The sequence below is a fragment of the Psychrobacter sp. CR212 genome (assembly GCF_059693765.1).
Genome location: NZ_JCATIF010000001.1, coordinates 922,743 through 1,020,797, shown reverse-complemented (window position 1 = coordinate 1,020,797; position 98,055 = coordinate 922,743). Strand labels below are relative to the sequence as shown.

Genomic DNA, 98,055 nt, shown 5'->3' with positions numbered 1-98,055 from the left:
TTAATCGATCGTTTAAGAATTGGTAAAGTGGTTGACTTTATCCATGTGCATTATGCTGATGTCTGGAATTATCCTCTTTTCAATGTTGCAGATATAGGTGTCTGTGTCGGTGTCGCATTGATTATAATTGACATGATATTTTTAGAAAGTAAGCGTAATAAATAAGCACATTGATGCCGATTATCACAAACAAAATGAACTAGCGTCGTATTCACTCTATACGGAAAAATACTTTTTATACTTGAGTATGTTTATAAAATGTGAACTGGAAGGTAATGTATGACTGGTATAGGTACTCACTCATTTTAGGTCTTAAAACTCAATACTTAAAAGCTCTGCGTAGAGCCATTATTATAGAGAAATTGAATAATCCATAAATTCTTTATTGATAATAACAAAAGGAAAATACAGTGTCACAGACTCAGCCAACTATTGAAAAAATTCACAGCCTTAGAAAAAAAACAAGAGACAGCGTTAAAAAGTCTTACCCTTATATAGTCGATACACTCTAAAAATGTCATAGCACTACTGGGATGAATTTTGCGCAGCCTCCTATCGTGCGCTCAAAGAAATTTGAAGCGGACTATAATAATTACCATCGTTTGTCAGGCGAGGGTAAGCGGGATACAGACACATTCAGAAATGAAATGAAGAATTTTATTACTATGTATCCTGAAGATTTTGAGAAAAAACCGCTAGAAAATTATTTGAAATAACAGCTATTAATGGCACTCCATTAACATTTCTGTAAGTACATTACCGTTAAATGATTACCCTGCGCAGCAAGATAGCTCTTTAACGTCTTTGCTAAAGGTTTGAGCGCATAACTTCAATCCTTCAACCATCGTCAAATACGGAAATAGTTGACCTGCCAATTCTTCGACTGTCATTTTATTATGAATAGCAAGAGCCGCACTTTGAATCAGTTCTCCGCCTTCATGGGCTAAAATTTGTGCGCCTATCAGTTTTCCCGTGGATTCTTCAGCTACCAACTTGATAAAACCATCCGTTTCAAAATTTGCTAAAGCTCTTGGTACGTTTTCCATATCAAGTACACGACTTATCGTATTTATTCCTACCGCTGAAGCTTGTACTTCGGTTAGACCTACCGTAGCAACTTGTGGGTCGGTGAATATAACAGCAGGCATGGTAGATAAGTCGAGTTGCGCATTTCCACCTGTCATATTAATTCCAGCCCTACTTCCGGCAGCAGCAGCAACATAAACAAATTGTGGCATATTGGAGCAATCTCCAGCGGCATAAATGTTAGCTGTTGATGTTTCCATCATACTATTAACAACAATGGCACCACTTTTATCTGTTTCAACACCAACATTTTCTAAACCAAGCTTTCCAGTATTTGCATGGCGACCCGTAGAGATAAGCAATTTTTCAGCGATTAATGTTCCTTCGTTAGTTTCCAATGAAAAACCATTGCTATCATAAGAAACATGACTTGCTTGCGTATTATTAAGTACCCTAATACCTTCTTTTTCAAAGCACTCTGCCAGTTTTTCACCTAATAACGGATCTTCAGCATATAAAAGGGTATGTCTGGCTAGAATTGTCACACGGCTACCTAAACGGGCATAAGCTTGCGCAATTTCCAGAGCAACAACGGAGGAGCCGATGACAACTAGACTACTCGGTAACTCTTCTGCAAATAAGGCTTCTGTTGATGTCCAATAAGGTGTATCAACTAAACCCTTAATTGGCGGAATGCTTGGTGTAGAGCCTGTTGCAATTAAAATGCGATCTGCAACCAGCTCTTCTTCACTACCATCAGACTTGTGAACTAGCAAGGTATTTTGATTTTTAAAACGTGCATAACCTTTAAGTAAAGATAGCGCGGGATTACTCTCTAAAATACGTTGATATTTAGCATCGCGTAGTTCTTCGACGCGAGCGTTTTGCTGATGTGCTAATAAGGAGCGGCTAAGTTGTGGCTGAATATTTTCTAAACCATCAAACGGGTTAGTACGTTGCTGATGCGCTAATTGCGCAGCACGGATCAATATTTTTGAAGGAACACAGCCGACATTTACACAGCAACCTCCGATTACATCGGCTCCTTCAATGATAGTAACTCTTGCTCCGCCTTCTGCTGCTTTAATCGCACTGGCAAAGGCCCCTGAACCACTACCAATAATGGCTACATGTAATTGTTCTGGCTGGATGTCATTTGGCGAGCAACAACTATTCGTTGACATATTTTATTCCTCTTAAAAAGTTAAGCGGTACAAGTTTCATCATCACAGCGTTTATTCGCAGGAGAAACCATGTCCCAAATTGATACAGCAACCATTAGTCCTAGCCCCGTATAAGTAACGTATGAACTCCACCCGTACTGGAACCAAGGGTATAAAGAGAGTAAAACCAAAATGGGGCCAATTGAACCGATAAAACTACGGTGCCATTGACGATGGCTAAACCAGCCTAAGATATTCATTACCAGCGCTAATACTGCAAACAGTGGTAACAACGTATTGATAAATACCCCTTCCCACTGACTAAGAAATCCCATCCCAATTGCCGCACCAAGACTAGCTATCGCGGGAAAACACATGGCGCATCCCATTGCCGAAACAAGTGCACCTATAGAGCCTGCTTTATCTCCGATACGCGTAACTAGTTCTAAGGGGCTAAATATTACTTATTTTCACTTTTTAAATTTGAAGGGTAGCCAGCGTTGGTAGTCGCTGCAATTAATGCATTGATGTTGGTTTTAGTGTCATCAAAAGAAACAACAGCTAGCTTAGGCTTGTAGGTAACTTTCGCATTTTCAACGCCATCAACATTTTCTAATGACTTTTTAACTGTGATTGGACATGTCGCACAGTTCATCGTTGGCACTTCCAGTGTAACTGTTTTTACTTCAGCAAAAGCACCAAAACTAGAAAGTGAAAGCAGTGCGGTTAATAATAATTTTTTCATAATTAGCTCCAAATTTTAAAATGTTATAAATTTCTTGATCTGTATATTAAGCAAACAAAAGTATCCAATAATTACTGGTCACTAAAATTGTCGCAACTATAGCGCTCAGCCAGAAAATGACTTTTCGTTGTTGCTGTTTCTTAGGAATTGCACAGGCCGTTCCCGGCTCACACTCTTCTACAGGACGGTAAATTTTCCAACCTGAGTAACCAAACAACAACACTACAAATGCGATAAATAATGGCCTATAGGGTTCAAATGCAGTTAAATTACCAATCCATGAGCCACTTACCCCAAGTAATAACAGGAGCAAAGGACCTACACAGCATACGCCTGCGCCTAATGCTGCTATGATGCCTCCTATCATTGGAAGGTTTGATTCTTTTTGATTCATATAGATACCTCATTAGATAATGCAAGTGTATTGCATGTACCTAAGTACGGAGTCAAGGGTGATTTATAAAAAATTTATCTTTGATAATCTGCTACGACAGATACGGGGAATAAGCTAACTTGAATTAAGGCGCAGAAGTAAAATTGGATATGCTGTTTTAGTGGGAAATGGTAGTTAAGTGAATCATTTACTTCGGTTGCAACGAATCAATTATTGGGCAGTGGCTATCGTCATCATTATTTTGGCATTGTCCTAAATGTTCTTCCAAAGCGTGTTCTAACAACAACAAGTCAGCCATCTTTTTTTGTACTGCGATCAGTTTTTTATTAGCTAATTCTTGTACTTTACTACATGGACTATCGTTTAACGCAAGTAACCCTTCAATCTCATTTAGCGTAAAACCTAATTCTTGAGAACGCTTGATAAAATGTATTCTATTTACCGTTTCTTTCGGGTAATGTCTATAGCCCTGCATAGGCTTTGGTGGTTGTTTAATTAAGCCTTTGCGTTCATAAAAGCGAATTGTTTCGACATTTACACTCAGTTCTTTAGCCAACATACTTATGGTTCGTTTAGACACGTTATCAATTACCTTACTGACTTTTTGTTTACTTACTTTATATCTAATTAAAGTGACCATCAATGAATACCAGTTTAAACATCGCTAATTGATTTTGTTTTTTCTTCTATTAAATAAGTAAAGTTACCGTTGTTACAACAATATTAAACCACAACAATGTATGGTTTATCCTTTTTCATTATCAAAGTCCAAATTAGTGTTATTACATGCAGTTCTACATGAGTATACCCTAGCGGAACCATCTATTTCAGCATTTAAACCTATTAACAGACCACTTAAAACAGACCGGTATAATGGAACCACTTATATTAAGTCGTCTTTGATTATTTATAAATAGGTATTATTCACACTAAAATAATCAAGTACGACGTGAACAATACCTATACGGCGATGAGCCATAACAAATATATCAATTAGTAAGCGACTTATCCGCCATTTCATTAGCCATCTTCAATGCTTGGTATAAACTCGTCGCACTTGCGCCGCCGCGTCCCGCCAAGTCTAGCGCCGTACCATGATCGACAGAGGTGCGAATATAAGGCAGTCCTAAGGTGAGATTTACCGTATCACCAAAGCCGTGTGATTTGAGTACGGGCAACCCTTGATCGTGATACATGGCGATGACTGCATCGCAGTTTGCTAAGTGTCTGGGGGTAAACAGCGTATCGGCTGGCATCGCCTCTGAAATATTGACGCCTGCATCGGTGAACTCTCGTAAGACTGGATTGATAATCTCAATCTCCTCCATACCCAAATGCCCGCCCTCGCCTGCATGTGGATTGAGACCGCACACCAAAATACGAGGCTGCGTGAGGCCAAACTTTTCTCTCATGTCATTGACAACGATTTGTACTGTTTGACGTACATTATCCGCGGTGATGGCAGCAGGTATGTCTTTTAATGGCAAATGGGTAGTGACAAGCGCGACTTTCATCGCTTGATTGGCAAGCATCATCACCACTTTCTCACAGCCACTTTGCTGCATAAAAAACTCGGTGTGACCGCTAAACATAGTGCCATCCAATAGCTTGATACCAGCATCTATCAGCGCTGATTTTTGTAAAGGACCTGTGACGATAGCGGCAACTGTTCCATTTACTGCTAACTGATGAGCAATGTCTAATTGCTGAGCCACCATCGCTGAGTTGGCCATATTGATTTGTCCGCCAGTAACTGGTCCTGCACAAGGGACGTTAAGCAAAATAAAAGCACTATCAGCATCTATATCCTGCTGTGCTATCTGCTCGGCCGCGTCCATATCAAAGTCACCAGCCTCGTTGTCAATGGTTTGCCAAATAGGCACTTCTGTCAACACGCCAGCTGAAACCAACTCCTCTGCACGGACTTGCATCGTGCTCGCATCAGCGGTTACCCAAATGGGACGGTCAAAATCTTGCAGCTTGCCCTCTGCCGCCAGATTCAATACGACATCCATTCCAATGCCCGCAGGTTCACCTGTCGTGATTAATAATGGTCGTTTTTGTTCTGTCATAGCAATAGCCTTATTTTATTTAAATTTTTGATTTTATTATATTTATCGTCAATATTTTCAGTTGTTACGTTTAGACAATGGATGCGGTCTCTTATTTTATGCATAACAATCACTGTAGATTTAGTTGCTTACCCAGCCTAAAAAATCACATTATGTGTTAAACTTTCGCTTCTGATTGTAGCATTTGCAGGCAAATCTAAAACCACGTTTTGGTACATCTACCGTAGAGATGTACCATATCTGTTTTGCGCTACCATCGACATCTTTTTTTATACCCATTTTGACTCATTAGGCACTCATGGCAGAAAACGACAAAACCGACGACTTACTCAATCAGACACCGCCGCACAATATCGATATTGAAAAGGCATTGCTCGCGTCTTTGATGAGTATCGAAGAGGCGTACGACAAGATTGCCGATATCGTCACCAAAGATGACTTTTATGCGGGGCGACATCAATATATTTTTGATGCGATTGCTCACCTTGCAGCCGTTAATGAGCCTTATGATACGGTCATGGTACACGACTGGTTAGAGGCGCAAAAGTTACTCAAAGGTGCAGGTGGGGACAGCTACTTAGCTGATATTTTGAGCCAAAGTCCGGCGACCTTGTTTAACCTGACTGCTTACGCTCAGCGCGTACGTGAGCTCTCAACGCTGCGTCAGCTCATTACCACGGGTAATGACATGCTAGCGCTGGCCTACAATCCAAAAGACCAAAGCGTTAGTGATATCTTGGACAATGTCGAAGGTAAGATATTTAGCATCAATGAGCAGCATAACAAACGCGCGGAACAGCGTGGCCCTGTCGGTATTACTTCGGTCTTAACCAATGTTATCGATCAGATTCAAGAGTTAAAATCCAACCCCGATGGCATGATTGGTTTACAAACGCCATTTGTCGAGCTGAATAATAAAACGCAAGGGCTACAATCAGGCGACTTGATTATCGTCGCCGCTCGTCCTTCTATGGGTAAAACCACTTTTGCAATGAACTTGGCAGAAGGGATTTTATTTAATGAAGATTTGCCTGTTGTGGTGTTTTCGATGGAGATGCCGGCAGAGTCTATTGTCATGCGTTTGCTGTCTTCATGGGGCGCGATTAACCAGACGCATCTACGTTCTGGGCAAATGAATGAAGATGAGTGGGCAAAGATGATGAACGCCATTCAGCATCTACAGTCTAAGCATTTATATATTGATGACAGTACCGCCTTGCCGCCATCCGAGATGCGCTCACGCTGTCGACGTATTGCCAAAAACCATGATGGGCGCTTGGGTGCTATCGTGGTCGATTATCTTCAGCTGATGAAAGTGCCGAGCCTAGATGGCAACCGTGTTGGCGAGATTTCTGAGATTTCGCGCAGTCTAAAGGCGCTCGCACGTGAGCTTGAATGTCCCGTGATTGCGTTGTCACAGCTTAATCGTAGTCTAGAAAACCGTCCAAATAAACGCCCAATTATGTCGGATCTACGTGAGTCTGGTGCAATTGAGCAGGATGCCGATTTGATTATGTTCATCTATCGTGATGAGGTTTATAATGAAAACTCAGACCACAAAGGTGTGGCGGAAATTATTATCGGCAAGCAGCGTAACGGCCCTATTGGTACCGTACGCTTGGGTTTTGAAGGTCAATTCACCCGCTTCATTAATCTAACGCCAGAATACTATCAAGGCGTCAGTTTTGAGAATGATGAGTAATCAGCGTTATAACATTTAAGTCTTAGTAAAATGTAAGCCCATACCGATTTTGGCTTACTCACAAGTTAGTAAGTAGCTTTAACCACATAGCCAGTATAGTATCAACTCCATTGATGCTGTACTGGCTTTATCACTTCATAATTCTACTCATAAAGAAGGCGATTATGCGCACCATTACCATAAAACCAAAAGCCATTACTCATAATCTCAATCAAGTAAAACAACGCGCACCGCAAGCAAAAGTCTTAGCGATGGTCAAATCCAATGCGTATGGGCATGGCGTGGCGGCGGTATTACCAGCCCTGCAGCAAGCAGATGGTATTGGGGTTGCGACTTTAACCGAAGCATTAGAAGCCAGACAATTAGGTTGGGAGAAAACCATTGGTCTAGTAGAAGGGGCATTTAGCGCTGATGAGTGGCAACAAGCCATTGATCATGATATTAGCTGCGTGATTCACCACGGACCACAGTTAGAATGGGCACTACAAAACTTCCCGCCAGCTGGTAGTGCAACTAATGTGGTTTGGCTAAAATATAATACAGGTATGAACCGTTTGGGTTTCAATGCTGAGGGTGTGCTATCAGCAGCCAAGCGTTTGCATGAAGCAGGTTATCAGCTGATCCTAGCCACCCATTTTGCCAATGCTGATGATCATGACCATCCATTAAATGCCATGCAGATTGAGCGCTTCTCAAGCGTACTTGCGACTTTGAAAGATACCATTAGCCTAGATATCAAAGGCTCATTATGCAACTCTGCTGGCATCGTCAACTTCCCAGAGTACCATTATGATTGGGTACGCCCAGGCATCATCTTATACGGTAGCTCGCCTGTCGTCGATAAAAGCGCACAAGAGTTAGACTTGCAGCCCGCGATGGAATTTAGTGCTCAAATTATGGCATTACAAACGGTCAGTGCCAATGATGCGATCGGCTATGGTAGCCGCTGGCGTGCGCAGCAAGACACCAGAACCGCTCTCGTGAGTGTGGGTTACGGAGACGGCTACCCGCGTGTAATAAGTGACGACGCTTATGTCACCGTCATCGATACTAACGACAATCAAAGCTACCGTTGTCCTGTGATTGGGCGTGTGGCAATGGATATGATCGTCATTGATGTCAGCAAAACGCCTGAAAGCCTTGCTTTGGATAGCAAAGTCATGCTCTGGGGCGATGCGCCGCGTGTCGATGAAGTGGCAGGTCATGCTGGAACGATTAGCTATGAGCTGTTATGTCGCCTCAGCATACGTCCAAACCGTACACAGGCATAATCATTAACGGCACAGGCATTAGCATACGAGTACTATGGCTTGCTAATGCGATTTCGGTCTATTTAGCAAGCCATTCGATCTTGATAAAATTGCACGTTTACATTGAAAGTAAATACGCTATACTAAAAGTTTGTTGTCAACCCAGTATACGCACTGACGCGATGATATTGAAGACTGATGACGTTTCACTGACTGCGATCGACTGCTAGGATTACTATGAGTTTGCGCCATTTTTTAACCTTATCTGATTTAACCAAACAAGAACTAGAAAACTTAATCAAACGCGCAAGCGAATTGCGTAAGATGCAACACGCAGGCGAGATATATCAGCCTTTCGTTGGTCGTACGCTTGGCATGATATTTGAAAAATCTTCAACGCGTACCCGTATCTCATTTGAGACCGGCATGGGTCAATTTGGTGGTAATGCTATATTTTTATCACCCAACGATACGCAGCTCGGTCGCGGTGAGCCATTAGAAGACTCAGCACGCGTGATCTCCAGCATGGTTGATATCATTATGATTCGTACCTTTGGGCACGAAAAAGTCGAGACCTTTGCTGAATACTCAAGCGTCCCTATTATCAATGCGTTGACCGATGAATACCATCCTTGTCAATTGCTTGCTGATATGCAGACTTATTATGAGCATCGCGGTAGCATCGAAAATAAGATCGTCACGTGGGTCGGTGACGGCAACAATATGTGCTCGTCATTTATGCAAGCCGCCAATCAGTTTGGTTTTGAATTACGCGTGGCAGCGCCTTATGGGTTCGAGCCTGATCCGAAACTTATGGAACGCTTCTCACATTGCGTGAGCTTGGTCGAAAACGTACAAGACGCAGCCAAAGATTCTAATTTGATTGTCACCGATGTATGGGCAAGTATGGGTCAAGAGTCCGAGCAAAATACGCGCGCACGTCGTTTTGCCCCTTATCAAGTGACGCCGTCTCTACTAGACAAAGCCGACCCTGAAGTGGTGTTTATGCACTGTCTGCCCGCCCATCGTGGTGAGGAGATCTCTCATGATATGCTAAATGATCCGCGCTCTGTTGTGTGGGATGAAGCCGAAAATCGTCTACATGCGCAAAAAGCCTTGATGGAGTTTTTGCTAAAAGACAAAATCAAACTACCTGCCTAACTTACCGTGTAAAAAACAGTAAGATAAGTTATTAGTCCGTTCATAAATAAAAAAGCCGTTCAGATTTGGACGGCTTTTTATCTGTAAAAATGGCTTGAGACTGTATTCTTGAGACTGTATTAGCGCGTAAGCGTTGTTACGCCATCTGCACTGGCTTTTAATAGCACATCCGCTTGGTTTGCCGCAAAGATACCATTACAGACCACACCCACGATATTATTCAGCTCTTTTTCAAGCGCGATTGGATTACTCACATCCAAGTCATAAGTATCTAGAATAACGTTGCCGTAATCAGTGACAAAGTCTTCACGATAGACAGGCTCACCGCCCAATTTTGCTAATTGACGCGCGACATAAGAGCGCGCTTGCGGCAGGACTTCAATCGGCACTGGAAACGCGCGACCTAAGATCTCAACGCTTTTGCTCTCATCAACCATACACACAAACTTTTTGGAAGCAGCCGCGACGATCTTTTCGCGAGTCAATGCACCGCCGCCGCCTTTGATAAGTTGCAAGTGCTCATTGACCTCATCAGCACCATCGATATAAACATCAAGCGTACCAGCAAAGTTTAGATCAACAATTTCGATACCAAGCGCACGCAGTTTGTCTTCAGTCACCTGTGAGCTGGCAACCGCACCAGCAAGCTTCAATTGTGGCAACAACTCAATCAAACAGTTGACCGTACTACCCGTCCCCACCCCAAGTATCATATCATCTTCGATATAGCTTAGGGCAGCGCGGGCGGCGGCTTGCTTTTGTGCTTGCTGATCACTCATCATAAATCCTTGGAAAATAAACGTATGGTCTTAAAAAAAGTAAAAGGCTAAAACAAATAAAATGCGTGGCTATTATAACCGATGATATTGATCGATGTTAGCGCAATCACAATTCTAATTCGGTAGTCATATAATACTTATCTCACAACGTTCTTCACCACACGCTTTCACTTTATATTCATTCAGGCATAAAATCCCAAGAAAACTGCAATTGAGTCTTGCAAGATACTCAAAATCAGCATAGGCTAATCTATTTCATTTTTATATTCATTCTGTTTAGGGATTACTATGCTGTCACACTGGGTACGAGCCATACTACAAGCCACCGTCTATGACGTTGCGATTCAAACACCACTTGAAACGGCGCCCAAGCTGACCCAACGTTTTGCCAATGACATTCGTTTTAAACGTGAAGACTTACAACCTGTCAAATCTTTTAAGTTACGAGGTGCCTACAACCGTATCAGTCAGCTAAGCGATGAGCAAAAAGCGCGCGGCGTTATCTGCGCCTCAGCAGGCAACCATGCTCAAGGCGTGGCTTACTCTGCGCGCAAACTGTCACTAAACAACATCATCGTTATGCCAACGACTACGCCTGATATTAAGGTAGAAGCCGTCAGAGCGCTTGGTGGCAATGTCGATCTGCATGGCGATAGTTTTGATCAAGCAAACCGCTATGCAATAGATCGTGCTGAGCGCGAGGGCCTGACCTTTATACCGCCTTATGATGATGAATTGGTGATTGCTGGGCAAGGAACCATCGCGCTTGAGTTGACCCAACAGTGGCGTAACATGGATTATGTGTTTGTTGCCGTTGGTGGTGGCGGTCTCATCTCAGGTGTCGCCGCATTTTTGGGAGAAGTGGCACCGCATGTCAAAGTGATCGCGGTAGAAGCGGAACAATCAGCTTGCCTAAAAGCCGCACTTGAAACGGGTGAACGTGTCAAACTTGAGCAAGTCGGACTGTTCGTCGATGGCGTGGCAGTCGCGCAAATTGGTGAACTGCCTTTTGACGTCGTGCGTACTCAGAAAAGTGACAATTCAGGCCCTATCGTGGAGCCTAACGTCGTCACCTGTAGCAACGATGAAGTCTGCGCAGCAGTCAAAGATGTGTTTGAGGAGAGCCGCAGTATCGTAGAGCCTGCAGGTGCGTTGGCAGTTGCTGGTATGAAAAAATATATCACAGCGAACAATATTCAAGGCAAAAACTGCGCGGCCATCATTTGCGGCGCTAATATGAATTTTGACCGTCTGCGTTATATTGCTGAGCGCACTGAGATTGGCGAGAAAAAAGAAGCTATCTTTGGGGTTACTATACCAGAACAAACTGGCGCTTTCTTGAACTTCTGCCGCAGTCTGCACGGTCGTAATATTACTGAGTTTAACTACCGTGCCGATAGCAAAAAGTCACCAGACTCAATGGAGCCTGCCTCAATCTTTGTCGGTATTGCATTAAAAGAAGGTGAAAAAGAGCGTCAAACTATTAGTACTCAATTGGCAAATGATGGCTATACCGCTCACGATCTGACTGACGATGATATCGCCAAGTCACATATCCGTCATTTGATTGGTGGTCACGCTAAGGTCGAAAACGAGCAGTTACTACAAGTGATATTCCCAGAGCGTCCGGGCGCCCTGCTGACTTTCTTAGAAAAATTGGGCGATGACTTTAATATCACTTTATTCCATTACCGCAACCATGGTGCCGCTGAAGGCCGTGTACTGGTTGGTCTACAAGCCTCAGAAAGCAACTCTCGTCAGCTACAAGACGCCTTACTAGACATCGGCTATGACTGCACGACGGTCAATGACAATATTGGCTATCAGTTATTTTTGAAATAATGACTTAACGGGATATATTTAGACCTTATTATAAAAGCGACTTGTCATATGATGGGTCGCTTTTTACTTTCTATAATCTGCTACAGACGGCGACGAACACAAAACCTTATTTGTAAATACCAAATATGCCCTCATATTATTTGATATAAAAACAAATACAGAGTGAGCTTTATGAAAAAAAATACTGATGATAACACCCAAGGTTTGGTCAAAATTCGTCTCGATAAATGGTTATGGGCCGCTCGGTTTTACCGCACACGCACCCTTGCCAAGCAAGCCATTGAAAGCGGACGTGTGCATTATGGTGGCAGCCGCGTCAAGACCAGTAAAGAGATTTCAGTCGGCGATGAGCTAACCATTCGTCAAGGCTCAGCGACCGCCATGACTGAAAAGACTGTCATTGTTGAGGCGCTATCTGCACAGCGGGGCAATGCGACCGCCGCTGAGGTGCTATACTCAGAGACCAAAGAGAGCGAAACGCGGCGTGCTTATTATGCTGAACAGCGCAAACTGGCCAACCTTGCTCGTCCTGATAATAAGCCCAACAAAAAAGAGCGCCGTGACTTACAGCGCTTCAAAAGCAATCAAGATTGATACAGCATTACCCTCGCATCACCCAGTTACCTATAGCATTGTCATAAACCCAGTATTAAGTGACGCTATTGTCTAGTCTCTGTCCTTGCCATTCAAGCGATTAAGCGTTACGCTAGTCGTTGGTTCAATCGATTGCATGCTAATAAAAGCCGCATTAACAGTGCTGGTTTCTTATAGCATGTTTTTTTGTTATAGAAGGTCATATTATGCTGATGAAAGCCTGTACTCCCTCGTCTGTATTATTGGTTTGTTTAGGAAACATCTGCCGCTCCCCTACCGCTGAGGAAGTTTTCCGTCAGCAAGCGGCGATTGCTGGACTCTCAATAAAGATAGACTCAGCAGGTACCAGTGATTCACATGTCGGCGACAAACCTGACCCACGTTCGCAGCGCCATGCGAAATCACATGGCTACAAAATTAATAAATTGGTTGCACGCCAAGTCAGCGCCGATGACTTCCGTGATTTTGATTTGATCTTAGCCATGGATTCACAGAATTTGGCTGACCTACAAGCCATTAAAGACGACATGGCAGAGTCAGAAGAGGACTTGGCAAAGCTGGCCCTATTTAGTGAAGAAGACCCTACCTATTGCGGCAGTGATGTGCCAGATCCATATAAAGGCGATAACGATGATTTCGAAGAGGTGATCGAGCGCATCGAATCAAGCGCCCAAGCTTGGATCGAAAGCTGGAAGGCTTGCTAGCTATAAATTCTATATTTCTGCTACTCTTGCATCCGGTATCCTCTATAATATGGTTAATCCTCTATAAAAGAGCTGCAGCGTTAACCGTGCTTGAAGTAACACAGTTACGTCTGTACTCAACTGCCTTGTATCTCTTTTAAATTGAATCAACTATAGCTACCTTATTATTTATTATCCTTTTGCCCCATAGGCTATGTTATGACCCAAGCTGCACGCCTTGATCTCGACGCTCAGACCATGACTATAAATGACTCATCAGCGACTCTGTTAGTCAGTAATTCAGTCGATTTGGCACATAGCAATACGATGGCACTGTCGTGTGTCGCTGACTCTGTAGTGACGTTGACCAATGAGGCACAGCTTGATGACTTTATGGCAACCTATGCAGAGGATGTAGAGCATCAGCTGTCATTATTTGTCTTATCTGGCGGTAGCAATGTTTTATTACCAGCAGCGTTAAATGCAGTGGTATTGCAACCCAAAATGCGCGGTATTCATTTGACTGCACAAACCGACGATTATGTTGATATCGAAGTAATGGCGGGCGAAAACTGGCATGATCTAGTCGTACATACAGTCAATCAAGGCTGGTATGGGTTAGAAAACCTTGCGCTCATACCTGGCCTAACTGGTGCAGCGCCAGTACAAAATATTGGTGCGTACGGTGTGCAATTAGAAGACTGCTTACAATATGTACGCGCCTATCATTTACCGACACAAACTTGGCACCATTTATCAGCGGCCGACTGTCAATTTGACTATCGTGATAGTATCTTTAAACGCACGCCAAATACATGGCTGATCAGCCGCGTGGCTTTTAGACTGCATACAGATCCCACCCATATTTTAGCCAGCTATGGAGATGTACAGACTGTGGCGCAGCGCTATGCGGAACAACAAGAGCGCGAGCAAGCCAATCCTCATGACGTTATGCAAGCCATTATAGATATTAGACAACAAAAGCTACCAGACCCAAAACAGCTACCTAACTGTGGCAGTTTTTTTCAAAATCCTATTATTGGTCAAGATCAATTTACGGCGCTGCAAACAACTTATCCAGCTATCGTTGGTTATCCGATGCCTGACGCGATGGTAAAAGTTGCCGCAGGTTGGCTCATCGAGCAAGCAGGATTAAAAGGGGGCGGCATCGCACCTATCATGACTCATAAACATCAGGCGCTGGTACTGACCAATCATACTCCTTATCAAGCAACTCAAGAAGATGTGGAAACAGCACAGCGCTATATCGCCAACATCGTCTATGAGAAATTTGCAATTCAGCTATCACGTGAGCCAGTTTGGGTGAATGCTGATGGCTCAATTGGATATCCTGAGCATGTGGTCTAAACAATCATGGTCTAAACGCTTATGGCGAAACTATTTGCGTTCAGCCGAACGAATGGTGAAGCTATTCCGTATCATCAATATTACCTTTGTATTAGGCTCGACGTCTGTTATTTTAGTCCTAATCAGTTTGTTCACACCGCTATTTTCACAAGCCGTTGTCTATATATTTGCGCTTCTTCCTTTACCAAAAATGCCTTCTGCTGCTATGAGCTCTCCGCCGACTGCTTACGTGGTATTAGGCGGTGGTCTAACTAATGATAATAACAATCAAATCATCCTCAATCGCTATAGCCTGAATCGTGTCCGTACCGCGGCTGGGGCCTATCACGATCTTCCCTTACCTATTGTACTAAGCGGCGCTGAAGCCCCTTGGCTAGGTCAATGGCTCATTGAGCATGGTATCGATGGGCTGATAAGCGAAAATGCCAGTATGAATACGTGCGAAAACGCCCGTTTTACAGCCAAGCGTATTCCGCTTCATCACGTTTACCTTATTACTGATAGTTATCATATGGCACGTGCGCGCAGACAGTTTGCCTTGAATGGTATTAATAGCACACCGCTTAGCGCACCATTGCCAGTGAGACGCGACTGGATGAAACCTGCGCAAAACCTAAGTCATTCACGGCGGGCTGTTTATGAAATCGCCGCCTATCTACGGGATGTGATACGTCCGCAAATGAACTGTCGTCACGCCGATGATGTGACTTCACAGCAGCTCCTAACACCGCGAGGCAGTGCCAAAAAAGCATCTGATGAATAGGTTTTTATACTAAACGCGCAGCTAATATCGTCATATGATGCTACGCCTCATTCTAATCGCTACAGATCATCCACTGCATTTGCGATGGGTGTATAATAATAAAAGACACTGCTATTGAAGAGAGTTACCATGCTCAGTATATTTTTATTAATCCCATTAAGTCTCATGCTATTTGTGGTTGCCATCTGGGCGGTGCGTTATGCGGTAAAATCAAACCAGTTCGAAGATTTGGACAATGCATCACAGCGTATCATATTGGATGATCGTCAAGAGCGCAGGCAAACCATGCAGGCTCATGAGCGCGCGGTGCAGTCTCAGCCTTCTGCTGATACCGAGCCGTCAGATGATAACGTTGATAAAGATGCGCTCGTTCGTACTGATGTAGAGAAAAACACAAAAATCTAACCTTTATTCTTCTCTCTTTTCATCGTGTAATGATGAGCTTTCGTTAGATAATAATCGTGTCTATAGATACGGCCTTTATGACTTTTAGGAGATGCATCCATGACCATGGCTTTACTTGCTGCGGCATTACTGATGGGGTTTTTTGGCTCGCCGCATTGTTTGGGTATGTGTGGCGGTCTTGTGACGGCATTTGGTCTGTCTATGAAAGATGTCAGTCCTACTAAACGCCGCGCGCTGGTGGCCACCTATCATCTTGGCCGTCTGAGCAGTTATGCACTGTTAGGTCTGCTGGCAGGATTTATCGGTACGACGGTGTTAGAGCCACTCATGAAAGGCAATAGCTTGCCACGTATTTTACTGGGCGCAGTGTTGGTCTTTGTGGGTGTGACCATGCTTGGCGCACCTTTTTTGAATAAGCTCGAGCGTTTTGGTATGCGCTTTTGGCAATACCTCAGCCCGCTACGCCAAAAGGTCTTTCCCCTAAACACCTTTCCACGTGCATTGACAGCTGGTTTGCTTTGGGGCTTTTTGCCTTGCGGTTTGGTATATGGCGCCCTACTCATCGCGGTGGTGGCTCACAACCCATTAAGCGGTGCAGCGTTGATGTTTGTTTTTGGTCTTGGCACGGTGCCGATGTTAGTTGCAACGCACGAGACAGTCGGCTGGTTACGTGACAAGATTGGTCGTTTTCGCTTAAGGCAGTTAAATGGTGCGGTGATGGTACTCTCAGGTTTGGCAGTTGCTGTCGTTCCTATGGTCATGGCAAACATGCATGGCGGGCATGGTGGTGGACACGCACAGATGGATCATAGTAGCCACTCTGCTATGATGTCTGAGACAGATGCTCATAATATAGATCAGATGAATCACGATATGACGCCAGCTATGGATCATGATATGCAAGACATGGATAATCATATGGATCATAGCATGCATGATATGGGTGATGACGCCACCTCCATGCATCATGGTCAATAATTTCTAACACATAACTCGAGTACTGCGCGGACTTTACCAAGCGTACAAAAACCCCTTAATATCAAAAATGATATTAAGGGGTTTATTGGTTAAGTGTTACCTATTTATAGCAATTATTCCTGCCACTGCTCAAGCGTAAACTTGGTTTCTAAATGCTTCTCTAATGCTGGTATATTAAATGCGTCATCTTCACTGACAAAGCTAATGCTAATGCCTGTTTGCCCAGCGCGGCCCGTACGACCAATACGGTGGACATAATCATCTGGTTGATCGGGCAAGGTATAGTTAACGACATGACTGATATCATCAACATGGATACCGCGCCCTGCAACATCTGTCGCCACCAAGATAGACGTGTGACCATCCTTGAAGCGCTGCAAGTATTTCTCACGTTTTTGCTGAATTACATCACCTGAGAGCATGACAATCTTATGCGCTTGACGCAGTTTATGATAGAGACGCTTGACTTGATCTTTGCGATTGGCGAATACAATGACCTTTTCAACGGCCTCCTCACTAATAATACGCTGAAGGGCTTCGAGTTTTTGATCTTCTGTCAGTAAGTAAAAGTGCTGATCAACCAATTCGCTGGTCTTGTGTTCTGGCTCGATTTCCACAAACTGCGGCTCATGCAACCAGCGATACGCCAAATTCATCACATCTTGGTTAAAAGTAGCAGAAAACAGTAAGCTTTGACGGTCTGTATTGGCGGGCATACGCCCCACAAGGCGCTTGATATCAGGGATAAAACCCATGTCCAGCATACGGTCTGCTTCATCAAGCACCAGCACCTCTACTCGATCTAAATACACCATGCCTTTATTGGCAAGATCAATTAGACGGCCAGGCGTCGCCACCAAAATATCAACGTATTGGCGCTCAAGCTCATGCTGCTGGGTTTCGTAATTGGTCCCACCCATAATACAGACACTGTGTAATGAGGTGTATTTGGTCAGTGCAATGCAGTCCTCAAATATCTGTTGAGCCAGCTCGCGAGTTGGCGCCATAATCACGGCACGCGGCTCACCTAGATAACGCGTTTCATCATGCGTAAAAGGACGTTTGAGTAACGCTTCCATGATTGTCAATAAAAACGTTGCTGTTTTACCCGTTCCCGTTTGCGCCTGTCCGATGGCATCTTGACTTGCTAGTGTATGCGGTAGTATTTTCGCCTGAATCGGCGTGAGTTCCGTGAATCCCAAATCACTCACTGCCCGCAGGGTCGCGGTTGAAAGTGGCAAATCAGTAAACGTTGTAAAATTACTCAAAAAAATATCCTTTTAAATTAGTTGCTTGTATTTTATCAATCACAAATCAGCTCACAATAAAATTTTATACTGACATAAGCGTGACCAATAGTAGTCGCAACATTATATCTATAGATGGCCGCTAGACATACGGGTACAAAAAAAGCCAAGCCCAATACCTGACCTACCAAATATGCTGTTGTTCACTCAACATGGGTAAGACAATACGGGCTTGACTCAGTAGTATATCAGTAGTTCATACAGACATTATAACTAAACTGCTTTAATGTCTGGATAGATTACTCTTCTAACTTTCTGACTTCTTCAGCTTGTAGGCCTTTTTCACCTTCTACTACGCTGAACTCAACTTTTTCGCCATCTTTTAAAGAACGATAGCCATCACCCTGAATCGCGCGGAAATGGACAAAAATATCTTCTCCGCTGTCACGTTGAATGAAACCAAAGCCTTTTGAGTCATTAAACCACTTAACGATACCTTGCTCACGAGCTGACATAATATTACTTCCTAAAAAAGTTCGCTTAGCCCCAAATTCCTTTGCAACATTGCATATAAACGGGATCTAAGATGATGAAATCAAAAACTTAAGAGTACTAATCTAGTCACAGTCATCTTTAAAACGCTTATATAAAAGAAAGCCAATCTTGCAAACTATCTCTCATATCAATGACAGTAACAAACTTGCAATACTTATTGCATAAAAAATATCATAGCACGGGTTTTTAGCAACATAAAGACTTTTAACACGCTTTTTAAGGCATGGGTGAGTTTTTCCTGTAATTTTTTTATAACCCAGCCTACAAGCTGCTATTATAAAGGGATACGCTGGATCAGCGTGTGCAACCTATTTGTCATGCATACCTTATTCATTATAATAAATCATTCACATATTTAAACAGCGATAGAGATTACTATGACGTCCTCTTCTCCATCTACAGCAGCAGAAAATCCTGCTGACCAACACATCGATCAGACCCTCAATCACAAACTGCTATTGGTGAATGGCGTCAACCTGAACTTATTGGGTAAGCGTGAGCCTGAAATTTATGGCCATATGACGCTGGTAGATATCGAAAAACGCTTGGTCGAACGAGCCGCTCAGCACAGCATTGAATTAATTTGTGTACAGTCAAACCATGAAGGCGATCTAGTAGATAAGATTCAATATTATGGTTTATTAGCAGAAAAATCTGCCCAAGCTGATGCCGTTATTATCAATCCTGCTGCCTTTACCCATACCTCAGTTGCCCTACGCGATGCGTTACTAGCGACACAGAAGCCTTTTATAGAGGTCCATTTATCCAATGTCCATGCACGTGAGCCTTTCAGGCATCATTCCTATTTGAGCGATGTCGCAGTCGGTGTCATCTGTGGTTTGGGTCATATGGGTTATGAGATGGCACTAGACTACTGGCTAAGCAATATTTATTCAGTCAATACAAGCACTTAAGGTGTTTTCTAATTTTATAGATTACTAGCTTTGTTAATAAAGTAAAACTTCTTATTTTTCACACATTAGTTAAACAGTAATTGTTTGATGAAAATAATAGAATTATGACTGAGCAAAACAATCCACTATATGGTGATATGAATGGCAAAAACGTCCGGAAAGCGCTTTATGAAACTCGCTGGCATGACAGCAAGCATCGCCGGCAAAGCCGCTAAAAACTCGTTTAAGCATCTCTCGAGTGACGAAGAAAAGCGCCTACAAGCTCGCTCAGACTTGATGCAAGACGTGGGTATCCAGATTGCCGAGACGTTGGGTGAGATGAAAGGTGCGGTGATGAAAGTCGGACAAATTGCCTCACAGTACAAAGACGTGTTCCCGCCTGAGGTCGCAACTGCCCTAGAAAAACTCCAAAAAGATGCACCGCCCATGCCTTATGCGCAAATACGTGCACAAGTTGAGCGTGAGCTTAAAGCACCGATGGCAGAGCTGTTCAGTGAGTTTGACGAGACGCCATTTGCCGCAGCATCTATTGGGCAAGTCCATAAAGCTGTGCTACCTTCTGGACAAAGGGTCGTGGTCAAAGTCCAGTATCCTGATGTCGATGAAAACTGTGATAGCGACCTCAAACAGGTGCGCATGGCGCTAAAAATTGCAGGTGTGCTCAATATGAGTAAGCAGTTGCAAGAGCAGTTATTTAATGAGATTCGACAGAGTCTACACGACGAGTTGGACTATACCAAAGAGGCGCACAATCTGCGTGTATTTGGTGCCTTTCATGCTGATGATGAAGGTCTCATTATCCCAAAAGTCATTAGCAGCCACTCTTCTAGACGGATTTTGACACTGACTGAGGAGATAGGAGAGACATTGACCGTCGCTGCAACATGGGACAATGCCATTAAGCAAAAAATAGCAAAGCGCTTGTTTCATTTTACCGCAGGACAACTATTTAGTCTGTACCGTATGCATTGTGATCCGCATCCAGGCAACTTTGCTTTTCGGCAGGATGGTAGTGTTGTGGCGTATGACTTCGGCGGTATCCGTAGTTACAGTGATAGCGAGGTCCAACTATTCCGTCGTTTTGCCAAGCATGCTATCAAAGGCGATGTGACCGCGCTTGAGCAAGACCTTGTCGCCTTAGATATTCGCCGTGATGATGATAAAAACATCCCTGGCGAGTTTTATGAAAAATGGCTATCTATTGGTCTAAAACCACTATCTATCCGCCCATACCAAGAAGGGCCATTTGATTTTGGTAGCAGTCAAATACACCATGAGGTGATTGCCCAAATGCGCACTTCATTAAAATACTTCGGTCAGTTTCAGCCCTCTGCCACCACCATGATGTTAGACCGTACCGTATCTGGACAGTACTGGAATCTGGTCAATCTTGGCGTTGAGACTGACCTCTCGCCGCTCGTTGATGAGTACATTGACGTATAATAAGCGATCAATTGGCAATAACAGTCAAACCTGTCATTAAATGTGGAGCGCGTGCCCGCAGCGATCGCAAAAGTCTGCGCCCACTGCATGACCGAATTTACCACAGTTCGGACAAGTGACAGGATTAAGCTGCGGACGCATATTACGAGCCAGCTCAGAGGTAAAAATACCTGTCGGTACAGCGATAATCGAATAACCTGTGATCATAACCATGGTTGCAATTGCTTGGCCTAACGGCGTCTTGGGCGACATATCACCATAGCCAACTGTCGTCATCGTGACGACCGCCCAATAGATAGACAATGGAATACTAGTAAACCCGTTCTCAGGCCCCTCTACTACGTAAATGATTGAACCAAAGATGGTTACCAATAGCACAAGCGACAAGAAGAAAACGGTAATTTTCTGCTGACTGGTTTTGAGTGCAGAAGCCAAAAAACCTGCTTGTTGCATATAGGCTTTAAGTTTTAGGACACGGAATACACGTAAGATACGTAGCACTCGTATGACAAGTAGATACTGCACACCTACAAATAGTAAGCTGAGATAGCTTGGCAAAACAGACAACAAATCCACTATGCCAAAAAAACTAAACGCATAGCGCAAGCGATTGGGTGCTGAAAACAACCTTAGTGCATACTCAATGGTAAATAGAATCGTAAAAAACCACTCTGCATAAAAAAACAACGTGCCATATTGCAAGCGCATGTACAACACACTATCAAGCATGACGACAGCCACACTGGTCAAAATCGCAATCAATAATACAATATCAAAGAGCTTACCCAAACGGGTATCTGTACCTTCAATAATAATATGCGTACGGTTACGCAAGTGTGTTAGGGCTTCAGCAGTTGGTCGCTTCATAGAATCAGTAACTTTATAAAATCAATGGCTTGATAGCGTTCCATGACTTAAAATGTGATGGATAAGGGCAAGTTGGTCAAAATAGTTAAAACTGGTTTATAATATTGCTCACTTATCACAGTGAATACAATCTATAATTTGCCACAGTGTAGCAAAAAAGCACTCTCAACAACATACAAATCGTTAACGTGCAAGTAGCGCTATTACCTGATATAGACAAAATAATGATAGTATAAAACAAGGTGATCAGACATCGAAGGCTGTAATTCATCGCCTTCTTGCACATAAAAAATAATACGTAAACCTTAAGGATGTTATATGGCAGGCCATTCAAAATGGGCAAATATTAAACACCGTAAAGCCCGTCAGGATGCAGTAAAAGGTAAAATATTTACCAAAATTATTCGTGAAATCGTCTCAGCTGCCAAACAAGGCGACCCCGACCCTGACAAAAACCCGCGCTTACGTGCTGTTATCGAAAAAGCGCTATCAGTCAATATGACTCGCGACACGATCAACCGTGCTGTCGACCGTGGTACAGGCGGCGGTGATAATGAAAAAATGGAAGAAGTCAGTTACGAAGGCTACGGTGTCGGCGGTGTAGCGGTACTGGTCGAAACCATGACTGATAACCTCAATCGTACGGTCAGTGAAGTCCGTCACGCCTTTACCAAATGTGATGGCAATCTTGGTACTTCAGGTTCAGTGGCTTATCTGTTTACCAAACGCGGCGAGATCACTTTTAATGATGTAAGCCTAGAAGATGAAGTCATGATGGTGGCACTAGATGCGGGCGCCGTTGATATCGAAAACGATGGTGAAAGCTTGCTTGTCATCACTGAGTGGGAAACTTTCGGTCAAGTTCAAGACGCGCTTAACGCTGCTGGTCTTGTCTCTGACAATGCTGAAGTCACCATGTCACCATCTACCACGGCTGAAATCGACAATGTGGAAGATGCTGAAAAAATCCTAAAGATGATCGATATGTTAGAAGATGCGGATGATGTGCAAGAAGTTTATACTAACGTGAACTTCTCTGCTGACGTCATGGCGCAGCTTGAGGGATAGCCAGCTTAATAACTAAATACTGGCAAGAACACCCCCAGAAAAAGCACCAATCAATTGTCGGTTTGGTGCTTTTTTCTGCTCACTCATTCAATAGTTGAAGCGTTATATTTATCTTTACGTTCTACACCTAACCCCTTCAAGCGCCAGCAGATATTCCTTCTTATCTAATCCACCTGTATAACCGCCAAGCTTACCGTCGCTTGCAATCACTCGGTGACAAGGCACAATGATACTAAAAGGATTTTTGCCATTAGCCTGTGCAACCGCGCGGAACCCCTTCGGGCTATTAACACGCTGCGCGAGGGTGGCATAGCTGATGGTTTCGCCATAGCCAATCTCTTGTAGTGCCCGCCATACGCTTTGTTGAAACTCAGTACCCATAGAAAAATCTAAGGGCAAGTCCAATGTCTTGCGTTTACCAGCAGCATAATCTTTGAGTTGGAAAATCGTTTCTATCAGTAAAGCTTGAGTAGGCTCTTTCATGCTTAGGCTATTGCTGTCTATAAAGGTAAAGTCTTCATCTGTCAGGCCATAATATTTTTTAAGCTTGGGGACAGATTTTGAGCTGTGCCAAGTATTACCGGGCAGCAGCCAGTTGGCTTCAACGAGCACAGGCTGGTCATGCTCATCGAGACGGGCAATGAGCGTTAATCGATACGATCCAAAAGATGCTTCGGTCACTATCATGGCTTTGATTTCCAAATTATTTTAAAGATTGTTTAGCCGTTACAAATAGCGGTTCTACTCTTTGTCATCTGTCTCAAACAAAGCGGCGACAAACTGTTTCGGACTAAAGGCGCGCAAGTCATCAATCGACTCACCCACACCAATATAGCGGATAGGCACGTCTGTCGTTTCGGCAATGTTAAACACCACGCCACCTTTTGCCGTACCATCTAGCTTCGTAATGGTGATACCTGTCAATGGTACAATCTTGTTAAATAGCTCAACTTGGTTAATGGCATTTTGACCCGTGCCAGCATCGAGTACGATCATACCTTCATGCGGAGCGCTTGGATCAGCTTTACGCATCACGCGCACCACTTTCTCTAACTCTGCCATCAAATGTGTCTTGTTTTGTAGACGGCCAGCGGTATCTGCTATGAGTACGTCGATATTTTTTGCTTTGGCAGATTGCATCGCATCAAAAATGACAGAAGCACTATCAGAGCCATGACCTTGTGCCACCACTGGGATATGATTACGCTCGCCCCAAATCTGTAGCTGCTCGGTGGCAGCCGCGCGAAAAGTATCCCCTGCCGCTAGCATGACTGATTTACCCTCACCTTGTAAGCGCTTGGCGAGCTTACCGATGGTTGTGGTTTTGCCAACACCATTGACACCCACAACTAAGATAACAAATGGTTTTTTGCTGGTATCGATCACCAGCGGCTCAACCTTAGGCGTTAGGATATCAACCAGCTCACTTTGCAAGGCTTTATAGAGTGAGTGAGCATAAATCAAGTCACCACGGGCAGTCTGCTCGGTCAGGTTCTTGATGATACGGTTGGTTGCATTAACGCCGATATCAGCAACCAATAACTGATCTTCGACCTCTTCTAACAGCTCGTCATCGATCTCTTTACCACCGATAAGTATGCTGACCATCCCTTCGGCCAAATTTTTACGTGACTTACTCAGCCCCGTCTTCATACGGTTAAACCAGCTGCCTTTTTTCTTATTTTCTGGTGGCTCTGCAGCAGGCTCTTGTGGCGTGGCTGCTTGGGTATTGCTGCTAGCGACTGGACTTACCCTTGGTGTATCCCCAAGTTGCTCTTGTAATGGCATGGCAGGAATGGTTGTCGCAGTGCTAGGTTTGCTCGTAGTGCCTGTCTCTTTAGCACTTGAAAAGCTCTCAGAGGCACCTTTAGGGACGTTATGCTCTTCTGTCATAACAATTGGCGTGGCCAAAGCAATATTTTCTGCTGCCTGATTGTTTGAGACATCTGGATTTGCCGTATTATCCCTTTGTAGCGCAGCACGCTCTGTTTCATCAATGATTGGCACCGATTGCACCGGTAGACTGGGTAAGGTAATATCATCGTCATCTAAATCATCGAGACCATCATCAAGATTGATGACCACACGGTTGCTATTGTTTGGGTTATTCATAAGTTTGCCCTAAAAGTTATCGCTATTAATTATTTGTTTATTGTAAATGGATTTTTAGATTGTCATAAGCTTGCCAGCTATATGACCATGGACTTTAGCCTATTTTAGCATAATTCAAGTCGCGCTTAGCCCTTACCATAGTAGACTGTCGTCAAAAATTATCTGCTCAAAAAATCACATAATGATTTGAGAGAGTTTTGCTTAAGGTTTGGACACAAAATTCTGACTTGTTCCTTGCAAGACTTCGCCTACTCTACCAAGACTCATCTAAAAATTCTTATTAGGAAACGCTTATGTCATCACTCTCTAAACACTATAAAAGCATTGCCAATATCAGTGTGGCGATTTTGCTAACGACAACTGTATTATCTGTGGCAGGTTGCAATACGACGCAAGATATTAGACCGACCGCTAGTGTCATGGTTGGCACACAGACATCACTGTGATGCATTGTATTGCTATGATTACGTCCATCACTTCAGTCATTATTTTATATAAGTAGACCATACCATGCCATTGTCTTCAACGCTCACTACTACGCCATTACGTATCGCCTGTGCTCTAACGGTGGCAACATTATTTTCTGCCTGTCAAACCACCGCATTACCTTCTAGCACGACTACCACTACAAAAAATACGGTCACGACAGATGGGTCATCTCAAAGCGCATTTAGTAAAAATAAAACAACTGATGAGGCAAAGCCCTCTGCTTTGACAATGGATATGTCAGGTCGACATGAATACCAGTTAGAAAATGGCCTAAAAGTGGTCATAAAAGAAGACCACCGTGCACCCGTCGCCATGACCCAGATTTGGTATCGGGTGGGCTCGGCAGATGAGCCGCTGGATAAAGGCGGCATCTCTCACTTACTTGAGCATATGATGTTTAAAGGCACTCCTGATGTTTCAAGTGATGATTACGAGCGGTTGATTGCCAAGTTTGGCGGGGTTAACAATGCTTTTACCAGCTATGATTATACGGGCTACTACGAGCTATTTCCTGCCAATCGTATGCCGTTGGCGTTAGAGCTTGAAGCAGATCGAATGAAAAACCTCACCTTCAATGACAAAGAGTTTACCAAAGAGCACCAAGTCGTCATGGAAGAGCGACGTCAGCGTACTGATGACAATCCCCTTGCCAAAGCTTACGAATTATTTCGTTTGCTAGCATTGCCTAACAGTCCAAAGGGTGAATCTGTCATTGGGCCCATGAGTGAGCTAGAATCCATCAAACTCTCGGATCTAAAAGACTGGTACAAGACATGGTATGCACCCAATAATGCTACTTTAGTCATCGTCGGCGATGTGCAACCACAAGAAGTACTCACTCAAGTCAAACGCTATTTTGGTGAGCTGGCGCCAAGCAACGTACCTAAGCGTAACGCTGTCACTCAAAAAGGCTTTCGTGGTTATCAAAAAGTAGACTCTGAGCAAGCGGTGCAAGTGCCCGTCCTACTTATGGGTTACAACGTACCTAGCCTAGTGACAGCAGGCGCAAACAATGAAAAACAGGCTTACGCCCTCTCGCTTGCTCAAGACGTACTCGATGGCGGTCTATCTGCACGCTTGGAGAGTCGATTGATACGTGAGCAAGGTCTACTGACCACGGTTGGTACTTCTTACGATTTGTTAGATCGCGGCGATGGGCTATTTATGATTCAAGCGACACCACGTGAAGGTGTCAGTTTAGAGCAAGCGCAACAAGCCATAATATCAGAGATAGAAAAACTCAAAACCGATCCCATTGCTGCCGATGAAATCAGTCGCGCCAAGACCAATGCCGTCACTGGCCTAGTATATGCACAAGATAGCATGGAAGGACAAGCACGTATGATCGGCTCACTACAGTCTATCGGGCTAGATGACAGATTACTTGCTAAGTTACCAACCAAACTAGATGGTATCAGTGTCGCTGACATTCAGGCTGCCAGTAAGAAGTATTTGGTTAAGGACAACTTAACGGTGATGCATATTGTGCCCCCGAAAGAGAACACTACCAAAGCACAATAAATACTGCCTGTTATCAGAACGTTTCATAAAAGCGACGATATAACCGTATTCTTAATAAGAAGAACATCATGATTCAGAATAAATATGACTCTCAAGCAACACACAAATCTTTGAGTAATGCCTTGCCCTCTACATCATCTAATCTCTCATTAAAAAAGCTATCATACCTTAGTACCAGCATAGTTTTTGCATTGAGTATATTGGCTAATACTGCCCAAGCCGACACTACAGGCGCTGAAGATTACCGAGCCCCTACTGCTGTTGATGCAAGTGCGCCGATTGCAGCTTTATCTAAACTTACCAGTATCGATGATGCCAAATCTTTAAAAGTCACAGTGCCAACGATTCAAGAGTTTAAGACCAAAGCTGGTGTTCCTGTCATGTTCGTTCAGACCACAGCCTTACCGATCGTCGATGTGGACTTACGTTTCAACGCTGGTAGTGCCCGTGATGGCAGCATCAGTAAAGACGGTTTTGGCATCGCCAACATGACCGCAACGATGCTTGAGCAGGGTTCCAAAAGCTTAGATGAAGATGCGTTCACGCGTGCTGTTGAAACACTAGGCATCAATCTAGGCAGTAGTGCCTATAAGGATATGTTCATTGTTTCGCTACGCAGCTTATCAGACGATAAACACCTTTTACCAGCTGTTGATTTGATGACGCAAATGGTGAGTGAGCCTACGTTTAATGACGAGGTATTAGCACGTAACAAGTCACGATTACTCGTTGGCTTACAGCAGCAAAAACAAGACCCTGGCAGTCTTGCCAGTATTGCCTTTGATAAGGCTTTATACGGCAGTCATCCTTACGCTCATCCCTCAGTCGGTACGCTAGAGAGCGTGCCAACTATCCAGAAGCAACAGCTGATAGACTTTAAAAATCGGTATTTAGTGGCGGCAAATGCCTCTATCGCTATGACAGGCAATCTGACCTTGGTACAGGCGAAAAAGCTGGCTGAAGATATCACGATTAAACTATCTGCTGGTCAAGCTGCCGCTGATTTACCTGAGCCTAAACCTCTCACTAAATCACAGCACATTCATATCCCCTTCCCAAGTACCCAAACTACCGTATTGATGGGGCAATTAGGCAGTAAACGTGCAACCAATCCAACAGCCCAGCAGCAGCAAACCAATTTTGCGGTTGGTAACGAGGTAATGGCAGGTGGTGACTTTAATGCCCGTTTGATGACTGAGATTAGACAAAATCTCGGGTACACCTACGGTATTTCAGGATCAATGAATCCGATGCTAGCACGCGGGCCTTATCAGATTGGCTTTTCGACACGTAATGACAAAGCACGTGCGGCAATCGATGCAAGCTTAGCGGTTATCGATGACACGTTAGAAAAAGGAGTCACTCAGGACGAGATACGCCTGACCAAAGACAATCTCAAAAATAGCTTCCCGATGGGTTTTGCAAGTAACGCAGGGATCAATGGGTTGTTAGGAATGATGAATTTCTATCAATTGCCAAACACTTACTTGGCCGATTATGTCAACCGTATTGATCAAGTCACGCTGTCAGGGGTCAACAAAACGCTGCGCGATACCTTAAATCCGGATAACTTTTTAATCGTGACAGTTGGGCAAGACGATCCTTGGAAGGGGATAGAAGCTACGACAAAAACGACCAAATAACAAGAGGGAAATAAGCTAGGTTAAATTCACTCAGTTAGATAACAAATAGCGTGAGTGATGAGCGATTCAGTATGCCCGACTCATCACTCATGTGTTTATTATCTTGTGACTGACTTGTGCTATCAAAAAAGACTACGAATACTCTTTATCAGAGTTATCAGAAATGGTCATTACGATGTCGTAATTGAGGTTTTGAGGCTTATAGGTGGCACCATTATAGCTCAGTCGAATGATATGCTTGTCGTAAGACATGACCTTATAACCACCATTAGCAAAGTTATGTAGCGCGGGGACTATAAGTAAGGCCTCGATTTGGCGATTGTTGGTGGCGACTGAAATATGCTGACCCTCTCGAGGATATAGAAAATAGTCACAATAATCGTTTACCATTACTTCTGCAACGCGCTCAATAACCTGACTACCCTGTTCTTCTATCAACTTTGGGCATACATCAGCGCGCTCTGAGGCCAAACGAGCATAAGAGTTTCTAATACTGTCTTCAATGTTTTCAGAATTTTGTGCGATGCTATCACGTGTTAGCGCAGCTTTATCTGTCACCAGCGAGCTGTTTTCAGGATAGGGTTCTGGACTGCAGGCACTCACCAATAATATGGAAAATGATGCCATTCCTATTAATGTGGTGTAAATATATTTTGAGCGAAAAAAACGTTGTTTCCTTTCATTCGATTTACTGCATCTTGCAACTGCTGAATGCTGCTTTGTCATAAATCCCGCTTATATTAACCATAATCTTCTTCTTTGAAGAGTGATAAGGATATAAAGATAGTAAATGAAAATATTCATATTAGAACATAAATATTAAATTCCAAACAATTTTTTGGTGAACTTGCGCGTCTAGCCAGCTCATCCTATTAATCATTTAGCTGTAAAATTTATAAGCGATATTATACTGTTTCTCGTTTTTTTATTGTCACTAATTTGAGTGTGCGCTTGCTTATGACGCGTTAACCCTTAGCTATCTAATAGCGACAATAAGAGCTACTACTGGTATGGTTAAAACCCCATTTACGATAACCATCGGTATCTAGATGAATCGCACCTGTGGCATATAAACCCAAGCCAAAGTTGTAAGACTGTCCTTGATATTGCCAAAACTGGCACAGGCCATCCTGCATCGTACTAAGCCGCCATAGGTTGTCTTCGTACTCTGGCACCCAAATATCCATGGCACTTGCATTCATATGCTTGCTACTGCCAGCACCGCCAGCACAGTCGTTCAGCCCAGGGCTACGATACACCGAGCGTATCTCAGTACTTAAAGGCAAAATGCCTTGATTTTTTAGCTCACTATAGAGGTGTAGTGTTGGCACGATATTGGCCCACAACTCTCGCGGTGGCAGCTGATAAGGCTCATAACCGCATTTGTCCCAGCTGCGCGCGGTGGTAAGTAGCTGAGACAGTGGTGGTACATTTTGTGCACCCACACGTGCGCTCAAATAGCGCTGATATTCGGCTACTTGCCTAGCACGGTAACTGTTACTGTTGAGCCATGCATTAAAGTCCATGCTCGTAAGATCGTTATTAGCACTATTATAGGTGTTATTCGTTGTGCTGTAGCTGTTATTACGGTAAGTTGTATTATAAGTCGGTCTTCGTTGATTCACATTGACGCGTTTGTTTTCCTCGATAGACAGACTGGCATCAATTTCAAAATCACGCTGCTTTTGTGCAATCAAGCTTTGCATACTATCGCCATTTGATGCATTTGCGCCACTTAACATAGTGACACCAGGGCGCTGACTAGAGACATTGTTAGAAGGCGATATATAAGCATTGCTAGTGTCGCCACTGCCTTGACGCACTTCGATACGGCGTTCACTACTATCAGTTATAATAGCGGCATGAACACTGATGCTACTCATACAAACAACCAGTGCAAGAATAGGCTTCTGGATTTGTCCATAGTTATGGTTTTTTGATTTTATCATTGCAGGAATCTACCGCTAAAAACGTTTTATCGATACTATCAAATTTTCAGCAAGCAGGCTAAACTATCGCCTCTAATCTGAGGCAGGATATTCGTAATTAACACTTATCCTTATCACTTTTATAATTACGTGACTTTATTGCCTAGATGTTAAGTATCTGCTTGTTTTTTTGTCCGTGGGCTTCTATTAGAATAGAGACCATCAAATACTCATCACATATTTTATATAAGACAGCTTAGATAACCTCTCCCTTTTACTCCAACTGCTAGCCAAATTTTGCCTATGTCTTCTAACCCGCAATACCGTTTTTCACGTCAGAGCCATCACTTAGGCCAAGGTCATGCACCGACGATCTGGCAACGTATTCACATCGATCCGTGGTTGACCTTGCTTTTGTTAACGGTTTGCTGCATTGGCCTGACGATTTTATATAGTGCTGCCAGTCAAGACATTGGCATGGTCATACGTCAGATGGTAAGTTACGGTGTGGCATTCACCGTAATGTTTGCGATGGCACAAATACCGCCAAGCCTTTACCGTACCTTTACGCCTGTGTTTTATGTATTGGGTCTTATATTATTGGTATTGGTTGATATCATTGGTGAAGTGCGTATGGGTGCTCAGCGCTGGATCAACTTACCTGGGTTTGGTAGTGTGCAGCCGTCTGAGTTTATGAAGCTTGGGATGCCGATGATGTGTGCTTGGTTTTTGTCCAAGCGTGATCTTCCGCCATCACCGACCAGTATTGCCATCACTCTGGCATTGATTATCGTTCCTGTATTGCTGATTGCAAAAGAGCCTGATCTTGGCACTTCGCTTTTAGTCGCTGCTAGTGGCATTTTTGTGCTGTTCTTGGCGGGCCTATCTTGGCGTCTGATTTCTGCTGCTGTGGTTTTAGCGATACCTTTTATTGCGTTTGCTTGGAACTTTTTGTTGCATGATTATCAGCGTACGCGCGTCCTAACCTTACTCAATCCTGAAGCCGATGTACAAGGTGCTGGGTGGAATATTATCCAATCAAAGACAGCCATTGGGTCAGGCGGGCTCACTGGCAAAGGGTATTTAGAAGGCACACAGTCGCATCTGCATTTTTTACCAGAAGGTCATACTGACTTTATTATTGCAGCTTTTTCTGAAGAATTTGGTTTACTAGGTGTCATGCTGCTGATGTTTATTTACTTTTGCCTTTTGTCGCGTGCCTTGTATATCGCTTTCACCCATCCTGACATTTATAGCAGGCTGCTTGCGGGCGCTATTGCCATGTCTTTCTTCGTTTATATATTCGTCAATGTCGGTATGGTTGGCGGTATTTTACCTGTTGTTGGCGTACCCCTTCCTTTCATCAGCTATGGTGGTACCGCTATCGTGACTTTGATGGCAGGTTTTGGCTTATTGATGTCGATTCACACTCACAAATCTGGTTAAAAACACTGATAAACAATACCTTATATATAAAACATTAGTAAATTATCATTGAAATATGACAAACACACATCATTTATATCTCTCAAAAACACTGAGCATAAAATAAAGCACTCTCGCATGACTAATGACAACAAAGTTTAGATTAAATCAAAGTATCAGCGATTTTGCTACTATTAATATTTTGTTACTTTTAATAGATACTACATAATCCCCATTCATGACCAGCCTATCAAAATGCTGTCATGAGACATAAAGTATTGTTATTTAATTACTTGTATCATACTGTCATTAGCAGTGATTTTTTTAACCAAAATGAATTGCAAATCAAGGCTGAAATATTTTATTTCTTGTTTTTTACAAAAAATTGCGTTAACCTCGTTTTACTGTACTTTGATACATAACCCGTACATAGCCACTAACAAAATTTGCATTTAATTATACTTTGGTTGTAGATTGGTCGTATAGTTAGCATCTTGTAGATTTCAGACTTTCAAATACACTACTTAATTAACGGTTTAATAACAAAGCATCACGCAAAAACTTTTAAACCCTTCATTACTTTAGCAATATCAGAAAGTTTGTATATCGGAAGTTTTATAGATACGACATATAGTGACATTGGTACTTACTCTCTAAGTTAAAAATAAGTACTCAATGAATATCGCTGACTATCATTTAAGCATGTTCTAAGTAACTACGGTCATTACTACCGCTACTTATGATCATAAAATGAAAAATTACCATATATTGAAACCTGTAAGAGTCTCGCCCTAAATATTAATCGCTATCAAAACAATAGATTAATATAAAGATTCTAGAGTTTGATTCACTGTTAGATTGGTCTAACGCTGTCATACTCAATCTAAAAATTTAGAGTTAGGTTTTGGTGTATAAGTTATAGAGGTATTTATGAATAAGCGTTTATCTGGTTTACTTACAATGTCGGCAGTTTTATTCGCTGGCTCTGCAGTTGCTACAAATGTAAATGCTGTAGAAGCAAAAACCTCCCTTGCGATGATTTCACAAGATAACGCCTCCCATATCGATCGTGTACTTGGTGAGCTTAGCCGTCAGCATGATGGTGCATCAAGTTTGGTCAAATCAGCACGTCAGCCTACTTCATTAGCACTTAGTAGTTCACTATTAGCGAGTGATACCACTCAAGTCACTAATGATGAAGATGTGTTAGAGCGTCTAACCGCAGTAGCCTCTAATTCTGTTAGTAAATTTAAGCAAACTGGTCTTGCCTCTTGGTACGGTCGTAAGTTTCATGGTCGTAAAACTGCTAGTGGTGAAACTTTTGATATGAATGGTTTGACGGCAGCACATCGCTCATTACCACTCAACTGCTATGTTAAAGTCACTAATAAAACTAACGGTAAAAGCGTTGTAGTAAAAGTGAACGATCGTGGTCCATTCCATGGCAACCGCGTATTAGATTTATCGTATGGTGCAGCTAAGCGCCTAGGTATCACTAATAAAGGTGTCGGTAATGTCGCTATTGAGCGTGTTTCAGGACCTTAGTTTTAAAACTTATAGCATATAAAAAAGCCCTTAACTTATCATGAGTTAAGGGCTTTTTTGATCAAATCTTTTTATACTTTTCAAGATTGGTTATAACTCAAACGCACTTTCGATGGCATCGTCAAGACGTTCAACAGCAATCACATTGATACCCTTAAACTGAGGAGCTCCTTTAGCAGGTGCATTGGCCTTTGGAATAATCGCATGTTTAAAACCATGCTTCATTGCTTCTTTCAAGCGTTCTTGACCATTCGGTACTGGACGGATTTCACCAGATAAACCGACCTCACCAAACACTGCTAATGACGATGGTAATGGCTTTTCTTTGATGCTTGAGGCACATGCCAACAACACTGCCAAATCAGATCCAGTCTCTATGACTTTGACGCCACCAACAACGTTGACATAGACGTCTTGTCCACTGGTATGAATACCACCGTGACGATGCATCACTGCTAGTAGCATGGACAAACGCTGGAAGTCCAAACCCAACGCCATGCGTCTAGGCTGTCCTTGGGAGTCATCCACCAACGCTTGCACTTCAACCAGTAATGGCCTAGTCCCTTCACGGCTAACCATAACAACAGATCCAGCAACGGGCTTATCATAACGGCTCAAAAATATCGCTGATGGGTTGGCAACTTCTTTGAGTCCCATGTCAGTCATGCCAAAAATACCCAGCTCATTAACCGCACCAAAACGGTTTTTGACTGCACGAATCATCCGAAAACGTGAGTCAGACTGACCTTCAAAATACAATACCGTATCGACCATATGCTCAAGTACACGTGGGCCTGCTAAAGTGCCTTCTTTCGTCACATGTCCCACTAAAAATAGCGCTGTACCTGTTTGCTTTGCATAGCGCGTTAAGATCGCGGCAGACTCTCTGATTTGACTGACGCCGCCTGGTGCAGAATTGATGGCGTCAGTATAAATAGTCTGGATAGAGTCAATAATAGCGATGGCTGGCTGCTCTTGGGTCAAGGCCGCACAAATGGTTTCTACATTGGTTTCTGCGAGTACGCGAAGTCTATCAGCAGGTAAATCTAAGCGTTTGGCACGCATAGCTACTTGTGCAAGTGACTCTTCGCCAGTCACATAAAGCGCGCTACCTGCCAAAGAATCGGCACGTGCCATATTAGTCGCTGTCTGCAACAATATGGTTGACTTACCAATACCCGGGTCACCACCGATTAGTACGACAGAACCAGCTACCAATCCGCCACCCAGCACACGATCAAACTCGCTAATGCCTGTTGGCAAGCGTGTGTCTAGCGTCACACTGACTGCGTTAAGTGGCATAACTGCGCTGTGAGTGCCAGAGTAGTTACCAACTGGTGCAGCAGTACTACGAGAAGTGGATCGGCCGGCATTAGGCTTGGCGGTATTTTTATTGTGATGCGGCATACTGACATTTGGCGCTTCTACCAAGCTATTCCATTCGCCGCAATCTGTACACTGCCCTGCCCATTTGCCAAAATGCGCGCCGCAATTCTGACAGACATAACTGCTTTTATTTTTTGCCATAAATGATGAGCCTTATCCAGATGATTAGTCGAGAATAATGAATAAAATATCGTACGCTCTTTGATGAGTAGGAATGTAAGAGTGTTTGTCGCGATCAGCCAGTTGTGAGTATCGAAAGCTGTATCTGATAGAAGGGAGAGCGTTAAGCGTAGGTTATTCTAAATATAATGAAAATGTTGACTGCTGGCTTTATCAGTTAGTTGCAATGCTAAAATCAGCAGTTCGTGTAGATAAGAATATGAGTAAAAAATGATTTAGCACAGCGGGCTATACTTGAAAGTCTTTACCTAAGTAAACAGATTTGACCAGATCATTTTCTAAGACTTCCGATGAAGTACCTTCGGCAATGATAGCCCCTTCTGAAACAATATAAGCCTTTTCACAGATGGCTAACGTATCACGAACATTGTGATCAGTGATTAAGACACCAATACCACGATTTTTCAGTGTCAAAACAACATCCTTGATATCGCCAACAGAAATGGGGTCTACACCGGCAAATGGCTCATCCAATAAGATAAATTTAGGATCCGCCGCTAGCGCACGAGCAATTTCACAGCGACGACGCTCGCCGCCTGACACACTCATTCCAAGTGAGGTACGTACATGTTCTAAATGAAATTCGCCAATCAGCTTTTCAAGCTCTTGCTGCTGCTCAGCTTTACTTAATTCTGTACGAGTCTGCAAAATCGCCAATATATTGTCTTCGATAGATAATTTACGGAAAATCGACGCTTCTTGCGGCAAATAACCAATACCAGCACGAGCACGCTCGTGCATAGCGTATTTAGACAGATCCATTTTTCCTAGAGTGACACGGCCCTTATCCATATTGACCAGTCCCACCACCATGTAAAAACTGGTCGTTTTACCAGCACCATTCGGGCCTAGCAGTCCAACAACTTGGCCTTGCTCAACAGAAAACGAGACATCTTTGACTACCCAGCGCTTGCCGTAACGTTTACCCAAATTTTGCATAGTCAAGCGAGCGACAGGCGCCGTATTGCTATTTGATACTGAAGAATCTATATTTTTATTGTCACTCATAGCTTACTCTTGCTTTCACGATATTCGTATACTACCAAAAACCTATTCATGCTTTGGTTGGCTAGGTTAGCGAACGCCACTTTGGTTGGTATTATTATTTGGTGGAAATACCAACTCTACTCGCTGATTACCACCAGCGGTCGCTTCTACATCACCTGCTTTTAGACTATAACGAATAACATTACCGGCAAAACTTGCCCCATTCTGAACCAGCTTGGCATTTCCTGTTAGAGTGATAATGCCAGATACCGCGTTATAATCAATCTTATTTGCCTGACCTTTTGCCAAGCCTTTTTCTTGCGTCACAACCTGCTGCATAGTTGCTGGACGACCCGTCGCTACCGCTGAATTAATGCTGCGCTGCTGCGAGAGATTGACTGTGATATTGTCCGCAGTCATTTTAAAAGTGCCTTGAGTAATAATGACATTACCTGAGTAACTAGTGACGCCAGTACGCTCACTATAAGTGGCCTTGTCCGCTAGCAGTTTGATTTGCTGATTGGCATCTGATGGCAGTGCATGGCCATACAATGGTAGGGCTAACAACATAAACGTTGGAACAACACGTAGCTTATGTGAGCAGATTGATGCGCATAAAGTAGGCAAAAATTTAGATTTCATATAATAACTCGTTTCATAATTGTTGATAGGATTTGCAAACTTCATGATGGCTGCTGTTTTAATGTAGTAGAAAACGCTAGTTTAAAATAATGCTTTGTCTTGACGATCAGCGGGCGTAAAAGCGACAGCAACTTGCCCAAACTCATATTCACCCGTTTCCAGATTGGCAGTCATGCTGGATGCTTCAAAACGATTCATCCCTTGTTCAATTTTGACGGGCTCATCGCTATACACTTGACCAGACTTTGTATTGCCTTTTAGGGTACTACCAGTCACTTTGATTGGCTCAATATCAGACGCCTCTTTATTACCTTCGCTAACCAGTGTAAAGCCACCTGATAAGCTCAACTCCCCTGTTTGCTGACTGATGGCTGCACTACCTGCTTGAATACGGTAGCGCTGCTCTGTTGACGGCTCCCAATTCATCGTGATGCCTGACATCTCATCCTGATTGGTCTCAGGATTATGCGTTAAAGACTCAGCAGTAAGTTCATACTCAGTTTCACCTTGCTCATTTGTCTGAACTGCTTTGATATCAGTGGCTTCATAATCGACATCTGTCGTCTCGATATTGACTGGTGGCGACACATCCCCTTGTTGCTGGAAAAACCAGCCCGCAATACCAGCAATAATCAACGCTAATATAATGAGAACACGTGTATTCACGACAGTTCATCCTGAGCTTGAGTTTCATCAAGCGTATAATGTGCAATAAAGTCTTGATAATGTCCGTACCCCTTTAAGATGAGATCACATACTTCACGTACTGCGCCGGTACCACCTGCTCGAGTGGTGACCATATCACTGCGTTTTATGACTTCCGCGTGTGCATTGGGTACGGTTGCTGCAAACCCTACCGTTTGCATCGCTTTAATATCTGGCAAGTCATCACCCATATAAGCGCAGTCGGCAGCAGTAATATTGAGCGCAGGGTCAAGAGACGATAATAACTCTTTTAGTGCAATGAGCTTATCATCCCGTCCTTGTACCACATGATTGACACCCATTTCTGTTGCACGTTTATCAACCATAGCGCTGCTACGCCCAGTAATAATAGCAGTTAAAATGCCATAACGCGCTAGAGACTTAACACCGACGCCATCCTGTACTGAAAACGCTTTGGTTTCGATACCATTTGCGTCGTAGATAATTTGACCATTAGATAAAATCCCATCGACATCCATGATCAATAGCTTTACTTGTCCGGCTTTTTTTATTAAATCTTGCATTATTTGTCTCTTTTTGACGAATATTTTTCTAACTATTTTATATGAAAAACCAATCGTTCTATCAACTATTAATGAATTACTTTACACCAGCTTGTAATAGATCATGAACCGTGATGACTGCTTCTAAACGATCTTCATCATCAATAATTAGTAATTGACTGATACCATTTTCATTCATGACACTCAAGGCATCCGATGCGCGCATTGTTTTACTGATATGGCGTGGGTTACTGACCATTACCTCATTCATCGGCGTTTGTAGATCAATACCTTTTTCAAGACCACGGCGTAAGTCACCATCTGTAAATACGCCAACGACTTTATCACTATCATCCGTCACCACGGTCATCCCTAAGCGTCCAGCAGACATCGTAAATAGTGCTTGCTGTAGCGGTGCTTGTTGGTGAATCAAGGGTAAGTCTTCTGACTTGGTATGCATTAAATCTTCGACACGCGTCAATAGTTGACGACCTAATGCGCCCGCTGGATGCGATAATGCAAAGTCCTCAGAAGTGAAGTTACGAGCATGTACCAAGGCGACCGCTAGAGCATCCCCTAACGCTAAGGTAGCCGTTGTACTCGATGTAGGGGCAAGATTGAGCGGACAAGCCTCTTGTGAGTGGCCAAGGGTCAAAACAATATCAGCCGCTCGTGGCAGCATACCGCGTTTATCTCGGCTGATACTAATTAGAGGGATGTGTAAGCGTTTGACCACTGGCAGTAGCATCTTAATCTCATCGGATTCACCAGAGTTCGAGATAGCAAGCAGTACATCACCTTTGACCAGCATGCCCAAATCGCCATGACCTGCCTCACCAGGATGCATAAAAAAAGCAGGCGTACCCGTCGAGGCAAAAGTCGCTGCTATTTTACGTCCAATCAATCCTGATTTACCCATGCCCGTTACTACCACTCGACCCTGACAAGCCAAAATAACGTCACATGCTTGTGCAAACCTGTCATCTATCTGCTCTGTCAACAATGCTAATGCAGATATCTCAGTATTAATCGCGTCAATAGCCGTTGTGATAAATTGCTCATGGGTCAAATCAGTTGTAGTATCGCTCATGGATCTGCTCTATTTTTATAATGAATCAACCTAGTATTTTACTATACTCTGTTTCATATTAATAATGGCCTACCATTTATATAATGGAGACAGCCATTATTTTTTACAGTAACTATCTGCTTATTTATATAAAAAAAACCCACTATGTTAGCAGGTCTTAATCGTATAAATCATGTCTTTTAATGTATAGTTGGATAATACACTCAATGCGTGCAGCTAATTAACTATTGGTATCATTCGATCCGTTGTCCGGCTTTTCTTCAAAGCCCGTACCGTCTGTCGATGCATCAAAACCACGATCCTGTCCAAAGCCGCCGCGCTCAAAACCGCGTTCCTGACCTTGTCCAAAGCTACCACGCTCAAAGCCACGTTCTTGACCTTGACTAAACCCTCCGCGATTAAATCCACTACGACTAGAGGCAAAACCACGCTCTTCAAAACCACCCGCAGCAGGATTGCTGCCACGCTCAAAGCCACCACCTTGATAGCCAGTTTGCGCTAAGCCTTGAGGTTGAGCGCCAGTACCTGTAGTGGTTGTACTACTACGCGGGTTACGAGCTGGCACTACGGTTGAGATGGCATGTTTATATACCATCTGACTGACTGTATTTTTGAGGAGTACAACATATTGATCGAACGATTCAATTTGGCCCTGCAGCTTGATACCGTTAACCAAAAAAATAGAGACAGGAATGCGATCTTTGCGCAGCGAATTCAAGAATGGATCTTGTAAAGTTTGTCCTTTTGACATGAAATCTCTCCTAAATATTATATAGTTATGTTTTGAGTGCCAATTATTCTAAGTGTCAATTTAATTATAGTGGCTAAAAGGTAGATACAATAATATGTTTTCTTTATAAAACGTATCTAAATAAATATTCATTGTTCTTAAGTTATTCCACTTTATCGCGAATACGTTATTATTGTAAATAATTAAGTAACTACTTGTTTCATCAAGCGTTTTTTCTGTAAAAGTTAATAGCTATCTACTACCAAGACAACTGTATTTGACGGCTACTATATCTGTAGTAATCTCAAATTATAACAGCTATCCATGCTAATTTTTGAAACTAATTGTGATTCTTTATTTATATATCAATAACGTGCTTTGAAAACGTAAAGTAAGACGCACGTTAATAAGATAAAAGCATGTTTTCAAAAAAGATAATCTCTTGCTTGTGCCATTGTTGTAAAGTTTTTTAGCACCATCCCTTTGGGGACCGCATCATCAAACTCAGATACAGCATCAGGCAATTGAGCAACTTTTCTAAGCCATGTATATTGGCGTTTTGCTAGCTGCCTTGTGGCATATAATGACTTATTTTGCATTTCCTGACAAGCAAGCGCTTCGGTCTCAGCATAGGATACATCTGGCTGAGCATTTGTGTAAACGCCCTCTCCTTGTATCTTATTTATGGCCATTAGGCTTTTAGAGTCTGCGAAGGCTTCATAAAATTGCGCTTTGTCCAAATGGGTTTTATCCAATACTGGATGCTGCGTACGAACGAGATATTCCAATACTTGGCGATAACCCACACAGCGCATCGACGGCATATTAGGGGTCAGCGGGTACTTCTCAAGTAAGCCAACAACCTCTGCCACTAACCCTTCTTGCCACATGATATCAAGGCGCTGTTCGATACGCGCATGTAACCACGGGCGGTCTGGTATCACTGACAATGCATGCCACTGCTGTTCTGGATGATGGGCCAAAGCTTGTTTTGGCTCACGCTGCCAGTCGCTTATGGGCCTATCTGTCTGCAAATAAACCTCAATTGCCCGAGTAATGCGCTGAGTATCCGTCGCATTCAAACGCTGATGGCTAACTGAGTCAACATTGCCAAGATAATCATATAAAGCACTGATACCTTCCTCTTGACGCCATTGTTCTACGCGTGCACGTACGCTGTCATCGCTATCAGGTACGGGAGACAGGCCATCGAGTAGCGCCATGTAATACATCATGGTGCCACCTACTAACAGCGGTATCTTTTTGCGCTCATGACACTCATCAATAAGACGTGCTACATCATCAACAAACTCAGCAACACTATAGCTTTGCATGGGATCAATAATATCAACCAAATGATGCGGATAACGCGTTAATTCATCTGCTGTTGGTTTTGCCGTACCAATATTCATATCGCGATATATCAGTGCTGAATCCACAGAAATCAGTTCAAAACGGCCTGTATCGTATAATTCATATGCTAATGCTGTTTTTCCGCTGGCAGTGGGCGCCATCAGACACACGACACTATTATCAGGCAGATTAGTAGAGACGCTATCAGACGAATATTGCATAGAATTGCCTTTATATAGTTGGCTAAAATAGTAGTCAGCTTGATATTTATTCGGATGTAGAAGATAACATTAGTGTGACTAAACGATGACTGTCTAAGATTTTGATCGCATTTCTTGTCAGTATATCAGCGAGATCTGCGACAAAAACTGCTGAGTCTTGTGCAGTCATTTGCGAGCTTACTGTTGTAAGCTGTTGATTGATCTCCATAGCACTGTTTGACATTTTATCTTTTTTAAATACCTTATTGCTAAATATAGATGATTCAAACAACTGGCTTACCTTTGACTGCCAGTCTTTAGTACTTATTAATAGACATTGCCCTTGATGATGAAATAAGAGCCAAGGTAGGTTTTTATCAGTTGCGGTTGAATCGATAACAAGAGCCTCTGCATCATTAATAATATCCAAGCAGATTGGTAAGGATGAAACTGTAGGCGCTTCGGATGAACGATACGAAGTATGGCGACTTTGCTGTAACGGCTCATCGACATAAGATGGTGCTGGTTCTTTAGCTGGCGACTTATGTGAAAATGATTTGCTTGAAGCAGATTGATATGACTGCCTAGGAGCTTGCACTTGTCTGCTCTGCCTTATGTGCTCTGTAGGCATATCATTGGGTAAATGTGTGTCAGACAAATTATCTACAGAGACGTCTTTTTCTGGCACTTCTGGATTATCGGGGCTAGCAACCTTTGGCGTAGCATTGACTATTTTTAGCTGTGAACGAATCGTATGGCTTAAGTGAGCCATGATATTGTTTAGCGGACTGATTTTGATACGCTGCTTCGATGGATGCACATTGACATTGAGCCACTGAGTTGGCAACTCAAAATAAAGCGCATACCCCATACCTGCTAACTGAGCGCTCTGAGCCAGTTGACGCATTTGGTTACTGATCAACGCCTCTTTTACCAAGCGACCATTCACATAGATCAGCTTTGGCAATGCTATCTGCTCATCGGTCATCGGCCATAACCAGCCACTGATTGCTGCCTGATCAACTGTGCTATCGCCGTACGCTACAGACGACTGCACAAGACTCGATAAATCTATCGATACTGCTAGCGCATTGTCCGTTAATGGCATACCAGTCGCTTGCTCGAGACGCGGCAACGGTAGACGGTTAGCATCATTATCGTTAACGTTTGTAGCATTTGCAGACAATGATAACCGCTTTTTATTGTCATGAAAAAGTGTCAGTGCGACATCAGCTCGCGCCAGTGCGACTTCACGGACGATGGTCTCGATGTGGCCAAATTCAGTGGCAATAGATTTTAAATTACCGCGGCGGGCAGGCACATTAAAATATAAGTCTTTGACTATGATTGTTGTGCCGCGATTATGAACGACTGGTGTGAGCTTTGGGGTATCATCTAATACTCCAGCCACCTGTAGTTGACGGCCTATACCACTCTCATCATGGCTACTCGTCAAGGTCAAACGAGAGACAGCCGCCATCGCTGCCAATGCTTCACCGCGAAAACCGAGCGTCGTAATGCCGTGCAAGTTCGCAACATCAGCGACTTTGCTAGTCGCATGACGAGTAATCGCCATCACCATATCATCAGGATGAATACCCACACCGTTATCCACCACTTCAATCATGCCCATACCACCTTGAGTAATACGTACCTCAATATTGGTGGCACCTGCATCAATGGCATTTTCGAGCAGCTCTTTGACGACCGCTGCTGGACGTGTCACGACCTCACCTGCTGCTAGTTGATTAATCAGCAGCGGCGATAGTTTTTTGATACGGGTGTTGGGGTGATTATCTGGCATTGATAGATGTCATATTTTAAAAGAATGGCAAGTGGTGTGATTTAGATATTAAATTTTGATAAATCCAGACCTTGCGCTTGGCCTGCTTTTGATACTCTTAAGTGCACTTGGCGTGCTTCATTACCTTTATCATCGTTTTCAACTTGCGTAATATCGATAAACAAAGTTGGCATCGGTAGATAACCATCAGCACGGCTCGCCCATTCAATGATAACGAGCGCTTCAGGCTCATCTAAATACTCATCAAAGCCAATAAAAGACAGCTCTTCTGGATCTTGGAGACGATATAAATCTGCATGATAAACTGGCTTAGTCGTGCCATTGTTTTGTTCAATGCTATAAGGCTCAACCAAGGTATACGTTGGGCTTTTTACCGCTCCAGTATGACCGAGAGCATGCAACCAGTAACGCGTTAAAGTGGTTTTACCTGCACCCAAATCCCCTGCCAGCCACACACTACCCGTCAGCGGCAATGCTGCCAGTTGCTTAGCCAATAACTGTGTATCTTGCTCAGAGTTCAGTATCAAAGTTTGCACGCTGTCACTGTTTTCTATTGATTGATCATTATGCATCAGTCTGAACCTGCCTGTGCTTGCTCTGGCTGTACCTGCATAGTCACCGTTGGGTTGGTGAAGCTTTCACCGCGAATCAGCTTGGCGTATAGCTCAGAGTCCGTCCACTCAGCACGAACTTGTTCACTAAATTCGAAATCCTCTAAAACCAGCTTACCCATTTGCTCGTTTGCCACATCATCGGCGAAACACTGCGCGTAACCCGTCGCGGTTTCATGAGCAATCACTGAATACACACTGACATCCGCCTCACCATTTTGCATTTGCGTCTGTCGCAGTATTTCTTGCGCCCAAAAGAAAATCACCCGTGAAAACTGTTCTGCCGATGGTGAGACTGGCAGACTGATCCAACGTGCGCTAAATTTCTTACACGCTGCGACATATTCAGGATCGTCTTTGTTCCAAAAACAAATCGCATGATCAAAGCTGTCGATAATGTCTTTGATCGAAGATTTTAGCAGCCCAAAGTCATAAACCATTTGCCCATGGTCTAGACGGGTGGCTTCTAAAATCAGCTCAATCTGATAGCTGTGACCATGGATGGAGTGCTTGCAACGCTCAGAGCTACAGTTGCGAACGATGTGAGCGTTTTCAAATTTGAATAGTTTACGTATACGCATAATAATTTGACCAAAACAGTGAGCACGATGGTGCTAAATGTTAATAAATAAGAGTTTGCCGCGTTTATGAATCGGTTTATGGCTAATTATAGCAAATCGCCATGTATCCGTAAGTAAGCACTTATGAATACCATGATTAATTGAACGAATCGATTAGCGCATAACTTGGCTAAAGCAATGATTTCGCTAAAGGAAAGAAGCAAGAGAACTGAATCGTAGGCGAATTGAATTGTGCGAGTACTATCTATTACTAATGCTTAAGCCTATACTCGATTTAGTAAGCGACTATGTTAGTCGTCACCATACTTACCTTAAGTCAGCCCAATTGGCTTAGCTGGTTGTATGCGTTATCTACAAAGGAATTACCATGAGCAAAGTCAAGACAGTAAGAAGAATGTCAAAAAGAAACCACTTTTGACAGCAAAAGAAAAGAAAGCGGCGAAAAAAGACGACAATGGTAGCATCTTAGGTAAACATTAATATTTCTCGTATCAATATGCCAATCTGACCTAGTGGTTTGATTGGCGTTTTTTTGAGTTGGCCACTCGTTTTTTTTAGGCACTGCGCGGCGCAAACATAATAACCGCCATTCCTAATAGTGCAACTACTGAGCCCACTATGTCCCACATGGTTGGTCGTATCCCATTGACCGTCCATAACCATAAAATCGCCATACAAATATATACGCCACCATAGGCCGCATAGACCCTACCTGCAGCAGTCGGATGTAATGACAGCAGCCAGACAAACGCGATCAAACTCAGCGCGCCAGGTATTAATAGCCAGATAGATTTATCTTCTCGTAACCATAGATAAGGCAAATAACACCCTGCAATCTCAGCCAATGCGGTCAGCGCAAAAAGCCCAACGGTTTTTAATTCTGTCAAACTTACCTACTCCTCAACGGTAATAAATCCAGTCAGGTATTGTACGGCATTGCCAGAAATAAGCACTCTATCGTCTGCCACGGTACAGTCAAGCACACCGCCGCGACTAGATGCTTGATAAGCGACTAATTCATTTTTGGCTAAACGCTTCGCCCATAAAGGGGCAAGTCCAGTATGAATCGAACCTGTTACTGGGTCTTCATCACCACCATTTGCTGGCCGAAAGTATCTAGAGATAAAATCATAATCATGATACCTCTCTGAGGTTGCCTGACAAGTTACCACCACATCATAGGGCGCTAGCTGCTTCAACTTTTCATTATCACGCGCGACATTCAGCACATCGGATTCAGAATCATAGATGACGAAATACGCTTGAGTATTACGATAGACTTCAGCAGGCCCAATGGATAGACCTGCTAATAAACTATCAGGAATCTCATCGATTCTCTCAGGCATTCTATTGGGAAAATCCATTTGCATTTTGCCAGAATCCGTTTTTGCGACTGTCAAAATACCAACCGCTTTGGCTGAAAAGTTAATCGACTGTACGTTTGAATTTTTATTAAACAATACATAGGCAGCGGCTAAGGTCGCATGACCACAGAAGTCAATTTCGGTCAATGGTGAGAACCAACGAATATGATAAACACCTTTGCCATCAGCAACAATAAAAGCGGTCTCAGACAAGTTATTTTCAGACGCAATAGACTGCATCAAAGCATCATCTAACCATGTATATGTCACAATAACCGCCGCAGAATTGCCTTTAAACAACGTGTCAGTGAAGGCGTCTATAATATTTATTTCTAGTTGCATGTGATGTTCTCATTTTTATAATTTTTTAAAGATTAATCTTGGTCATCATTATCTTAGGAGAAATCAAAATAAGAAATAGTTGACCAAAACTTAATACTTAGATCAATAGGCAATACTTTCAATGATGTTGTACTGTAGCTAACCGGTCTTGGCAACGAGCTAATATACCTAGCTCGCTAATTGTCTCAAAAAATCTCACTATAGCTAGGACAACATAATTACTTTAGCATTTTGACAATATTGAAATAGTATGACACACAAAACCCCAGTAAAATCTATCATGGCAAACAAACTTCTTAAATAACCGCCTATCTAGGCCATACCAACACTTTAAATTTAAATAGGAAATTAGCGTCATGATGCGTATTGGATTGTTTTTATTGACCAACTTGGCCGTGATCGTGGTCTTTAGCATTGTGTTTGGGATACTATCCAGATTTTTTGGGATTGGCGGTGTATATACGGCAGGCGGGCTAAATTATGTCAGCCTTGCAATTATGTGCGGTATCTACGGTATGGTCGGCTCAATGATTTCGCTATTTCTGTCGAAATGGATGGCCAAAAAATCCACGGGTACGGTGGTAATAGAATCCGCACGCAACCCAACTGAGCAATGGCTGGTCGATACAGTGGCAAAACAAGCGCAAGCGGTAAACATCGGTATGCCTGAGGTTGGTATTTTTAATAACTCGCAGCCAAACGCGTTTGCAACTGGCTGGAATAAGAATAAAGCGCTGGTAGCGGTATCCTCTGGTCTACTACAAAATATGAATCAAGATGAAGTCGAAGCGGTACTAGCGCATGAGATTGGTCATGTAGCCAACGGTGATATGGTAACCCTTGCCCTCATTCAAGGCGTGGTCAATGCGTTTGTGATGTTCTTTGCGCGCATTATCGGTAGTTTCGTGGACCGTACTGTGTTCAAAAACACCAGTGATCGCCCAGGTATCGGTTACTTTATCACCAGTATTGTGATGGATATTTTGCTTGGGTTTTTGGCGTCTGCTATCGTGATGTGGTTCTCACGCTTACGTGAATTCCGTGCGGATCAAATGGGCGCCAAACTTGCCAGCCGCGAAAAAATGATCAGTGCGCTTGATGCTCTGCGTCCTTCTGCACAGCGACCAGATCAAATGCCTGAGAGTATGAAAGCATTTGCAATCTCGTCTGGACAATCTCAAGGCTTTAGTATTGCCAACCTGTTCCGCTCACACCCAACATTGGATGATCGTATTGCGGCGTTGAGAGAATATAATCCTAGTGAAAGGTGATGGATTGTTTGGTTCATTATTGATTGCTAGAAGCACAACCTTTAAATTGGGCTAGTGATCTGTAGGTTATACCTTGATTTTGGTCAATATAGCAAAATTTATAGTTTAAAAATATAGACTCACTATACGAACCAATGCAACTAGGCTTGATCAAACATTGCTCATCATTTTTATCCTAAGATCAAATGCAATATAAATATCCTGAAACTCTGGACTATATAATTCCACAACACCTTTTATATTTTTTACCACTACCACATGGACACTGTTGGTTACGACCTATCTTTTCTTTTTTTATAGTTTTTTTCACTTCATTAAAAGGTACAGGGTAACGATTAATTGCAGATTGATAACTAATTTCCATATTACTTATTTCCACACAACCACCGCCAACACCTACTGAAAGCGAGTGTTCCAATATATCCAACCCCACCTTGCAACCTGATATACTCATAGATGAAGAGCTCAAAACTTGACCACTTCGAGTCACTACTTTTAAGTCTTCATTTTCTCGACAGCTAATCTTTACTCCATGATGCATCATTTCAAGTCTTTCGATAATTAGGGTGTGAGGAGCCTCTGACCTCAATACTAGAGAAATATTTCCTGAGTTTTTTCGAATCGTAATTTTTGCTCCAATAACTTCAACGTCCCAATTTAATGTAGAAGTAACCCATTCATTATTTACAATCTTCAGTATTTCTTTACCATCAAAATTTGTAAGATAGGCGTTAATTCTAAAGGGTGATCCTGTGCACTCAGGTCTTTTCACAGAGAAAATACTTTCACCATCAATATTAATTAAAGAATCTACATTTTTACATATCAAGGTGCCTAATTTTATAGTAGGTTCTACAAGACCAAGATCAAAAGGACCAAAAGAAAATCCTTTCTGATTACAAATAGGATTTAAAGATCGCATTTTGATAGTGTCTTTAGATAGAATTTTTCTAGTGACTCGATCATGGCAGCCTCCACACAACAAAACAATATGTTCAGGATTGTGTTCCTTTGCTTCAGCAAAAGTAGGATCAAGATGTTCATATTGATATACGGCGTTACCACAGTTAACACAACCAAACCCACAGCGCTGCCTAACTTCTCTTTTCACTAAAGAGGATATAGTATCTTTTAAACCATATTTATTGACTCTCAATTTTACTGTCCTTAATATTTTTTTAAAGTGAAAGCTAATGAGTATAAAAAGTAGAGCATTTGTAGAAAATAAAATGGTAGCTACCAGTGATAGTAGCAAGAACGCCATGTCACCGCTAGCCCCCTTTATTCATATAACTAGACATAAAAAAAGCCTATCTATAAAAGATAGGCTTTTCTAAATAACATTTGCTAATTAAATATCAAACTCAAGCGCTCTATCACCTTCGCTATCTTTGATACGCGTTGGCAGACCAATCTTATTCAATAGATTAATAAATGGCTTGGCATCTAGCTCTTCGACGTTGACCATCTTGCCTGCGTCCCATTCGCCAGTCGCGACTAGTATTGCCGCAGCAACAGGTGGCACGCCTGCAGTATACGAGATACCTTGGCTACCCACTTCGTTGTAAGCGTCTTTATGATCTGAGACATTGTAGATAAACACTTCCGTCTCAACGCCATTGATTTTACCTTTAACTTTATCACCAATGCAAGTCTTGCCTGTATATTCTGGTGCAAGCGAGCTTGGATCTGGTAGTACCGCCTTCACGACTTTTAGCGGCACCACTTCTTGGCCTTCAGCCGTCATCACTGGCTGCTCAGACAGTAGGCCTAAGCTCTGTAGCACGGTGAATACATTGATATAATGCTCACCAAAGCCCATCCAAAAACGAATGTTTGGTACATCTAGGTTGGCTGACAATGAATGCACTTCATCATGACCACTCAGATAGCTGTTCTGCACACCCACAACTGGCAAATCATCTGTACGTTTGACTTCAAACATTTTATTAGACTGCCACTTGCTATCTTGCCAAGAGTAAACTGTCCCTGTGAACTCACGGAAGTTGATCTCTGGGTCAAAGTTAGTCGCAAAATATTTGCCATGACTGCCCGCATTGATATCAATGATGTCAATATCAGTCACAGATCCTGCATCCATCATGTCATAACCCAAGCGTGCATACGCATTGACCACACCGGGATCAAAGCCTGCACCTAAAATAGCAGTGACATTATTGTCTGCACAGCGCTGTTTGCGTTGCCACTCGTAGTTGTTGTACCACGGCGGCGTCTCACAAATCTTGCGTGGATCTTCATGAATAGCCGTATCTATATATGCCGTGCCTGTTTCAATACAAGCTTCTAGTACGGTCATATTGATAAATGCCGAGCCAACATTAATAAGTATCTGTATTTTTGTGTCTTGTATCAGCTGCACGAGTGCTTGGCTGTCCATCGCATCGACCTGATGCGTATGCAAGACTGCAGCCTGCTTAAAGCTGTCTTTTTCTTTTACGCTCTGCGCGATGGCATCGCATTTGTCTTTGGTACGTGAGGCGATATGGATCTCGCCGAGCACATCATTGTGCATCGCACATTTATGCGCGACCACTTGAGCGACGCCGCCTGCTCCGATGATAAGTACGTCTTTTTTGTTAGATTTGGCTGGTTGGTTTGTGTTCAATGAACAATCCTCCTTTGTGTCCCTGTCGATACCATTGATTTTGGCTATGCAAAACAGAAACGAGTGAATGATATGCGTGAATTAAAAAGGAAGACCGAGGAAAACCCACGCACCCGTCGGGCAGATAATACTCCATTATTTGCCCGACGCGATTATAACAATTTTTATTCCCTTATCGGTAAAAAATATGTATAAAAAGTAGAGATATTAAAATGCATACTAATACAGGTTAAGCCTTTGTTTTTTAAACATTAAAATACAAAACCCGACAATAACATAGTCTTAAAAACTAAGGCTACTAAGGCTTAAGATAGGCTGGCTTTATATTCCTCATAGTCGAACTCACGCTGGATATCGGTACTGCCGTCCAAACGACGAATCACAATCGCTGGCATATTAACCCCATTGAACCAGTTTTTCTTGACCATCGTATAACCGGCAGCATTACCAAAGGCGATCTTATCGCCTATCTGAAGATTACTCGGTAATGCATACTCACCAAAGATATCACCTGCCAAGCAAGAACGACCATAAATAATGGTATGGTCTGCCGACTCAGCATTGGCTTCAGACGGCGCAGCTTCTGCTGGATTGCCAGTAGGTGCAATATTGCTAGCAGTATTATTGATCGCGACAATCGGTGCGGACTCACGATAGATAAGCAAGTCGAGCATATGTGCTTCAATCGAAGCGTCGACGACGGCGAGATTTTTTTGATTGTGCATGGTGTCTAACACTGTCGTGACCAACGTGCCCGCGCCATGGATACTTGCTTCGCCTGGTTCTAAATAAACTTGCACGCCATAGGTCTCACTAAATACTTTTAATCTGTCAGCCAGCTTTTCTAATGGATAATCAGGCGCGATAAAATGAATGCCGCCGCCTAAGCTTACCCATTCAAGTTGCTGCAAAATATCGCCAAATCTAGATTCGATATCTGCCAAACTTTCACTAAAGGCTTCAAAACTGTCATTCTCGCAATTGTTATGAATCATAACGCCTGTAATATCGCTTAGTACCGCTGCGATTTTATCTTTATCGTGCTCACCAAGGCGGCTAAATGGACGTGCAGGATCAGCAATCAAAAATGATGAGTTGCTGGTTTTTGGATTTAATCGTAAGCCTACTGGAACACCTTGCGCTGCCGCTTGATTTTTAAAAGCAGTTAGCTGTGAGATTGAGTTAAATATAATCTTATCAGCATAACTGAGTACTTCAGGAATTTCATCTGCACTATAGGCGACGCTATAAGCGTGGGTTTCTTTTTTATCGCTGCTACTGGCATCAGCGTTATTACCAAAGGTCTCATAGCCCAATCTCACTTCGTTAAGTGAAGACGAAGTCGTGCCATGCAGATAAGGCTGCATCACATCAAAAACACCCCATGTGGCAAAGCATTTTAGTGCCAATAATGCTTTTGCACCAGACAGCTCACATAGCCTAGCGATGATTTTCATATTGGCAACGATCGCCGCTTCATCAAGCACGTAGTATGGCGTTGGTGGCAACGATACGTTGATAGAATTCTCTAGATTTTTTGCATTCATAATAGGTTACCTAATAGACACTCTGCTGTTGGTATCTTGACAGACAGATATAAATATTTGCGCTATAGTAGACTAAATCCATCATAATTAGAATATCTTATGGCACTCTCAACCGATTATTCCACCTCTGCCAGTCGATCCCATGCCTCTCAATTAGACCCAAAACATATAGACTTGACGCACCTCCACCCGGATGCGCGTGCAGTATTGGATTTTTGGTTTGATAAAGATAATGAAGCGTGTTGGTTTGAACAAAACGATCGTTTTGATAAGCAGATAAAGGACAAGTTTGGTGACATTTGGCAGGCAGCAAAGCAAGGTGAATGCGTTAAATGGCGCCTCGCAGAATCTTCTCTAGATGGCAATAGTTCAATAACAGCGCTAGCAGGACGATTGGCAGAAATCATTGTCTTAGATCAGTTTTCACGAAACCTGTGTCGCGAACAAGCCTGTGCTTTTGCCCAAGACGGTATGGCATTAGTTTTAGCACAAGAAGCCACTCAGCAGCCCTATTTTGACACTTTACCGATGCAATGGCGTAAGTTTATGATTATCCCATTTATGCACTCTGAATCTGCCTTAATTCATGAGCGCTATTTGCCATTATTTAGACAGTTAAATGATGCCACTACGCTAGATTTTGAATATCGTCATAAAGAAATTATTGATCAATTTGGGCGTTACCCACATCGTAATGAGGCACTAGGGCGCAAATCAACTGAGGATGAAAAAGCCTTTTTGCAACAGCCAAATTCTTCATTTTAAAGTAGGTTTTATCCAGTCTGCTTACTTTGTCACATTCTTATAGTGTCTTTATATAAAACAAGGACTGAGCCAGTTATCTGGTTCAGTCCTTTTGTTTGTACAATTGATTAAACGGCTTAACTAATAATTTACCTTACCCGTCGTAAAAGTGAATGACTTACTTTCTAAGTTTTTATCATCAATCAAGATATCAAAGCTTACTTGATACTTTGTATTGCCATACAGACCACATTGCTGGCTTTGATTTGCCGCGCGATTAACTTCGCAGCTCTTTAGTGCATCTGTTAATGGCAAAATAAATGCCTCATTCGCTGGTAATGCGTAGTTGGTGTTCACATACGGATCGTTATCAAAGTCGATCAATTGAATCGGTATATTAGTATTTCGCTGAGTATCTCGGAACTTGATGTTGCTGACTTTGATTTTGTTTGCTGATGGCATACTCACATAAACAGGCTGTCCGATAGGATCGGTACGTAAATCGCGACCTGTGCCTTTAACAGGGTTTGGCGACTCACTATACAGAGCAGTTACTGTATCAGTCACACCTTGACAGGGATAAGTAAAAACACCTGACACGGTTGTATCTTTGGTCGCTTGTGTCGCTGAGGCATGGCTAACCAAGACATAACCTTGGTTAAGAGCTGGATTTTTGGCATCCGGTTTATATAAAACCATGCCTGAGCCAACAGCGCTTGAGGTGGGTAGCATCAATGAACGCAAATGATAGGGTGCTGCCAACAACGACTTGGCCATTGATGTTGCCACCACATCCGTTTTCAGAAAGCTTCCTGCTGAATTGAAGTAGACAGATTGAGCAATATTTTCTGTGGCACCATATTGTGCGTTGCTGTATTTTGCGTTTAATAAGCGATCTGAGAAATCTAATCCACCGAAGAATGGGTTATTGCTACCTGTCAAACTAGCAATATCGCTGATTTTATTTTCGACACGGGCATTAAAACTGGTCGGCGTGCTATTAGCAAAGACGTATTTGATATAGTTTGCGTGCTTAATCGCAATATCATCAAGCGCGGTATCAACAGATAAACCACCTAAGCCACAGCTGGTTCTTGCCAGACTAAATTGATTATTAGCACTTAAGGCTGCTTGCGGATTATTCTCAGTAGGATTACTATCGCTTGGCTCACTATCTTGCTCTTCTTGTGTTTCGCTCTGTGGATTATTGGATGTAGAACCATTATCAGAGTCACCACCACCACCGCAGGCCGTTAAAAATACCGCTAAGAAAAGCACTACAGCAAGGTTCTTTTGAGGGGGATGAGCCATCATTTCTTATCCTATAAAATAGTAATATATATAATTCTAGTGAGAATAAAATTCAAAATAAAAGCTTAGTCATTGATTTAACAGCACTTTATACCAAGAGCAACATATTGCATTACATTTTATAAATTTTCGCTCGTTATTTTTCCGAAAATTTGCCTGTTTGTTAACATAGGTATATATCTTCTTTCTGCTGGTACATTAAATCTTTATCATTAGACGATTTCTAGACGAGATATTGTCGTTTAAAATTAGCTCTCTAATGCCTTTCTCACTGGCGCAAAGCTGCGCCTATGTGCTGATAAGACACCATGTCTCTCAATGGCTTCCATATGTGCGCGAGTTGGATAGCCTTTATGTTTGGCAATACCGTATTCTGGATACTGCATGTCAAGGGCATACATGGTCTCATCACGGCTCACCTTTGCCAATATACTAGCCGCTGCGATACTGGTATGACGTGCATCACCCTTCACCCATGCTTGGCAATCAACAGAAGATGGCGATATGCCCAATTCGTGAAATGTAGCATGGCTCAAATCAGGACAGCGATTACCATCAAACAATACTTCAGTTTGTAATTGTTTAAGCAATGTATTCTCATTGTTTTTAGTCACCAAGCATGTAAGAGCGGCATCTAGCAGTGCCTCCGTACACAAGCGCATACCGAGCATGGTAGCCTGCAAAATATTGACTTGATCGATGACAGCTGCGGGTACATCAGCGATGATATAACTGACTGCATGCTGTTGTACCAATGGATAAAGAAGATCGCGCTTTTTTTCGCTCAGCTTTTTGGAGTCTGTCAGTATCGACAATGGTGTGTCTTTGAGTGGTTGTTCTTCAATCAATCCTGACCAAGACGCAGGCAATATCGCGGCGGCCACATTGACACTACCTAGTAACGGTCCACGTCCTGCTTCATCAACGCCAATTTTTAATATTGACTGTTCTAAGCGTTGCGCTTCATCGCGCTCATATTGAGCAAACAGCTTAGAGGTATTCAACTGTCCATATAAGCGTATAGGCGCCGCCAATTGAATATACTGCCCTTTGACATCAATATGATCAATACTGACGTCAATTATCTGGGCTAGGTTTTTTGTGCTAGGTTGAATTTGCATAATATTAGAAAGTCTTTCTAGGTTAGGTAAGATTGGAGGCATTACTATCGCTCATAAAATATTGTTCAATCACGCTATTCGCTGGCTCATGATTGCTTTGCTGCTGCAACGTGTGCTTTGTCGCTAATAGATCTTTTAATTGCTCAGCATAAGCACGCGGTTGTAATAGACGCATCACCGTACGGCAAATATTATCCCCACTTGCCTGCTCTTGAATAAGCTCAGGCACAATCGGCGCATTAGCCAAAATGTTAGGCAGTGCCACATAAGGCACTTTTACCAGACGTTTGGCAATCTGATAAGTGATCTGATTCAATTGATAAACCACCACCATCGGACGCTCAAGCAGCATTGCCTCCAATGTTGCTGTCCCAGAAGCTAGCATCACGATATCTGACGCTGCCATCGCATGCTGACTAAACTCTGGCTGAGTATCATCATAAACGACGACAATAGCTGCCCGCAGCTGCTCTGAGCATTGATCAATGACTTCTTGCACAATATATTGGTGATTTTGATCAACCGTTGGAATGATAAAACACAGTTTTGGGTCTAATAATATGAGCTTTTGAATGCCGTCAAGCATCAATGGCAAGATAGCGGTAATCTCACCACGCCGAGAGCCGGGCATCACGCAGATAAGCTGGCTGACATCATCAAACCGTTCAATAAAAAACTGCTGTAAACCATCATTGTGCCAGACCAGCTCGCTACGGCGCTGATTGATTGGCGAGTCTATCAATGCTTGATCAATGGTTCGTAGCAACGGATGCCCCACACAGATCGCCGGATGATTATGACGCTCATAAACCGGTAGCTCAAATGGGAATAGGCACAATACCAAATGGGTCGCCGCTTTAATATTATGGATACGCGACTCACGCCATGCCCAAATAGAAGGACTGACATATTGCACACAGAACACGCCTTGTGGCTTGAGTTTTTTAGCGACCCGTAGGTTAAAATCAGGTGCATCGATACCAATAAACCAATCGATATTGGCTGTCTTAAACGCACTCAATAGCTCGCGGCGTGCTTTGAGCAAATCTGGTAGCTGCGCCATGACTTCAACCAGACCCATCACTGCCAAACGCTCTAATGGAAAAATGCTTTGCAATCCTTGCGCTTGCATCTTAGTGCCGCCCACGCCTACCCAAACGATGTCATCACGCAGATTATTCATCTGTTGCATAAAATCTGCGCCTAAACTGTCACCTGACACTTCACCTGCGACAATGGCTATCACTAGCGGCGTGGCAGTCGCTTTAGGTTTATTAAAATCCGTCTCTGTTTGGCTGATGGAATCAGTATGTGGATGAGACGTAGCAGAATCTGTCATGACAAGCTCTCAATATTGAAGATATACAAATAAAATAAATCGTTGTTGTAAAATATAACACAGTCAGTCAATGATAGAGGTTGATGACATACACATTTTATCTGTGTCTATTTTTTGGCATTCATGTGTTAGTGTGCAATCGTTTTAGTGCGCAATCATAAAGCCATCGCGGTCGCTATCATACGTGACGATGATACAAATAGCTAAATTCACGCATAAAATCTGATCGTTGAGCATCCAGCACTTAATTCATCCTTATTAATAGACAGAAAAACGAAATACCAAACGTGCATTTGCGAATTCAAATATAACCTTAATCATGTGTAAGTATAACTAAGTTTTAGTTTCCTCATTCCAGTTATCAGTCAATTAACTACCGGACTACCCTTGTCAACCAACACTTTTGTCCGCATAATGAATATTCCTATAAATCAGCTAGACGATATATAACCATGACAACATCAGTTACCCATAATGCAGACATTGACGACGTGAATATTGAAAAATTTATTCCTTTGATTACTCCCGCTGAGCTAAAAGCTGAGCTACCTCTGTCAGACGATGCATACAAAACCGTACTAAACGGTCGCCAAACGATCCAAAATATCTTGGACGGTAAAGACAAGCGTCTGTTTGTGGTCATTGGACCCTGCTCTATCCACGATATTAAAGCGGCCCATGAGTATGCCGATCGCTTAGCCGTATTGGCAAAAGAGATCGAAGACAGCGTATTTGTCGTCATGCGTGTTTATTTTGAAAAACCTCGTACCACGGTCGGTTGGAAGGGTATGATTAATGACCCTGACATGAATGACAGCTTTGATATCGAAAAGGGCTTGCGTACGGCGCGCAAGCTACTGCTTGATCTCAATGAAAAAGGCTTGCCTTGTGCGACTGAAGCCCTTGATCCAAACACGCCGCAGTACATGCAGGATTTGATCAGCTGGTCAGCAATTGGCGCCCGTACCACCGAAAGCCAAACACACCGTGAAATGAGCTCAGGCTTATCTTGCCCAGTTGGCTTCAAAAACGGTACTGACGGCGGTATGACGGTTGCTGTCAATGCGATGCAAGCCGTTAAAGAAGGGCATAGCTTCCTAGGTCTATCCTCAGATGGCAAAGTCTCTATCATCAAATCGAAAGGCAACCCTTACGCACACGTGGTACTTCGCGGTGGTAATGGCAAGCCTAACTACGATGAAACGGCAGTTGCTCAAGTTGAGAACGAACTGGCAAAAGGCAAAACCAATGGCAAAATCATGATTGACTCAAGCCATGCCAACTCAGGTAAAGACCCTTACTTGCAGCCTATGGTTATCCAAAACGTCGCTGAGCAAATTCAAAATGGTAATAAATCAATCATTGGCATGATGATTGAGAGTCACCTAAAAGGCGGCAATCAAAAACTAACCGCTGATTTAAGTCAGCTTGAGTACGGTAAATCTATCACTGATGGCTGTCTAGACTGGGATAGCACTGTCACCGCATTGCGCGGCTTGCGTGATATGGTAAAAGATGTGCTACCAAACCGCTAATAGCCATTAACGATAGTATATCGTCAAGCAAAAACTAAAAAGCCCTTTTCGTACTGACACGAAAGGGGCTTTTTATTGGGAGAATTTTAAGAAAAACATTTTCTTGAGCAGCTTAATTCTTAATGATCATTAATGCTATACGCTCAATTAAATAAAGCCAACTCTAGTTTGAGGTTGGCTTTATTTTAAAGTTAATACTACAGCTAAATTATTTCCTAGCTATTATCAATCAGCTATTTGCAGCACCTAATACACTCTCTAAACTTTCAAGCACATGCTTGGATGCAACGTTCTTGCGCAAGTCTGTTAGCTGCTCATGCGCCATTTGACGACGTGGTTCAGCCAAGGTATTCCAGCGTGCCAGCACTTGTAGCAGTCGCGACGCCAATACAGGGTTGGCATCATCGAGTTTTTTAATCACGTCTGTATACATCTTCAGACCCTCTGCTGTCCATAGTACTGTTGGTTGTGAGCTAAAGGCGCCGATAACTGAACGGACACGATTAGGGGTATTCCAATCAAAATCGGTATGCGCAATTAACGACTTGATCACATCAGGTGTCACATCATCAGCGGCGGCTTGCACACTGAACCACAAATCAATCACCAGATCGTTTGCTTGGAAGCGCTTATAGAAATCGGTCAAATAATCATTGGCTTTTGGCAGCTGATGGTTAACCATCGCCTTCAGCGCACCAAAACGCTCTGTCATACAGCTAGCATTATCATATTGCTGTTGTGCCCAGTCGGCTGCAGCTTCGACGTTAGCAGTCAGTGCCATATCAAGCACCACATTACGCAGCGCACGAATGCCTCGTGCCTCAGCGCTGTCTTCATACGACTGCATTGGCAGATCATTGTATAACGTAGCCCATTGATCTTTTAATTTATCTGCTACTTGCTGATATAGTCCATCGCGCTGCTCTTTCACTAGCACCGGATCGTAGTCTTGAGGAATAGCAGAAGCCAGCTCTTGCGCTGATGGAATATCAAGTAATCGTGCGGCCAGCATCGCATCATCAGCTGCTAAAACGGGCAACGTCTGTGCCAAGGCTTCTAAATACACATCAGGACTGCTCTTCGCACCTTGGCTTTGCAGTAAAATACGGTTGACCAGCATTTGGGTGACTTGCCAGCGGTTAAACCCATTGGTTTCATGCTTGAGCAAAAATGCTAAGTCTGCATCTTGGTAATCATAGTTGAGCTGTACTGGCGCACTAAAATCACGCAGTAAAGACACAACAGGCTCACTTGCGACATTTTCAAACACAAACGTTTGCGTCGCCTCGTCAAGCAATAACATACGCTCAGCGACGATAGCGCCTGAGTCTTTATCAAACAGTGCGGTTGCTACAGGTATCGGCAACGGTTTTGGTGCATCAAAGCCTTTCACATGACGTGTTTGCTGATTCAAAGTAATCGTTAATGTCTGCGCTGCACTATCATAAGTTTGAGAGCCCGATACCACTGGCGTACCTGGTTGGCGATACCAGTCGATAAAGTCCTCGATTTTGTCATCAGTGATGCTAAGGGCTGATAAAAAGTCTTCTACCGTTACCGCTTGTCCATCATAACGACGGAAATACTCGTCTGTTCCTTTGCGAAAATCATCCGGCCCTAATGTGTTCGCAATCATTCGTACGATTTCAGCGCCTTTCTCATAGACGGTTGTAGTATAAAAGTTATTAATCTCAACGAAGCTCTCTGGGCGTACTGGATGTGCTAATGGGCCTGCATCCTCTGCAAATTGATGCGCGCGTAGTGTCGCCACATCATCAATACGCTGTACCGCACTTGATTGCTGATCTGCTGAAAACGACTGATCACGGTAAACCGTAAAACCTTCTTTCAAACACAGCTGAAACCAGTCACGGCACGTGATACGGTTACCCGTCCAGTTGTGAAAATACTCGTGAGCAATAATGGCTTTTACGCTAAAACTGCGCGCATCAGTAGTGGTCTCAGGGCTAGATAACACACAAGCGGTGTTAAAGATATTAAGACCCTTATTCTCCATTGCGCCCATATTGAACTGACTGACCGCCACAATCATATAGCGATCTAAATCATAGGCTCGGCCGTAATTGACCTCATCCCATCTCATGGCGTCTTTTAAGGCTTGCATACCAACATCACATTTATCGATATCGGCAGATTTTGCATACACCTCAAGTAATACGTCCCGACCTTCGCTGGTCGTATAAGAGTCTGTCAACACATCCAAATCAGCAATAACACAGGCAAATAAATAACTCGGCTTGTTGGTTGGATCCTGCCAAATCGCATAATGACGCTCTGGCGCATCAGCAACCTCGCCTGCTTCAACTAAATTACCGTTAGCCAATAACGTCGGATAGCGCTTATCGGCTTCCAGTCGAGTGGTAAATATCGCGAGTACATCAGGGCGATCAGGATAAAAAGTAATCTTACGGAAACCCTCTGGTTCGCACTGAGTCACAAACATCGTGTCGTCACCACTACCTGCCATGTATAGACCTTCAAGCGCGGTGTTAGTTTGCGGGCAGATACGTACCTGAATGTCTAAGGTAACCTCATCAGGTGCTTCATAAATCGTTAGCTTGCCATCTTCTTGCTGGTAGTGCTCAGATGTTAACGCTTTATCATTCATGATAATAGACAGCAGCTCTAACGATTCGCCAAATAAGACAATATCCCCTGTGGTTTGGCGTACCATCTTAAGCGTACTATTTACCTGAGCATAATCTTCAAACAGCTTGATGTCCAAATGGACCGTTTCCACATCAAAACTTGGTTTTTGGTAATCCTTTAGATTAATTTTACTTGGTGCATGTGGGGGTACATCTGGCATTTCAGGGTTGATGATCTGAGCATCGGTTTCAGCAGTAGACATGGTAATTTCCTATTATTATTGATGATATGTTATGAGTGTTATTGTTTTGCTATTCGCATTATAGCTTTCGTCTTGATAGCAACGTTTATGGCGCTCAAAGTCACAATGAAAGTCACAACGGGCGCATGTTATATATGGTTTCCTGCTTATAGGTAGATTGACCTAAATCCTTATATTTCAAGTATGGGCATCGAGATAACTGAGTTTATCCTTCATATACATTTCCTCGTATACATTCATGTGTGTTGGTTAGCCTCTATATGAATGATTAAATCAACAATTGGCTCACGTTATCAATTGGATAATGCCGATGAAAATGATTTAATAGGCGCACTAATAACTCACCTTTCATAAACGGCTTATTATATGACAACACACACTGCCAAATACTCAAAGATCACGTTACCTCTACTGATAGAGTATGTTGATGCTCTCATGCCTTCGCTTGATAGCTCACTTGATAAACAAGCACAAACGATGACTAGACAGACTGATGACACTACTCAGCTGTTATGGGTAGCACACGACAAAACAGAATTATCAACTCTGCAAACACAGCTCAAGAAAACTACACATATTAAAGATACGAATGTTAAAGATGATAATAACGTATCAGCTGAAGCATGGCACGTCTCCACTTTATCAGAGCTTGCTAAACAGCATGTGCTTGAACGATACGAACTTGCTTGCTTTTGGCTACCCACCCTCTCACAAGAGCTGTTACATCAATACATCCCTGCCCTCATGCGTTATCGTGATCTTTATGCAGCACACTTGCTGGTTGCGCTTGATAGTTCCATTGATTTGAAACCTTATGGGTTTACGCCATTTGATATCTTAAGCGAGCCATCTTTAGATATTAGTGATATTGAATCCATCACGTCTTCCACTGTATCAGCGGCGCTTTGGCAGTTCAATTTATATGATTATAAACAGCTACCGAATTGGCTCAATGCTGATTACTGGGCCAATCCTGAAAACTGGGGCAAATACCGCTGGTGATACGTCACATATCTATCGTTATTTACAGTAAAAATACTTACATAAATTAACAGTTAGTATATGATGGCTAAAGATTGCCTGAGTTTTATCGTAAGCAGTTTAAAAAATAAATTTAATTAAAATTTTAGGAGCTCGTCATGTCAATCAGTTTTTCTAAGATCGCTGTTTTAGCTGTACTATCAAGCGCCGTTGCACTCACTACAGGTTGTGCGACTAAACGTGCTACCTCAGAAGTTGTGGTCGCGCCGCTAGGCATTCCAGGTGGTCAAGTTGGCTATAATGGTGCCGTCATCGTTGATAACTCAGCCGCTGTCATTACTGGTGCTGAAAACTTACAAGCGGTTGTCTATTTTGGTTTTGATAGCAGCGAAATCACTGCGCAAGCGGCGAGCGTTCTTAACCAGCACGTGAGCCTATTAAACTCAAACCCAGCAGCTGGTGTCGTTATCGCAGGTCATACTGATGAGCGCGGTAGCCGTGAATACAATATGGCACTCGGTGAGCGCCGCGCCCAAGCAGCACGTAATTATCTTGCTGCTCAGGGTGTCGCCGCCAACAACATCCGTGTCATTAGCTATGGTGAAGAACGTCCTGCAGCGGCTGGCAACACCGAAGATGCTTATGCACAAAACCGCCGTGCTGAGCTGTCTTACTAAGCGTCATTAAAAATCATTTGCTTTAAAAAAGCCCAGTAATGTTATATTACTGGGCTTTTTATATTCTATTGAGCTAAGTAAGATATAAATATTTCAAACTCAAATGTAAGATACCTAGTTTTAAACATATTATTTACATTTCTAAAAAAACTTCGTTTTCAATTAAAAATATTAATGACCACTCATGATAATACCAGTACTAAATATCACTAACGTCCAACTTACTCAACTCGACCATGAAACTTGGTGCGTGACTGCTCAAGTAAGTGATTTATCCAGTCCTGTAGGAATGAGCAACTTGTGGAACGACTCATACTGGTTATCAGTATATCCATCATCACATATAGTCTTTACTGAGCTTCGTCATTTCAAATGGCATTATCATGCAGTACAAAAACCAATATCAAAACGTAGTATTGCTCATAGGCAACGTCAACAGCAGCGCCAAGGTGTAAGACAGTTACTACAAGCGCTACTCAATAAGCTAGAAATCAACGATACCTTAGATGAGTCGAGCTTCCCCTATCGCCTTAGCAAAAGCAAGTATTACGTCTGTTTTAGCCATACAGCCGCTCATAACAAAGACAAATTCAATAAAAAATCTCATCAAAATATCCCTGCTATTTCATACAGCAAAATAGCAGCGGTCATCAGTCGTCGTCGCCCTGCTGGCATCGATATCGAGCGCAATGATGTTGCTTGGCATATCGTCAAGCGTTTTTACTCAGATAATGAAGTTACTATCTTACAGACATTACCAAAAAATCAGCGTGATTATATTGCAAAGTTACTATGGCAAATCAAAGAAAGCTTTATCAAGATCCATCAGTACACTTTGGCACAAGGTTTAGGTATAGATTACTCTGATGTCATTCCTGCCTTGACTGATGATATGAATAAAGACTTTATTACTGTCAGTCATACTAACGATCAATCCAATCACCAAATTGCAGTATTGCAAGCAGATCAAACAGTCGTCGTTTTTTGATCATATCTGGCAATGCTCTCGCAGTTATTATCTTCGCTTTCTTCTAGACATAAAAAAACGACCCTAAAAAGGGTCGTTTTTTTTGTTCTAATAACAGTATTTACACTGTGATTAGATTAGAAACGGTAAGTTGCACCAAGTTTAACGATTGGCATCCACTCAAGATAATTCTCGTCTTCTAATTCTTTCTTGATTTGATCTTCAGCAAGTGCACCGTTAGCACCGTTAGCATTAACAGTTGCTGTTGTCTTACCAAGATACGCAGCACCTAGCTCGCCAAATACACCGAAGTTGTTAGTGATGTTAGGGCGGAAACCAATAGTTAAGTAAGGAGCTAGCTTGTTACGATGCTCAAGATCAGCTTGCACGCCACCAACTTCTGTAATATCGCCACGCTCTATATCAATTTGATCAGCATCAGGCGTACCTACGAAGTAACGAGCGCCGTCAACTGGATAGTAGCCATTATCGCCTGCATCTTTAGCATTAGCAGTCGCTGTGATTTCGTTATCAGGAACGATGATACCAGCACCCATCGTGAACCAGTTACCAGTAGGACGCAATTGCACGCCTAGATATGGGTTGCTAAAGTCAGTGTCAACATCATAGTTTACATCGTTTGCATCAAAATCACCGCCGAAAAGCTCAGCAGCGTCGCCACCTGCCCAACCAGCTTGTAGTTCAGTTTTCTCGTTAAGTGACCAACCGATGTTAGCACCATAACCTAGAGTACCAACTTCAGCACTAACAGATGCTGGGTTAACAGCTGTTTGGAAGAAAGTTTTAGTACCACCAACTACAGCACCAGTAGTGTTGCGTACGATACCAGCATCAGAGTTATATGTGTAAGCAGGTTCTGCTTGGTAGGCAACAGCCACTGGTTCAGCTTCGTATACTACCGCATCGTTGTTATCAACAACGATAACCGGATCAGCTGCTAATGCAGCAGTTGATGCTAGAACAGCAGCAGAGATTGCTGTAAGTTTAATAAGTTTCATAATTATTCTCCTAAAGTGTAAAGTAACTCGCCCGTAAAAAATGATAATTTTGCTCTTTTTTAAACCACCATTTTGTTGAAGAGATTAAAACAATTTTGACTCAAAAAGTCACCCCCATGGATGCGCTTTTTATTTGCCGTTATGTAAAGATTGCATAGTTACTGTAATAATTGCTACACCAACCTGCAAAACTTTGAATTCCTGTTACAAAACTCTCTCAAAGCAATTAATCAGTGTAGACATGAATACTGGTCCGCTTAATGTTCATGTGAGGGTATTACAAAATGTTTCATCATAATGTCTGAGTAAACCACTCAACTCAACAGCAGTTATATAGCTTATTACTACAGAATGTTGCAATGTGTGAGTTGAGGTATCTACTGTTTCGCTTAGAAAAAATTGTAAATATGGAAGCTAACAGTACAAATGTTCTTATATAGTGTCACCAAGCCTTGTCTCAGCTTGATATTGTGCTAAATTAGACATAGAGATAGATCTATTGTGGGAATGCAGATTTATTACTATTTGTCTTCGTTATGAAAACATTATAGTCTCGTCGAAAACATTATAGTCTTGTCAGCCTCCCCCCTTTTACTACTACTGAGCCCTTTATATGCCTAAAGTATCCTCGATCACCCGTGTGTTAGAGATCATAGAAGCCGTGTCATATGCTTCTAAACCTCTCTCTCCACTTGAGCTATCGCAAGAGTTGGATATTCCTAAACCGACCATACACCGTTTAATTCAGAATTTGGTCGACGATGGTTTTTTGACCGTTGATATCGGTGGCGGTATTGTTCCTGGTAAACGGGTTCGCAATCTGAGCGTTGAGCTTTGGCAGCAGCGCTTATTCTTTAATGAGCGCCAGATGATTTTGCAAAAACTAGTTGATGAGCTCAAAGAAACTTGCGGTATCGGTGTTCCTTATCATATGAATATGATTTATACCAACCGCGCACAAACGACCTTACCATTGCAGATATACCTCCCAGTAGGTGCAAAGTCGCCCATGTGGTGTACGGCAACTGGTAAATTGTATTTGAGCCAACTGTCTACCACCAGTCGCAATAAAATATTGCAGGGTTTACCATTAGACAAATTCACCAAAAACACCATCACTGATATTGATGCTTTGAATGCCGAGCTCGACCGTATCGCTACCACTGGCATTGGTATTGATAACGAGGAGTTTATCTCTGAAATGGTGGGGGTGGCGGTGCCTATATTAGATAAAAAGTCGCGCTATCTGGCCTCATTGTACCTGCATGCACCAACGATACGCGTATCGCTCGACGAATTACTGACTCATGTACCTCGACTACAGCAAGCAGCGCAAGATATTCAAGCTCTCGTGTATGACTTACAAAGCTAATAGAGTCATTGCTCATTCATTACTATGATCAAATAAAAAAAGGTTCATGCTATAAATGTAGCATGAACCTTTTTTCATCTAACAAGCCCTCTTTAATCAGTCCTCACTATTCACGATAGTAAGAGTGATTGAGTATATGAGTCGTTATTTCTAAGGTAATTCTAAAACAATACCGAGGCATCATGACGGCCCATAATACTAGAGAAGTCTTTATCACCGTTCTCAAGCGTATGCGTGGCATATAACTCTGTTGCCTTGGCACCCATTGGCGTGTCTACATGAGTATCCTTTGCCGTTTGCATAGCAAGATTGAGATCTTTTTGCATCAGCTTACTCATAAAGCCACCTTGGTAGCCATTGCTAGAGGGAACGTTTTCCATAACTTGCGGATAAGGGTTATAGACCTCTAACGTCCAGTTACGGCCTGAGCTTTGTAGCATAATATCTGATAATACTTTGGGATCTAGACCGTTCTTCACCCCTAAATTAATCGCCTCTGCCGTGCCTGCCATTAGGATACCTAACAGCATGTTGTTGCAAATCTTCGCAACTTGTCCTGCACCATGTTCGCCTGCATGAAAAATATTTTTCCCCATTACAGCGAGTATCGGCTCAGCTTTGGCAAAAGCGTCGTCATCACCACCAATAATAAAGGTCAAGCTACCAGCAATCGCCCCGCCTGTCCCGCCAGACACGGGGGCATCCAAAAAGTCGATGCCAAGATGGCTTGCAGCGTCTGCCACTGTCCTAGCATCAGCAGCCGCTATTGTACTACTATCAATCACAAGCGTGCCTTTTGGTAATTCTGCCAGCAGACCATTAGCGCCACTATCGCCCAGATACACAGAGTGCACATGCTGACCCGCCGGCAGCATACTAATGACAACTTGAGCATTGCTCGCCGCATCTTTAGGACTCTGTGCCACGCGAGCACCTGCTTTTTCTAGGCGCTGGGTTGCTGCATCAGACAAATCAAAGACAGAAAGTGTATATCCTGCCTTTAATAAGTTTTCTGCCATAGGCGCACCCATATTACCAAGCCCAATAAAGGCAATATTTGGTTTAGAGTTATTATCCATCATCACTGTATCTTTTGTACCCATCTCATCACTCCTTGATGATTTATGATGTAGCCATTGCTACATACTATTTGACAATATTTGTTAGTAGATAATTAGCGCACATACTGACTGCCCAAAGCTTCCTCACCCAACCAATCTTCTAGAGGGTGCTCACCTTTTGGATAAGGATTGGCAAAGTGCTTATCGATATACGCTTGGCCTTCTACACTTACGCAGTCTGCCAACGAGCGCGACCACTGCGGATCTTTATCTTTATCAATCAATAATGCACGCACACCTTCTTTGAAATCAGGATTGGCTGCACAATGTACCGCCACGTTGGCTTCTAAATATAAAACTTGTTCTATCGACAAATCAGCGACTTTGTGATACAGCGCGTAGGTTAACGCTGCTGTCACTGGGCAACCATGACGATAGGTTGCAACTGCTCGCTGAGTCCAACTGTCTTCTGAAAAGTCTTTATTTAACTGTACTAGCGCTTCATCACTTTGTAGCAATGCATCGATATCTGCCAAACCGCCACTGTTCATCAATTTTTGGATAGGCTGCCAGTAGGTCGCAAGCTTACTATCAGACAACTCGGCTACTGGCAGCTCAGCAAGTGCACGGCCGACGATACTATGCGCACTATTATGATGGAACTTGTTTGAACTACTGGCACTATCGAGCGTTTGCCAGTCGCTCTGCTTAAGACGTTGTATGACAGCATCATAATCATGACTTGCAACAGCATACTCTGCTAGGTTGGCCAACAGCGCGTCATTGGCGTTACACATCGCGCCAGTCAAGCCTAAGAACAAACCTGTTTTGGCGGGCATTCGCTGCAAAAACCAACTGCCTGAGGCATCAGGAAATAAGCCAATGGTAATCTCAGGCATAGCAAAACGTGTGCGCTCAGTGACAATACGATGACTGCATCCTGCCATCAGCCCCATACCGCCGCCCATGATAATGCCATCACCCCAAAGTATTAATGGTTTTGAGTAAAAGTGCATTTGACGATATAGACGATACTCGTGACTGAAAAACTCAGTGGCATAAGGGTTTGGTATCGGCGCACTAGTAGACATACTGTCATAGAGCTTACGAATATCACCGCCTGCACAAAAGGCCTTATCGCCTGCACCTTTTAACACAATCGCCACTACTTGGTCATCCGCTTGCCACTCCTCTAACTGCGCTGCTAGCAGTTGACACATATCAACACTGAGCGCATTAAGCGATTTTGGGGTATTAAGTGTCATTATCCCGATTAGATGTCCGCAATCTGTTGGTTCAGTATTGAACAATACAGATGCCTCTTGCTCGGTATTGTTCGAAGAGTTTTGGGTGTCGTCGGTAGCTGCTGTCATAAAAGTGACCTACAAAGTTAAAAAGTTAAATAATGTCATGAGTGTTATGACCCAAGCATTTTAAGCAATGCTTATTTGTTTTGCCAATTGGGTTGACGCTTTTCTAAAAAGGCTTGCACCCCTTCACGCTGATCCATTGTGTCAAATAGCTTAACGAAAGCTTCACGCTCATGAATAAGATTTTGTGCAGGTGGCGTGTCTCTAGCCGCTTGAATCAGCGCTTTAGAATAACTGACGGCGACGGGTGATTGCTTAGCGACTTTTTTTGCCAAATCTTGAGCGGCTTGCAAACCTTCACCTTTTGCCGTGACCTCTTCAACCAGACCGATACGCAATGCGGTCTCTGCATCAACGCGCTCACCGCACAGTATCATGCGCTTGGCCCAACCTTCACCCACTAGCCAAGGTAGGTTTTGCGTACCGCCTGCACAGGGCAGTAATCCCACACCTGTCTCTGGCAGTGCCATCTGGGCGTGCGCTTCTGCGATACGGATATCACACGCGAGCGCACACTCCAGTCCACCGCCCATCGCATAGCCGTTGATGACGGCGATACTGACACCACGATAGGCAGACAGGGCTTCGAACGCCTCACCAAATGCAATCGCCATACTTATCGCACGGCCTTTATCACCATCTGAAAAATTGTTTAAATCTGCACCAGCCGAGAAGAATTTTTCACCATCTCCATGCACGATTAATGCGTAAACATCGTCATTGGCATTGAGATCTGTGATGAGCTGCTTAAGCGCATGCAGACTATCCATCGTCCACGTATGTGCAGGTGGATTGTTCAACGTCAATGTTGCGGTATGACCATCGATCGATAGCTGTAGATTGGTATAATCTGTCATAAAACATCCTTGTTTCAGTAGATCGAGATAAATTAGCGAAGTTGGCTTAGCCCTTCATCTTGCAAGACTTGACGTGAAATAATCACGCGCATGATCTCATTGGTGCCTTCTAAAATTTGATGCACACGTAAGTCTCGTACATGGCGCTCGAGCGGATACTCGTTTAAATACCCATAGCCGCCGTGCAATTGCAGAGCTTCATTGGCAACATCGAAACAAAGGTCGGTAGAGAGACGCTTTGCCATTGCGCAGTAGGTAGACGCTTGCCCATCATTGTTATCGACTTTACTCGCTGCAAGATACAGCATTTGCCGTGCAGCGATGGTCTGAGTCAACATATCAGCAAGTTTAAACTGTACCGACTGTAAGCTAGCAATTGGACTGCCAAATTGACTGCGCTCTTGTACGTAACTGGTTGCCGTCTCTAATGCAGCCTGCGCCGTTCCTACCGCGCAAATACCGATATTGATACGACCACCGTCTAGACCTTTCATCGCGATACGAAAACCTTGACCTTCTTCGCCTATCAGGTTTTCTGCTGGGACTTTGACATCTTTAAAGCTAATCGTTCGTGTCGGCTGTGCTTTCCAGCCCATCTTATGCTCATTTTTGCCGTATTCGATACCAGCACTATTGGCATCTACAACAAACGCTGATACACCTTTTGGCCCAGCACCACCAGTACGCGCCATCACCACCAATACATCGGTCGAGCCTGCGCCAGAGATAAAGGTTTTTTCACCGTTTAATACGTAGTAATCGCCTTGCTTCTCCGCTTTGGTACGGAGTGAGGCCGCATCAGAGCCTGCATTTGGCTCTGTTAAGCAATAGCTGCCAAGCCACTCACCGCTGACCATATTGGGCAAGTATTTTTTGCATAAGGGTTCGCTACCATACTCACCGATCATCCAGGCGGCCATATTATGAATGCTCATATAAGCCGCCACGGACGTATCACCCCATGCCAGCTCTTCGAATACCATTGCTGAGTCGAGTCTTGGCAGGCCCAAGCCATCATATTCTGGATTGGTGTATAGTCCCAAAAAACCAAGCTCACCCGTTTTTTTGATGATGTCCACTGGGAAATGCGAGGTGCGATCCCATTCAGCAGCGTTCGGTTTAAGCTCTTTTTGCGCAAACTGACGGGCTGTTTGACGAAAAGCAACTTGGTCATCGGTCAATGAAAAATCCATAGGGTCATCCTTGTTCTTATAGATCAAATAGAGGGCTTAAATCTCAGATAAACGTCAATAAAAACGCTGGTCAGAGATTTTATAGGACATTAGCGCTATATGATAACGGCATAACGATAATAAAATTGCGTTCAATAGTACCGCAAGTCGTATTAACGTTATACCGAAAATACAGTAATCCGACGATTAAATCGAAATCGTCGTGTTAACACCGCGGCTCGCTTCATCATCGAACCAACGTGCCGTCACTGTCTTCGTCTGAGTATAGAACTGTACGGCTTGCTTGCCATAAGGACCTAGGTCGCCAAGTTTACTGCCACGTGAACCTGAGAATGAGAACATTGGAAGTGGCACAGGAATCGGCAAATTAATACCGATTTGACCGACTTGGATATCTTGTTGGAATTTGTGGGCTGCCGCTCCTGACTGGGTAAATATCGCGGTACCATTGCCATGTGGATTGGCATTAAGCAGTGCAATTGCTTCGTCCAAGCTATCAGCGCGCATAATACACAGTACGGGACCGAATATTTCTTCTTTATAGATTTGCATGTCGCTTGTGACATTATCAAAAATAGTCGGCCCAACAAAGTTACCGTTCTCAAACCCTTCAACAGTAATTCCGCGACCGTCAAGTAGTAAACTTGCGCCCTCTTCTACCCCAGTTCCAATCAAATGCTCGACACGGGCTTTTGCAGCAGGAGAAATCAATGGTCCTAAATCTTTGTCATTTTTACCTGCTGAGACAACTAAACTTTCTGCTTTGGCTTTAATCTCGTCAATCCATTCACCAGCTGCGCCCACTAGCACGACCACTGACAATGCCATACAGCGTTGACCAGCGGCACCGAACGCCGCGCCCGCTAGCTGATTGAGCGTTTGCTCTTTATTGGCATCAGGTAAGATAACACCGTGGTTTTTTGCACCCATCATGCATTGGGCGCGCTTACCTGATTGGCTGGCACGCTCATAGACATGTTTACCAACGTTGGTAGAACCCACAAAAGAAACCGCTTTGATATCTGGATGATCACAGATAGCATCAACGGTAGCCTTGCCACCGTGCACTACGTTCAGCACGCCTTCTGGTACTCCCGCTTCAATCGCTAGCTCAACTAAGCGCATAGTCACCATCGGATCTTGTTCAGACGGTTTTAGGATGAATGTATTACCCGTAGCAATCGCCATTGGGAACATCCATAGCGGAATCATCGCGGGGAAGTTAAACGGCGTAATACCAGCACAAACACCGAGTGGTTGCCAAATACTATAAGTATCAACGCCTGATGCGACGTTTTCTACAAAGTCGCCGATTTGCAAATTGGCGATACCAGCGGCATGCTCTACCACTTCTAGACCGCGGAACACATCACCGCGCGCATCAGCAATCGTTTTGCCTTGCTCTGCGGTCAAGATTTCTGCCAACCCATCCATATGCTCGCGAATAAGTGTTTGATAGGTCAAAAAAATACGCGCACGTGTGGTGATTGGCGTTTTGCGCCAGGTTTCAAACGCTGTCTGTGCGGCGGCAACCGCTTGATTAATCTCATCATTGGTGGTTTGAGGGACTTTTGCGATGACTTCTTGAGTTGCTGGATCGGTGATATCAATCCATTCGTCGGTATTTGATTGTACGAACTGACCATTGATGAGCTGCTGAACGTGGTGCATAAGATATCCTTATCTTTTTTGCGAGACTACCGTGTGACGGTATCTGAGTATTCATTAAAAGTTAAGCGCTATAAATAGTTATTTGCAAAATATTTATAGAAAATAAAATTTTAAAATGATTTATTTTGTATCGTTATTGACTATAACAATAAATCAATTTTACGGTCAAGCGCTTTATCAAAATTTTCGCTAAGTTTGTTTTGTTAAAGGCGATTTATCCAAATAGTAGAAACAAAAAGCCCATGATTGCTCATGAGCTTCTAATAAGATCAACCTAGTTTTTAGGCGGAACCAACATATTTGCTAGCCTATACCAACTAATAATCCTTCATCGATTGCTTAATCGCATCAATAGCGGCTGGATTATCAAGCGTCGACATGTCGCCGGTAGGCCTGTCCTCTGCTAACGCCCGAATAGATCGGCGTAGGATTTTGCCAGAGCGCGTCTTTGGCAATGCCTGCGGGAAATAAATGGCCGCCGGCCTTGCAATACCGCCTAAGGATTTGACCACAGCACCTATGACTTGCTGCTCAATGCGGAAGCGGTTTTCGGTGGTTTCGACTTGCGATTGATCTTTTAGGACGCAGAACGCAATTGGTAGCTCGCCTTTTAGCTCATCTTGGATGCCTACCACAGCGCATTCTGCCATCTCTGGATGAGTACTAATTGCTTCTTCTATCTCTTGCGTACCTATTCGATGGCCTGCGACGTTTATCACGTCATCGGTACGCCCCAAGATGTAAAAGTAACCGTCTTCATCTGTCACTGCATAGTCTGAGGTAGAATACTGCTGGCCATCAAACAGACCAAAGTAGCTGCTGACAAAGCGCTCATCGTTACGCCATACCGTGGTGAGACAGCCAGGTGGTAGTGGCGCTTTAATCGCAAGCAACCCTTTTTCACCCGCCCTGCAAGGTTCACCTGTTTCCTCATTGAGGACTTTCGCTTCATAGCCATACATAGGATAGCCGGGCGAGCCCTGCTTGTGCGGTTTATGATTGAATTTTGGTGTATGGCTCAAGATCGGCCAGCCAGACTCTGTCTGCCAATAGTGATCTAGAATCGGTACGCCTAAATGCTGAGATAACCAATTAGCCGTTGACTCATCAAGCGGCTCACCTGCCAAAAAGAACGACTTGACACTAGACACATCGTAGCGCGTCATCCAGCTTTCATCTTGCTTTTTGAGCATACGTACGCCTGTAGGCGCCGTAAATAGAATATTAACTTTATTAGCTTCAACGATACGCCACCAGATACCTGGGTTCGGTAAGTGTGGTAAGCCTTCGTACATAACACTGGTCATACCCGCTAGCAGTGGCGCATAAATCGTATACGAATGCCCAACCGCCCAGCCAATATCTGATATCGCCCAGAATGTCTCGCCTGCCTTACCATCATAGACATAATCCATCGAGGTCGTCAGCGCGACTGCATAACCACCAGTATCACGTTGCACCCCTTTTGGTGTGCCAGTCGTACCAGAGGTATAAAGCAGATAGGACGGTGTGTTGGATTCAAGCCAAACTGGTGCCACAACTGCATGGGCCTCGCAGCTGTGACGTCGTTCAGTCGCATAATCGACGTCAACACCTCTCGGCTCAAACGGTAAAATACCACGATTGACAACTAATACATGCTCAGGCTTGGTTGCTGCTTGTTCAACGCCTTGATTGACGAGATTTTTATAGTTAATAACCTTACCATCACGCAGACTTGCATCCACTGTAATGACCATTTTTGCCTCAGCATCATCCATGCGGATCGCCAAGTTATGCGCGGCAAATCCGCCAAATACGACTGAGTGTATAGCACCAATGCGAGCACAAGCCAGCATGGCATATGCTGCTTCTAGAATCATTGGCATATAGATAATGACACAGTCGCCTTTGCCAATACCATGACGCTGTAGCACGTCTGCGAAGTAATTCACTTCTTTGTATAAATCATTATAAGTCAGGCGGCGCTTGGCATAATCTGTATAAAACTCAACGTTATTGCCCAGATCTTTAAACGAATCAACGACCGCTGGAAAGGTTTCTATTAACTCTTGATTGATCTCTGATGACACCCACACAAAGGCATCTTGCTCTGCACGGTCTGGCAGATGACGATCGACACAGTTATAGCAAAGATTGGTTTCACCGCCAACAAACCATTTCGCAAAAGGCAGATTGCTGTCATCGAGAATCTGCTCAGGCTCTTTATGCCAGTAGATGCGCTTTGCTTGCTCAGCCCAAAAATTCTCTCGAGCCATAATGGAATCATGATAAATATCCGCGAACGTGGGCACGTCTGCCGCTAGAGTAGAGACTGGGTGTTGGGCGTGGTCGCTCATAGTAGCTGTCCTTAGCATAAACGAGAAATGGGATAAGATTTTTTATAATCGGCGCATTGGTAAGTTGTTATTGCACTTGTATCGCGTGATATGATCTTTGTACGCGATTGGCTTTATCAACGCTACACTGTTGTGACTGCGGTAAACAATGTCCTGATAAATACTGGTCATCCTTGCCAGAATTAAAAAACCGATACGTTATGTATCGGTTTAAAATGTAGCAGAGCCCATCACAAAGGTCAACTGTTAAGCGTGCAACACGCATTACATTTTGATGAGCACAAGCGTTTTGACATTCAATCGATAGATAATATTATACTTGAGTTTGATTGGCATACATCTCACGCATGACTTTTTTGTCATGCTTGCCAACAGAGGTTTTTGGCAGTTCATCAACGAATTTAAATTGACTTGGCACGCCATATTTAGGAATGATACCGCGCTCTACCGCTTTTTCTGCAATGGCTTTAATATCGTCAGCACTGGTTTCTTGAGCATTTGGTTTTAGTACCACCAAAGCCAACGGGCGCTCGCCCCATTGCTTATCCCGAACGCCAATCACTGAGACATCCGCTACGGATGGATGCAGTGATAAAATCGTCTCAATCTCAAGCGATGAGATCCACTCGCCCCCTGATTTGATCACATCTTTTAGGCGATCAGTGATTTTAATATAACCATCAGGACGTATGTAAGCGATGTCTTGAGTGTGCATATAGCCACTCTCCCACAGCTCCTTACCAGCGTCGTCATTTTTGAAATAGCTTTGGGTCAACCAAGGTGCCCGTAGCACCAGCTCACCCGTATTCTCTTGACCCTTACCTACTGGTTTGTTGCCCTCACCCCATACTTGTGCATCGACCATAAGCACTGGCTTACCTGTCATACAGCGACGGGCGATGTCTTCATCTTCCGTCATTTCAGGCTCATTGAGACTAAATTCAGTCAGACTGATAAGCGGTGCCGTCTCTGACATACCGTAGCCGGTGTAAACTTCGATGCCTTGAGACATTGCTGTTTTTGCTAGCCCTTCGGTCAATCTTGAACCACCAATGATCATTTTTAGCCCATTAAAGCTGGCATCGCGATCTTGCGCCTCTTTGAGCACCATCTGCAAAATCGTTGGCACACAATGTGTGATACTCACCTTTTCATTGAGGATCAAATCCAGCAAGCTATCAGGCGCATAACGTCCTGGATAGACTTGCTTTAGACCCACCATCGTTGCTGTAAATGGGAAACCCCATGCGTGTACGTGGAACATCGGCGTCATCGGCATATAGACATCACCGTAGCTAACACCTTGCTTATTTGGTAGCATACCCAATGTTGCCGCTTCCGCTAGACTGTGCAGTACCAACTGACGGTGACTAAAGAAAACGCCTTTGGGATTCCCTGTCGTACCTGAGGTATAAAAGGTCGTCGCGATGGTATTTTCATCAAAGTCTGGAAAGTCAAAATGACTATCAGCAGCTTCTAGCAATGCTTCATACTCGCCTGTCACGCGGCTTTGATTACTGCCAAAAACCCCTTCAGCGGCCAAACCATTGTCGTCTAGCCAAATAATGTGCTCGATACTAGAATTTTCAAATTGATAGTCTTTGACCAATGGCGCAAACTCAGAGTTTAGCATCAGCACTTTAGGCTTGGCATGGTTGATGGTGTAGAGGACTTTTTCTGGTGATAGACGGATATTGACAGTTTGTAGAATGTACTCTGACATCGGTACCGCAAAATAAGACTCAAGATAGCGATTGCTGTCCCAGTCCATAACGGCAACGATGTCGCCTGCATCAAGGTTCAGGTCAGCAAGTACGTTTGCCAAGCGATTGATACGCTCAAACAAGTCCTTGTAAGTGAGTCGCTTTTTGTCCGCATAGACAATCTCTTGGTCTTGTGACACTGTTTTTGCACGGTTTAAGAGCTGCTTGACCAGTAATGGATAATCATAGGCAGAGGGGGCACCATGGTACATATTTGACATAGACCTAATTTCCTTGTTTGTCGCGCTTATAAGTTATAGATAGTAATAAATAAGTAGCAATAAGACATACTAATACAGAATGAACCGCTATAACCACACTATTTTTATAATATAGAGTCATTATTACTGTTGATAGCGTCCTGCTGAATACCAATCGGTTTTGGCGCAGTAAAAGCAACAAGCTTCACTGACCGCAATAAGATTGAATACCTCTTTGATAGTAAGAAAAAACCATCACCATGTAAAGCGACCTTACATTACGTATCATAAGACGGGTAACCAAACATAGATAATACCTGATATACCGTTAAGTGGCGCGTCTTGTCGTTTTAATCATCCCAAAACTGGCTATCAAGAGTGCCAATACCTGAACAAACAATAACAACCATACGGTAAGAGACCACTGCCCTCGCGCATAGGCTATACCACCCAGCCACGCTCCAAGTGTACCGCCTGTGTAATAGCCCATGTAATATAAGCCTGATGCCAATGATCGACCTTTTTTGACATTAACAGCAATATAGCTGATGGTCGCTGACTGCGTAATAAACACACCAGATGACATAACAGCAAGTCCTATGATTACCCCCCATAGTGGGGTCACCAAGGTCAACAGAACTCCAATCATGGAGATAATGATGGCTACCCGAACCGTACGTGCTGAGCCAAACCGGCGCAGCAAGGTCGTTGATAGTGGCGTAATAATCACACCAAGCAAATACACGGCAAAAATATTGGCGAGCGCACCTGTACCAAGCTCATAAGGCTTATCCGCCAAATGTAAGTTGATAAAAGTGAAGCAGCCTACAAGGGAGAACAGCACACAAGCGCCAAGCAAACAAGCGGTCACCACATAACGATTGGTGACATGCTCACCTAACGTCTGTATCGCTGAGCGAAAATTAGGATTGGCCTCAAAGTGACGAGACGATGGTAGCATATTGCCAACCCATATCGCTCCCAGCAGCGTCATCGCTGTCATCACATAGTAACCGTCACGCCAGCCAATCAGCTCATGCAAATGCCCCATCAAAAACCGGCCCATAAAGCCGCCAAGCACGCTTCCTGACACATAAAAGGACATCAGATCAGTCATTGCTCGGCCCTCAAACTCCTCACCGATATAAGCAATCGTCACCACCGTAATACCGGGTACAGACAGTCCTTGCATAAAACGCCAAATACCGACCCATTCAATACTCGAGCTTTGGGCAATCAGCGCTGTTGGTATGGCCAAAAATAACAAAGCACCGACGATAAAGGATTTGCGCCCGACGGCATCTGAGAGCATACCCAAAAATGGTGACATGATGGCAATGGCCAATACAGTAGCGCCAACGATCATGCCCGCTTGCACTTCCGTCGCAGAAAAGTCCACCATCATGACTGGCAGCACGGCTTGGATAGAGTACACCTGTAAAAAAGCAAACATACCAATCAGGCCAATCGTGAGCTTTAATATCCACGACGTAGAGTGACTGGATGAGGCTACTGCCTTTGGTGCAAAATTTTGATTTTTATCTTTAGAATTATTCACAAGGGCGCTTACTATAATTGATTATGCTATGACAAGGAGGCGTCATTGGCTTGGATAATGAAAGAATATAATGTGAAACTATGAAGGAGGTGCACAGCCATACAGGATATCTATTTATCATAATGACCAGAAAAGCATGTTAGCACACCAACCGATATACTCAGGTTTAAATGTGTTATTGGCGCTTGGTTAGACTCTCCATTTAGAATAAAGACTTGGATCTATACCCTCAATGATGACATTTACCTAACAACTTTTTATTTTTACACATCTATATTGCTTATATCTTTTCTATTACAGACTTTACGCGCTCAAAAATCAATAATCATAGGGTGCTACCTATCAATAAGCAAAATAATTGAACAACTAAATGATTAAGGAGTCATGTCAATGAATGATGAGATTTACGATTTAGGTGCAGGATTTTGGAGTATTCGAGGGTCATTTATAAAAAACGGCATTATAGATATCGGCGTCCAATGTGCGCTTATAAAGCTATCATCAGGCCGATTTATTTTTTTGGACAGCTATACTTTAAAAGACGAGGTTCGTCAGCAAGTGATGGCATTGACCAATGATGGTCAAGATGTCGAAGCCGTCTTAAATGTTCATCCATTTCATACGATACATTGTGCGCAAATGGTCAAAGACTTTCCGCAAGCCACGTTTTACGGTAGTAGTCGACACCCAAAACAAGTACCAGAAGTAAGCTGGGCAGAGGATTTGGTCGAAAGCGATGCGGTCGCTGAGCGTTATCCTGAGCTGAAGTTCTCCCTACCTCAGGGCATCTACTACATCGCCCCTGATGAGTCAGTCCATGCAAGCTCACTATTGGTCTATCATCCTGCCAGCCAAAGTATATATGTCGATGATACGTTTGAGATACCACCTTCTAAGCTGTTTGATGCCGTACAGCCAAACCTAGGTTTACACCCCACCACCAAACAAGCACTAAAAGATGAGCCCGACGCTGGCAAAGCCTATTGTGATTGGGCGATAGATCTTGCACACGAATGGCGCAGCGTACATCATTTTTGCGGTGCACATTCAGGATTAGTCGTATTTGAAGAAGGCCAATTTGAAGCAGCGTTATTATCTGCTATTGATAACGCGCGTAGCGAGCTTGAGGCAAAATAACGACTCTAAGAAAAACGTAAAATATAAAAATTTCGACAAGAAAAACAATCACTTGTTGATTCAATCTATTACATAAGGAAAACGATAAATGTCAGATAAAATTCATGATTTAGGGGCAGGATTTTGGAACATACGCGGGTCATTCCGTATCGGCGGTGTGATAAACATTGGTACCCAGTGCTCACTGGTCAAGCTATCCTCAGGACGCTTTGTCTTTTTGGACAGCTACGCCTTAACAGGTGACGTTCGAGACGAAGTCATGGCGCTCACCAATAATGGTCAAGATGTCGAGGCGGTGCTAAACGTTCATCCATTCCATACTGTATATTGTGCGCAAATGGCAAAAGACTTCCCTCAAGCCACGTTTTACGGCAGTAGTCGCCATCATAAAAAGATACCAGAAGTGCGCTGGGCTGACGATTTGGTAGAGAGTGACGCGGTTGCTGAACGCTATCCTGAGCTTAAATTTTCAATGTCAGAGGGCATTTACTATATATCGCCTAATGAGATGATTCATGCAGGCTCCTTGTTGGCCTATCATCCTGCCAGCCAAAGCTTACACGTTGATGATACGTTTATGAGTCCGCCCATCAAGCTACTAGAAGCGGTATTGCCTGAGCTGATATTGCACCCTACCACCAAAAAAGCACTCAAAGACAAGCCAAATGCAGGCGCACAATATTGCGACTGGGCAACCAACCTAGCACATGAGTGGCGCGATGTTCGAAATTTTTGTGCCGCACACTCTTATCTTGTTAGGTTCAAAGACGGTGAGTTTGAGAAGGCACTGATAAAAGCCATTGATAAAGCTCGACCCAAACTTATCAAAGCCTAATCTCTTCTTATATTGATATCGCGTAATGATAAAAAAGGGGCTAAAAGATAGCCCCTTTTTACCACGTGCTTATTAAGTCGCATGAGAGTAGTCTGGCGGTCGCTATCTGTATACTCTAGTATCGCTATGTTTAATGCAAAAGAGCATGATGTGTCATTGAAGCGCTGCCACGACTAAAGAGACAACCAAGATAGTGGTCGCTTATGATTAGCTGTCTTGTTTTAATACCCCTTGCCACTGATGGATAAACTCACCGTTTGGATCATATTGCTGGGTTTGTTTATCAAGATTAAATTGCCGACATCCTCTTGGATCCGCCCCCACGCCCGCCAGATATTGCCAATTCCCCCAGTTACTGGCGACGTCATAATCGATAAGATGCTGCTCAAAGTAAGTCGCCCCATAACGCCAATCAAGACCCAACTCATGGATAAAGCAACTGGCGACTAACTGTCGTCCACGGTTTGACATATATCCTGTTGCCTTCAGTTGATGCATACAGGTGTTGACAATAGGATATGCTGTATCACCATTTCTCCATTGTTCTAATTTTTTCTGATCCAGTTGGGTTGATGGCGTGTGCTGACCAATACCTTTAAACCAGAATAATTTTTGCTGATGGGTGACAGCGTACCAATAAAAATATTCACGCCAAAGCAGCTCAAACCATATCCAATAAGTGGATTCATTTGCGATGACATCACGCTCATAATGGCGCAGTCGATTCAATACAGTATTGACAGACAACGAGCCATTCGCCAGCCAAGCAGAAAATTTTGTGGAATGCGTCCATTCATCAAGCGCGTTTCGTGTGATTTTATAAGTACTTGGCGCGTCGGAATTAAAATAATTCTTTAAGTGATTTAGCCCGTTCGACTCACCACCTTTGAAATTAGGCGCTTGCTGTTTTTGTTGGGAGATTGCCTGCGCATTATCTTCGCCTACTTTAAAGAAGTACTCGCACCTATCCACCAGACTCTCAGGTATTGGGGCCAATCGCTCTGGCGTCGCGCAAATAGTGATGTCTTGTGCTGCATGCAATAAATCATAATCTGCTTCAATTTTTTTGCGGAACTGCGTAAAGCTTTTGGGCAAATCATTTAGCGGTAATTCATCAAACAAAGTAGCCGTTGTCTCAATATGCCAACATATCTGTGGATGTTTATTCTGTAGTCGTACATATATTTGGTTCTGATAATAATCAGCCGTTTGACTCACACAGATATCTGTCACCTGCTGCGCTTCAATGAGCTCATTCAACTGCATGAAGGTATTCGGTGACGTTGGGGTTTTGTGTAGATGTAGCAACTTGTTACCAAGCAGCTCTAATGATGTATTTAAGTCCGCCAAACTCTCTTGCAAAAATTGCTGGCGGGCGATGCCTATCGTGTCATAATGATAAGCAGCCTGAGAGTTTTGATTGTCCAATATATCCATCAAGGATGAGGCATAAACCAGTAATAATCGCCCATCACGCGCGAGCTTGGCGGCTTTCGATAACGTGGCATTATCCATTACTCGCAGGTCATTGTGAAAGAGAACCAATACATTTTTACCAGATAGCTGATGGGACATGGCATAAACCTCTTATTGTTCGATAGCTTTTAATTAGAGCGTGTTGAACATTCGACCATGGCACTGACAGCGACTATTTTTTAGGCGATTCGAGGTTAAAAATAATAAGTTTAGTCATTCTAAGCGCTTATTTTTAACGATGAAGCGGCAAAAAAGAGTCCTGTCCCCTGCTTTTATCGTTGGGGCTGATGCTAACNAAAATAATAAGTTTAGTCATTCTAAGCGCTTATTTTTAACGATGAAGCGGCAAAAAAGAGTCCTGTCCCCTGCTTTTATCGTTGGGGCTGATGCTAACATTGCCCCATACTGCGTTACAAATCTCGCTAAGGCATCTGCATTATCGTCGCTTTGTGCCTTGTCTGGAACAATTTTAGCGATCAGCAGTGCCTATTTGCGAATGTTCAACACGCCCTAATCTCAATACTCTTTTTTTATTGGGCTTTATTATAAAATAGCATATCTTGCTTACGACAAGTTTGGTATTGACTCATGGCATTAATAACCTACTAGCAAGGTAGTAATTATCCAAGCTAAAATCTACTTATCGCCATTGACTCTCATGCTCCGGACTGCTTAAATGGCCTACCTCTAGGAGAATACCATGACTGAAAAAAATATCGCTGAAGAGAACAAATCGGATGAAAAACGTAAACTTATCAATCAATTCTTGATGAGACTGACAAAAGAGCAGCCACAAATGTATTATGCCACCACCTCTGAGATATCTCGGAGCATCCATACCATGATAAAAGAACATACCAATCGCTTGTCAGTAGAAGAGCAAGCGCTGGTCAGACGTATGAGTATCGAAGAGATTGAAGGGTTATTGGGCTTTCATGCTAGATAGATGACTAGACTATAGACTAATTGTCATATAAGTAGGTTCAAGCACAACCATCGAACATCACAAAAAAAGACCGCTATCGAAGCGGTCTTTTTTTATTATTTATCGTAGTGCAATGCTATTAGAACGGATACTGACGTGGCTCGTTTTGCATTGAAATCCAATGTGTTCTGGTGAACTCTTCTAGTACCCATTCACCGTTAAAGCGACCGATACCTGAGTTTTTTTCACCACCAAATGGCGTATTGCTTTCGTCATTGACCGAGATGTCATTGATATGGGTCATACCTGCTCTGATACCACGAGCAAAACGCAAACCTTTTTGCATATCAGCAGTGAATACCGCACTAGATAGGCCATACATAGAGTCATTGGCGATTGATAATGCATCGTCTTCGTCTTTAGCACGAATGATACCAACCAATGGGCCAAATACTTCATTACAGGATAGATCCATCTCGCGAGTGACTTCAGTAAAGATATGCGGCGGTACGACTTGGCCTTCAATCTCACCACTGAGTATCATTTTCGCGCCTTCGTCCTGCGCTTTGGCGATTTTATCTTTGAGCGATTTGAGTTGTTTTTCGTTGATGATAGGGCCAACAGCCGTATCTTGCTTATTAGGATCACCGACATTCAATGTTTTGACATGTGCCAAGAAACGCTCTACGAAGTCATCATATATCTCGTCTTCCACGACAACCCTATTGATCGCGATACAGATTTGGCCTTGATGCAAGAATTTACCGAAGGCAGCTGCTTTGACTGCTTGCTCAATGTCAGCATCCTTGAGTACCACAAATGGACTGTTGCCGCCAAGCTCAAGCGCGACTTGTTTGATATACTCACCGCCATTTGCTAGCTCACCGATGTGCTGGCCTACTGAGGTTGAGCCTGTGAATGATACTAAGCTTGGCGCTTTGTGCTCGACGATGGCATCGCCTATCTCACTACCGGAGCCGACCACGACGTTTAATAGACCTTTTGGCAGACCCGCTTCTTCAAACACTTTTGCTAGTAGTAAGCCACCTGTCACTGGTGTGTCGCTTGCTGGCTTTAATACAACCGCATTACCAAGGGCTAATGCTGGTGCGATAGAACGCTGGGTTAAATGCAGCGGAAAGTTCCATGGGCTAATGACTGCTACCACTCCGATGGGCTCACGGTAAATGAAGTTTTCTTTGCCAGGAGTGTTAGAGGGGCGAATCTCACCGTGTACGCGGTTAGGAAAAGACGCTGCTTCAAGCGTGATGGCACGTGCCGAGCTAAATTCAACCATGGCTTTAATGCGTGTACTGCCCGACTCTTTGATCAACCAGTCAACGATTTCATCTTGGCGCTGATCTAGGATACTGACTACCTTATACATAACAGCTGCACGCTCAGCTGGCGTCGTTTTTGCCCATTTGGCTTGCGCTTGGTCGGCAGCATCGTATGCTTCATCAAGCTGGTCTTTAGTCGCTTGCTGAATTTCTACAATCGTATCGCCATTGTAGGGATTGGTATCAGTATTAATGCTATCATCTTTACCTTTTTGCCATTCACCGCCAATGAATTGCAAATGAAAATCGCTATAGGCATTACTGTTATTATCATTGCTTGACATAATTATCCTTATTTTTGCTTTGTTATATAAAAATTTATTTTCAGTACTTTGAATAAAATAGTTGAAGCTGTCTTATAGGTAAGATACTCACAGTTATGGTTAAATCACAAATTGACATAAATTAAAATCGAACATTTATGATAACTGATAAGAACAAAACCTACCTTGATAGACGACTGGTCTAATGCTACCATAGATATTAGTAAAACAGGACTGTTTTTTCAGCCAATATTGTCGATAAAACGTAACACATATAAATGTATAGCATTAGAATATGCCATCGACATGACGCTCAAATGAAACCTGACGACCCTATTACTACGATTATCAAGGGAGAAAATTCTATTTATGTCTAATATCATAGACACTGGCACCACACCCGATACCAAAGCTCATTTGCTTGCCACTGGTTACCAATTAATAGCCAAAAAAGGCTTTACCGCTGTCGGCCTCAAACAAATATTAGACACAGCTGGCGTGCCTAAAGGCTCTTTTTATCATTATTTTGCCTCAAAAGAAGCCTTTGGTGAGGCCATCATCAATCATTACTTCAGCTTATATAAAGCTCGTCTTGATATCATCGATGCACAAAATGTGAGCGCCCAGCAAAAGCTATATGATTACTTCCAAAACTGGTACGACACCCAGCAGAACGGCTGTGATCACGATAAATGCTTGGTAGTGAAGCTAAGCGCAGAAGTGGCTGATATATCAGAAACCATGCGTAAAGCACTTGATACTGGCTATCAACAAACGACCATGTGGCTCGCCGAGCAGATCAAGGCAGGCTGGATAGATGGGTCTGTACCTCGCCACGATAATATATCAGCTGAGAGTATGGCCAAACGTTGGTATTTCGCGTGGCTTGGCGCCAGCCTAATGGCTAAGATCAGCCAAACGAATACGCCCCTAGCGGAAATTTGGCAAATGACGACGACTCAGATGGGACGTTGATAATAAGATAATAAGATAATAAACAGTAACGTTTTCGGTATTAGAGCCCCTAAATTGGCGGCTTATGTTTGCGCCCACACATCATATTGTTATTTAAAAACCCAATGCTTGATAAAAACGTTGTATGAGAGTTTTGTAATCATTTATAAACAACCACTAGACGACTGGTCTAATTGGTGTACAATGCGCATCAAGCATTTAGAGCAAATATAAAACAAGCATTGCTTACCACTCATTGTTTAACGTCAACATATTTGACGGAACCATTTTTATCAACATTAGGAATTTTATGAATAACTTTCAATACTACAACCCAGTCCGCATCGTTTTTGGTGAAGGTCAAATCGAACAGTTATCAGACCTAGTGCCTACTGATGCACGCGTTCTTATTACTTACGGTGGTGGTTCAGCACAGCGTACCGGTACTTTGGATGAAGTGAAAACTGCATTAGCGGCAAGCGGTAACCGTACTGTGTTTGAATTTGGTGGTATCGAAGCCAATCCAGAATTCACCACACTATTAAAAGCAGCCGACATGGTGAATGAGCATAACATCGACTTCTTATTAGCAGTTGGCGGTGGTTCAGTGATTGATGGCAGTAAATTTGTGGCACTCGTATCTTCATTAACTGAAGAAGATGGTACGGTCTCACGTGATCAAGCTTGGGACGCGCTAACGGGCTATTGCAAGAACATCGATTCTGCTATTGACCTAGGTGCGGTATTGACCATCCCAGCAACGGGTTCTGAGATGAACTCAGGCGGCGTGATTAACTATAGCGAACGTCAAGCAAAACTACCATTTGGTAACCCACTGGCCTTCCCTAAATTCTCAATCCTAGATCCAGTAAAAACCCTTACATTACCTGAACGTCAGGTTATGAACGGCGTTGCTGATGCCTTTGTCCATGTGATGGAACAGTATTTAACTTATCCAGTCAATGCCAAGGTTCAAGACGCTTTTGCTGAAAGCTTGCTCAAAATCCTTATCGATGAAGGTCTAGTCGTTAAGCAAGATCCAGAGAACCTAGAAACACGTAAGAACATTATGTGGACAGCAACCATGGCATTGAACGGCCTGATCGGTACTGGTGTGCCACAAGACTGGACAACCCATATGATCGGTCATGAGCTTACGTCTTTGCACGCTATCGATCATGCACGTACCTTGACCATCGTCTTGCCATCGGTCATGCGTGAGCTAAAAGAAAGCAAAAAAGAAAAACTACTCCAGTACGCACGTAACGTATGGAACATCACTGATACTGACCAAGACGACGATGCCATCATCGAGACGGCCATTGTCTATACTGAAAACTTCTTCCGCGAACTTGGCTTGCCAGTGAGCCTAGAAGACGTCGATTTGACTGAGTCAGCGATTGATCCAATTATCAAGCAACTTGATGCACATAACATGGTCGAACTTGGTGAGCACGGTAAAAATGATTTGGACGTCTCACGTCGTATCTTACAGCGTGCTGTAACTAGCAAAGCGTCTTAATAAGCGATATAGCAAGAACTGTCAGAAGAATTATAAGAAAAATCGCGACAGTAACAATAACTACATAACGTTATGCTATTTATAGTAGTTGTAGTCAATCAATATTAAAAGTGGTACAAGGCAGACGAGTGCAAGTACTACAGTAGTAGGCTAAACGAGTCTAACGCTGTAACACTTTAATAGTGGTTCGACTATATTCAATTCAATACTGAGTAGTTACTACATCTAATACCTCTATAATAATGACAATGAATATAAAGGAGTCCTACTATGAGCTTCGATAAAGAGCAGAATCAACAAACCAACCGTCAAATTAAACTTGCCAGCCGCCCGAACGGCGAGCCAACCGCTGACAACTTTGATCTGACAACCAGCGACATCCCAACGCCAAACGATAACGAGATGTTATTACGCACGGTATATCTGTCATTAGACCCATATATGCGTGGACGTATGAGCGATGCAAAAAGCTATGCAGACCCATTAGCAGTCGGTGACGTCATCATGGGGGGCACAGTCGCGCAAGTGGTTGAGTCTAATATCGATAAATTTGCTGTCGGTGATTTGGTCGTATCAAATTCCGGCTGGCAGGACTACAGTGTCAGTGATGGCGAAGGCGTCCTGAAACTGGACAAAAACATGGCAAACCCTTCTTATGGTTTAGGTGTGTTAGGTATGCCCGGCTTCACTGGTTACATGGGTCTGACTGATATCGGCAAACCGCAAAAAGGCGAAACGTTAGTTGTCGCTGCAGCCACTGGACCTGTCGGTGCTACGGTCGGTCAAGTGGGTAATCAATATGGTCTTCGCACTGTTGGTGTAGCAGGCGGGAAAGAGAAATGCGATTTCGCGGTCAACGAGCTTGGCTTTGATGTCTGTATCGACCACAGAGCTGATGACTTCGCTGAGCAACTAAAAGCCGCGTGCCCAGATGGGATCGATATCTATTACGAAAACGTCGGTGGGCACGTGTTTGACGCTGTCATGCCATTATTAAATGATCATGCTCGTATTCCCGTATGCGGTCTGGTCTCACAATACAATGCAACCGATCTACCTGATGGCAAAGACCGCCTAGGTCAATTGATGGGACTCATTCTCCGTCAGCGTCTCACGGTCAGAGGCTTCATTATCTTTGAAGAGTATGGCGACCACTTCCCAGAGTTCTTAGAAACCATGAGCAAATGGGTAGAGTCAGGCGACGTCAAAACCAAAGAATACATCGCTGATGGTCTAGACAATGCACCAAAAGCCTTTTTCGGTATGTTAAACGGTGATAACTTTGGTAAAACCGTGGTTAAGGTCTCTGACGTTCAGTAACTTATGTTAAATAATTGATTGTTAAATAATTAACAATAGTTAATAACTATTGTTAACAAAAAATTAACAACACAACTTGCTAAAATCACTACTGAAAGTTACGTCTGAAGCAGGGATAATATTAGCGGTCATCAATTCTATTGATATGACTTGATGCTTAAACCGAGTCATTGTTGATAAAGACAAAAAACACATGACTGTTAAACACTTGCTTTACTCGCATATAAACAATAAATAAGGATAATCATGAATATTTTAATGGTACTAACCTCACACGACCGTCTAGGCGATACTGGCAAAAAGACAGGATTTTGGCTAGAAGAATTTGCAGCTCCTTACTATGCGTTTCTCGATGCAGGTGCCAATGTCACTCTAGCGTCTCCTGCAGGTGGTCAGCCACCACTAGATCCTAGTAGCGATACTGAAGATACACAAACCAAAGATACCAAGCGTTTTAAAGACGACAAAGAGGCGCAAGAGCACTTGGCTAATACCAAGAAACTTGCTGACATGAAAGTAGAAGATTTTGATTCAGTTTTCTACCCTGGCGGTCACGGCCCATTGTGGGACTTGGCAGTAGATAAGAACTCTATCGAATTGATCGAGAATTTCGTCAAGCAAGACAAGCCTGTCGCGTTTGTTTGTCATGCACCTGGCGCGCTTAAAAACGTGAAAGTTGATGGCGAGTACTTAGTAAAAGGCAAAACAGTCACAGGCTTTACCAACTCAGAAGAAGATGCCGTTGGTCTAACAGACGTAGTACCGTTCCTAGTAGAAGACGTATTAAAAGCTAATGGTGGTAACTACGAAAAAGCGGCCGATTGGGAATCGTTTGTCGTGGAAGATGGTTTATTGATCACTGGTCAAAACCCAGCATCTTCAGAAGAAGCGGCTACGCGCCTTGTTGCCAAGCTAAAAGGTTAGGACTCAGAAACCGATAAATCAAGCCATGCCTAAGGTCGATATTATGATTCGCTTACATCATCTTAATCAATCACGTTCATTACGTACGCTTTGGCTTTTAGAAGAGCTAGGTGTGCCCTACGAAGTTGTTAGTTACCAACGTGATGCCAAAACTCATTTGGCACCGGATTCTTTAAAAGCGGTGCATCCACTCGGTAAATCTCCAGTTATCGAGATGGACGGCCAAATTTATGCTGAATCAGGGGCCATTACTGAGTTACTGATTGAGCGATTTGCGCCCGAGCGTCTACGTCCTGCGACAGACAGCTCGGACTATGGGTATTATCTACAGTGGATTGACTTTGCAGAAAGCTCGCTGATGTTGCCATTAATGCTTGAACTATTTACCAAAAAAGCAGGCATTGATGACAATGAGTTTTTGAATGGCTATATCGATAGAGAAAAAACCAGATTGTTTGAATATCTGGATGCTTCGGTTGAAGGTAAGTCGTTCATTGTGGGTGATAAACTAAGTGGTGCTGATTTTATGCTGTCATTTGACTTAATCATTCTTGCTAAGCGCCAAAAGCTTGACGCGTATCCAAATATCAGACAGTATGCCGAACAGCTGGCTCGTCTTGATAGCTATCAGCGCGCTATGCAGCTAGAGGCTAAGTACGATCAATCTGTTTAGCATTGCATCATAATTGACAGACCAATTTTCCGATACACACAAACAGCTCTGTATAGAGCTGTTTTTTATGCGTGCTTTATTTTACGATTGCATGAATAACCATCGAATTATAGTCATCAATGTTACATAAGAAAATTAAGCTGTAGAGCAAATAAATTGCTCAGCACCATCCATCAATTACGTGTCGATGACAAAAGCACGATAAAATTTATGATAAAATCCTTTCTGAATTTTCTGGGTTATCTTTCAGATACCATCAGTGAGTTGACTGGCGTTTCACGCTATAAATGCTAACTGCACTGACCTGACTCCCCGCCTGGCATCTGTCCTATTTCACTCTATTTCCTTATATAGATTGTGGTACGCCCATGAGTAACGAATACCAGTTTAAGCCCCACGAACAGCCAATAATGGTAGGCTCTCCAGCCAATCCTGACCATCCGGCACGCCGTAAAGTATTTTATTTGCTCATTGGGATTTTTGTGGGTCTCACAGCCAGCTTCCAAAATGGTCTACTTGTCGCCAACCTGACGCAAATTCAGGGTCAGCTAGGCTTAACGCCAGCTGAAGGTGGTTGGATATCGGTCAGTTATAATATGACCAATGCCTGTATCACCGTTCTGCTGTACAAAATTCGTCAGCAATTTGGCATGTCGCTTTTTAGCAAAATCACCCTGTCATTTTTGTTAGCCGCCACCAGTCTACAGTGGCTGATCAGCAGTCACTTGTTAGACACACCTAATATTAGCATTGAGCCCTATTATTTAGAGATTGTCGCTAGGGGACTTAGTGGTATGGTGGCAAGTGGTATGACCGTATTGGGCTTGTTTTATTGTCTTCAGGGTATGCCAACCGTCAAACGTACTAGTGGTCTGATATTGGGATTTGGTCTGGTACAGTTTGGTATTCCATTATCACGTGTCATCTCGCCCTACCTCGCCATCGACGGTCAGCTTGAAAACTTATTTTTATTTCAATTTGGTCTGGCGCTGATTTGTTTTGGGCTGATTAATATATTAGAGCTACCACCAGGGAATACAGAAAAAGTATTTGAGAAATTGGATTTTGTAAGCTTTGGTTTTTTTGCTAGTGGTCTGGCTGCATTGGCTGTCGTTTTGGTACAAGGTCGAATTTTATGGTGGACGACACCTTGGCTCGTCTATCCACTGATGATTGCTATCGTCGGGATTAGCATCGCGTTATGGATTGAGACGCATCGCAAAAATCCGATGCTACAAGTGCGCTGGATGCGTAGCCGCAATATTATTGCCTTCATGGTGACGGGCGCTGTTATGCGGATTTTGCTATCTGAGCAAAACGTCGGAGCGGCAGGATTGCTCGCTAACCTCGGCTACGGTAACGATCAGCTGGTTACTTTTTATGCTGTTATTATAGCCGCCAGTGCACTGGCTTTGATTATTAGTATTTTTAGTACCAATGCGATGGATTTGCGCCGACCTGTTATTTTTGCCGTGGCATTGATTGCCTTAGGTTCTTGGATGGATGTTGGTGTATCTATTAATTCAGCACCCTATATGTTTTATCTCAGCCAGTTTTTGATTGCCTTTGCCGCGGTGTATTTCATGGGGCCTTTGGTTTTTGAAGGGTTTTTGCGGGCTATTGGCAGTGGCCCTGCATATATTATTAGTTTTTCAGTGATTTTTGGCATCTCCCAAACAGTTGGCGGACTGGCAGGTGCGGCAGCCATTCAGGCATTTACGACCATTCGTACACAAATGCATTATGCAGATATGGTCAGCTCATTGAATTTGGGCGATCCTGCATTTAGCGCCCAGGTGGCAGGCACTCGTAACGTACTGTCGAATCAGACTACTGACGCGGCCCAAGCAAATATCGGTGCAATGAGCCAAGTACTGCAAGGCATTCAGCGCCAAGCAACGGTCGCAGCATACAGCGACCTGTTTTTTCTGATGGCCTGTCTTGCTACTGCCGTTACGATTATTTTGCTCATCAATTATCTTTATAACCGCTACCACAAGCGCAATCCACTGGCCAAAGAGCTCGCCGTCATCGCCAAGATGCGCGAAACAAAATAATTCAACTTATTATCTTAGTGATTTTTTATCATATTCATTTATAGTCAGACCCATCAGATATCTGCTTATTAACATTTAGGATCACGTCATGAGCCAAGAAAAACCAAATGAGCTTAATAAAATACCTCAGACGTCAACTGAAGCTCCAGCAACAGACACACGTACAGAGTCTGCTACGGCTCCAGTAGAGACCGCTACAAGCGCTACGCAAAAGAAAACGGATACATCCGAGATACAAGCAGCTACTGATACGCCTGATAGCGTGCGTGAGGATAACTCTGTAGAAGGCTCTATAGAAAATCAAGACGATGATAATGAAACGCCTATGCCGCCAAAAGAGCCCATCTCAAATACGGCTGGCTGGTCTCCCAAGAAAAAATCCTATCTAAATTTGGGATTATTGATTGCGCTGATTGTCATTGGTGCGGCCTTGATTTTATATGCTTGGAAACTGCCGCCATTTACGCCTACGGTGCAACAAACCAATAACGCCTTTGTCAAAGGTCAAACCACTATTATTAGTCCGCAAGTTTCCGGCTATGTCACCGAAGTGGCGGTGCAGGATTTTGCTGATGTAAAAGCGGGCGATCTACTGATAAAAATAGACGACCGAACGTTTCAACAGCAACTTGAACAAGCAGAGGCCAATACTGAAGTGGCGATCACCAGCCGCTCTACCAATGTTCAAGACACGCAATCTAGCCAAGCACAAATCGAAGCACGCAAAGCAGACTTATATAGCGCCAAAATCAATGTCGAGAGCGCTCGTGAAGACGTCAATCGCTATCAGGGCTTAGATGCTATCGGTGCGGTATCAAAAGCAGAAGTGGCTCATATCAAAGCAAAGCTGGCTCAAGCACAGGCAAGCGTGCAACAGGCTGAAGCCAATTTACAAGCCGCGCAACAAAACCGCGCCAAAACCAGTGGCACCCAACCCTCGCTGGACGCAAATATCAAAAGTGCTGAGGCAGGTGTGAAGCAAGCACAAATCAATCTCGATAATACGATCATCACAGCACCTGAGTCCGGTCAGCTGAGCCAAGTCAGTGTCAAAGAAGGCCAGTACGTTAGCGCGGGCACCCAGCTCATGTATATCGTGCCAAAAGGCATTTGGATTATCGCAAACTTTAAGGAAACCCAAATAGCTAGTATGGCAATCGGCGAACCAGCTACTATTCATGTGGATGCGCTTGGCGGTGCCAAATTCACAGGTCATGTGAGCAACATCTCACCAGCCACTGGCAGTGAGTTTAGTGCAGGTGCCGCCAATCCTGCGACAGGTAACTATATAAAAATTGCGCAGCGCATCCCAGTACGTATCGACTTGGATCCGAACCAACCTGAGCTTGCACGCTTGCGTCCTGGTATGTCCGTCTCTGTGGATGTCGATACCAATGACAAATAAAGCCAAATAAAGCAAATAACTGATATAAAAAAGCCACTCTAAATACCCGAGAGACTGGATATAGAGTGGCTTTTTTATACTTTTAAATGAGCTAGGATTTCAAAATCAGCCAAACACTATGGTAGTAGACGCTTGGTCGTCCAGCTTTCAGCGCTTTGGCTATCACCATCTTGCGTATATACGATGCGGTCATGCATACGGTTGGCGCGACCTTGCCAGAACTCGATTTTTTCAACCATAATCTCATACCCACCCCAAAACGCTGGCGTTGGCACTGTGGTGTTTTCTGGATATTTGGCCTGAAGTTGCTCGAACGTTTGCTCCATCACCTCACGATTGGTGACTTCACCACTTTGCGGTTGACTGACCCAAGCACCTATTTGGCTATCATGTGGACGTTTTTGAAAATAGGCAGCAGATTTTTCAGCGTCAATTTTAGCAATACGACCACTAATACGAATTTGGCGCTCCAGCTCATGCCAAAAAAACAGCGCTTCAGCATTGGGGTTTGCTGCAACGTCCTGTCCTTTCGCGCTGTCATAATTGGTATAAAAAATAATACCTGTATCCGTAATTTCACGCAGTAACACGATACGGACGCTAGGCTTATTGTCTGCACCGCAAGTTGCCAAACTCATAGCATAAGGTTCTTGCACTTTTTGCGCTATTGCCTCATCCATCCAAACCTTAAATAGCTCAAATGGTGACGCTGGTACTGACTGTTGATCAAGCGCGCCTTTTTCATATGAAAGGCGCTGGTCGGTAAAGTCCATGCTCATGGTCATTCCTTATTATAAAATTATGACATCTCAACATTGTAATCTTGAGTGCTAAGCTTTGAATATTAAGCTTTGAATACTATTAGCCTAATACCGACTTGATATGATCAGCCAAATCATTTGCCATCACATCACACTCTATCTCATCATCAGACTCAACCATGACTCGAATCATAGGCTCTGTACCTGATTGGCGAATAAGAAGACGACCACGACCTTCTAAAGTCGTCTGTGCTTTGTCAAAAGCGGCGACCAGTTCTTCATGCTTGTATGGGTCTTGCATCTGAGACAAGCGTACATTGACCAGCTTCTGTGGTAGTACGTCAAACCCTTCGACCAGCTCACTCAGTGCACGTCCTTGCGCTTGCATCACAGCCAATACTTGCAACCCTGCTATGATCGCATCGCCTGTACGGCTTTTGTCCAGGCACAGAATATGTCCAGATGGCTCACCGCCTAGTATCCAACCATTGGCCTCCAAGTCTTGCATGACATAGCGGTCGCCTACTTTTGCACGAGTAAAATCAATGTCAGCCGCCTTTAGTGCTAACTCTAATCCCATATTACTCATAAGCGTACCAACGACGCCTTGCGCTTTGGTGAGTCCTTGGGTCGCGAGCACATATAAGATACCGTCACCATCAACCAGCTTACCTGTCTCATCAACCATCACAATGCGATCGCCGTCACCATCTAATGCGATACCAACATCTGCTTCATGCTCAAGCACCGCTTTTTGCAGACCTTCAGGATGGGTAGAGCCACACTCAGCATTGATATTGATGCCGTCTGGAGTGTTATTGATAGCGATAACATTAGCACCAAGCTCCCGCATGACTCTAGGTGCGACGCTATAGCCTGCACCATTGGCACAATCAACCACGACGGTCAGATGGCTAAGATCATACTGATATGGGAAGCTGCCTTTGCAAAATTCAATGTATCGACCTTTTGCATCGTCAATTCGGCGGTTTTTGCCCAAATTTGCTGGATCAAGAATCGGCATCGCTGCTTCTTTACTATCCGTGTCATTTATAATCGCTGCTAGTTTTTCGTTGATGGCATTCTGCATCTCATCACTGATTTTTTTGCCACTACCTGAGAAGAACTTGATACCGTTATCATAATAAGGATTATGTGACGCTGAGATAACCACACCTGCATCGGCATTAAAACTGCGAGTCAAATGTGCAATCGCTGGCGTCGGTAATGGACCAAGCATATAAACATCGACGCCAGCCCCGTTAAAACCTGCTTGCAGAGCAGCTTCAATGACATAACCTGAGAGACGAGTATCTTTGCCGATGACCACACTTGGTTTGCGCGTAGAATTTTCGTTGGCTTCTATGAGCACCTGTCCAGTCGCATAACCCAGTTTTAAAATAAAGTCAGGGGTAATAGGCAATTCACCAAATTTTCCACGGATACCATCAGTGCCAAAGTAACTCATTATTTATATTCCTCAAGTCTAAAAATAAAAGGCCAAGCGTATACGCAGGCAATACTGCTATTGTAATAATATGCTTTTATATTCTACAAAAAAAACAGCCAACAATAACAAAGCATTGTTGGCTGTTTGTATCTTAACGTCACTACAGCTCTGCAACTGGGCCAGTTCTCAAACAGTGCAGAGCTATAAAATACCGATTAGTTTACACGGTAGTTCGGCGCTTCTTTCGTGATCTGTACATCATGAACATGCGACTCTTTCATGCCTGCTGATGTGACTTTGATAAACTGTGGGTTGGTGCGCATATCTTCGATAGTCGCAGAGCCTGTATAGCCCATTGATGAGCGTAAGCCACCAACCAATTGGTTGACAATACCAGCGACAGGTCCTTTATAAGGAACGCGGCCTTCAATACCTTCTGGTACGAGCTTCTCTACGCCATCTTTGGCATCTTGGAAATAACGATCCGATGAGCCGTTTGATCCAGACATTGCACCCAGACTACCCATACCGCGGTAAGCTTTGTAATAACGGCCTTGGAACAGCTCAACTTCACCTGGTGCCTCTTCCGTACCAGCCATTAGTGAGCCTACCATAATGCACGATGCACCAGCCGCAATCGCTTTTGCCATATCACCTGAATAGCGGATACCGCCATCAGCGATTAATGGGATGCTGTCTTTTAATGCGCTAGCAACATTATCAATAGCTGATATTTGTGGTACACCGATACCGGCAATGATACGCGTGGTACAGATAGACCCAGGGCCGATACCGACTTTTACCGCATCAGCGCCAGCATCACGTAGTGCAAGTGCCGCTTCGCCTGTTGCGATGTTGCCACCGATAACTTGAACATGCGGATAGTTTTTCTTGATCCAAGAGACTTTTTCAATTACGCCTTTTGAGTGACCATGCGCCGTATCCACTACGATCACATCAACATCAGCAGCGATTAATGCTTCGACGCGTGCTTGCGTGTCTGCACCTGTACCAACCGCTGCACCAACACGCAGACGACCTTTCTCGTCTTTACACGCATTTGGATTGTTTTCGGCTTTGGCAAAATCATTGACCGTAATTAAACCACGTAAGCGGAAGTTGTCGTCGATAACGATGACTTTTTCGATGCGATGCTCATGTAGCAATTTTTTGATATTCTCGTTGCTCTCACCTTCATGTACGGTGACCAACTGCTCTTTTGGTGTCATGATCTGACTAACTGGCAATGACAAGTTGGTCTCAAAACGCCAATCTCTGTGAGTCACGATACCTACTACGTTGTCTGTACCCTTTTCGACCACAGGTACGCCTGAGATATTATTGTCTTGCGTCAAGCGTAGCAATTCACCAATCGTCATCTCTGGATGTACGGTGATTGGGTCAACAACCGTACCCGCTTCAAACTTTTTGACGCGGCGTACTTGTGTGGCCTGCTTTTCGATGTCCATGCTCTTGTGCAAGATACCCATACCACCAAGCTGTGCCATGGTAATGGCCATCTCAGACTCAGTGACGGTATCCATAGCCGCAGAGATCAGCGGAAGGTTTAGTGTGATGTTTTTGGTCAAACGGGTAGACAGATCGGCAGTTTTTGGCAGAACTTCAGAATAGGCTGGCAATAATAAAACGTCATCAAAGGTTAAGGCTTCATCGACAATTCGCAACATACAGACCCCTAGTGGTGGTTATTTTGATGGGTAGGAGCTCAGAGTTAGGCATATCAATCATTGCAACTGCATACACAGTGCTGACTCATGGCTAACCACTCAGTTATCCTATAAAAATAACGCCACATTATAACAAATAAGCACCTCTCTGACATACTATATTTATCAGATTATTTTACACAAATACGTCTTTGTCGATGATAATCATGCACTATATGTTTAATGGCGCTTTTTTATAGCGAATAGCTCTCCTTGAACGTTACAGACTTTCTGTTAACGTAAAACGCTCTGTCGGCAAATACTTGTTTTGCTGCTGATGCAAGTAGCCAAGCATCTGCTCACGCACTTCGCAAGCAAGCGTCCATGCTTCTATGGGACCTACTGCTGAAACAGCACCGCGCAGCTGAATGGTGTTTTCTGTCACTTTAACAACAAATATTTCGGGCTCAGTTTCATTGTCCCAAAGCTCATTATCTTTAGTTACTGAGACAAACTGCTGGCGAATGGCCTCTATATCTGCACCATAATCAATGTATAAAAACACAGGACAGGTTTGATGCACTTCTGTATGTGACCAGTTCTCTACCCTTTCAGTGATCAACTGGCGCATCGGCACAATTAATCGACGCTCATCCCATGTTTTGAGTACCGCATAAGTGTAACGCAAGTCTTCCACAGTGCTGAAATTACCATCCATTATCACGCTATCGCCAATCCGTACAGGCTGCGTCACTGCCACCTGCACCCCAGCAATGATGTTACCCAATATAGGCTGAGCGGCGATACCAATAACCACGCCAGCAATACCAGCTGAAGTCAGTAAGGTTTTGCCAAGACCTTCCATGTTGGCAAACTCACTCAGTCCTATCCAGATACTACCCAATATCATGACAAAAATGAAAACGCGGCGGAATATCGACACATAAGTGCGACGACGGCGCACTTTATCAAAATGCTCTTCTCCTAGGTTTTCAATCTGCATGTCTTGGTAACGATTGGCAAAAAAATTAATAGTACGAATGCCTAGCCACATCGCACTAAATACCAACCCCGTCCAAATCAGCGGACGGGTTGATGAAGCCACTGCATCTAGATAAGGAAAACCACCAGAAACTAAGGTAAAAACGAGCGAAAAACTGATGGTAAAGGTCAAAGGCACGGTTAGCTTATTGGCCAAATCTGCCACGCCATTGGCACTGCCAGCAGAGATGTTGTATTTTTCATTATCAACATAACGGCTGATGAGTTTTTCCGTGCTTTTACTTAGTATCCAACCTACGCCCATGGTAAATAAGAAAAACAGGATGAGCGCTGAAAACTCCCATAAGGCAATACCAAAAAACTGGAATTTTAACCAAGTAGGTAGATAACGCTCAAACTCCGATGGATGATATTGTTTATAAAGATTTTCAATATTACCCACTGTCTGCGCAGAGAACATCCAAACTGGCGCCTGATCACCTACCCTTACCCGCTCCAAGTAAACAGGAACACGACGTTCTCGGTACTCGATATAACCCAGCTGGATAGAGCGTCTAGGGATACCCATGACACTACTATCGTTACCCAATGGTGGTTCAATCAGACCATCAGGACGATCGGGCATATCATCAAATACGTATAGCTCTTTTTCAGATAGTAAAAAATCAAGCTGCTTGGTCAAATCAAGCGAACGGGTACGCTGGTTTTTCTCATCAATCAGATTCATATTGAGTGCATAAGCGGCCAAATCATACTGCTGCTTCATCACCGCAGATTGAAAAAACCCCAA

Annotated in this window: 85 protein-coding genes and 1 pseudogene (1 of these 86 cut by a window edge); 37 read left to right on the top strand and 49 right to left on the bottom strand. The window is 43.4% G+C overall.

Annotated features, from left to right (window positions below):
• On the top strand, positions 1 to 165 hold a 165-nt coding region (locus AC58CZ_RS04370), incomplete at its 5' end, for a signal peptidase II (RefSeq protein WP_497413137.1).
• Positions 166 to 770: 605 nt separating this feature from the next.
• Here AC58CZ_RS04370 and merA read toward each other — a convergent pair.
• The 6 genes and pseudogenes from merA to pdxA form a co-directional block, all read right to left on the bottom strand.
• Positions 771 to 2,162: pseudogene (gene merA / locus AC58CZ_RS04365) on the bottom strand (mercury(II) reductase); the annotation flags it as partial.
• Positions 2,163 to 2,230: 68 nt separating this feature from the next.
• Positions 2,231 to 2,650 (bottom strand): organomercurial transporter MerC, encoded by a 420-nt coding sequence (gene merC / locus AC58CZ_RS04360; protein ID WP_186475527.1) that lies wholly within the window; start codon positions 2,648 to 2,650, stop codon positions 2,231 to 2,233.
• Complete coding sequence (gene merP / locus AC58CZ_RS04355) at positions 2,650 to 2,934, bottom strand: mercury resistance system periplasmic binding protein MerP (RefSeq protein WP_008110847.1); 285 nt, start codon at positions 2,932 to 2,934, stop codon at positions 2,650 to 2,652. Before merP ends, merC begins: the two co-directional genes overlap by 1 nt.
• Before the next feature lie 46 nt (positions 2,935 to 2,980).
• Positions 2,981 to 3,328: a mercuric transporter MerT family protein gene (locus AC58CZ_RS04350; protein WP_016899520.1), complete on the bottom strand. Its 348-nt coding sequence runs from the start codon at positions 3,326 to 3,328 to the stop codon at positions 2,981 to 2,983.
• A 187-nt stretch (positions 3,329 to 3,515) separates the two neighbouring features.
• Positions 3,516 to 3,887, bottom strand: coding sequence for a mercury resistance transcriptional regulator MerR (gene merR, locus AC58CZ_RS04345; protein WP_033011277.1), 372 nt, complete (start codon positions 3,885 to 3,887; stop codon positions 3,516 to 3,518).
• Between the two features lie 430 nt (positions 3,888 to 4,317).
• Positions 4,318 to 5,400, bottom strand: a complete 1,083-nt coding sequence (pdxA, locus tag AC58CZ_RS04340; protein WP_494223383.1) for a 4-hydroxythreonine-4-phosphate dehydrogenase PdxA — start codon at positions 5,398 to 5,400, stop codon at positions 4,318 to 4,320.
• Positions 5,401 to 5,698: 298 nt separating this feature from the next.
• Here pdxA and dnaB point away from each other — a divergent pair, with 298 nt between their 5' ends.
• From dnaB to argF, 3 genes are all read left to right on the top strand, one after another.
• On the top strand, positions 5,699 to 7,102 hold the full coding sequence (dnaB, locus tag AC58CZ_RS04335; protein ID WP_071001653.1) for a replicative DNA helicase: 1,404 nt from the start codon (positions 5,699 to 5,701) through the stop codon (positions 7,100 to 7,102).
• Positions 7,103 to 7,266: 164 nt separating this feature from the next.
• Positions 7,267 to 8,373 carry an alanine racemase gene (gene alr, locus AC58CZ_RS04330; protein ID WP_071001654.1) on the top strand — a complete coding sequence of 369 codons (1,107 nt, stop codon included), beginning with the start codon at positions 7,267 to 7,269 and terminating at the stop codon, positions 8,371 to 8,373.
• A 216-nt stretch (positions 8,374 to 8,589) separates the two neighbouring features.
• On the top strand, positions 8,590 to 9,513 hold the full coding sequence (gene argF / locus AC58CZ_RS04325; protein ID WP_071001655.1) for an ornithine carbamoyltransferase: 924 nt from the start codon (positions 8,590 to 8,592) through the stop codon (positions 9,511 to 9,513).
• 119 nt (positions 9,514 to 9,632) lie between these two features.
• On the opposite strand, the gene rpiA is transcribed toward argF, so the two are convergent.
• The gene (rpiA, locus tag AC58CZ_RS04320; protein ID WP_071001657.1) at positions 9,633 to 10,292 is read right to left on the bottom strand and encodes a ribose-5-phosphate isomerase RpiA; all 660 of its coding nucleotides are present in this window, start codon (positions 10,290 to 10,292) and stop codon (positions 9,633 to 9,635) included.
• A gap of 288 nt (positions 10,293 to 10,580) precedes the next feature.
• Between rpiA and ilvA the strand changes: the two genes are divergently transcribed.
• The 7 genes from ilvA (at position 10,581) to AC58CZ_RS04285 (ending at position 16,925) form a co-directional block, all read left to right on the top strand.
• Positions 10,581 to 12,134: a threonine ammonia-lyase, biosynthetic gene (gene ilvA, locus AC58CZ_RS04315; protein ID WP_071001658.1), complete on the top strand. Its 1,554-nt coding sequence runs from the start codon at positions 10,581 to 10,583 to the stop codon at positions 12,132 to 12,134.
• 171 nt (positions 12,135 to 12,305) lie between these two features.
• On the top strand, positions 12,306 to 12,728 hold the full coding sequence (locus tag AC58CZ_RS04310) for an RNA-binding S4 domain-containing protein (protein WP_071001659.1): 423 nt from the start codon (positions 12,306 to 12,308) through the stop codon (positions 12,726 to 12,728).
• Between the two features lie 206 nt (positions 12,729 to 12,934).
• Positions 12,935 to 13,432, top strand: coding sequence for a low molecular weight protein-tyrosine-phosphatase (locus AC58CZ_RS04305; protein ID WP_083328818.1), 498 nt, complete (start codon positions 12,935 to 12,937; stop codon positions 13,430 to 13,432).
• Positions 13,433 to 13,669: 237 nt separating this feature from the next.
• A complete protein-coding gene (gene murB, locus AC58CZ_RS04300; protein WP_071003614.1) occupies positions 13,670 to 14,779 on the top strand; it encodes a UDP-N-acetylmuramate dehydrogenase in 1,110 nt (369 codons plus the stop codon).
• A complete protein-coding gene (locus tag AC58CZ_RS04295) occupies positions 14,769 to 15,542 on the top strand; it encodes a YdcF family protein (RefSeq protein WP_071001661.1) in 774 nt (257 codons plus the stop codon). The genes murB and AC58CZ_RS04295 overlap by 11 nt, the downstream gene beginning before the upstream one ends.
• A 129-nt stretch (positions 15,543 to 15,671) precedes the next feature.
• On the top strand, positions 15,672 to 15,947 hold the full coding sequence (ccoS, locus tag AC58CZ_RS04290; protein ID WP_058024050.1) for a cbb3-type cytochrome oxidase assembly protein CcoS: 276 nt from the start codon (positions 15,672 to 15,674) through the stop codon (positions 15,945 to 15,947).
• Positions 15,948 to 16,046: 99 nt separating this feature from the next.
• Positions 16,047 to 16,925 (top strand): sulfite exporter TauE/SafE family protein, encoded by an 879-nt coding sequence (locus AC58CZ_RS04285; protein WP_093070024.1) that lies wholly within the window; start codon positions 16,047 to 16,049, stop codon positions 16,923 to 16,925.
• 113 nt (positions 16,926 to 17,038) lie between these two features.
• Here AC58CZ_RS04285 and AC58CZ_RS04280 read toward each other — a convergent pair whose 3' ends face one another.
• Entirely contained in the window at positions 17,039 to 18,193 is a 1,155-nt protein-coding gene (locus AC58CZ_RS04280) for a DEAD/DEAH box helicase (RefSeq protein WP_093070021.1), read from the bottom strand.
• A gap of 278 nt (positions 18,194 to 18,471) precedes the next feature.
• A complete protein-coding gene (locus AC58CZ_RS04275) occupies positions 18,472 to 18,687 on the bottom strand; it encodes a cold-shock protein (protein ID WP_058024053.1) in 216 nt (71 codons plus the stop codon).
• Between the two features lie 417 nt (positions 18,688 to 19,104).
• Between AC58CZ_RS04275 and aroQ the strand changes: the two genes are divergently transcribed.
• Both aroQ and AC58CZ_RS04265 read left to right on the top strand, forming a co-directional pair.
• Positions 19,105 to 19,641, top strand: coding sequence for a type II 3-dehydroquinate dehydratase (gene aroQ, locus AC58CZ_RS04270; RefSeq protein ID WP_093070019.1), 537 nt, complete (start codon positions 19,105 to 19,107; stop codon positions 19,639 to 19,641).
• Between the two features lie 141 nt (positions 19,642 to 19,782).
• The gene (locus tag AC58CZ_RS04265; protein ID WP_093070016.1) at positions 19,783 to 21,084 is read left to right on the top strand and encodes an ABC1 kinase family protein; all 1,302 of its coding nucleotides are present in this window, start codon (positions 19,783 to 19,785) and stop codon (positions 21,082 to 21,084) included.
• A gap of 36 nt (positions 21,085 to 21,120) precedes the next feature.
• On the opposite strand, the gene AC58CZ_RS04260 is transcribed toward AC58CZ_RS04265, so the two are convergent.
• The gene (locus AC58CZ_RS04260; protein WP_093070013.1) at positions 21,121 to 21,951 is read right to left on the bottom strand and encodes an ion transporter; all 831 of its coding nucleotides are present in this window, start codon (positions 21,949 to 21,951) and stop codon (positions 21,121 to 21,123) included.
• Positions 21,952 to 22,269: 318 nt separating this feature from the next.
• Here AC58CZ_RS04260 and AC58CZ_RS04255 point away from each other — a divergent pair, with 318 nt between their 5' ends.
• Positions 22,270 to 23,019 carry a YebC/PmpR family DNA-binding transcriptional regulator gene (locus tag AC58CZ_RS04255; protein WP_093070005.1) on the top strand — a complete coding sequence of 250 codons (750 nt, stop codon included), beginning with the start codon at positions 22,270 to 22,272 and terminating at the stop codon, positions 23,017 to 23,019.
• A 114-nt stretch (positions 23,020 to 23,133) separates the two neighbouring features.
• Here AC58CZ_RS04255 and AC58CZ_RS04250 read toward each other — a convergent pair whose 3' ends face one another.
• Both AC58CZ_RS04250 and ftsY read right to left on the bottom strand, forming a co-directional pair.
• On the bottom strand, positions 23,134 to 23,706 hold the full coding sequence (locus tag AC58CZ_RS04250) for a methylated-DNA--[protein]-cysteine S-methyltransferase (RefSeq protein WP_093069992.1): 573 nt from the start codon (positions 23,704 to 23,706) through the stop codon (positions 23,134 to 23,136).
• A gap of 54 nt (positions 23,707 to 23,760) precedes the next feature.
• Positions 23,761 to 24,672 (bottom strand): signal recognition particle-docking protein FtsY, encoded by a 912-nt coding sequence (ftsY, locus tag AC58CZ_RS04245; RefSeq protein ID WP_228724683.1) that lies wholly within the window; start codon positions 24,670 to 24,672, stop codon positions 23,761 to 23,763.
• A 752-nt stretch (positions 24,673 to 25,424) separates the two neighbouring features.
• Here ftsY and AC58CZ_RS04240 point away from each other — a divergent pair.
• The 3 genes from AC58CZ_RS04240 (at position 25,425) to AC58CZ_RS04230 (ending at position 28,784) form a co-directional block, all read left to right on the top strand.
• On the top strand, positions 25,425 to 25,577 hold the full coding sequence (locus AC58CZ_RS04240; protein WP_186474399.1) for a hypothetical protein: 153 nt from the start codon (positions 25,425 to 25,427) through the stop codon (positions 25,575 to 25,577).
• A 64-nt stretch (positions 25,578 to 25,641) separates the two neighbouring features.
• Positions 25,642 to 27,141 carry a M16 family metallopeptidase gene (locus tag AC58CZ_RS04235; protein ID WP_252962459.1) on the top strand — a complete coding sequence of 500 codons (1,500 nt, stop codon included), beginning with the start codon at positions 25,642 to 25,644 and terminating at the stop codon, positions 27,139 to 27,141.
• A 200-nt stretch (positions 27,142 to 27,341) separates the two neighbouring features.
• Positions 27,342 to 28,784, top strand: a complete 1,443-nt coding sequence (locus tag AC58CZ_RS04230) for a M16 family metallopeptidase (protein WP_286708168.1) — start codon at positions 27,342 to 27,344, stop codon at positions 28,782 to 28,784.
• A 132-nt stretch (positions 28,785 to 28,916) separates the two neighbouring features.
• Here AC58CZ_RS04230 and AC58CZ_RS04225 read toward each other — a convergent pair whose 3' ends face one another.
• Complete coding sequence (locus tag AC58CZ_RS04225) at positions 28,917 to 29,510, bottom strand: hypothetical protein (protein ID WP_143007420.1); 594 nt, start codon at positions 29,508 to 29,510, stop codon at positions 28,917 to 28,919.
• Positions 29,511 to 29,764: 254 nt separating this feature from the next.
• Positions 29,765 to 30,667 (bottom strand): D-Ala-D-Ala carboxypeptidase family metallohydrolase, encoded by a 903-nt coding sequence (locus AC58CZ_RS04220; protein WP_223334207.1) that lies wholly within the window; start codon positions 30,665 to 30,667, stop codon positions 29,765 to 29,767.
• Positions 30,668 to 31,015: 348 nt separating this feature from the next.
• Here AC58CZ_RS04220 and rodA point away from each other — a divergent pair, with 348 nt between their 5' ends.
• A complete protein-coding gene (gene rodA / locus AC58CZ_RS04215; RefSeq protein WP_284719396.1) occupies positions 31,016 to 32,158 on the top strand; it encodes a rod shape-determining protein RodA in 1,143 nt (380 codons plus the stop codon).
• Between the two features lie 909 nt (positions 32,159 to 33,067).
• A complete protein-coding gene (locus tag AC58CZ_RS04210) occupies positions 33,068 to 33,682 on the top strand; it encodes a septal ring lytic transglycosylase RlpA family protein (protein ID WP_071001681.1) in 615 nt (204 codons plus the stop codon).
• A gap of 90 nt (positions 33,683 to 33,772) precedes the next feature.
• Here the strand turns inward: AC58CZ_RS04210 and radA are convergent, their stop codons facing one another.
• The 11 genes from radA to AC58CZ_RS04155 all read right to left on the bottom strand — a co-directional run bounded on the left by radA (position 33,773) and on the right by AC58CZ_RS04155 (position 44,454).
• Positions 33,773 to 35,209 (bottom strand): DNA repair protein RadA, encoded by a 1,437-nt coding sequence (gene radA, locus AC58CZ_RS04205; protein ID WP_240366385.1) that lies wholly within the window; start codon positions 35,207 to 35,209, stop codon positions 33,773 to 33,775.
• Positions 35,210 to 35,476: 267 nt separating this feature from the next.
• A complete protein-coding gene (lptB, locus tag AC58CZ_RS04200) occupies positions 35,477 to 36,256 on the bottom strand; it encodes an LPS export ABC transporter ATP-binding protein (protein WP_071001684.1) in 780 nt (259 codons plus the stop codon).
• Positions 36,257 to 36,322: 66 nt separating this feature from the next.
• Positions 36,323 to 36,805 carry a lipopolysaccharide transport periplasmic protein LptA gene (gene lptA, locus AC58CZ_RS04195; RefSeq protein WP_223334273.1) on the bottom strand — a complete coding sequence of 161 codons (483 nt, stop codon included), beginning with the start codon at positions 36,803 to 36,805 and terminating at the stop codon, positions 36,323 to 36,325.
• Between the two features lie 153 nt (positions 36,806 to 36,958).
• Positions 36,959 to 37,543 (bottom strand): LPS export ABC transporter periplasmic protein LptC, encoded by a 585-nt coding sequence (gene lptC, locus AC58CZ_RS04190; protein ID WP_058024069.1) that lies wholly within the window; start codon positions 37,541 to 37,543, stop codon positions 36,959 to 36,961.
• Entirely contained in the window at positions 37,540 to 38,106 is a 567-nt protein-coding gene (locus AC58CZ_RS04185) for a KdsC family phosphatase (protein ID WP_071001685.1), read from the bottom strand. Before AC58CZ_RS04185 ends, lptC begins: the two co-directional genes overlap by 4 nt.
• 76 nt (positions 38,107 to 38,182) lie before the next feature.
• Entirely contained in the window at positions 38,183 to 39,175 is a 993-nt protein-coding gene (locus AC58CZ_RS04180; RefSeq protein WP_071001686.1) for a KpsF/GutQ family sugar-phosphate isomerase, read from the bottom strand.
• Between the two features lie 220 nt (positions 39,176 to 39,395).
• Positions 39,396 to 39,926: an RNA chaperone Hfq gene (hfq, locus tag AC58CZ_RS04175; protein ID WP_223334203.1), complete on the bottom strand. Its 531-nt coding sequence runs from the start codon at positions 39,924 to 39,926 to the stop codon at positions 39,396 to 39,398.
• A gap of 404 nt (positions 39,927 to 40,330) precedes the next feature.
• Positions 40,331 to 41,479, bottom strand: a complete 1,149-nt coding sequence (gene miaA, locus AC58CZ_RS04170) for a tRNA (adenosine(37)-N6)-dimethylallyltransferase MiaA (RefSeq protein WP_340050160.1) — start codon at positions 41,477 to 41,479, stop codon at positions 40,331 to 40,333.
• Between the two features lie 46 nt (positions 41,480 to 41,525).
• On the bottom strand, positions 41,526 to 43,262 hold the full coding sequence (gene mutL / locus AC58CZ_RS04165; protein ID WP_340050161.1) for a DNA mismatch repair endonuclease MutL: 1,737 nt from the start codon (positions 43,260 to 43,262) through the stop codon (positions 41,526 to 41,528).
• A gap of 41 nt (positions 43,263 to 43,303) precedes the next feature.
• Positions 43,304 to 43,834, bottom strand: coding sequence for a tRNA (adenosine(37)-N6)-threonylcarbamoyltransferase complex ATPase subunit type 1 TsaE (gene tsaE / locus AC58CZ_RS04160; protein ID WP_071001691.1), 531 nt, complete (start codon positions 43,832 to 43,834; stop codon positions 43,304 to 43,306).
• The gene (locus AC58CZ_RS04155) at positions 43,834 to 44,454 is read right to left on the bottom strand and encodes a 6-pyruvoyl trahydropterin synthase family protein (RefSeq protein WP_071001693.1); all 621 of its coding nucleotides are present in this window, start codon (positions 44,452 to 44,454) and stop codon (positions 43,834 to 43,836) included. Before AC58CZ_RS04155 ends, tsaE begins: the two co-directional genes overlap by 1 nt.
• A gap of 342 nt (positions 44,455 to 44,796) precedes the next feature.
• Between AC58CZ_RS04155 and AC58CZ_RS04150 the strand changes: the two genes are divergently transcribed.
• Positions 44,797 to 44,934 (top strand): hypothetical protein, encoded by a 138-nt coding sequence (locus AC58CZ_RS04150; RefSeq protein ID WP_197496715.1) that lies wholly within the window; start codon positions 44,797 to 44,799, stop codon positions 44,932 to 44,934.
• A gap of 74 nt (positions 44,935 to 45,008) precedes the next feature.
• On the opposite strand, the gene AC58CZ_RS04145 is transcribed toward AC58CZ_RS04150, so the two are convergent.
• Both AC58CZ_RS04145 and AC58CZ_RS04140 read right to left on the bottom strand, forming a co-directional pair.
• Complete coding sequence (locus AC58CZ_RS04145; RefSeq protein ID WP_071001695.1) at positions 45,009 to 45,341, bottom strand: YnfA family protein; 333 nt, start codon at positions 45,339 to 45,341, stop codon at positions 45,009 to 45,011.
• 6 nt (positions 45,342 to 45,347) lie between these two features.
• Complete coding sequence (locus tag AC58CZ_RS04140; protein ID WP_071001696.1) at positions 45,348 to 46,160, bottom strand: PhzF family phenazine biosynthesis protein; 813 nt, start codon at positions 46,158 to 46,160, stop codon at positions 45,348 to 45,350.
• A 356-nt stretch (positions 46,161 to 46,516) separates the two neighbouring features.
• Here AC58CZ_RS04140 and htpX point away from each other — a divergent pair, with 356 nt between their 5' ends.
• The gene (htpX, locus tag AC58CZ_RS04135; protein ID WP_071001698.1) at positions 46,517 to 47,431 is read left to right on the top strand and encodes a protease HtpX; all 915 of its coding nucleotides are present in this window, start codon (positions 46,517 to 46,519) and stop codon (positions 47,429 to 47,431) included.
• Between the two features lie 214 nt (positions 47,432 to 47,645).
• Here the strand turns inward: htpX and AC58CZ_RS04130 are convergent, their stop codons facing one another.
• The 3 genes from AC58CZ_RS04130 to AC58CZ_RS04120 form a co-directional block, all read right to left on the bottom strand.
• A complete protein-coding gene (locus AC58CZ_RS04130) occupies positions 47,646 to 48,587 on the bottom strand; it encodes an SEC-C metal-binding domain-containing protein (protein ID WP_252962468.1) in 942 nt (313 codons plus the stop codon).
• A 195-nt stretch (positions 48,588 to 48,782) separates the two neighbouring features.
• Positions 48,783 to 50,057: a saccharopine dehydrogenase family protein gene (locus AC58CZ_RS04125; protein ID WP_071001702.1), complete on the bottom strand. Its 1,275-nt coding sequence runs from the start codon at positions 50,055 to 50,057 to the stop codon at positions 48,783 to 48,785.
• Positions 50,058 to 50,362: 305 nt separating this feature from the next.
• Positions 50,363 to 51,604, bottom strand: a complete 1,242-nt coding sequence (locus tag AC58CZ_RS04120) for a carboxynorspermidine decarboxylase (protein ID WP_071001704.1) — start codon at positions 51,602 to 51,604, stop codon at positions 50,363 to 50,365.
• 99 nt (positions 51,605 to 51,703) lie between these two features.
• Here AC58CZ_RS04120 and AC58CZ_RS04115 point away from each other — a divergent pair, with 99 nt between their 5' ends.
• Complete coding sequence (locus tag AC58CZ_RS04115; protein WP_083328820.1) at positions 51,704 to 52,369, top strand: DUF924 family protein; 666 nt, start codon at positions 51,704 to 51,706, stop codon at positions 52,367 to 52,369.
• Between the two features lie 120 nt (positions 52,370 to 52,489).
• Here the strand turns inward: AC58CZ_RS04115 and AC58CZ_RS04110 are convergent, their stop codons facing one another.
• The 3 genes from AC58CZ_RS04110 to lpxB form a co-directional block, all read right to left on the bottom strand.
• Positions 52,490 to 53,659, bottom strand: coding sequence for a CAP domain-containing protein (locus AC58CZ_RS04110; RefSeq protein ID WP_494223384.1), 1,170 nt, complete (start codon positions 53,657 to 53,659; stop codon positions 52,490 to 52,492).
• Between the two features lie 248 nt (positions 53,660 to 53,907).
• Positions 53,908 to 54,780 carry a ribonuclease HII gene (gene rnhB / locus AC58CZ_RS04105; protein ID WP_494223385.1) on the bottom strand — a complete coding sequence of 291 codons (873 nt, stop codon included), beginning with the start codon at positions 54,778 to 54,780 and terminating at the stop codon, positions 53,908 to 53,910.
• Between the two features lie 22 nt (positions 54,781 to 54,802).
• The gene (gene lpxB / locus AC58CZ_RS04100; protein WP_494223386.1) at positions 54,803 to 56,119 is read right to left on the bottom strand and encodes a lipid-A-disaccharide synthase; all 1,317 of its coding nucleotides are present in this window, start codon (positions 56,117 to 56,119) and stop codon (positions 54,803 to 54,805) included.
• A gap of 452 nt (positions 56,120 to 56,571) precedes the next feature.
• Between lpxB and AC58CZ_RS04095 the strand changes: the two genes are divergently transcribed.
• Positions 56,572 to 57,654, top strand: coding sequence for a 3-deoxy-7-phosphoheptulonate synthase (locus AC58CZ_RS04095; RefSeq protein WP_058025756.1), 1,083 nt, complete (start codon positions 56,572 to 56,574; stop codon positions 57,652 to 57,654).
• Positions 57,655 to 57,883: 229 nt separating this feature from the next.
• On the opposite strand, the gene pepN is transcribed toward AC58CZ_RS04095, so the two are convergent.
• On the bottom strand, positions 57,884 to 60,484 hold the full coding sequence (gene pepN / locus AC58CZ_RS04090) for an aminopeptidase N (protein ID WP_494223736.1): 2,601 nt from the start codon (positions 60,482 to 60,484) through the stop codon (positions 57,884 to 57,886).
• A gap of 408 nt (positions 60,485 to 60,892) precedes the next feature.
• On the opposite strand from pepN, the gene AC58CZ_RS04085 reads away from it, so the two are divergent.
• From AC58CZ_RS04085 to AC58CZ_RS04075, 3 genes are all read left to right on the top strand, one after another.
• The gene (locus AC58CZ_RS04085; protein ID WP_289116375.1) at positions 60,893 to 61,528 is read left to right on the top strand and encodes a DUF6231 family protein; all 636 of its coding nucleotides are present in this window, start codon (positions 60,893 to 60,895) and stop codon (positions 61,526 to 61,528) included.
• Positions 61,529 to 61,665: 137 nt separating this feature from the next.
• Positions 61,666 to 62,184 (top strand): peptidoglycan-associated lipoprotein Pal, encoded by a 519-nt coding sequence (gene pal, locus AC58CZ_RS04080; protein ID WP_494223387.1) that lies wholly within the window; start codon positions 61,666 to 61,668, stop codon positions 62,182 to 62,184.
• A gap of 184 nt (positions 62,185 to 62,368) precedes the next feature.
• Positions 62,369 to 63,172, top strand: a complete 804-nt coding sequence (locus AC58CZ_RS04075) for a 4'-phosphopantetheinyl transferase superfamily protein (protein ID WP_494223388.1) — start codon at positions 62,369 to 62,371, stop codon at positions 63,170 to 63,172.
• A gap of 116 nt (positions 63,173 to 63,288) precedes the next feature.
• Here the strand turns inward: AC58CZ_RS04075 and AC58CZ_RS04070 are convergent, their stop codons facing one another.
• Positions 63,289 to 64,170, bottom strand: coding sequence for a hypothetical protein (locus AC58CZ_RS04070; protein WP_494223389.1), 882 nt, complete (start codon positions 64,168 to 64,170; stop codon positions 63,289 to 63,291).
• 613 nt (positions 64,171 to 64,783) lie between these two features.
• Between AC58CZ_RS04070 and AC58CZ_RS04065 the strand changes: the two genes are divergently transcribed.
• The gene (locus tag AC58CZ_RS04065) at positions 64,784 to 65,542 is read left to right on the top strand and encodes an IclR family transcriptional regulator (protein WP_058025592.1); all 759 of its coding nucleotides are present in this window, start codon (positions 64,784 to 64,786) and stop codon (positions 65,540 to 65,542) included.
• A 161-nt stretch (positions 65,543 to 65,703) separates the two neighbouring features.
• On the opposite strand, the gene mmsB is transcribed toward AC58CZ_RS04065, so the two are convergent.
• From mmsB to AC58CZ_RS04025, 8 genes are all read right to left on the bottom strand, one after another.
• Positions 65,704 to 66,645 carry a 3-hydroxyisobutyrate dehydrogenase gene (mmsB, locus tag AC58CZ_RS04060; RefSeq protein WP_071001711.1) on the bottom strand — a complete coding sequence of 314 codons (942 nt, stop codon included), beginning with the start codon at positions 66,643 to 66,645 and terminating at the stop codon, positions 65,704 to 65,706.
• 71 nt (positions 66,646 to 66,716) lie between these two features.
• Positions 66,717 to 67,976 (bottom strand): enoyl-CoA hydratase/isomerase family protein, encoded by a 1,260-nt coding sequence (locus tag AC58CZ_RS04055; RefSeq protein WP_093069932.1) that lies wholly within the window; start codon positions 67,974 to 67,976, stop codon positions 66,717 to 66,719.
• 71 nt (positions 67,977 to 68,047) lie between these two features.
• Complete coding sequence (locus AC58CZ_RS04050; RefSeq protein ID WP_071001713.1) at positions 68,048 to 68,830, bottom strand: enoyl-CoA hydratase; 783 nt, start codon at positions 68,828 to 68,830, stop codon at positions 68,048 to 68,050.
• 32 nt (positions 68,831 to 68,862) lie between these two features.
• The gene (locus AC58CZ_RS04045) at positions 68,863 to 70,023 is read right to left on the bottom strand and encodes an acyl-CoA dehydrogenase family protein (protein WP_071001714.1); all 1,161 of its coding nucleotides are present in this window, start codon (positions 70,021 to 70,023) and stop codon (positions 68,863 to 68,865) included.
• A 186-nt stretch (positions 70,024 to 70,209) separates the two neighbouring features.
• Positions 70,210 to 71,694, bottom strand: coding sequence for a CoA-acylating methylmalonate-semialdehyde dehydrogenase (locus tag AC58CZ_RS04040; protein ID WP_071001715.1), 1,485 nt, complete (start codon positions 71,692 to 71,694; stop codon positions 70,210 to 70,212).
• Between the two features lie 317 nt (positions 71,695 to 72,011).
• Positions 72,012 to 74,033, bottom strand: a complete 2,022-nt coding sequence (locus AC58CZ_RS04035; RefSeq protein WP_071001716.1) for a propionate--CoA ligase — start codon at positions 74,031 to 74,033, stop codon at positions 72,012 to 72,014.
• A gap of 313 nt (positions 74,034 to 74,346) precedes the next feature.
• Positions 74,347 to 76,017, bottom strand: coding sequence for a long-chain-fatty-acid--CoA ligase (locus AC58CZ_RS04030; protein ID WP_494223390.1), 1,671 nt, complete (start codon positions 76,015 to 76,017; stop codon positions 74,347 to 74,349).
• Between the two features lie 307 nt (positions 76,018 to 76,324).
• Complete coding sequence (locus AC58CZ_RS04025; RefSeq protein ID WP_257785224.1) at positions 76,325 to 77,479, bottom strand: MFS transporter; 1,155 nt, start codon at positions 77,477 to 77,479, stop codon at positions 76,325 to 76,327.
• Positions 77,480 to 77,944: 465 nt separating this feature from the next.
• Between AC58CZ_RS04025 and AC58CZ_RS04020 the strand changes: the two genes are divergently transcribed.
• Positions 77,945 to 78,691: a hypothetical protein gene (locus AC58CZ_RS04020; protein WP_071001719.1), complete on the top strand. Its 747-nt coding sequence runs from the start codon at positions 77,945 to 77,947 to the stop codon at positions 78,689 to 78,691.
• Positions 78,692 to 78,779: 88 nt separating this feature from the next.
• The gene (locus AC58CZ_RS04015; RefSeq protein ID WP_071001720.1) at positions 78,780 to 79,526 is read left to right on the top strand and encodes a hypothetical protein; all 747 of its coding nucleotides are present in this window, start codon (positions 78,780 to 78,782) and stop codon (positions 79,524 to 79,526) included.
• 207 nt (positions 79,527 to 79,733) lie between these two features.
• Here AC58CZ_RS04015 and AC58CZ_RS04010 read toward each other — a convergent pair whose 3' ends face one another.
• Complete coding sequence (locus AC58CZ_RS04010; protein ID WP_071001721.1) at positions 79,734 to 81,101, bottom strand: DASH family cryptochrome; 1,368 nt, start codon at positions 81,099 to 81,101, stop codon at positions 79,734 to 79,736.
• 601 nt (positions 81,102 to 81,702) lie between these two features.
• Between AC58CZ_RS04010 and AC58CZ_RS04005 the strand changes: the two genes are divergently transcribed.
• The gene (locus tag AC58CZ_RS04005; protein WP_071001722.1) at positions 81,703 to 81,948 is read left to right on the top strand and encodes a hypothetical protein; all 246 of its coding nucleotides are present in this window, start codon (positions 81,703 to 81,705) and stop codon (positions 81,946 to 81,948) included.
• A gap of 118 nt (positions 81,949 to 82,066) precedes the next feature.
• Here AC58CZ_RS04005 and AC58CZ_RS04000 read toward each other — a convergent pair whose 3' ends face one another.
• Positions 82,067 to 83,551, bottom strand: a complete 1,485-nt coding sequence (locus AC58CZ_RS04000) for an aldehyde dehydrogenase family protein (protein WP_071001723.1) — start codon at positions 83,549 to 83,551, stop codon at positions 82,067 to 82,069.
• A 348-nt stretch (positions 83,552 to 83,899) separates the two neighbouring features.
• Between AC58CZ_RS04000 and AC58CZ_RS03995 the strand changes: the two genes are divergently transcribed.
• The 7 genes from AC58CZ_RS03995 to AC58CZ_RS03965 all read left to right on the top strand — a co-directional run bounded on the left by AC58CZ_RS03995 (position 83,900) and on the right by AC58CZ_RS03965 (position 92,385).
• Positions 83,900 to 84,505 carry a TetR/AcrR family transcriptional regulator gene (locus AC58CZ_RS03995; protein ID WP_071001724.1) on the top strand — a complete coding sequence of 202 codons (606 nt, stop codon included), beginning with the start codon at positions 83,900 to 83,902 and terminating at the stop codon, positions 84,503 to 84,505.
• 289 nt (positions 84,506 to 84,794) lie between these two features.
• Entirely contained in the window at positions 84,795 to 86,006 is a 1,212-nt protein-coding gene (locus AC58CZ_RS03990) for an iron-containing alcohol dehydrogenase (protein WP_071001725.1), read from the top strand.
• A gap of 270 nt (positions 86,007 to 86,276) precedes the next feature.
• Entirely contained in the window at positions 86,277 to 87,326 is a 1,050-nt protein-coding gene (curA, locus tag AC58CZ_RS03985; RefSeq protein ID WP_284719414.1) for an NADPH-dependent curcumin/dihydrocurcumin reductase, read from the top strand.
• A gap of 246 nt (positions 87,327 to 87,572) precedes the next feature.
• Positions 87,573 to 88,250: a type 1 glutamine amidotransferase domain-containing protein gene (locus AC58CZ_RS03980; RefSeq protein ID WP_277077760.1), complete on the top strand. Its 678-nt coding sequence runs from the start codon at positions 87,573 to 87,575 to the stop codon at positions 88,248 to 88,250.
• 43 nt (positions 88,251 to 88,293) lie between these two features.
• Positions 88,294 to 88,923, top strand: coding sequence for a glutathione S-transferase family protein (locus AC58CZ_RS03975; RefSeq protein ID WP_071003624.1), 630 nt, complete (start codon positions 88,294 to 88,296; stop codon positions 88,921 to 88,923).
• Between the two features lie 368 nt (positions 88,924 to 89,291).
• On the top strand, positions 89,292 to 90,980 hold the full coding sequence (locus AC58CZ_RS03970) for an efflux MFS transporter permease (protein WP_277077761.1): 1,689 nt from the start codon (positions 89,292 to 89,294) through the stop codon (positions 90,978 to 90,980).
• Positions 90,981 to 91,068: 88 nt separating this feature from the next.
• Entirely contained in the window at positions 91,069 to 92,385 is a 1,317-nt protein-coding gene (locus AC58CZ_RS03965) for an HlyD family secretion protein (RefSeq protein ID WP_083328825.1), read from the top strand.
• A 116-nt stretch (positions 92,386 to 92,501) separates the two neighbouring features.
• Here AC58CZ_RS03965 and pdxH read toward each other — a convergent pair whose 3' ends face one another.
• The 4 genes from pdxH to AC58CZ_RS03945 all read right to left on the bottom strand — a co-directional run.
• The gene (gene pdxH, locus AC58CZ_RS03960) at positions 92,502 to 93,158 is read right to left on the bottom strand and encodes a pyridoxamine 5'-phosphate oxidase (protein WP_071003626.1); all 657 of its coding nucleotides are present in this window, start codon (positions 93,156 to 93,158) and stop codon (positions 92,502 to 92,504) included.
• An 88-nt stretch (positions 93,159 to 93,246) separates the two neighbouring features.
• A complete protein-coding gene (glmM, locus tag AC58CZ_RS03955; RefSeq protein ID WP_071001729.1) occupies positions 93,247 to 94,614 on the bottom strand; it encodes a phosphoglucosamine mutase in 1,368 nt (455 codons plus the stop codon).
• A 197-nt stretch (positions 94,615 to 94,811) separates the two neighbouring features.
• A complete protein-coding gene (gene guaB, locus AC58CZ_RS03950; RefSeq protein WP_093069890.1) occupies positions 94,812 to 96,284 on the bottom strand; it encodes an IMP dehydrogenase in 1,473 nt (490 codons plus the stop codon).
• A 259-nt stretch (positions 96,285 to 96,543) separates the two neighbouring features.
• Positions 96,544 to 98,055: the 3' portion of a mechanosensitive ion channel family protein gene (locus AC58CZ_RS03945; RefSeq protein ID WP_227517175.1), read on the bottom strand. The gene runs 453 nt beyond the window's last position; only the last 1,512 of its 1,965 coding nucleotides appear in the window; its start codon lies beyond the right edge, outside the window; the stop codon is at positions 96,544 to 96,546.

Excerpts from the sequence above, each read along its gene's own strand:
- AC58CZ_RS03965 (WP_083328825.1), top strand. The coding sequence starts at position 91,069 with ATGAGCCAAGAAAAACCAAATGAGCTTAATAAAATACCTCAGACGTCA.
- AC58CZ_RS04250 (WP_093069992.1), bottom strand. The coding sequence starts at position 23,706 with ATGATAGTGACCGAAGCATCTTTTGGATCGTATCGATTAACGCTCATT.
- AC58CZ_RS04285 (WP_093070024.1), top strand. The coding sequence starts at position 16,047 with ATGACCATGGCTTTACTTGCTGCGGCATTACTGATGGGGTTTTTTGGC.
- AC58CZ_RS04150 (WP_197496715.1), top strand. The coding sequence starts at position 44,797 with ATGCGTTATCTACAAAGGAATTACCATGAGCAAAGTCAAGACAGTAAG.
- lpxB (WP_494223386.1), bottom strand. The coding sequence starts at position 56,119 with ATGACAGATTCTGCTACGTCTCATCCACATACTGATTCCATCAGCCAA.
- AC58CZ_RS03995 (WP_071001724.1), top strand. The coding sequence starts at position 83,900 with ATGTCTAATATCATAGACACTGGCACCACACCCGATACCAAAGCTCAT.
- pal (WP_494223387.1), top strand. The coding sequence starts at position 61,666 with ATGTCAATCAGTTTTTCTAAGATCGCTGTTTTAGCTGTACTATCAAGC.
- AC58CZ_RS04035 (WP_071001716.1), bottom strand. The coding sequence starts at position 74,033 with ATGAGCGACCACGCCCAACACCCAGTCTCTACTCTAGCGGCAGACGTG.
- mutL (WP_340050161.1), bottom strand. The coding sequence starts at position 43,262 with ATGCCAGATAATCACCCCAACACCCGTATCAAAAAACTATCGCCGCTG.
- AC58CZ_RS04005 (WP_071001722.1), top strand. The coding sequence starts at position 81,703 with ATGACTGAAAAAAATATCGCTGAAGAGAACAAATCGGATGAAAAACGT.
- rnhB (WP_494223385.1), bottom strand. The coding sequence starts at position 54,780 with ATGCAAATTCAACCTAGCACAAAAAACCTAGCCCAGATAATTGACGTC.
- AC58CZ_RS03980 (WP_277077760.1), top strand. The coding sequence starts at position 87,573 with ATGAATATTTTAATGGTACTAACCTCACACGACCGTCTAGGCGATACT.
- AC58CZ_RS04050 (WP_071001713.1), bottom strand. The coding sequence starts at position 68,830 with ATGACAGATTATACCAATCTACAGCTATCGATCGATGGTCATACCGCA.
- AC58CZ_RS04275 (WP_058024053.1), bottom strand. The coding sequence starts at position 18,687 with ATGTCAGCTCGTGAGCAAGGTATCGTTAAGTGGTTTAATGACTCAAAA.
- AC58CZ_RS04010 (WP_071001721.1), bottom strand. The coding sequence starts at position 81,101 with ATGTCCCATCAGCTATCTGGTAAAAATGTATTGGTTCTCTTTCACAAT.
- murB (WP_071003614.1), top strand. The coding sequence starts at position 13,670 with ATGACTATAAATGACTCATCAGCGACTCTGTTAGTCAGTAATTCAGTC.
- AC58CZ_RS04225 (WP_143007420.1), bottom strand. The coding sequence starts at position 29,510 with ATGACAAAGCAGCATTCAGCAGTTGCAAGATGCAGTAAATCGAATGAA.
- lptB (WP_071001684.1), bottom strand. The coding sequence starts at position 36,256 with ATGAGTGACAATAAAAATATAGATTCTTCAGTATCAAATAGCAATACG.
- AC58CZ_RS04045 (WP_071001714.1), bottom strand. The coding sequence starts at position 70,023 with ATGGATTTTTCATTGACCGATGACCAAGTTGCTTTTCGTCAAACAGCC.
- AC58CZ_RS04095 (WP_058025756.1), top strand. The coding sequence starts at position 56,572 with ATGACAACATCAGTTACCCATAATGCAGACATTGACGACGTGAATATT.
- AC58CZ_RS04220 (WP_223334207.1), bottom strand. The coding sequence starts at position 30,667 with ATGAGTAGCATCAGTGTTCATGCCGCTATTATAACTGATAGTAGTGAA.
- AC58CZ_RS04085 (WP_289116375.1), top strand. The coding sequence starts at position 60,893 with ATGACAACACACACTGCCAAATACTCAAAGATCACGTTACCTCTACTG.
- AC58CZ_RS04155 (WP_071001693.1), bottom strand. The coding sequence starts at position 44,454 with ATGCGTATACGTAAACTATTCAAATTTGAAAACGCTCACATCGTTCGC.
- AC58CZ_RS04240 (WP_186474399.1), top strand. The coding sequence starts at position 25,425 with ATGTCATCACTCTCTAAACACTATAAAAGCATTGCCAATATCAGTGTG.
- AC58CZ_RS04310 (WP_071001659.1), top strand. The coding sequence starts at position 12,306 with ATGAAAAAAAATACTGATGATAACACCCAAGGTTTGGTCAAAATTCGT.
- pdxA (WP_494223383.1), bottom strand. The coding sequence starts at position 5,400 with ATGACAGAACAAAAACGACCATTATTAATCACGACAGGTGAACCTGCG.
- AC58CZ_RS04255 (WP_093070005.1), top strand. The coding sequence starts at position 22,270 with ATGGCAGGCCATTCAAAATGGGCAAATATTAAACACCGTAAAGCCCGT.
- AC58CZ_RS04120 (WP_071001704.1), bottom strand. The coding sequence starts at position 51,604 with ATGAATGCAAAAAATCTAGAGAATTCTATCAACGTATCGTTGCCACCA.
- alr (WP_071001654.1), top strand. The coding sequence starts at position 7,267 with ATGCGCACCATTACCATAAAACCAAAAGCCATTACTCATAATCTCAAT.
- mmsB (WP_071001711.1), bottom strand. The coding sequence starts at position 66,645 with ATGGGTACAAAAGATACAGTGATGATGGATAATAACTCTAAACCAAAT.
- htpX (WP_071001698.1), top strand. The coding sequence starts at position 46,517 with ATGATGCGTATTGGATTGTTTTTATTGACCAACTTGGCCGTGATCGTG.
- AC58CZ_RS04210 (WP_071001681.1), top strand. The coding sequence starts at position 33,068 with ATGAATAAGCGTTTATCTGGTTTACTTACAATGTCGGCAGTTTTATTC.
- AC58CZ_RS04140 (WP_071001696.1), bottom strand. The coding sequence starts at position 46,160 with ATGCAACTAGAAATAAATATTATAGACGCCTTCACTGACACGTTGTTT.
- AC58CZ_RS03990 (WP_071001725.1), top strand. The coding sequence starts at position 84,795 with ATGAATAACTTTCAATACTACAACCCAGTCCGCATCGTTTTTGGTGAA.
- argF (WP_071001655.1), top strand. The coding sequence starts at position 8,590 with ATGAGTTTGCGCCATTTTTTAACCTTATCTGATTTAACCAAACAAGAA.
- ftsY (WP_228724683.1), bottom strand. The coding sequence starts at position 24,672 with ATGAAGACGGGGCTGAGTAAGTCACGTAAAAATTTGGCCGAAGGGATG.
- AC58CZ_RS04075 (WP_494223388.1), top strand. The coding sequence starts at position 62,369 with ATGATAATACCAGTACTAAATATCACTAACGTCCAACTTACTCAACTC.
- miaA (WP_340050160.1), bottom strand. The coding sequence starts at position 41,479 with ATGCAATATTCGTCTGATAGCGTCTCTACTAATCTGCCTGATAATAGT.
- guaB (WP_093069890.1), bottom strand. The coding sequence starts at position 96,284 with ATGTTGCGAATTGTCGATGAAGCCTTAACCTTTGATGACGTTTTATTA.
- AC58CZ_RS04265 (WP_093070016.1), top strand. The coding sequence starts at position 19,783 with ATGGCAAAAACGTCCGGAAAGCGCTTTATGAAACTCGCTGGCATGACA.
- merP (WP_008110847.1), bottom strand. The coding sequence starts at position 2,934 with ATGAAAAAATTATTATTAACCGCACTGCTTTCACTTTCTAGTTTTGGT.
- AC58CZ_RS04185 (WP_071001685.1), bottom strand. The coding sequence starts at position 38,106 with ATGCAAGATTTAATAAAAAAAGCCGGACAAGTAAAGCTATTGATCATG.
- AC58CZ_RS04305 (WP_083328818.1), top strand. The coding sequence starts at position 12,935 with ATGCTGATGAAAGCCTGTACTCCCTCGTCTGTATTATTGGTTTGTTTA.
- AC58CZ_RS04065 (WP_058025592.1), top strand. The coding sequence starts at position 64,784 with ATGCCTAAAGTATCCTCGATCACCCGTGTGTTAGAGATCATAGAAGCC.
- AC58CZ_RS04055 (WP_093069932.1), bottom strand. The coding sequence starts at position 67,976 with ATGACAGCAGCTACCGACGACACCCAAAACTCTTCGAACAATACCGAG.
- AC58CZ_RS04115 (WP_083328820.1), top strand. The coding sequence starts at position 51,704 with ATGGCACTCTCAACCGATTATTCCACCTCTGCCAGTCGATCCCATGCC.
- rodA (WP_284719396.1), top strand. The coding sequence starts at position 31,016 with ATGTCTTCTAACCCGCAATACCGTTTTTCACGTCAGAGCCATCACTTA.
- AC58CZ_RS04020 (WP_071001719.1), top strand. The coding sequence starts at position 77,945 with ATGAATGATGAGATTTACGATTTAGGTGCAGGATTTTGGAGTATTCGA.
- AC58CZ_RS04040 (WP_071001715.1), bottom strand. The coding sequence starts at position 71,694 with ATGCACCACGTTCAGCAGCTCATCAATGGTCAGTTCGTACAATCAAAT.
- tsaE (WP_071001691.1), bottom strand. The coding sequence starts at position 43,834 with ATGCATAATGATCAATCAATAGAAAACAGTGACAGCGTGCAAACTTTG.
- AC58CZ_RS04110 (WP_494223384.1), bottom strand. The coding sequence starts at position 53,659 with ATGGCTCATCCCCCTCAAAAGAACCTTGCTGTAGTGCTTTTCTTAGCG.
- AC58CZ_RS04295 (WP_071001661.1), top strand. The coding sequence starts at position 14,769 with ATGTGGTCTAAACAATCATGGTCTAAACGCTTATGGCGAAACTATTTG.
- pepN (WP_494223736.1), bottom strand. The coding sequence starts at position 60,484 with ATGCCAGATGTACCCCCACATGCACCAAGTAAAATTAATCTAAAGGAT.
- pdxH (WP_071003626.1), bottom strand. The coding sequence starts at position 93,158 with ATGGACTTTACCGACCAGCGCCTTTCATATGAAAAAGGCGCGCTTGAT.
- hfq (WP_223334203.1), bottom strand. The coding sequence starts at position 39,926 with ATGTCAAAAGGACAAACTTTACAAGATCCATTCTTGAATTCGCTGCGC.
- radA (WP_240366385.1), bottom strand. The coding sequence starts at position 35,209 with ATGGCAAAAAATAAAAGCAGTTATGTCTGTCAGAATTGCGGCGCGCAT.
- dnaB (WP_071001653.1), top strand. The coding sequence starts at position 5,699 with ATGGCAGAAAACGACAAAACCGACGACTTACTCAATCAGACACCGCCG.
- AC58CZ_RS04015 (WP_071001720.1), top strand. The coding sequence starts at position 78,780 with ATGTCAGATAAAATTCATGATTTAGGGGCAGGATTTTGGAACATACGC.
- AC58CZ_RS03970 (WP_277077761.1), top strand. The coding sequence starts at position 89,292 with ATGAGTAACGAATACCAGTTTAAGCCCCACGAACAGCCAATAATGGTA.
- AC58CZ_RS04030 (WP_494223390.1), bottom strand. The coding sequence starts at position 76,017 with ATGTCAAATATGTACCATGGTGCCCCCTCTGCCTATGATTATCCATTA.
- ccoS (WP_058024050.1), top strand. The coding sequence starts at position 15,672 with ATGCTCAGTATATTTTTATTAATCCCATTAAGTCTCATGCTATTTGTG.
- AC58CZ_RS04235 (WP_252962459.1), top strand. The coding sequence starts at position 25,642 with ATGCCATTGTCTTCAACGCTCACTACTACGCCATTACGTATCGCCTGT.
- curA (WP_284719414.1), top strand. The coding sequence starts at position 86,277 with ATGAGCTTCGATAAAGAGCAGAATCAACAAACCAACCGTCAAATTAAA.
- rpiA (WP_071001657.1), bottom strand. The coding sequence starts at position 10,292 with ATGAGTGATCAGCAAGCACAAAAGCAAGCCGCCGCCCGCGCTGCCCTA.
- AC58CZ_RS03975 (WP_071003624.1), top strand. The coding sequence starts at position 88,294 with ATGATTCGCTTACATCATCTTAATCAATCACGTTCATTACGTACGCTT.
- AC58CZ_RS04000 (WP_071001723.1), bottom strand. The coding sequence starts at position 83,551 with ATGTCAAGCAATGATAATAACAGTAATGCCTATAGCGATTTTCATTTG.
- AC58CZ_RS04070 (WP_494223389.1), bottom strand. The coding sequence starts at position 64,170 with ATGAAACTTATTAAACTTACAGCAATCTCTGCTGCTGTTCTAGCATCA.
- AC58CZ_RS04350 (WP_016899520.1), bottom strand. The coding sequence starts at position 3,328 with ATGAATCAAAAAGAATCAAACCTTCCAATGATAGGAGGCATCATAGCA.
- AC58CZ_RS04180 (WP_071001686.1), bottom strand. The coding sequence starts at position 39,175 with ATGAGCGATACTACAACTGATTTGACCCATGAGCAATTTATCACAACG.
- aroQ (WP_093070019.1), top strand. The coding sequence starts at position 19,105 with ATGACGTCCTCTTCTCCATCTACAGCAGCAGAAAATCCTGCTGACCAA.
- glmM (WP_071001729.1), bottom strand. The coding sequence starts at position 94,614 with ATGAGTTACTTTGGCACTGATGGTATCCGTGGAAAATTTGGTGAATTG.
- lptA (WP_223334273.1), bottom strand. The coding sequence starts at position 36,805 with ATGTTGTTAGCCCTACCATTGTATGGCCATGCACTGCCATCAGATGCC.
- ilvA (WP_071001658.1), top strand. The coding sequence starts at position 10,581 with ATGCTGTCACACTGGGTACGAGCCATACTACAAGCCACCGTCTATGAC.
- merR (WP_033011277.1), bottom strand. The coding sequence starts at position 3,887 with ATGTTGGCTAAAGAACTGAGTGTAAATGTCGAAACAATTCGCTTTTAT.
- AC58CZ_RS04260 (WP_093070013.1), bottom strand. The coding sequence starts at position 21,951 with ATGAAGCGACCAACTGCTGAAGCCCTAACACACTTGCGTAACCGTACG.